The organism is Aeromonas sp. QDB39, from assembly GCF_027707585.1.
Classification (GTDB): Bacteria; Pseudomonadota; Gammaproteobacteria; order Enterobacterales; family Aeromonadaceae; genus Aeromonas; species Aeromonas hydrophila.
The window spans coordinates 1-114,783 of record NZ_JAPCIV010000010.1 but is presented as its reverse complement, the minus strand read 5'-3'; the positions used below and the strand labels follow the sequence as shown (position 1 = coordinate 114,783).

General features: G+C 61.5%; 111 protein-coding genes (1 of these 111 only partly in view). 52 read left to right on the top strand and 59 right to left on the bottom strand.

What is annotated here, in order from left to right:
* From PG899_RS07885 to PG899_RS07785, 21 genes are all read left to right on the top strand, one after another.
* On the top strand, positions 1-20 hold the 3' end of the coding sequence (locus tag PG899_RS07885; protein ID WP_047234852.1) for a hypothetical protein. Its footprint begins 226 nt before the window's first position; the window shows 20 of its 246 coding nt (coding positions 227-246); its start codon lies off the left edge, out of view; its stop codon occupies positions 18-20.
* Positions 21-335: 315 nt separating this feature from the next.
* Positions 336-854 (top strand): hypothetical protein, encoded by a 519-nt coding sequence (locus tag PG899_RS07880; protein WP_103858380.1) that lies wholly within the window; start codon positions 336-338, stop codon positions 852-854.
* A gap of 328 nt (positions 855-1,182) precedes the next feature.
* Positions 1,183-1,869 carry a KilA-N domain-containing protein gene (locus PG899_RS07875; RefSeq protein WP_270697313.1) on the top strand — a complete coding sequence of 229 codons (687 nt, stop codon included), beginning with the start codon at positions 1,183-1,185 and terminating at the stop codon, positions 1,867-1,869.
* A 75-nt stretch (positions 1,870-1,944) separates the two neighbouring features.
* Entirely contained in the window at positions 1,945-2,136 is a 192-nt protein-coding gene (locus PG899_RS07870) for a PA3496 family putative envelope integrity protein (protein ID WP_270697312.1), read from the top strand.
* Positions 2,137-2,138: 2 nt separating this feature from the next.
* Positions 2,139-2,507 carry a hypothetical protein gene (locus tag PG899_RS07865; protein WP_270697311.1) on the top strand — a complete coding sequence of 123 codons (369 nt, stop codon included), beginning with the start codon at positions 2,139-2,141 and terminating at the stop codon, positions 2,505-2,507.
* Entirely contained in the window at positions 2,504-3,526 is a 1,023-nt protein-coding gene (locus tag PG899_RS07860) for a YqaJ viral recombinase family nuclease (RefSeq protein WP_270697310.1), read from the top strand. Before PG899_RS07865 ends, PG899_RS07860 begins: the two co-directional genes overlap by 4 nt.
* Before the next feature lie 9 nt (positions 3,527-3,535).
* Entirely contained in the window at positions 3,536-4,414 is an 879-nt protein-coding gene (locus PG899_RS07855; RefSeq protein ID WP_270697309.1) for a hypothetical protein, read from the top strand.
* Positions 4,415-4,584: 170 nt separating this feature from the next.
* Entirely contained in the window at positions 4,585-4,875 is a 291-nt protein-coding gene (locus PG899_RS07850; RefSeq protein WP_149152969.1) for a hypothetical protein, read from the top strand.
* Between the two features lie 56 nt (positions 4,876-4,931).
* Positions 4,932-6,020 (top strand): hypothetical protein, encoded by a 1,089-nt coding sequence (locus PG899_RS07845; RefSeq protein ID WP_270697308.1) that lies wholly within the window; start codon positions 4,932-4,934, stop codon positions 6,018-6,020.
* 50 nt (positions 6,021-6,070) lie between these two features.
* On the top strand, positions 6,071-7,288 hold the full coding sequence (locus PG899_RS07840) for a hypothetical protein (protein ID WP_270697307.1): 1,218 nt from the start codon (positions 6,071-6,073) through the stop codon (positions 7,286-7,288).
* Positions 7,285-7,425, top strand: a complete 141-nt coding sequence (locus PG899_RS07835) for a hypothetical protein (protein ID WP_162901894.1) — start codon at positions 7,285-7,287, stop codon at positions 7,423-7,425. The genes PG899_RS07840 and PG899_RS07835 overlap by 4 nt, the downstream gene beginning before the upstream one ends.
* Positions 7,425-8,027: a DNA N-6-adenine-methyltransferase gene (locus PG899_RS07830; protein WP_180911581.1), complete on the top strand. Its 603-nt coding sequence runs from the start codon at positions 7,425-7,427 to the stop codon at positions 8,025-8,027. The genes PG899_RS07835 and PG899_RS07830 overlap by 1 nt, the downstream gene beginning before the upstream one ends.
* Positions 8,028-8,086: 59 nt before the next feature.
* Positions 8,087-8,263 carry a hypothetical protein gene (locus PG899_RS07825; protein WP_182954176.1) on the top strand — a complete coding sequence of 59 codons (177 nt, stop codon included), beginning with the start codon at positions 8,087-8,089 and terminating at the stop codon, positions 8,261-8,263.
* 22 nt (positions 8,264-8,285) lie between these two features.
* On the top strand, positions 8,286-9,437 hold the full coding sequence (rdgC, locus tag PG899_RS07820; protein ID WP_270697306.1) for a recombination-associated protein RdgC: 1,152 nt from the start codon (positions 8,286-8,288) through the stop codon (positions 9,435-9,437).
* Entirely contained in the window at positions 9,434-9,778 is a 345-nt protein-coding gene (locus PG899_RS07815; RefSeq protein WP_270697305.1) for a hypothetical protein, read from the top strand. Before rdgC ends, PG899_RS07815 begins: the two co-directional genes overlap by 4 nt.
* A complete protein-coding gene (locus tag PG899_RS07810; RefSeq protein ID WP_182954188.1) occupies positions 9,775-10,395 on the top strand; it encodes a hypothetical protein in 621 nt (206 codons plus the stop codon). The genes PG899_RS07815 and PG899_RS07810 overlap by 4 nt, the downstream gene beginning before the upstream one ends.
* Complete coding sequence (locus tag PG899_RS07805) at positions 10,392-11,234, top strand: hypothetical protein (RefSeq protein ID WP_270697304.1); 843 nt, start codon at positions 10,392-10,394, stop codon at positions 11,232-11,234. The genes PG899_RS07810 and PG899_RS07805 overlap by 4 nt, the downstream gene beginning before the upstream one ends.
* A gap of 226 nt (positions 11,235-11,460) precedes the next feature.
* Entirely contained in the window at positions 11,461-11,772 is a 312-nt protein-coding gene (locus PG899_RS07800; RefSeq protein WP_270697303.1) for a DUF4406 domain-containing protein, read from the top strand.
* Positions 11,773-11,908: 136 nt separating this feature from the next.
* Complete coding sequence (locus PG899_RS07795; RefSeq protein WP_043163220.1) at positions 11,909-12,346, top strand: hypothetical protein; 438 nt, start codon at positions 11,909-11,911, stop codon at positions 12,344-12,346.
* Positions 12,339-12,536 (top strand): hypothetical protein, encoded by a 198-nt coding sequence (locus tag PG899_RS07790; protein ID WP_042642185.1) that lies wholly within the window; start codon positions 12,339-12,341, stop codon positions 12,534-12,536. Before PG899_RS07795 ends, PG899_RS07790 begins: the two co-directional genes overlap by 8 nt.
* Positions 12,503-13,678, top strand: coding sequence for a site-specific integrase (locus PG899_RS07785; RefSeq protein WP_270697302.1), 1,176 nt, complete (start codon positions 12,503-12,505; stop codon positions 13,676-13,678). Before PG899_RS07790 ends, PG899_RS07785 begins: the two co-directional genes overlap by 34 nt.
* A gap of 141 nt (positions 13,679-13,819) precedes the next feature.
* On the opposite strand, the gene PG899_RS07780 is transcribed toward PG899_RS07785, so the two are convergent.
* From PG899_RS07780 to dsdC, 3 genes are read right to left on the bottom strand one after another with little or no spacing between them, the layout of a single operon-like run.
* The gene (locus PG899_RS07780; RefSeq protein WP_077097105.1) at positions 13,820-14,881 is read right to left on the bottom strand and encodes an HNH endonuclease; all 1,062 of its coding nucleotides are present in this window, start codon (positions 14,879-14,881) and stop codon (positions 13,820-13,822) included.
* The gene (locus tag PG899_RS07775) at positions 14,865-15,530 is read right to left on the bottom strand and encodes a class I SAM-dependent methyltransferase (protein WP_077097107.1); all 666 of its coding nucleotides are present in this window, start codon (positions 15,528-15,530) and stop codon (positions 14,865-14,867) included. Before PG899_RS07775 ends, PG899_RS07780 begins: the two co-directional genes overlap by 17 nt.
* 42 nt (positions 15,531-15,572) lie before the next feature.
* A complete protein-coding gene (gene dsdC / locus PG899_RS07770; protein ID WP_077097109.1) occupies positions 15,573-16,532 on the bottom strand; it encodes a DNA-binding transcriptional regulator DsdC in 960 nt (319 codons plus the stop codon).
* Between the two features lie 214 nt (positions 16,533-16,746).
* Between dsdC and dsdX the strand changes: the two genes are divergently transcribed.
* The 3 genes from dsdX (at position 16,747) to PG899_RS07755 (ending at position 19,943) form a co-directional block, all read left to right on the top strand.
* Positions 16,747-18,084 (top strand): D-serine transporter DsdX, encoded by a 1,338-nt coding sequence (dsdX, locus tag PG899_RS07765; protein WP_077097111.1) that lies wholly within the window; start codon positions 16,747-16,749, stop codon positions 18,082-18,084.
* Between the two features lie 16 nt (positions 18,085-18,100).
* The gene (locus PG899_RS07760) at positions 18,101-19,432 is read left to right on the top strand and encodes a D-serine ammonia-lyase (RefSeq protein WP_077097112.1); all 1,332 of its coding nucleotides are present in this window, start codon (positions 18,101-18,103) and stop codon (positions 19,430-19,432) included.
* Positions 19,433-19,766: 334 nt separating this feature from the next.
* Positions 19,767-19,943, top strand: coding sequence for a hypothetical protein (locus tag PG899_RS07755; protein WP_011705338.1), 177 nt, complete (start codon positions 19,767-19,769; stop codon positions 19,941-19,943).
* 87 nt (positions 19,944-20,030) lie between these two features.
* Here the strand turns inward: PG899_RS07755 and icd are convergent, their stop codons facing one another.
* Both icd and PG899_RS07745 read right to left on the bottom strand, forming a co-directional pair.
* A complete protein-coding gene (gene icd, locus PG899_RS07750) occupies positions 20,031-21,284 on the bottom strand; it encodes an NADP-dependent isocitrate dehydrogenase (RefSeq protein ID WP_017786499.1) in 1,254 nt (417 codons plus the stop codon).
* A 202-nt stretch (positions 21,285-21,486) separates the two neighbouring features.
* Positions 21,487-22,350 (bottom strand): helix-turn-helix transcriptional regulator, encoded by an 864-nt coding sequence (locus tag PG899_RS07745; protein ID WP_270697301.1) that lies wholly within the window; start codon positions 22,348-22,350, stop codon positions 21,487-21,489.
* A 129-nt stretch (positions 22,351-22,479) separates the two neighbouring features.
* Between PG899_RS07745 and manA the strand changes: the two genes are divergently transcribed.
* Entirely contained in the window at positions 22,480-23,679 is a 1,200-nt protein-coding gene (manA, locus tag PG899_RS07740; RefSeq protein WP_077097116.1) for a mannose-6-phosphate isomerase, class I, read from the top strand.
* Positions 23,680-23,918: 239 nt separating this feature from the next.
* Complete coding sequence (locus PG899_RS07735; protein WP_179101474.1) at positions 23,919-24,425, top strand: hypothetical protein; 507 nt, start codon at positions 23,919-23,921, stop codon at positions 24,423-24,425.
* Positions 24,426-24,499: 74 nt separating this feature from the next.
* Here the strand turns inward: PG899_RS07735 and PG899_RS07730 are convergent, their stop codons facing one another.
* Positions 24,500-24,649 (bottom strand): hypothetical protein, encoded by a 150-nt coding sequence (locus tag PG899_RS07730; protein WP_011705333.1) that lies wholly within the window; start codon positions 24,647-24,649, stop codon positions 24,500-24,502.
* 735 nt (positions 24,650-25,384) lie between these two features.
* Here PG899_RS07730 and PG899_RS07725 point away from each other — a divergent pair.
* The 3 genes from PG899_RS07725 (at position 25,385) to PG899_RS07715 (ending at position 28,634) form a co-directional block, all read left to right on the top strand.
* Complete coding sequence (locus tag PG899_RS07725) at positions 25,385-27,271, top strand: PTS fructose transporter subunit EIIC (RefSeq protein ID WP_077097120.1); 1,887 nt, start codon at positions 25,385-25,387, stop codon at positions 27,269-27,271.
* 195 nt (positions 27,272-27,466) lie between these two features.
* On the top strand, positions 27,467-27,754 hold the full coding sequence (locus tag PG899_RS07720; protein ID WP_017409991.1) for a hypothetical protein: 288 nt from the start codon (positions 27,467-27,469) through the stop codon (positions 27,752-27,754).
* 91 nt (positions 27,755-27,845) lie between these two features.
* On the top strand, positions 27,846-28,634 hold the full coding sequence (locus PG899_RS07715; protein WP_077097122.1) for a hypothetical protein: 789 nt from the start codon (positions 27,846-27,848) through the stop codon (positions 28,632-28,634).
* Between the two features lie 24 nt (positions 28,635-28,658).
* Here PG899_RS07715 and PG899_RS07710 read toward each other — a convergent pair whose 3' ends face one another.
* Both PG899_RS07710 and malX read right to left on the bottom strand, forming a co-directional pair.
* Positions 28,659-29,861 (bottom strand): MalY/PatB family protein, encoded by a 1,203-nt coding sequence (locus PG899_RS07710; RefSeq protein WP_077097124.1) that lies wholly within the window; start codon positions 29,859-29,861, stop codon positions 28,659-28,661.
* Between the two features lie 74 nt (positions 29,862-29,935).
* On the bottom strand, positions 29,936-31,522 hold the full coding sequence (malX, locus tag PG899_RS07705; protein ID WP_077097126.1) for a maltose/glucose-specific PTS transporter subunit IIBC: 1,587 nt from the start codon (positions 31,520-31,522) through the stop codon (positions 29,936-29,938).
* 275 nt (positions 31,523-31,797) lie between these two features.
* Here malX and PG899_RS07700 point away from each other — a divergent pair, with 275 nt between their 5' ends.
* Entirely contained in the window at positions 31,798-32,835 is a 1,038-nt protein-coding gene (locus PG899_RS07700) for a Mal regulon transcriptional regulator MalI (RefSeq protein ID WP_077097128.1), read from the top strand.
* A 25-nt stretch (positions 32,836-32,860) separates the two neighbouring features.
* On the opposite strand, the gene PG899_RS07695 is transcribed toward PG899_RS07700, so the two are convergent.
* Together PG899_RS07695 and PG899_RS07690 are read right to left on the bottom strand one after the other, a co-directional pair.
* Positions 32,861-33,508: a hypothetical protein gene (locus tag PG899_RS07695; RefSeq protein ID WP_232105238.1), complete on the bottom strand. Its 648-nt coding sequence runs from the start codon at positions 33,506-33,508 to the stop codon at positions 32,861-32,863.
* Positions 33,474-34,103, bottom strand: a complete 630-nt coding sequence (locus PG899_RS07690) for an oxidoreductase (RefSeq protein ID WP_232105239.1) — start codon at positions 34,101-34,103, stop codon at positions 33,474-33,476. The genes PG899_RS07695 and PG899_RS07690 overlap by 35 nt, the downstream gene beginning before the upstream one ends.
* 223 nt (positions 34,104-34,326) lie before the next feature.
* Between PG899_RS07690 and PG899_RS07685 the strand changes: the two genes are divergently transcribed.
* From PG899_RS07685 to PG899_RS07595, 19 genes are all read left to right on the top strand, one after another.
* Positions 34,327-34,746 (top strand): MerR family transcriptional regulator, encoded by a 420-nt coding sequence (locus PG899_RS07685; RefSeq protein WP_077097132.1) that lies wholly within the window; start codon positions 34,327-34,329, stop codon positions 34,744-34,746.
* A gap of 182 nt (positions 34,747-34,928) precedes the next feature.
* On the top strand, positions 34,929-36,134 hold the full coding sequence (locus tag PG899_RS07680; protein WP_077097133.1) for a hypothetical protein: 1,206 nt from the start codon (positions 34,929-34,931) through the stop codon (positions 36,132-36,134).
* 200 nt (positions 36,135-36,334) lie between these two features.
* Positions 36,335-36,904, top strand: a complete 570-nt coding sequence (locus PG899_RS07675; RefSeq protein WP_232105240.1) for a hypothetical protein — start codon at positions 36,335-36,337, stop codon at positions 36,902-36,904.
* Positions 36,905-36,922: 18 nt separating this feature from the next.
* Positions 36,923-37,246 (top strand): BRCT domain-containing protein, encoded by a 324-nt coding sequence (locus PG899_RS07670; protein WP_232105241.1) that lies wholly within the window; start codon positions 36,923-36,925, stop codon positions 37,244-37,246.
* Positions 37,247-37,411: 165 nt separating this feature from the next.
* Positions 37,412-37,675 (top strand): hypothetical protein, encoded by a 264-nt coding sequence (locus PG899_RS07665; RefSeq protein WP_043159861.1) that lies wholly within the window; start codon positions 37,412-37,414, stop codon positions 37,673-37,675.
* Positions 37,676-37,730: 55 nt separating this feature from the next.
* A complete protein-coding gene (locus PG899_RS07660; RefSeq protein WP_077097135.1) occupies positions 37,731-38,180 on the top strand; it encodes a GNAT family N-acetyltransferase in 450 nt (149 codons plus the stop codon).
* A gap of 135 nt (positions 38,181-38,315) precedes the next feature.
* On the top strand, positions 38,316-38,774 hold the full coding sequence (locus tag PG899_RS07655; RefSeq protein ID WP_077097138.1) for a GNAT family N-acetyltransferase: 459 nt from the start codon (positions 38,316-38,318) through the stop codon (positions 38,772-38,774).
* Between the two features lie 130 nt (positions 38,775-38,904).
* Complete coding sequence (locus PG899_RS07650; protein WP_016350083.1) at positions 38,905-39,456, top strand: GNAT family N-acetyltransferase; 552 nt, start codon at positions 38,905-38,907, stop codon at positions 39,454-39,456.
* 21 nt (positions 39,457-39,477) lie between these two features.
* A complete protein-coding gene (locus PG899_RS07645) occupies positions 39,478-39,993 on the top strand; it encodes an AAA family ATPase (RefSeq protein ID WP_077097141.1) in 516 nt (171 codons plus the stop codon).
* 633 nt (positions 39,994-40,626) lie between these two features.
* Positions 40,627-42,534 (top strand): PTS fructose transporter subunit IIABC, encoded by a 1,908-nt coding sequence (locus PG899_RS07640; RefSeq protein ID WP_044799541.1) that lies wholly within the window; start codon positions 40,627-40,629, stop codon positions 42,532-42,534.
* Between the two features lie 412 nt (positions 42,535-42,946).
* Positions 42,947-44,353: a hexose-6-phosphate:phosphate antiporter gene (gene uhpT, locus PG899_RS07635; protein WP_076361246.1), complete on the top strand. Its 1,407-nt coding sequence runs from the start codon at positions 42,947-42,949 to the stop codon at positions 44,351-44,353.
* Between the two features lie 312 nt (positions 44,354-44,665).
* Positions 44,666-44,971 (top strand): PTS fructose transporter subunit IIB, encoded by a 306-nt coding sequence (locus PG899_RS07630; RefSeq protein ID WP_041217721.1) that lies wholly within the window; start codon positions 44,666-44,668, stop codon positions 44,969-44,971.
* Positions 44,972-45,739: a PTS sugar transporter subunit IIA gene (locus PG899_RS07625; protein ID WP_077097143.1), complete on the top strand. Its 768-nt coding sequence runs from the start codon at positions 44,972-44,974 to the stop codon at positions 45,737-45,739.
* 77 nt (positions 45,740-45,816) lie between these two features.
* Positions 45,817-46,758, top strand: a complete 942-nt coding sequence (rluE, locus tag PG899_RS07620; protein WP_252410977.1) for a 23S rRNA pseudouridine(2457) synthase RluE — start codon at positions 45,817-45,819, stop codon at positions 46,756-46,758.
* A 96-nt stretch (positions 46,759-46,854) separates the two neighbouring features.
* Positions 46,855-47,322 carry an NUDIX hydrolase gene (locus PG899_RS07615; protein WP_077096047.1) on the top strand — a complete coding sequence of 156 codons (468 nt, stop codon included), beginning with the start codon at positions 46,855-46,857 and terminating at the stop codon, positions 47,320-47,322.
* 303 nt (positions 47,323-47,625) lie between these two features.
* On the top strand, positions 47,626-48,732 hold the full coding sequence (mnmA, locus tag PG899_RS07610; RefSeq protein ID WP_139749851.1) for a tRNA 2-thiouridine(34) synthase MnmA: 1,107 nt from the start codon (positions 47,626-47,628) through the stop codon (positions 48,730-48,732).
* Positions 48,733-49,021: 289 nt separating this feature from the next.
* Positions 49,022-49,636: a high frequency lysogenization protein HflD gene (gene hflD, locus PG899_RS07605; protein ID WP_005334622.1), complete on the top strand. Its 615-nt coding sequence runs from the start codon at positions 49,022-49,024 to the stop codon at positions 49,634-49,636.
* Positions 49,637-49,763: 127 nt separating this feature from the next.
* Complete coding sequence (purB, locus tag PG899_RS07600) at positions 49,764-51,134, top strand: adenylosuccinate lyase (protein ID WP_077096018.1); 1,371 nt, start codon at positions 49,764-49,766, stop codon at positions 51,132-51,134.
* Between the two features lie 165 nt (positions 51,135-51,299).
* Positions 51,300-52,430, top strand: coding sequence for a ribosomal protein uL16 3-hydroxylase (locus PG899_RS07595; protein WP_016350075.1), 1,131 nt, complete (start codon positions 51,300-51,302; stop codon positions 52,428-52,430).
* Between the two features lie 59 nt (positions 52,431-52,489).
* On the opposite strand, the gene PG899_RS07590 is transcribed toward PG899_RS07595, so the two are convergent.
* The 6 genes from PG899_RS07590 to PG899_RS07565 form a co-directional block, all read right to left on the bottom strand.
* Entirely contained in the window at positions 52,490-53,011 is a 522-nt protein-coding gene (locus PG899_RS07590) for a GNAT family N-acetyltransferase (RefSeq protein WP_077096019.1), read from the bottom strand.
* 32 nt (positions 53,012-53,043) lie between these two features.
* Positions 53,044-54,660: a GNAT family N-acetyltransferase gene (locus PG899_RS07585; RefSeq protein ID WP_077096020.1), complete on the bottom strand. Its 1,617-nt coding sequence runs from the start codon at positions 54,658-54,660 to the stop codon at positions 53,044-53,046.
* Entirely contained in the window at positions 54,660-55,274 is a 615-nt protein-coding gene (locus PG899_RS07580; RefSeq protein ID WP_077096021.1) for a glutathione S-transferase family protein, read from the bottom strand. The genes PG899_RS07585 and PG899_RS07580 overlap by 1 nt, the downstream gene beginning before the upstream one ends.
* Positions 55,275-55,303: 29 nt before the next feature.
* Positions 55,304-55,942: a pyridoxamine 5'-phosphate oxidase gene (pdxH, locus tag PG899_RS07575; RefSeq protein WP_077096022.1), complete on the bottom strand. Its 639-nt coding sequence runs from the start codon at positions 55,940-55,942 to the stop codon at positions 55,304-55,306.
* Positions 55,943-56,125: 183 nt separating this feature from the next.
* Positions 56,126-56,449, bottom strand: a complete 324-nt coding sequence (locus PG899_RS07570; RefSeq protein WP_077096023.1) for a hypothetical protein — start codon at positions 56,447-56,449, stop codon at positions 56,126-56,128.
* On the bottom strand, positions 56,446-58,464 hold the full coding sequence (locus PG899_RS07565) for a reprolysin-like metallopeptidase (RefSeq protein WP_179101390.1): 2,019 nt from the start codon (positions 58,462-58,464) through the stop codon (positions 56,446-56,448). The genes PG899_RS07570 and PG899_RS07565 overlap by 4 nt, the downstream gene beginning before the upstream one ends.
* A gap of 209 nt (positions 58,465-58,673) precedes the next feature.
* Between PG899_RS07565 and PG899_RS07560 the strand changes: the two genes are divergently transcribed.
* A complete protein-coding gene (locus PG899_RS07560) occupies positions 58,674-59,885 on the top strand; it encodes an RsmB/NOP family class I SAM-dependent RNA methyltransferase (protein ID WP_024943892.1) in 1,212 nt (403 codons plus the stop codon).
* 77 nt (positions 59,886-59,962) lie between these two features.
* On the opposite strand, the gene PG899_RS07555 is transcribed toward PG899_RS07560, so the two are convergent.
* Entirely contained in the window at positions 59,963-60,307 is a 345-nt protein-coding gene (locus PG899_RS07555) for a Grx4 family monothiol glutaredoxin (protein ID WP_010673955.1), read from the bottom strand.
* Positions 60,308-60,593: 286 nt separating this feature from the next.
* Between PG899_RS07555 and sodB the strand changes: the two genes are divergently transcribed.
* Positions 60,594-61,175 carry a superoxide dismutase [Fe] gene (sodB, locus tag PG899_RS07550; RefSeq protein WP_016350066.1) on the top strand — a complete coding sequence of 194 codons (582 nt, stop codon included), beginning with the start codon at positions 60,594-60,596 and terminating at the stop codon, positions 61,173-61,175.
* Between the two features lie 126 nt (positions 61,176-61,301).
* On the opposite strand, the gene PG899_RS07545 is transcribed toward sodB, so the two are convergent.
* The 41 genes from PG899_RS07545 to PG899_RS07345 form a co-directional block, all read right to left on the bottom strand.
* A complete protein-coding gene (locus PG899_RS07545; RefSeq protein ID WP_016350065.1) occupies positions 61,302-62,114 on the bottom strand; it encodes an MlaA family lipoprotein in 813 nt (270 codons plus the stop codon).
* Positions 62,115-62,194: 80 nt separating this feature from the next.
* On the bottom strand, positions 62,195-63,469 hold the full coding sequence (gene ccmI / locus PG899_RS07540; protein WP_077096027.1) for a c-type cytochrome biogenesis protein CcmI: 1,275 nt from the start codon (positions 63,467-63,469) through the stop codon (positions 62,195-62,197).
* The gene (locus tag PG899_RS07535) at positions 63,466-63,945 is read right to left on the bottom strand and encodes a cytochrome c-type biogenesis protein (RefSeq protein WP_011705303.1); all 480 of its coding nucleotides are present in this window, start codon (positions 63,943-63,945) and stop codon (positions 63,466-63,468) included. Before PG899_RS07535 ends, ccmI begins: the two co-directional genes overlap by 4 nt.
* Before the next feature lie 11 nt (positions 63,946-63,956).
* Complete coding sequence (locus PG899_RS07530) at positions 63,957-64,487, bottom strand: DsbE family thiol:disulfide interchange protein (RefSeq protein ID WP_005298853.1); 531 nt, start codon at positions 64,485-64,487, stop codon at positions 63,957-63,959.
* Positions 64,484-66,439, bottom strand: coding sequence for a heme lyase CcmF/NrfE family subunit (locus PG899_RS07525; RefSeq protein ID WP_011705302.1), 1,956 nt, complete (start codon positions 66,437-66,439; stop codon positions 64,484-64,486). Before PG899_RS07525 ends, PG899_RS07530 begins: the two co-directional genes overlap by 4 nt.
* An 82-nt stretch (positions 66,440-66,521) precedes the next feature.
* The gene (gene ccmE / locus PG899_RS07520) at positions 66,522-67,013 is read right to left on the bottom strand and encodes a cytochrome c maturation protein CcmE (protein ID WP_011705301.1); all 492 of its coding nucleotides are present in this window, start codon (positions 67,011-67,013) and stop codon (positions 66,522-66,524) included.
* Positions 67,010-67,216 carry a heme exporter protein CcmD gene (gene ccmD / locus PG899_RS07515; RefSeq protein WP_011705300.1) on the bottom strand — a complete coding sequence of 69 codons (207 nt, stop codon included), beginning with the start codon at positions 67,214-67,216 and terminating at the stop codon, positions 67,010-67,012. Before ccmD ends, ccmE begins: the two co-directional genes overlap by 4 nt.
* Positions 67,217-67,218: 2 nt before the next feature.
* Positions 67,219-67,959, bottom strand: a complete 741-nt coding sequence (locus tag PG899_RS07510; RefSeq protein WP_011705299.1) for a heme ABC transporter permease — start codon at positions 67,957-67,959, stop codon at positions 67,219-67,221.
* A 163-nt stretch (positions 67,960-68,122) separates the two neighbouring features.
* Positions 68,123-68,791, bottom strand: a complete 669-nt coding sequence (gene ccmB / locus PG899_RS07505; protein ID WP_011705298.1) for a heme exporter protein CcmB — start codon at positions 68,789-68,791, stop codon at positions 68,123-68,125.
* A 5-nt stretch (positions 68,792-68,796) separates the two neighbouring features.
* Positions 68,797-69,432: a cytochrome c biogenesis heme-transporting ATPase CcmA gene (gene ccmA, locus PG899_RS07500; RefSeq protein ID WP_077096029.1), complete on the bottom strand. Its 636-nt coding sequence runs from the start codon at positions 69,430-69,432 to the stop codon at positions 68,797-68,799.
* 154 nt (positions 69,433-69,586) lie between these two features.
* On the bottom strand, positions 69,587-69,973 hold the full coding sequence (locus PG899_RS07495) for a DUF2802 domain-containing protein (RefSeq protein WP_011705296.1): 387 nt from the start codon (positions 69,971-69,973) through the stop codon (positions 69,587-69,589).
* Positions 69,974-69,991: 18 nt separating this feature from the next.
* Positions 69,992-70,480 (bottom strand): chemotaxis protein CheW, encoded by a 489-nt coding sequence (locus PG899_RS07490; RefSeq protein WP_005298836.1) that lies wholly within the window; start codon positions 70,478-70,480, stop codon positions 69,992-69,994.
* Positions 70,481-70,549: 69 nt separating this feature from the next.
* Entirely contained in the window at positions 70,550-71,422 is an 873-nt protein-coding gene (locus tag PG899_RS07485; RefSeq protein WP_077096030.1) for a chemotaxis protein CheW, read from the bottom strand.
* Positions 71,419-72,213, bottom strand: coding sequence for a ParA family protein (locus PG899_RS07480; RefSeq protein ID WP_011705294.1), 795 nt, complete (start codon positions 72,211-72,213; stop codon positions 71,419-71,421). Before PG899_RS07480 ends, PG899_RS07485 begins: the two co-directional genes overlap by 4 nt.
* 4 nt (positions 72,214-72,217) lie before the next feature.
* Positions 72,218-73,144, bottom strand: coding sequence for an OmpA family protein (locus tag PG899_RS07475; RefSeq protein WP_077096031.1), 927 nt, complete (start codon positions 73,142-73,144; stop codon positions 72,218-72,220).
* A 2-nt stretch (positions 73,145-73,146) separates the two neighbouring features.
* Entirely contained in the window at positions 73,147-73,884 is a 738-nt protein-coding gene (locus PG899_RS07470; RefSeq protein WP_024943899.1) for a flagellar motor protein, read from the bottom strand.
* A 2-nt stretch (positions 73,885-73,886) separates the two neighbouring features.
* A complete protein-coding gene (locus tag PG899_RS07465) occupies positions 73,887-75,002 on the bottom strand; it encodes a protein-glutamate methylesterase/protein-glutamine glutaminase (protein ID WP_270697300.1) in 1,116 nt (371 codons plus the stop codon).
* 32 nt (positions 75,003-75,034) lie between these two features.
* Positions 75,035-77,257, bottom strand: coding sequence for a chemotaxis protein CheA (locus PG899_RS07460; RefSeq protein ID WP_077096032.1), 2,223 nt, complete (start codon positions 77,255-77,257; stop codon positions 75,035-75,037).
* An 11-nt stretch (positions 77,258-77,268) separates the two neighbouring features.
* A complete protein-coding gene (locus PG899_RS07455; RefSeq protein ID WP_011705289.1) occupies positions 77,269-78,009 on the bottom strand; it encodes a protein phosphatase CheZ in 741 nt (246 codons plus the stop codon).
* Between the two features lie 12 nt (positions 78,010-78,021).
* On the bottom strand, positions 78,022-78,393 hold the full coding sequence (cheY, locus tag PG899_RS07450) for a chemotaxis response regulator CheY (protein WP_005298814.1): 372 nt from the start codon (positions 78,391-78,393) through the stop codon (positions 78,022-78,024).
* 123 nt (positions 78,394-78,516) lie between these two features.
* On the bottom strand, positions 78,517-79,236 hold the full coding sequence (locus PG899_RS07445; RefSeq protein ID WP_017409955.1) for an RNA polymerase sigma factor FliA: 720 nt from the start codon (positions 79,234-79,236) through the stop codon (positions 78,517-78,519).
* On the bottom strand, positions 79,229-80,104 hold the full coding sequence (locus PG899_RS07440) for a MinD/ParA family protein (protein WP_010634619.1): 876 nt from the start codon (positions 80,102-80,104) through the stop codon (positions 79,229-79,231). The genes PG899_RS07445 and PG899_RS07440 overlap by 8 nt, the downstream gene beginning before the upstream one ends.
* Before the next feature lies 1 nt (position 80,105).
* Positions 80,106-81,527, bottom strand: a complete 1,422-nt coding sequence (gene flhF / locus PG899_RS07435; protein ID WP_029303572.1) for a flagellar biosynthesis protein FlhF — start codon at positions 81,525-81,527, stop codon at positions 80,106-80,108.
* Between the two features lie 16 nt (positions 81,528-81,543).
* Positions 81,544-83,646 (bottom strand): flagellar biosynthesis protein FlhA, encoded by a 2,103-nt coding sequence (gene flhA, locus PG899_RS07430; RefSeq protein WP_029301481.1) that lies wholly within the window; start codon positions 83,644-83,646, stop codon positions 81,544-81,546.
* A gap of 107 nt (positions 83,647-83,753) precedes the next feature.
* On the bottom strand, positions 83,754-84,884 hold the full coding sequence (gene flhB, locus PG899_RS07425; RefSeq protein WP_077096033.1) for a flagellar biosynthesis protein FlhB: 1,131 nt from the start codon (positions 84,882-84,884) through the stop codon (positions 83,754-83,756).
* Positions 84,885-85,018: 134 nt separating this feature from the next.
* Positions 85,019-85,810: a flagellar biosynthetic protein FliR gene (fliR, locus tag PG899_RS07420; RefSeq protein WP_011705283.1), complete on the bottom strand. Its 792-nt coding sequence runs from the start codon at positions 85,808-85,810 to the stop codon at positions 85,019-85,021.
* A 67-nt stretch (positions 85,811-85,877) separates the two neighbouring features.
* Entirely contained in the window at positions 85,878-86,147 is a 270-nt protein-coding gene (gene fliQ, locus PG899_RS07415; RefSeq protein WP_011705282.1) for a flagellar biosynthesis protein FliQ, read from the bottom strand.
* Positions 86,148-86,174: 27 nt separating this feature from the next.
* Positions 86,175-86,954 (bottom strand): flagellar type III secretion system pore protein FliP, encoded by a 780-nt coding sequence (gene fliP / locus PG899_RS07410; RefSeq protein WP_016350054.1) that lies wholly within the window; start codon positions 86,952-86,954, stop codon positions 86,175-86,177.
* A complete protein-coding gene (fliO, locus tag PG899_RS07405; protein ID WP_017778741.1) occupies positions 86,941-87,324 on the bottom strand; it encodes a flagellar biosynthetic protein FliO in 384 nt (127 codons plus the stop codon). The genes fliP and fliO overlap by 14 nt, the downstream gene beginning before the upstream one ends.
* Complete coding sequence (gene fliN, locus PG899_RS07400) at positions 87,321-87,713, bottom strand: flagellar motor switch protein FliN (RefSeq protein WP_011705280.1); 393 nt, start codon at positions 87,711-87,713, stop codon at positions 87,321-87,323. Before fliN ends, fliO begins: the two co-directional genes overlap by 4 nt.
* A gap of 51 nt (positions 87,714-87,764) precedes the next feature.
* A complete protein-coding gene (gene fliM / locus PG899_RS07395; protein ID WP_011705279.1) occupies positions 87,765-88,835 on the bottom strand; it encodes a flagellar motor switch protein FliM in 1,071 nt (356 codons plus the stop codon).
* 9 nt (positions 88,836-88,844) lie between these two features.
* A complete protein-coding gene (gene fliL / locus PG899_RS07390; RefSeq protein ID WP_077096035.1) occupies positions 88,845-89,363 on the bottom strand; it encodes a flagellar basal body-associated protein FliL in 519 nt (172 codons plus the stop codon).
* 57 nt (positions 89,364-89,420) lie between these two features.
* Entirely contained in the window at positions 89,421-91,448 is a 2,028-nt protein-coding gene (locus PG899_RS07385; protein ID WP_179101392.1) for a flagellar hook-length control protein FliK, read from the bottom strand.
* 91 nt (positions 91,449-91,539) lie between these two features.
* Positions 91,540-91,980: a flagellar export protein FliJ gene (fliJ, locus tag PG899_RS07380; RefSeq protein WP_011705276.1), complete on the bottom strand. Its 441-nt coding sequence runs from the start codon at positions 91,978-91,980 to the stop codon at positions 91,540-91,542.
* Between the two features lie 26 nt (positions 91,981-92,006).
* Positions 92,007-93,338 carry a flagellar protein export ATPase FliI gene (gene fliI, locus PG899_RS07375; RefSeq protein WP_011705275.1) on the bottom strand — a complete coding sequence of 444 codons (1,332 nt, stop codon included), beginning with the start codon at positions 93,336-93,338 and terminating at the stop codon, positions 92,007-92,009.
* A gap of 72 nt (positions 93,339-93,410) precedes the next feature.
* Positions 93,411-94,217 (bottom strand): flagellar assembly protein FliH, encoded by an 807-nt coding sequence (gene fliH, locus PG899_RS07370; protein WP_270697299.1) that lies wholly within the window; start codon positions 94,215-94,217, stop codon positions 93,411-93,413.
* A gap of 64 nt (positions 94,218-94,281) precedes the next feature.
* On the bottom strand, positions 94,282-95,343 hold the full coding sequence (gene fliG, locus PG899_RS07365; protein WP_011705273.1) for a flagellar motor switch protein FliG: 1,062 nt from the start codon (positions 95,341-95,343) through the stop codon (positions 94,282-94,284).
* The gene (gene fliF, locus PG899_RS07360) at positions 95,336-97,048 is read right to left on the bottom strand and encodes a flagellar basal-body MS-ring/collar protein FliF (RefSeq protein ID WP_016350050.1); all 1,713 of its coding nucleotides are present in this window, start codon (positions 97,046-97,048) and stop codon (positions 95,336-95,338) included. Before fliF ends, fliG begins: the two co-directional genes overlap by 8 nt.
* Before the next feature lie 57 nt (positions 97,049-97,105).
* Positions 97,106-97,423, bottom strand: a complete 318-nt coding sequence (fliE, locus tag PG899_RS07355; RefSeq protein ID WP_029301485.1) for a flagellar hook-basal body complex protein FliE — start codon at positions 97,421-97,423, stop codon at positions 97,106-97,108.
* 202 nt (positions 97,424-97,625) lie between these two features.
* Positions 97,626-98,402, bottom strand: coding sequence for a beta cell expansion factor BefA (gene befA, locus PG899_RS07350; RefSeq protein ID WP_077096037.1), 777 nt, complete (start codon positions 98,400-98,402; stop codon positions 97,626-97,628).
* A gap of 228 nt (positions 98,403-98,630) precedes the next feature.
* Positions 98,631-99,722, bottom strand: a complete 1,092-nt coding sequence (locus tag PG899_RS07345) for an HD domain-containing phosphohydrolase (RefSeq protein ID WP_179101393.1) — start codon at positions 99,720-99,722, stop codon at positions 98,631-98,633.
* Positions 99,723-99,992: 270 nt separating this feature from the next.
* Between PG899_RS07345 and rimO the strand changes: the two genes are divergently transcribed.
* A complete protein-coding gene (gene rimO, locus PG899_RS07340; RefSeq protein WP_011705268.1) occupies positions 99,993-101,321 on the top strand; it encodes a 30S ribosomal protein S12 methylthiotransferase RimO in 1,329 nt (442 codons plus the stop codon).
* A 149-nt stretch (positions 101,322-101,470) separates the two neighbouring features.
* Here rimO and rtxA read toward each other — a convergent pair whose 3' ends face one another.
* The gene (rtxA, locus tag PG899_RS07335; protein WP_423244485.1) at positions 101,471-114,694 is read right to left on the bottom strand and encodes an MARTX multifunctional-autoprocessing repeats-in-toxin holotoxin RtxA; all 13,224 of its coding nucleotides are present in this window, start codon (positions 114,692-114,694) and stop codon (positions 101,471-101,473) included.
* Positions 114,695-114,783: the final 89 nt, after the last annotated feature.

Genomic DNA, 114,783 nt, shown 5'->3' with positions numbered 1-114,783 from the left:
TCCACCGTAACGCCGTCTGATTTCTCGGGTCTGGCGCTTCCCTGATAGCGCCGTAGCCAAAGCCTCTTTTTCAAGCACCACAAGGTTGCTTTGGCTCCGCTCACGCCAAATTCGGCTGAGCACGCTCTTTAACAGTCTGGAACCGGCTCACAACCACGAATCCCAATGCCGGTAGGGATGCGCCGATACCCCGTTCAATCCGGAAGGCGGTGCGTGAACGTGAATGGTGGCCACTGGCAACAGTGGCCAGCCTGGAGCCCCTTGCATCAGGGGGTTGCAGGCTGACAGCCGCCCCAAACAGATCCATAATACCCCCTTCGAAACAAGGAGGGGTTATGAATCGACCTGGGAAGATTTTAATGCCAATGCTATTGCTTCTCGCGGCACAAGCTATGGCTGGAGAGCCAGAAAACAAGTGGAATGGCTGGATTGTTGACGATAACTGCGATTACCTTACCGGGGTAAGCACCGTGTCAGCCAGGGCAGAGGATGACATAATCGGGCTTGTTATAAACAGGCAAGGCAGTATGGCTCTGTCTCTGCCAAGTAGGTTTTATTCTGGAATTCGCAGTAAAAGCGAAACTTTTACTGACGTTGCGGTGACGATAAATGGCGTAAAGCTAAAATCTACCGTGGTTTATAGCGCCCCGAGCATTAAGGTTGTGCTTGTAAAGCCAGACACAGATAAAGGGCAGGCTTTTTTGCTGAATGCAGCTTACGGTCCAGATGGTGGGGCAGGCTTGTCGCCAAAAGACATGGATATCTTATTTCAGGGGATCAGCGCGAAAGCCAAATTTCCTTCGAATCCCCAGTCTGGGATCGATGAGCTCTCCTCCTGCAAGCCGCCGATTTAACCTTAACGCATAACATTTATACCAAGCCCAGCAACTGCTGGGCTTTTTCATGGATTGACAACCATGCCAATGTTTCTAGATACTATAAAAGCAACGGCAAAATCCGTTGCCGGGATTGGCGTCCCGTTCGACTTAAAGCGCACCAACACGCGCCAGCGTGTTTTTTTATGTGCGGCCCAGTAGTACCCGCAATTTCAGTTATGGCGGGCTGGGTGGGGGCCCTTCGGGGCGCCGGTTTCTTTGAGTCCCGGTACGCCAACCCTGCCCAGTTCGCCACCAGAAAATTGGCGTTGATGGTGGCGATTTATCTGACTCAGAGGATCTCATCATGAATACCCAACTCACCATTGCCAACCACTCCATCACCATCGCAGCCGATGGCATGTACAACCTCAACGACCTGCATAAAGCAGCCATCGCCCAAGGCAAGGCTACTGCATCGCACAAGCCCAGCGAGTTCAAGCGTTTCAATGGCGCCTACATCGCAGCGGTAGAGGCCAAAGCGGGATTTCCCGCATTGAAAACAGTGAGGGGTGGTAACAAGCCCGGCACATGGGCTGTCGAGTTGGTCGCCATGAAATACGCTGGCTGGATCGAGCCTGCTTTCGAGGTTGATGTATACGCTGCGACACAAGCCATTCGCCGCAGCGAAAGCGAAGCACTGCACCGCCAGCTTGCCGAGCTGACTGATAATGACACCCCCTTCCCGCCCGTTGCCAGCGAACTACACAAATGCAGCGGCCAGCAGCTGGCCAAGGCCCTCTGCCACAAGCTGGGCACTACCCGTTACATGCTCAGCATCGAACCCGACAGCGGCAGCATGAGCGGCCGTCACGGCGGTGACTGCCTCACCCTCTGGCCGGTGGCCGAACGCGCCTGCGTCATCGACCCAACCGACCCGCGCGACATGCAGCGCATGCTCGACCTGATGAGCAATGACGACCTGGCCGACCTGATGAAGCTGACCCTGGCTTCCGTCACTCGGCGCACCAAATCGCTGATGCAGCCACGCTAATCAGCGCCAGTTTCAACCAACAACCCCAGCCCTCGTGCTGGGGTTTTTGTTTTTAACCACCACAGGACCCAGACCATGAAAAATCTGACCGAAGCCCAGCTGATGGGCTTTCGCGGCGCAATGGTGCCACCCACCCGCCGCAAGTATGACGTAGATGCCGCCCCATCCGCCGAGCAAAAGCGGATGGCCAAGACCAAAGCCGCCACCCGCCGCGCCATCGAGGAGTATCACGAAGCGCGAGCCCTGCAACTGGAAATGGAGATGTAGCCATGACCAACGAAACCGCCCTGCTCGCCCTGCTGGAGAGCCGCGAGGCCGAGGCCAACGCCAAGGCCGAGTGGATCGCCGAGTGGTGTGAACACCATGCCGCCACCCTGCTGGCTGCCCAACTGGAAGGCGCTGAGCCTGCCACTTTGCTGGCCGAGGTGACCGCCGACCAATGGGATGATCTCAACCAGGCCGCTTACCTGCTGATGGTATGCGGGGACAAACAACCGATCATGGCGCTGCTGCAACAGCTGATGGATAGCAGGCTGGCTAGACTGGCCCGCGACGCATGGCACGAACATGTGGCCCAGTTGCACGACGCCATGAGCGACGACCAGTGGCAACAATACAAAGACAGGAGCGCAGCATGAACGCCCCCGCCAACACGCTGACAATGCGCCAGCAACACCAAGCCTACTGCGAGAAGCTGCTGGCAGGCATCGACCAAACAGCCCTGAGTCCAGACGAGCAGTGGCACCTGCGCCGCCGGCTCGGCATCGGTGGTTCCGAGATCGGAACCATCCTTGGCCTGAACAAGTATCAGACACCATTCGACCTCTGGCTGATCAAGACCGGTCGCAAAACCCAGGATGACTTGTCCGACAAGCCCGCCATTCACTGGGGACACAAGCTTGAGGCAGTGGTCGCCGATGAATACGCCGAGCGTACCGGGCAGCTGGTGACAGTCGATGACACCCACTACCAAGCAGAAGTGGCCCCCTGGATGGTAGGCAACGTTGATCGGATGGTCGGTGAGCACAAGGTACTGGAGTGCAAGACCGCCAGCGGGTTCGCTGCCAAGAAGGCTGGTTTCGGCCCCGGCAACGTCTACGACGAGCGCGGTAACCTCATCACCGCGTGCGATGAAGCGCCAGAGAGCTATCTGCTCCAGTGCCAGCACTACATGCTGGTGACAGGAAGGCAAGAGTCTGATTTGGCCGTGCTCATCGATGGGCGCGACTACCGGATTTACACCATTCCGCGCAATGAGGAACTGATAGCCGCAATGGTTGAAGCAGCAACCAACTTCTGGTTCGACTGTGTTATTGCTGACCTACCACCGGAAGGTGCGGCGCAACTTGAGACTGTGGAGCAAGACGCCACTGAGGAAGTGGTTGAGGCTGACAGCGAGGTGATGTCGCTCATCATAGAGCGCAAGGAGCTCAGCGAGGCGATTACCGAGCTGGAAAGCCAGAAGAAGGAGGTGGATAACCAGATCCAGAGCTTTATGGGTTCGGCACAGGTGCTCAGTCGCAACGGCGCCACCATGGCCACCTGGAAGCCGGTCACCACCAATCGTTTTGACTCCACCGCCTTCAAAAAGGCAGACCCGGCAACTTATGCCGCATACACCAAGCCATCCACTTCCCGCACGTTCCGGGTCAATTAAGGGGTTACCATGAACAACATTGCCACCATCACTCAAAACAAGGGCGGATTCCTCATGGAGCCGCAGAACCTGCAAGAGGCCATGCAGCTTGCAGATATGCTGGCCAACTCCAACCTCGTGCCAAAGTCCTATCAGGGGAAAGCCGGGGATGTGCTGGTCGCCTGCCAGTGGGGATCTGAAATTGGCCTGAAGCCGCTGCAAGCCCTGCAAAATATCGCCGTCATCAACAACGTGCCTGCGGTATGGGGTGACGCCCTGGTAGCACTGGTGCGCGGCTCCGGCCTTTGCGAGTACATCAAGCAGGACTGGGACGCTGCCACCAAGACAGCCATCTGCAGCGTCAAACGCCGTGGCGAACCGGAAGAGACCCGCACTTTCTCGGAAGAGGATGCGCGCCTCGCTGGCCACCTCAACAAGGACACCTACAAGAAGAACCTGCAGCGGATGCTCTACATCCGCGCCCGTGCCTTCGCGCTGCGCGATGTGTTTGCCGACGTGCTCAAGGGTCTCAAGGTGGCCGAAGAGGTCGAAGATTACCCGGTGGAGAAAGAACTCAATTCTGCGCCTACCGGCGTCCCAGCAGCCAAACCAGCCAGCCGCACCAGCGCCGTGCTGGATCGCATCAAGTCAGCCCGCCAAACAGCTCCCACCGAGCAGCAGGAATCCCCGGCCGTTATTGACGCTGAACCACAGTCAAACGGGGTAGACCACTCAAGCGCCTACGCCGACCACTGCGCAGCCATCGAGGGGGCCTGTGATACTGCTGAGTGGCAACAGGCCTACACCACCGCCTGGACCTGGGCCAACGAAACCGGCGACCAGAACATCATCGCAGGTATCAAGCAGATCGCCGGCGAGCGCAAGCGCGCCTTGGATGGTGCGGCATGACGGCAATGAGCGTAGGTGAAGAGGAGGGAGAAATCTGCCGGAGGGATGGATGTGCCGGGGTTATGCGTCGAGCTGATGGGGATTGTTCATGCCATATAAGTGCACCATGCGGATATTGCACTGAGTGCTTAGTCCACTGCGATGAGTGTGGTAAGGAGTTCGGTGCATCAATGATCGAGCGCCCCACTCATAGAGCAGTAACCACCCAGCAGTGGCGGCCAATGAAAAGCCTGGATGACTACTACAAGGAAATGGATGGCTCAAAGTTGGAATGGATAAGCCTTCCACACACCCACTTCACCATGATCAAAAGGGGGAAATGCCCCATCGATATGACATCTGATCAGGTAACTGAGAGAGTTATTGGAACATTTGGTGGGCGATTCAGCCGCTGGGGAGAAGCCGTAAATCAACATGGAAAACCTATCATAACCTTCGAGTACATAGCCCATACAGATTAACAATAGCCCGCTAACCAGCGGGCTTTTTTATGGCATAGCGCCACAAGGACCCCACCATGACCGAACAAGCCAAGACCGACACCGCCCAGACCCAGCTGGTTGTCATCGAACCCACTACCGCCGTCGCCCTGTTCACCGAGGGGCAAGGCGTGGCTGAACTGCTGGCCGACATTCGCCAGAAGGCATCCAGCCTGGTTCCTGACGTAACCACCGCTAAGGGGCGCAAAGAGATCGCCAGCGTCGCCCATGCTGTCGCCCGCACCAAGACCTACCTGGACGGGCTCGGCAAAGAGCAAACGGACAAGTTCAAGGAGATCCCCAAGCGCATCGACGCCAATCGCAAGCAGATCCGCGACACCCTGGACGACCTGAAAGACGAGGTGCGCGCCCCGCTCACCCAGTACGAAGCGGCAGAGGAAGCCCGAGTGGCAGCACTGCAATCCCGACTGGCCCGCCTCAATGAACTGGGATCCCCTGCCAGCATCGAGATCGCCGCCGCCGACCTGCAGGTCATGCTGAATGAGGTCGAGCAGAACGCCCTGGACGACACCTGGCAAGAGCTGCTGCCACAGGCGACCGTCGCCAAGGAGCTCGCCGCCAAGCGCCTCGGCGAGGCCCTGGCAGCCCGCCAGAAGTACGAAGCCGAGCAGGCAGAGCTGGAGCAACTGCGCCAGAAGCAGGCTGAACAGGATCGCATCGACCGCGAGCGCCTGATAGCCGAGCAGGCGGCGGAGCAAGCCCGCCGGGAGGAAGAGAATCGCCAGCGCCTGGAGCGTGAAGCCGCCCAGCACCGCGAGCAGGAGGCCCAACGCCAAGCCCAGGTGGCACAGCAGGCTGCAGAGCAGGCCCGGCGTGATTCCGAAGCCGCCGAGCTGGCCCGCCAGCAGGCCGAAGCCAACGCTGCACGCCAGGCTGAGGAGGCTGCCACCCGCGCCGCCGAGCAGGAGCGTCAGCGCATCGAGTTGGAGCAGGCTCGCAAGCAACAAGAAGACGAGCGTCGCGCCGCCGACATGGAGCACCGCCGCACCATCAACAACGCCATCCTGATGGATCTGATGGGCCTGGGGATCGAAGAGGGCAAAGCCATCAACCTCATCAAGCACATCGCCAACAACAAGATCGCCCACCTGACCATCAACTACTGACCACCTCGCCCCACCACCAACGGGGCTTTTGCACTCCCAGAGGACCAACCATGACCACGCTAAACCCCAGCGAGGCGACCAGTCTCGCCCTGAACACCCTCACCAGCCAGATCCGCAACATCCTGCTGATGCCGGACGGCCCGGCCAAGGCCGCCATCGGCAGCTTCGAAACCCTGCTCAACGCCAACCTGACCATGATCAGCGAGGCCGCCAACGCCCACATCGACGAGTTCAACACCCTGATCGGCGAGCTGGAAGGCCGGGATGGCGAGCTGCTCACCCAGGCTGCCCTGGTCAGCCAGCTGCGCCAGCAGGTTGCCGAAGCCGAGCAGCGCATTACTACCGCACGACAAGAAGGCGCCACCGGGTTGGAAGCCAAGGCCGACGAGCTCTACAAGGCCCAGCGCGCCCTAAACGATGTCCAGACCAAATACAGCGCCCTGCAATACAACGCCCGCCAACTCGAGCGTCAACTGGCCGACCTCAACGCCATGGATCCGGCAGGCATGAAACGCCGCATCAAGGAGAAGAACGAGCTGCTTGAGGAGCAGCGCACCGCCATCGCCAAGCACAAGAGCAACGAGGCCGCCTACCGCGCGGAGGTATTGAAGCTGGAGCGCCGCATCAAGGAGCTGCTGGGCGCCATCAACGAGCAGGATCGCGAGCTTGAGCGCCGCCATACCGTCATCATGGAGCTGGAGAGCAGTCGCGCCGCCAAGCTGGTCTGGCACAAGCACCTCGCCAACACCTACAAGGGCGAGGATGGCACACTCTGGGACGTATACATGGTGGATCATGGCCTGAAATCAAACCTCCCCTACCTCATCAACGACCTCAGCTGGAAGCTGCACGCCATGAAATCCGATGGCTCCGGATGCTCGGTCATGCTGAGCCAGTGGATGAACCCCATCTACCCGGCGCCCTATGGTTCCGGGGCCCCTGATGCCATGACGCAGGACATCTTCGCCTTCATGCAGGAGGCACTGGAGCAGAGTCACCCCCACCTGCAACCCCGCACCGAATGGGCCAAGACAGTCAGCATCCATGAATGCGGCCTACCGCCGCGCACCATCAAGCCGCTGGAAGAGGCCGGGATCGACACCCTCTACAAGGTGATGAGCCACCAGGGGAACAAGCTGGACAAGGTGAAGGGGATCGGCCAGAAGCTGGTCGGCCAGATCGTCTATGCCTGCGAGCTCAAGGTGAAGCTGTGGGAGGAGCAGTTCGCCGCCAGCAAGCAGGAAGAGCAACACCAGGAGGCAGCATGAGCCTCTACCGCCACCGCGGCATGGTGCAAGACCGCAAGACGAAACCGCTACTCCAACAACGCCAGCGAAAACGCGATGAGATAGAGCGCCGCCAGCTGGCCAGCCAGCTTGGCATCGACCCCAAGGAGGTGCGCTGATGGCGATCCTGATTGATAGCGGCACCCCGGCCAGCGACAAGAACTTCTGGGCCACCACCTGGGAGTGCTTTGCCGATGCGCAGGCGCTCTACGGACGCAACTTCGAGTGCGATATCGCCGCCGAGCCGCTCACTGCCAAGTGCAGCCACTACTTCACCAGCCACCTGCTGCTGGAAAAGCTGCTGGACTACCGCACCCGTGATGATGTTCGCGCCCAGATACGCGAGGCGGAGCAGGCAGGCACCATCTGTATGGGCATCGACAGCCTCAACCTTGACTGGCCAGAGCACTGGTGGTGTAACCCGCCGTTCGACCTGAAACCTGAGTTCATCACCCAGGCCCGCCAGCAGCAAGCCAATGGCAGGCCAGGGATGATGCTGCTGCCATACGAGCCGCTGACAACATGGTGGCGCCGCTTGCTGGCCGAGGATGTGATCATCTACGAGCCGGATGGCCGTTATCAGTTCTACGAGCGCGATGGCGCAACCAGAAAGAGCGGAGCCAACTTCGGTTGCGCCCTGATTGCCTTCCCCACCATGAAGGTTGGTGCATCCCCTCGCATCCCCTTTGTGCGCGGCATTGGCTCTAAGCGCGCGGCCTGATACCCCCAACCAATCCACCGCCCGCCACACAGAAACGAGTGGATAACTCGAGGGCCCCCATGAAAGCCACGGAAAACCCCTACTGCGGTGCAGTAGTCATCGGGTTGGGCGTCGTCATGCCCGATCCCAAGCAGCCAGGCAAGTTCGTTCTGCCAGGCGGCATCACCTGCGACAGGCAAACCGCCGAGGCCGCAGCCAAGAAGATCCACGACCTGCTGGCAAAAGCCCGCACCTAACCAACCAAAAGGATCCCTGACCATGAATCACTCCGTACTCAAATCTGCCAGCGTCTACAGCGCCAAGCTCCCAGCCATCGGCGCCATGCGCGAACACCTGGCCGAACTCTCCTTCACTCCGCTCACTGAAAATCAGCTCAGCTGCGCCGGGTTCGAGAACAACCAGGTGACCGGCGAGCTTGTTACCAACCTGCCAGGCGTCGGCTACGTATTCGTCGTGCGCCAAGACACCAAGCTCATTCCGACCAAGATCGTCAACCGCAAGCTCAAAGAGCGCGTTGACGCGCTGATAACCTCCGGTCTGCGTGAGAAGGTTACCCGCAAAGAGAAGCAGGCCATGAAGGAGCAACTGATTGTCGAAATGGCCTCCACCGCCGAATATGAAACCACGCTTGTCCACGCCCTGTATGACCAGAACAACGAGTTGCTGTACCTCAACACCACCACCAAGCGCCCGCTCAAGGTGGTCATGCACCTGCTGGTGAAGTGCATGGGTTCGCTCAAGACCCAGACCATCCACATCGACGACATCAAGATGGGGATCAGCAACCGCCTGAAAGACTACCTGACCGATAGCGCAGAGCGCCCAGAAGCGCTCGGCCCCTTCTCCCCGCTCCAGTTCGTCAAGCTCAAGTCTGCCGACACCGCGCAAGAGATGGTGACCTTCAAGGGTATGGATCTCAACGGGGAGCGCGCCTCTGATGTTGTTTCCCTGCTGGAAGCTGGCTACCAGGTGGAAGAGCTGGAGCTGTGGCACGAACCCATCAGCTTCAAGCTGAACAGCGATTTCAGCCTGCGCGCCATCACCATGCCGGATTACGACTCGGATGATGACGCCGATGACTACGCCCACCACTGGCGCCAGTGCAACGCTGCGAACCTCATCCTGCTGTCGAAGGCCATCACCGACCTCTGCACCATGATGGACTACCAAGCCCCGGCAGAGGAGAAAGCGGCATGTGAAGCACTTCCGGCTGACCAATACCAGCTTTATCAAGATGCCGTTGAATTCGTAATGGAGTCAGGCAGGGCTTCTATCAGTGCAATCCAGCGCCATTTCAGGATTGGATACAACCGTGCAGCGTGGCTTGTTGAAGCCATGGAGACCAGGGGCATCGTCAGTACGCCCGACTCGCAGGGTCTCCGGAAAGTGATTGCCGGAGGTGCCGCATGACCGACCTCACCATAACCGACACCAAGGACGTCTGGGTGGTTTACACCAACACCGACCTCACCGAGGGGCGTGGGTATCAGTACCCGATCCACTTCTGTGGCTCACCCGCAACCGCCGCACGCATGGCGATACGCAAGGGCGTCCAGGGGAGCGACGCCAACGTCAGCAAGGAGATCGCCGTGAAGGTGCGAGGCAGTTGGCTGGCGCCGGTGAGCATCATCGAGCCCAACGACGCAGATCGCCGCGCTGACGCGCTTAACGCCGAGCGCCTGCGGGTGATGGACAAGGCCCGGGCCGCTGGCCTGACGGACGACGAAATCAGAATGCTGGGGGATGTATGAACGAACACACCAAGGGCCTGCTGCGGGTGGGCCATTCCGGGGCGGTTGTGGCAGACCACCCCGTCCCAGAAATGAGCGGCAGCGATGCCGTCGAATACTACGGCGGCCACTTGGTCGCCGAGTCAGTCACCGCCGCCAATGCCCGGCGGCTGGCCGCCTGCTGGAACCTACTGGACGGCTACGACACCAAGGAGCTGGAGGGCGTGAGCCTGGCCGAGTTTGTGGCCAAGCAGGCTTACCTCAAAGAGATGAACACCCATGACGGGCTCAACATCTCCATGTCAGGCATAGCGCTACAGATGGTGGCGGCATCATTCGCCGGACAGTTCAAGGCCAACAGCGCCACCAACTACCTGGAGCTGAGCGGCAGCCACCCTGAAACAGGCCCCTTCACCATCACTATGCAGCGTACCCATGGCCTCACCCCGGCGCAGAAGCTGGCCGCCATGACCAAGCAGCGGGATGTGCTGCTCGATGCGCTGAATGGTGTGCTTGGAGTGATGAACAACAGCCAGGGGGTAGCAGGCTGGCACCAGAACGGCGCCATAGCCACCTGGGACGAGCTGCTGCCGGAAGTGGCTGCCGCCCTCGAATTTGTGGAAGGAGAGCAATCGTGAAGCGATTCAACTGCACACTGGCCGACAAGCGTGGCGAGTTTGGAGAGTGCATGGAGGCCCACAACACTGGGCGCTATGTGCTGTTTTCTGATGTGGAGAAACTGCAGCGACGCATGCAGGAGATGCTGGATAAGAGCAACAGAACCGGCGTGGCAATAGAGCGCGCTATCTCCACCGGCGCTGTTCCGGCAGACCACCCGCTCAAGTCGCGGCTGGATCTGCTGGCAAACCACCACAAGCACGAGCAGGCACTGGCTGATGGCATGGTGGCCATGGCCGACCAATGCCACCTGCTGGCTTCCCTGCTGCGGGAATTGCGAGATGGCGTTGAGGGGGATTGGTGCTTCCCTGGTGATCTGGACGAGCGCATCGACTCAGCTCTGGCTGTCACCCTATGTGTGCGACTTGATGCAGCGTGTACCGAGGCCGCTACCACCCCGACCGAGCAGGGCTACCGCGAGCTGCAGGGACAGCATGACAAAGTGCAGAGCCGGCTCAAGGCGGCGCTGGACATCGTGCGGGATCTCGTGGAACTGCCGTACTCCACTGGCGGGTTGATAGTGCGCCTCGAGGTGCGAGAGCGTGCTCGGGATCTGCTGGCTGGCCAGGTGCCGGCTCTCGTGAAAGGCCGCACCATCACCGAAGGTCAGGAGTTTGAGCTCACCGCAGTGCTGCAGTCCATCGCCAACGGGTTCAGTGACGACCCGGCGCATGACGCTGCAGCGATGCTCAAGCGGATCGCCGGCGAAGTACCGTGGACGGGTGACTCCTTCCAGATCCCGCCACGCCAAGGAGGTGAGCCGTGCGCTTTAGAGAGCCGATCATCCAGCAAGGCCTGACCCGTACCGAAGCAGACGAGACCTGCGCCAGATACCTCCGGATCAACCCAGGCGCCCGGGTCACCATCGACAGCCAACCCGATAACCCCCAGCTCAAGACCCTGATAGCCCACCTCCCCGTCCTGCCGTTCAGGCAAGTCATGGATCCCGGCTTTATCGGGTACCGGGGCTGGCGAGCATAACCAGATCCCCGGCCTGCCCGGGGCTTCCAATTCAAGGACTCACCATGGCGAAAATCTACATAGCCGGGCCTATCTCAGGCCTGCCGAACTTCAACCGCGACGCCTTCAATGCCGAGGCGCACCGCCTGCTTGGCCTGGGCCATGTGGCCCTAAACCCGGCGATCCTGCCGGATGGGCTGGAGCAGCACCAATACATGGCCATCTGCATCGAGATGGTCAAGATGGCCGATCAGTTGGTCATGCTGCCTGGCTGGGAGCGCAGCGCCGGCGCCAGAGCAGAGCACGCCCTGGCCATCAAGCTCGGCAAGGCCATAATCCTCCCCGTGCCGCACTTGGCTGACGAGGTGGCGGCATGACCAGACAGCGGGCTGCCGGGCTCGCCATCCTGGCGCTAAACACCCTGGCCGCACTGATGGTGCTGACCCTGCTGTAATCGCGGCCCTTCCTTCAATCCACCCGGCGCCCCATCCTCTGAGACAGGAGGGCCACGCCATGCAACAACTTCAACTGACCATCGACCAGGACAGCCAGCTTCTCAACGAGCTGGTCAGCGCCGTGCGCTCCCCCACCCTTTCCCGATCGGCCAAGCTCGCCGAGATTGGCCGCATCCTTGCGCACTTCGATCTGCCTATCGAAGCGCCCCGGGTTGCTGGCCAGCTCTGGAGCGCCACCGAGCTGGGCAAGGAGCTGGGGGTAAGTGCCCAGGCCATTGGCCGGCTGGCCAACCAGCACCAACTCAAACGCCCGGCGTTCGGGGAGTACCGCCTTGACCAGGCGGTCAGCAGCAGGAAGCAGGTGGAATGCTTCCTCTACAACCGAGCGGGCCGGGATGAAATCACCAGACTGACGAGGACCAACAACCATGGGAACAGCAGCAGACCCGGCGCAAACCCACATTCAGGGCCAGCTCATCATAATGAGAATGCCTGACGCCATCCCGCTCAGCACCTACCTGAGCACTATCGAGCTCACCGACCGGGACACCATCAACAAGCGGATCCAGCGCGGTATCTGGCAGTTGGGGGTGCACATCGTCAACGTGGACGGGGTAAAGGAGCGTTGGGTCAACATCGCGGAGGTAACCAAGTGGGCAATGAAAAACAGCTCCCACGCGGCGTAACGGTCCGCGGGGATACGATCAACATCACCTTCACGTTCAAGGGGGTTCGCTGTCGCGAGCCCCTGTCCAACTTGCCGAACACCACCGCCAACGTGCGTTACGCCTCCCGCTTGCTCGGGGAGATACAAGGCAAGATTGAGCGTGGCCAGTTCGCCTACGCCGACTACTTCCCGAAGTCCAAGAAGCTGCGGATGTTCGGTGGTGCCTCGATCGCCGCCAAGGTGGCCGATTACCTGGACGAGTACCTGCAGCGATGTGAACGCCGGGGGCTGAGCCCATCCACAATGGTTGGGTACCGCAAATGCCACAAGGCGCTGGCCGACCTGCACGGGATCACCGTCTCGGAGCTGACCCCCGCCCAAGTGAAAAACTGGCTGATCCGGGGGGGCACTACCGCCAAGACAGCGCGCAACCGGCTGTCGTTCCTGCGCAGCGCAATCGACGAGGCTGTCACGGATGGTTTGCTGGCATCAAACCCGGTTTCGCTGGTGACCGTTTCCCGATATTTGGACGGGAGTTCAGTTCCCGAACAGGGAGCCAAGGACGTGGACCCCTTCACCCCGGAGGAAGTGGCCGCCATCATCTCAACAGCCCACGGCATCAATGAGCAGTGGGCCAACCTGTTCTCCTTCGCTTTCGCAACCGGGATGCGGCCGTCTGAGCTGTGCGCCCTTCGCTGGGAGGCCATCGACTGGGTCGGTAACACCGTGCAGGTGTCGCGCGCCAAAGTGGTCGGGGTCATCAAAACCACCAAGACCCGGGCCGGAACTCGCACCATCGAGCTGACCGGCGAGGCGCTGGCGGCGCTGACCAGCCAGAAGCGCTTCACCTTCATGCGGGGGGAGTATGTCTTTGACGACCCCAAGCTCAACCAGCCCTGGGCCGGGGCCGACGCCATCAGGAAGAAAGCCTGGCTCTACACCCTCAAGCGGTCCGGCGTTCGCTACCGCCACCTCTACCAAACCCGCCACACCTTCGCCACCGCCAACATCAGCCGCGGCTGCAACCTGTTTTGGCTCTCCACCCAGATGGGACACAAGGGGCCAGAAATGCTGTTTCGGCACTACGGATCCTACCTTGCCGAGTACGACGGCCAGACTGCAAAAGCGCCAATCCTGATCCAAAATCCAACCGGAAAATAAAAAAGCCTTATAGTTCAATTGGTAAAGCTGCACGGTCCGGGGGTTCAAATCCCCCCAGCACCAAACGTTTGGAAAGGGCCACCTCGCAAGAGGTGGCCCTTTTTATATCCGGCATCCTGACACTTAGAAAAAGATTCACGCCTACCAAGAAGGCAGGGAGATATCCAACCCAGGCACTGTAACGTCAACAAACTCGTCAATGCCCCGCCACAACCGAGCCTGCTCACGAACGGCCTGCTGATAGGCCCAGGTCACTATAGCGGTAGAACGTTCGGCATCAACCCCCACCAAAAGCCTGAGCTCGTCGGTGAGGAGTGTTCCGTGCGTCACAATATTCTGCTCATACCAGGCATCCCTGTGTTCTGGCGCTGCGAGGAAGTCTCGCTTGCTGCGATTGCAGTTAGCATGTGCCAGCACGAAGTTGTGACCCAGATCAAGAGGATAACGGCGCCAAGGGATGAAGTGATCCACCTCGCCAGCCCCCTGTATCGCCTTGCGGCAGTAGAAGCAGGTTCCCCCCTGCAACTCTCTCAGTACTTTCCCAACCCGTCCCAGCCCCTGCCGGCGTGAACCAAAGAGAAAATCTTCCAGCCCCACACTGGGACCAATCAGCCCCTGATTCCCCTTTATGTCGCAGATAAGTTGCAACCAATGTTCTCGGGAGAGGGAAACCACCAGATCGTAAAAGCGATGAAGACAGTAGAGAATACCGGGGTTAAGGCAAATGTGATCCACCCCCTTGTGATGAGGATAGAGGTGGCACACCTCCTGCCCTCCCAGGATCTGCAAACGCCATAACGGGCCTTCAATCAAGATACGCCGCACTCGGGCAATGAGAGGCCGCCAAGCAGAATGGCCCCGCAAAGCGGTCACCGAACTCACACCCTCTTCACGCAGCCGAGACAACTCTGTCAGCATGATTGCCTGACGTCCGCTGCTCTGCTTGAGCAAAGCAGCACTTTCTTCCGTTGCCGAGTAAGGTAGAGAGTGCTGCCAGTAAAGCTCAACAAACTTGGCTGCAAGCTCATCCAGCGTGATGGTACGGGCAGCAGCCAGTTCATGGCTATCGGCATTACGCCCGATGGCGATATCTGCAATCCCGTGAAGCAAGGCGCACTTGTAAGTAGCCACAAAGTCGCCTTCGGTGAAAATACGCTGCAGATAAGCGATGAAAGCAAGTTGTTGCTCAGGGGAGGCGTGCATGTGTTCCCCCCAGGATCAGGCTCTGCCAACTTAACTCACCACGAGCCATGACATCCTGTTGTAGGGCCGAGGCATGGAGGATCGTCAGCCCCTCCTTCCGTGCCAGACACTCAACTTCCTCGAGGCTCACTGGGAACATAGCCCGCTCCCGCGCCTCCTGCTCCGATACGGAGAAGCGAAGGCTCAACACCAGATAACCCTGTGGCGACAGCAGCTCACCAAGACGAGCCAAGGCCAGCGGGCGATCCGCCAAAGACAAATGCATCCAGACCGCACTGAGCAGGATCAGATCAAAAGGGCCGATTACATGAGAGAGTGCTGGCATGGAATCATTGACCCACGTCACCGCTAGCGTGCGAGTATGGTGTTGACCCAACGCACTGAAGGCATGGCAAGGTTCGACCGCCACCACATGGTGGCCGGGGTTAAGGCCAGCCAAAAAGGCTGTATCCCGTCCACTGCCCGCCCCTACGTCAAGCAATCTGCGTGGGGCCACCACCAGCCAGGGTTCCAGCAATCTGAGCCAATCACCATGAACGGCACGGGCAGGGATCTGTTGATAGCGGGCCGCCAGTTCGTGGGCATGATACTGGTAGTAAGCAAGAGACACGATGCGTTCCAATCGGGAAAGGAATAAAAATAATCTCACAGGATCAGTTAGTTGGCTATTCCTTCATATACAGAAGGGGGCTCAATCCCTCTCCCCTGCCTGCTGGCAGGCCCAGTCGATGAAGGCTTGCGCCTTGGGGTTCTGGCAATTGGGCAGAGTGGCGATGTAGTAGCGCTGGGCGCAGCGCACCGCCATGTCCGGGAAGGGGGCCACCAGCTCGCGCCGTGCCAGCCGCTTGCTCACCAGGTTCTGGCGTCCCATGGCGATCCCGGCGTGATTCATGGCGGCGATGATGGCAAGATCGGAGCGATCAAACCCCATGCTGGCCCTGCATGCCGAAAGCGACACGCCGGACTGCTCGGCCCAGCTGGACCACTCGTCGCCGTCGGAGTCATGGCCCCAGGCTTGCCGATCATGCAGCAGGCGGCAGTGCGCCAGGTTGGCCGGGTTGCCGAGCAGCCCGTGTTGTTTGGCATACTCAGGGCTGCACACCGGCACCATGTACTCGTCCATCAGCGGATGGATGGCGAGCCGCGCAGGCGTCTTGTCGTCGAAATAGAGGGTGAGATCGATGCCGTAACCATGCAGGTTGATGTTCTCGTTGCCGGTCATGATGTTGAGCTCGATCTGGGGATGCAGGCGGGAGAAATCCGCCAGCCGAGGCACCAGCCAGCACTGGGCGATGGAGGGGCGCGAGTAGATGGTCAGGGTGCCCGACAGCTCCTGATGGCGGATCTCCAGAATCTCCTGGTTGATGAACTCCAGCGATGACTTGAGCGCCCAGAACACCCGCTGCCCGTCTGCCGTCAGCGCCACCTTGCGGTGAAAGCGCTGGAACAGCTTGAAGCCGAGATCCTCCTCCAGGGCGCTTATCCGGTGGCTCACCGCACTCGGGCTGAGCGCCAGCTCGTCGGCGGCCAGCGCAAAGGAGCCGTGTCTGGCTGCCGCCTCGAAGGTGTGCAGTCTGGCCAGCTGATAGCCGTTGAGCAGCTTGTTTCCCGCAACACTGCTTCTCGCCACATAGTTATCTTCGCCGTACATATGCCCCCCCTTGCGAAACCGGCACCGATGATACCGAAAAAGTGGTCCTCTGCATCATCTCACGCCACGCAAAACCACCTTCACAACATAAATGTGATGAATGTGGCACCTTTGCATCAACCTAGCTCACCCAAGCTGCCGATTTCATCATTTGTCAGGGAACCTGCATTTTCATTCAATAGCGCCAACATCATTCCCATGACAGAGGCACGCCATGAATTCAGAAATGTGGATCGTCGGAACCCTGCTGACCAGCATACTGCTGATCGTCGTCACCATAGTGAAGGGTAAGGTCCACCCCTTCCTCGCCCTGCTGCTGGCAAGCTTCTATGTGGGCGCCCTGATGGGGATGAACCCGCTCAAGATGGTCAATGCCATGGAGGAAGGCATAGGCGGCACCCTGGGCTTTCTGGCCGCCGTCATCGGCCTTGGCACCATACTCGGCAAGATGATGGAGGTGTCGGGCGCCGCCGAGCGCATCGGCCTCGCCCTGCAGCAGTGCCGCTGGCTGTCGCCCCAGGTGACCATGGTGCTGGTCGGGCTGGTATGCGGTATCACCCTGTTTGTGGAGGTGGGGGTGGTGCTGCTCATTCCGCTGGCCTTCTCCATCGCCCGCAAGACCAACACCTCGCTGCTGACCCTGGCCATTCCACTCTGTACCGCCCTGATGGCCGTGCACTGCATAGTGCCGCCCCACCCCGCCGCCCTCTATGTCACCAACCAGCTGGGTGCCGATGTGGGATCCGTCATCGTCTATGGCCTCGCGGTCGGGTTGTTTGCCTCGCTGGTAGGCGGCCCGCTGTTTCTGAAGCTGCTGGGCAAGCGGGTACCGTTCAAGGGGGTGCCTGCCGCCTTTGCCGACATCCAGGCCCGCAACGAGGCCGAGCTGCCGACCTTGGGCGCCTCTCTCTTCACCGTGTTGCTGCCCATCCTGTTGATGCTGGTCAAGACGGTGGCCGAGCTCAACATGGATCACGCCAGCCACCTCTATACCCTGCTGGAGTTTATCGGCAACCCCATCACCGCCATGTTCATCGCCGCCTTCACCGCCTACTACGTGCTGGGGATCCGCCGGCGCATGCAGATGGAAGGGCTGCTGGACCAGACCGAGCAGTGTTTCTCCTCCATCGCCAACATACTGCTGATCATCGGTGCCGGCGGCGCCTTCAACGGGGTACTCAAGGCCAGTGGCCTTGGGAACGGCCTGGCCACCATTCTCTCCCAGCTCGACATGCATCCCATCCTGCTGGCCTGGCTGGTGGCCATCGTGCTGCACGCCGCCGTGGGCTCCGCCACCGTCGCCATGATGGGGGCTACCGCCATCGTCTCCCCCATCATGGTGCACTACCCGAACATCAGCCCGGAGATCATGACGCTCGCCATCGGCTCCGGTGCTATTGGCTGCACCATGGTGACCGACTCCCTGTTCTGGCTGGTCAAGCAGTATTGCGGCGCCACCCTGAACGAAACGCTCAAGTACTACACTACCGCCACCTTTGTCGCCTCCCTGATGGCGCTGGCCGGCACTTTCCTGCTCTCCTGTATCGTGTAACGAGGCCGAGAACACCATGAAAAACATCGATGTATCACAACTCACCCAGCAGTTTCCGCTGCTGCAATCCCTGATCGCGCTGGAACCGGTCAGCTGGTTCAACCCCAAGGCCACCACCCTGGTGGAAGGTCTTCCCTATGTGGAGCTCGATGGCAGCGATGTGGCGGATGCCTCCTCCCGCCTGGCCCGCTTCGCCCCCTACCTGTGCGAAGCCTTCCCCGAGACCCGCGCCAGCAAGGGCATTCTCGAGTCCGAGATCGCCGCTATCCCGGCGATGCAGGCCACTCTCAACCAGCGTTACGGCGTTGAGGTCACCGGTCGATTGCTGCTGAAAAAAGACAGCCATCTGCCCATCTCCGGTTCCATCAAGGCGCGCGGCGGCATCTACGAGGTGCTGGCCCACGCCGAGCAACTGGCCATCAAGGCCGGTCTGCTCTGCGAAGAGGACGACTATCGCAAGCTGCTCACAGACGAGTTCCGCCACTTCTTCAGCCAGTACAGCATCGCGGTGGGCTCCACCGGCAACCTCGGCATGTCCATCGGCATCATGAGTGCCCGCCTCGGCTTTCGCGTCACCGTCCACATGTCGGCTGATGCGCGGGAGTGGAAGAAGCGCAAGTTGCGCGAACATGGTGCCATCGTGGTGGAATACGCCGAGGATTACGGGGTCGCGGTGGAGCAGGGCCGCAAGGAGGCCGAGCGCGATCCCGCCTGCTTCTTCATCGATGACGAGAACTCACGCACCCTGTTCCTCGGCTACGCGGTAGCCGGTGAGCGGGTGAAAAAGCAGTTTGATGAAATGGGGATTGTGGTGGACGCCGACCATCCGCTGTTTGTCTACCTGCCTTGCGGCGTCGGTGGCGGCCCCGGCGGGGTGGCCTTTGGCCTCAAGCTCGCGTTCGGTGACCACGTTCACTGCCTGTTCGCCGAGCCGACCCACTCCCCCTGCATGCTGCTCGGGGTCCACACCGGCTTGCACGATGCCATTGCGGTGCAAGACCTTGGCATCGACAACCTCACTGCGGCCGACGGCCTCGCCGTGGGGCGCGCTTCCGGCTTTGTCGGCCGCGCCATGGAGCGGCTGCTGGCAGGTTTCTACACCCTTAGCGATCAGGAGATGTATGACCTGCTCGGACTCTTGGCCCGCGCTGAGCAGATCAAGCTCGAACCTTCTGCCCTGGCCGGCATGGCAGGCCCGTGGCGCGTCGCGGCCAACCTTGAGTGGCAGGCCGGTCAGGGGCTGGATGCAGCAAAAATGGCTCGGGCCACCCACCTGGTATGGGCCACTGGCGGCGGCATGGTGCCCGCCGAGGAGATGGAAAAGTACCTGGCCAGCGCCCGCCGCTGATCTTTTTTTCAGCCATAAAACCCGCCAGACTGGCGGGTTTTTCTCGTGTGGGATCAGCAAGATGGCGCCGCTGTTCGCCCCCTTGTAAGCCAGACGGCCAGACAGCTGGACACCCTGAATTGCCGACAATCCCCCCAAGCTGGTTATTTTGTGATACGATAGTGGCCGTTTTTTGACATCTGCACCCACGTTGGCGCCCTGATCCGGCGAGATCGCGACCCAATCCGTCGATCACAACCATCACGGGCATGCAGAAAAACCGTGGCCTGATGGCCCCGTCCGGCACAAAGCCTGGCGGCGGTCAGCAAGACACACGAGATAAGGAGATCGGGCAATGAAACAATATCAAAGCTGGCTGGGACAATATCTGATGAGTCGCCGCGATGGGGATCACGCCATGGCATCCGAACTCGCCAGCTCCATCTGCGAGTTCTGGCAGGCCCAGGGAGACGAGGCCGAGTTCAGCAAGTGGCAGCAGATCTACCAGCAGCACGTGGAAAAAACCACCTGACCCATTGGGTGCCCCCCTCGGCACCCGCCCATCACCCATAAAAAAACCGGCGCTCATGGCGCCGGTTTTGCATTTCAGTGACCCGTATTACATCTGGTCGACCATATCCTGGGCGAACTGGGAGCAGGAGCGCAGGGTGGCGCCTTCCATCAGACGCTCGAAGTCATAGGTGACGGTCTTGTTGCGGATCGCCGCTTCCATCCCCTTGATGATGAGGTCGGCCGCCTCAACCCAGCCCATGTGGCGCAGCATCATCTCGGCGGAGAGGATGAGGGAACCCGGGTTGACCTTGTCCTGACCGGCGTATTTCGGCGCGGTGCCGTGGGTCGCTTCGAACAGGGCCACGCCGTCACCGATGTTGGCACCCGGTGCGATGCCGATGCCGCCCACCTGGGCCGCCAGCGCGTCGGAGATGTAGTCACCGTTCAAGTTCATGCAGGCGATGACGTCATACTCGGCCGGGCGCAGCAGGATCTGTTGCAGGAAGGCGTCGGCGATGACGTCCTTGACCACGATGGTCTTGCCGGTTTTCGGGTTCTTGAAGGAGCACCAGGGGCCGCCGTCGATGAGCTGGGCATCGTACTCTTTCTGGGCCAGGGCATAGCCCCAATCCTTGAAGGCACCTTCGGTGAACTTCATGATGTTGCCCTTGTGCACCAGGGTCACGGAGTCGCGATCGTTGTCGATGGCATACTCGATGGCGGCACGGACCAGACGCTCGGTACCGGCCTTGGACATGGGCTTGATGCCGATGCCGCAGGTCTCGGGGAAGCGAATCTTCTTCACGCCCATCTCGTTTTGCAGGAAGGCGATCACCTTCTTGGCTTCGTCGCTGTCGGCTTTCCACTCGATGCCGGCGTAGATGTCTTCGGCGTTCTCGCGGAAGATCACCATGTCGGTCAGATCAGGACGCTTGACCGGGCTCGGGGTGCCCTCGTAGTAACGAACCGGACGCAGGCAGATGTAGAGATCCAGCTCCTGGCGCAGGGCCACGTTGAGGGAGCGAATACCGCCGCCGACCGGGGTGGTCAGCGGGCCCTTGATGGCCACGCAGTATTCACGAATGAAATCCAGGGTTTCGGCCGGCAGCCAGGCACCTTCGCCATAGACATGAGTCGACTTCTCGCCGGTGTAGATCTCCATCCAGGCGATCTTGCGCTCGCCTTTGTAGGCTTTCTCGACCGCGGCATTCACCACATTCAACATGGCCGGGGTCACGTCCACACCGATGCCATCCCCTTCGATAAACGGAATGATCGGATGGTTGGGAACCTGCAGCTTGCCGTTGGCATCGACTGTGATTTTCTGGCCCTGGGTCGGGATAACTACTTTGCTTTCCATCGGCATCTCCTAACTTCCGTTTGTTATCAATCTGTAAGTTGCGCGCGGCCATCTTAAGCCCATCCATTTGCAGAATCAAATGGCGAGCACGCATGTCAGCCCATAGTCGCGCACTGGATCACAATGCGTCCCTTCTGCCTGCTCCGGATCCGAAGCAGCCCCGCCGGAGCCTGACTCGGACAGGCTCCAGCAGCATCCCTGCTTATCCCGCCAGCCCCTGCGGCTGGCTGAGTGCCCGGTACTGGGAGGGGGTCAGCCCGGTCTTCTGCTTGAACACCCGGCAAAAATAGTTCACATCGCTGTAACCACAGCGGCTGGCCACCTCTTCGAGGCGAAAGCGGTATTTCTTGAGCATGAACTTGGCCCGATCGATGCGCACCCAGCTGATGTAATCGGCCAGGCGCATGTGCCCCTGCTCGCGAAACAGATGCGACAGGTGGCTGACCGAGACGTTGAAGCGATGGGCGATCGAATCCCGGCTGATGGGGCGGTGAAAGTTCTCCTGGTTATAGATGCAGATCCCGTGAAACAGCTCAGCCCCCCGCGGCCGCTCGAAGGTGGACTCGGCCAGCAGCTGGCGCACGCTGGTGAGCAGCGCCTGCAGCAGGTGATTGTCGGTGGGGGAGCGAGCGGGATCCTCGGTCAGCACGTTGAGCGCCGCCAGTATGTGTTCGTTCACATGGCCGGCCCGGGCCATGATGCTGTGCTTTTGCACGTCAAAGAAATCGGGGTCTTCCCGCCGCTTGCTCACCAGACTGAAGCCCAGCTGACGCTTGCCGAACAGCAGGCTCAGCACCGAGCAGTCGGTGGTCCAGAGCGGCTTGTTCCAGCCGTTGGGAGGGATGTAGAGCGCCTGCCCCGGGGCGATGCAGATCTCCTGGCAGCCCTGCTCCCTGTCCCAGATCTGGTTGCGGTACTCGCCGCTGAACACCAGCTCGAGGCGGGGAAAGTTGACCTGATAGCTGAAACCGGGCGGCACCCCCTGATCCTGGGCGAACCAGATCTGGTCGAAGGGGGCCTGCTCGTGGAGGGCGCCATCGAGCAACTGGCTGAAGACAAGAGACATGCTGATCCTGATCAAGAGAGAGGCAAGCGGTTGCGGTGCCCGCGACCGCCCATGTTATAGTCCGGTCCACGGCAGCAATGCCACCCTTTTCTGCACCCGATTTTCTGCACACCAAATGAGGCATCCCTTATGAGCAGTCGCGATCTGCCCTCTTTTTTGTCAATGCAAAATCCGATTCAAGGCTACGACTGGGGCAGCCATGACGCCCTCACCACCCTGTTCGGCATCCCCAATCCGGCGGGCAAGCCCCAGGCCGAACTGTGGATGGGTGCCCACCCCAACGGCTGCTCCGAGGTAGTGCTGGCCGGACAGGCACAAAAGCTCTCGACCCTGATAAAGAGCGCCCCCGCCGCCGTGCTGGGCGAGGCCACCCAGACCCGTTTTGGCAACCTGCCGTTCCTGTTCAAGGTGCTGTGCGCCGAGAAGGCCCTCTCCATTCAGGTGCACCCGAGCAAGGCGCAGGCCGAAGCGGGCTTTGCCAAGGAAGAGGCCGCCGGCATCCCGCCAACGGCCGCCAATCGCAACTACAAGGATCCCAACCACAAGCCCGAGCTGGTGTTTGCCCTCACCCCCTATCAGGCGATGAACGGCTTTCGCGCCATCCCGGCCATCCTGGCGCTGTTCGAGCGGGTCAAGCTGCCCGCCCTTGCCGAGCTGGTCGCCGCCCTCGCCGCCAGCCAGAACGAAGCGGGTCTGCAGCACTTCTTCCACCAGCTGCTGGTGCTGGAAGGAGCGCGCAAGGAGGAGGCACTGGCGGGCCTGCTGGCCTTTGCCGCCGCCCATCAGGATGAAGAGACCTTCGCCCTCGTCACCAGCCTGGCCGCCCAATACCCGGGGGATGTGGGGCTGTTCTCGCCGCTCTTGCTCAACGTGGTGACCCTGCAGCCCGGTCAGGCAATGTATCTGGACGCCTGCACCCCGCACGCCTATGTGCGCGGCACTGGCCTCGAGATCATGGCAAACTCCGACAACGTGCTGCGCGCCGGGCTCACTCCCAAGTACATAGACGTGGCAGAGCTGTTGGCCTGCACCCGCTGCTTGCCCAAGCCGGACGACCAGATCCTGCTGGCCCCCCGCATGGAAGGGGCGGTGCAGCACTTCGAGGTGCCGGTACCGGACTTCACCTTCAGCGTCTATCCGGCGGGCGAGCACCAGCTCACCACCACCAGCGCCGAGATCCTGTTTGCCATCGACGAGGCCGTGATCCTCAAGCGCGGTGACGACACCCTGCGCCTCGAGAAGGGGCAGTCCGCCTTCATCCCGGCCGCCACCGGCCGCTACCAGCTGCTGGCCGAGGGCCGGGTCGCCCGCGCCGGCAACCGCTGCTAAGCCGATTCAAATCGACCCACGACCACAAGGGCCATCCAGGATGGCCCTTGTTTTTTGACGGTCTCAGCCACTACGCCGCCCTGCCTTCTGCCGACAAATTTCTTGATGTGCGGCATAAATTCATCAGATCCTGCTGTCGTCCTCTGCCGGGTTGGCTATCATGCCCGTCTGGCTATCACTGCGCCTTGACCCTCGCCGAGGCCACCACGGTCACCCGGCCCCCGTTCAGGAAGAACATCATGAAAGGCTACTGCGGACTATCCGTTTTACTGCTGGCGCTGCTGGGCAGCCCGGTGCATGCCGCCTGTGACAAGGAAGTGGCGCTCAGGCTGGCCAAGGCGTTCTGGAGCGAGCACAAGGATTTCTATTACGCCGACCCGGCGCCGCTCAAGGCGCTGCTCACCCCCGACTTCTTCGCCGTGCTGAGCAGCGAGGCCGCCTGCAACGCCGACGGCGAGGTGTGCGCCATCGATGCCGACCCCTGGATCAATGCCCAGGATGGCGAGGTAAGCGAACCCGTCAGCTTCACCCTGGCCAACGCACAAGAGCAAGGAGTAACGGTCAGGATGAAGTATCTGTTCGCCCTCTCCGACAGCCAGAAAGAGCCGCAGACGGTCAGCCTTCATTTTCAAAAGAGCGGCGACAATCGCTGCTACCTGATGGATGACTTCATTCCGCCCGGCGACGGCTCGCTCAAGCAGCGCCTGCGCCAATGGCAGAGCCACAACGCCATCGAGCCGCAATAAAAAACCCCCGCCGTGCTGGCGGGGGTTTTGCATTCTGCCGGGCCGCGCGCCTCAGCGCCGGGCTGGCCACGGGGTCACTCCTCCACTGCCTCCGGCTGAGGTTCTTCAGCGCGGATCTGCTGCAGCTCTTCGACCCTGGCCTGCCATTTGTCGTGGGCCTGTTTGCGCTCCTGTTGCTTGAACTCTTCGCGCATGGTGTCGATCTCTTGGACCAGTTTTTCCATCGGGATGTCTCCTTACATCTGGGTGAACATGACAAGTAAAACGGGTTGACGGCACACTCCGCATCAAGGGCGTTGGCCTGTCGGTTCATCAGGTTTGACTTCCGGTTTGCCAAAACTGTCCAACTAAATAAACGATTGGATATGCAAAAAGCAATCTAAAAAATGATTAAACGTCTCCCGGAAGGCCATCAAAAGGAGGTCAAAACCGCCTCTTTCCGCTCTGACCAATAAAATACAAAACATTAATTATCAAATAGTTAAATGCACATCACTACAAATCTGCACACCCTTTTCAATCGGCCGATTATGCACTGATTTTTCATCCCCTCATTCTTGCGTTTCCTGCCACCCCGCCACCATGAGCATCCCCCAAAGCCAGGCCACCACTTTTGCCGACCGGCTCACAATTTTCTCGCCTGCTCGAGCGCACAAATCTCCATCCCGTCGTCTGCCGACAGCATTCAGGCTCACCACTTATTGGTCATCAGTCGTACTCGGATTAAAAATAACCTTCTGTTTTAAAATGTATTTCTATAAAAATGAGATCGTTCATTCAGGCAGGACAAAATGCGAGCAGGGTCACAGGCAGGCACCGTCGGCACAAAAATCCAGTAAAGGGCACATATGTCCGATTTCGGCCGAGGCACTTGGGAGAAACAATAGGCAGGTCAACCCGTTGCACCACAGTTTCAACAGGACCACTTCCATTCGGACGGCACCAGCCAGGAGAGAACCATGCTCACCACCCTGATAGATGAAGGATTGATCTGCCTCGATCTTGCGGCCCGCGACAAGCAGGCGCTGTTTGTCGAACTGGCCGCCAGGCTCAAGGCCAGCGGCAAGATAGCCAGTCAGGATCAGTTTGTCCGCGACCTCTGGGCGCGGGAGGAGCTGGACAACACCGGTTTCGAGCAGGGGGTCGCCCTGCCCCACGCCAAGAGCGAGGCGGTGCGAGAACCCGCCATCGTGGTCGGCATCAGCCGCCAGGGCATCGACTACGGCGCAGAGGATGGCGAGCCCTCCAAGCTGTTCTTCATGATTGCCTCCCCGGCGGGCGGCGCCAACCACCATATCGAGGTGCTGGCCGAGCTATCCACCAAACTGCTGGAACCCGGTTTCATCGCCAGCATGCAGGCAGCCACCAGCCGCGCCGAGGTACTCGCCTTGCTGGCCGCAGCAGGGCCGTCCGCAGCCCCTGCCGCCCCTCAGCCGCAACCCACCCAGCCGGCGGAGCCGCAGGAGCGCGGCATCAAAGCCCAGCTCAACACCCTCAAACAGCACTTGCTGTTTGGCACCTCCCACATGATCCCCTTCATCGTCGCGGGGGGCGTCTTGCTGTCGCTGTCGGTGATGATCAGCGGCAAGGGCGCCGTGCCCGAGGAGGGCGTGCTCAAGGACATGGCCGACATGGGCATCGCCGGGCTCACCCTGTTTACCGCCGTGCTGGGCGGCTACATCGCCTACTCCATGGCAGACAAACCGGGCCTGGCCCCCGGCATGATCGGCTCCTGGATTGCAGTGCAGCAGTTTCACACCGGTTTTCTCGGCGCCATCCTGGTGGGCTTTATCGCCGGCCTCATCGTCAACCAGCTCAAACGCATCAAGCTGCCGGACTCCATGAGTTCGCTCGGCTCCATCTTCATCTATCCGCTCATCGGCACCTTCCTGGTGTGCGGCATCGTGATGTGGGTGATCGGCGCCCCCATCGCCGCCATGATGGAAGGGATGAACCACTGGCTCTCCGGCATGGCGGGCTCGGGCAAGGTGATGCTGGGGGCCATCCTCGGTGGCATGACCGCCTTTGACATGGGCGGCCCCATCAACAAGGTGGCCACCCTGTTCGCCCAGACCCAGGTCAACACCCAACCCTGGCTGATGGGCGGGGTCGGCATCGCCATCTGCGTGCCGCCGCTCGGCATGGCGCTGGCGACCCTGCTCTCACCGCGTCGCTACAAGAAAGAGGAGCGTGAAGCGGGCAAGGCAGCCGCCATCATGGGCATGATCGGCATCAGCGAGGGGGCCATTCCGTTTGCCGCCGCCGACCCGGTGCGGGTCATCCCGGCCATCGTCGCTGGCGGCATCGTCGGCAACATCACCGGCTTCATGATGCACAGCATCAACCACGCCCCCTGGGGCGGCTGGATCGTGCTGCCGGTGGTGGAGGGCAAGATGGGCTATATCCTCGGCACCCTGCTCGGCGCCCTGACCACGGCCCTTATCGTCAACCTGCTGAAAAAGCCGGTCAGCGACACCGAAGAGAGCAACGAGCGCCAGGAGGAATACCAGATCATCGAGGCGGAAGGGGAAGCCGAGGTGCTGGCCATCACCGCCTGCCCCTCCGGCGTGGCCCACACCTTCCTGGCCGCCAAGAGCCTGCAAAAAGCGGCCGCCAAGGCTGGCATCAAGCTGAAAGTGGAAACCCAGGGCGCCAACGGCATCATCAATCGCATCAGCGCCAAGGACGTGGCCAACGCCCGCTGCGTGATCTTTGCCCACGATGTGGCCATAAAGAACAAGGAGCGCTTCGCCCATATCGAGGTCATCGACGTCAAGACCCGGGAGGCCATCCACAACCCGGAAGGGCTGCTGGCCCGCACCCAGCCGGGGCGCCAGGTGGCCTGACAACGGCACTTGAGAATACCTACGACAGAAGGGGCCAAGGGCCCCTTCTTTTTATCCCGGTATCAGATAACAGCAGTCCTTCTTCATCTGGCGCCCGAACGGGGATAGCGACTTCACCCTCAGGATCGATAAGATAGGAGTCATATTGTGCCTTCGCCGGCTTGGCGACCGCACCTGGACGGAGCCTTGCAAAACATGGAATTGACGGACGTACTGCTCACCCTGGCGGGTCTGGTGACCGCCGGCATCATTCTCAAGAATCGCGCGGTGACCCAACCCGACTGGGACAAACTGCCCACCCTGCCCGAGTACCTCGCCCGCCATCCCGAATGCGCCACCGACGATAGCGAAAACGCCAGTTGCTGTGCCTGCGGTTCGCACAAGGTGCTGTTCAGCCCGCTGACCGGCGCCGGCGATTACCGTTTGCGCCACACCTGCCTGGCCTGCGGCAAGGTGCTGTTTCGCAGCCGCGCCATTCTCTGACAGAATGCCGCCGCCATGCCATTACTGTACGCCTCCTCCTTGACGGCTTAACCTTCATCACTACCAGACCCAAACAGCACGAAGGGATTTGATGACACCAGATCTGGATCTGAACACCCTGCGCAGACGTTGGCTTAAAAAACATTTGCAAGAACTGCGGGCAGCAAAAAATGAGGAAGAAGAGAAAGGAGGCATACTGGGATTCGTCGGTATTCTATGCGCTCTGATCCCCTTAATGACGGCGACTGTGTACTTTGTGGGAATGCGCTATTACCAAGGTTACCTGGGGCAATTCAGACTGGACTCAACGGAGTTTTCTCCACCCGCCGACAACACACTTTTTACCGGTTTCTATCTGCTTATCCAGCTGCTTTTACCCTACGTAGTCCCAGTAATCGCTGCGCTAGGAACGCTTTTTCTTACTCTCTTTGCCATGTTGTTTACTATGAGGTGGCGTCTGACTCTCTCTTGGTGGGTGATCCGTTTCTTTGTCCTAACCCCTCTGGTACTAAAGGGAGGAAAAATCGCCAATAACTACCCGGCCCCCTTAACCTTCAACATCATGATCTGGTTGCAGAGTTCTATTTTCAAACTCGCTATTTTCATCGTCCCTCCCTTGCTGGTCATCATTGCCTCTGAACATCTCAAACCCATGGGCGAAGAACTTGCCCAAAAACAGATAGACCAGTTAGAACAAGACAAATGGCCGCAGACTGAGGCCCATAGTCAGTCTCCTCTGCTGGGGGATGAGCCCCATATTCGCATCGCCTGCAACGCTTCCCACTGCGCTTATCGCCTCAAGGGGGGTGATACCCTGATCCTGCGCTTCGATCAGATAGAAGAGACCCGCTATCGGCCTGACAAGGCCGCCTCGACATAGCAACCGCCGCCCGAAGGCGGCGTTCTATCTGGCCAGCAGCTCTTGCAGTCCGCTTATCAGGGCGTCGAGGCCTTTATCTACTTTCGATCGCGGGCAACCGACGTTGAGGCGAAGATAGCCTTTACCTTCAGGGCCATAGGTGTCGCCGCGCATGATGGCGACTCGGTATTTCTCCACCAGCAAGGTTTGCAGCGCATCCATCCGCTCGGTGGAGTCGATGCCAAGGCCGCGCAGATCAATCCAGGCGAGATAGGTCCCCTCGGGCACCCGATAGTCGATGGCGGGAAAAGCAGCGTTGAGCCGCGCCGCCACCTGGGTGAGGTTGCCGTGCAGATAGCGTTTAAGGGCATCGAGCCAGACAGCGCCATCCCGATAGGCGCTGATATGGGCCAGCACCCCGAGAATGGGCGGCGATGAGAGGCCATGGGCCGCCTTGAGCCGCTGCAGATAGGCGGCCCGCGCCCCGGCGTTGGCAATAAAGGCGTAGGCACCGCCAAGGGCCGGAATATTGAAGGATTTGGAGCCCGAGCTCACCAGCGCCCAGTGATCGTCCAGCGCCACCTCACTCCACGGCAGGTAGCGGGCAAAGCTCACATCCATATGGATGTCGTCCGAGATGACCTTGACCCCGTGACGCTGGCAAATGTCGGCCATCCGACCTAGTTCATCACGCGTCCAGACCCGGCCGGTGGGGTTGTGGGGGCTGCAGAGCAGCAAAATCCGGCAATCGGAGCGGGCCGCTTGCTGCTCGAAACATTGCCAGTCGATCTGGTAACTCCCCTCTGTTTTTTTGAGCGGGCAAGGCAGCAGCACCCTGTCGTTGGCGGCCAGCATATTGCCGAAGGCGTCGTAGGCGGGGGTATGTACCAGCACGCCTTCGCCGGGAGCAGACCAGAGGCTCACCAGCTGGACGATGATGTAGATGACCGAAGGGCCGTAGACCAGGGTGTCAGGGTCGAGCTGCGCCCCGTAACGGCTGGCGAACCAGTCGCTCACCGCCCCCTTGAAGTCGTCGTGATTCCAGCGGCTGTAGCCAAAGACCCCGTGCTCAAGGCGCTTGGCCAGGGCCGCGCGAATGCAGGGGGCAGTCTCGAAATCCATGTCGGAGATGGTAAAGGGTAGCAGGTCGGCGTGGCCGAAGCGGTCGGCCACATAGTCCCACTGGGTGCAGTAGGTGCCGTGGCGATCGACGACGCGATCAAAATCAAAGGAGTCGGTATTGGCCATCTCTTTCTCACCAGTAAAACAGCAATGAACAAGGGGGCATGGCGCCCCCCGAGGTAGGGTAGCAGAGGGCCGGATCAGACCCCCATCAGGCTCTGCAGCTGGTTTTTCACCAGATGGACCTGGGGCCCGATCACCACCTGCAGGTTGTGCTCGTCGAGCTTGATCACCCCGATGGCGCCATTCGCCTTCAATACCTTGTCATCGACCCGGCTCATGTCCTGCACCGACATCCGCAGGCGGGTGATGCAGTTATCGAGCGCCAGGATGTTATCGGCGCCGCCCAAGGCGTTGAGGATCACCTCGCCGTTGTAGCCGCTGTTGCCAGCCTTCTTGCCTGCGGGCTGGGCAGCCTCGCTGGCTTCAATCTCGCGGCTCTCTTTTTCACGGCCAGGGGTTTTGAGGTTGAAGCGCACGATGGCGAAGCGAAACACCCCGTAGTAGATGGCAAACCAGATGGCGGCTGCCACCGGTACCAGATACCACTTGGTGGCGGTGCCCTGCAGCACGCCGAACACCAGAAAATCGATGAGGTTGCCGTCGGTGTTGCCGATGGTGACGCCGAGCAGCCCCATGGTCATAAAGCCGAGCCCGGTCAGGATAGCGTGAATGACGTAGAGTACCGGCGCCACGAACAGGAACAGGAACTCCAGCGGTTCTGTGATGCCACCGATGACGCAGGCCACTACACCGGAGACCAGCAGCGCCTTGATCTTGCCGCGATTTTCCGGGCGGGCGCAGTGATACATGGCGAGCGCCGCTCCCGGCAGGCCGCCGAGGAAGGCCGGCATCTTGCCTTGGGAGAGGAAGGAGGTGGCCGACACCGAGAACTGGGCGGTATCGGCGCAGGAGAGCTCGGCGTAGAAGATATTGAGCGCGCCACTCACCTCGTTGCCGCACACCAGCGACGTGCCGCCCGCCTCGGTAAAGCGGATGAGCGCCACCAGAATGTGGTGCAGACCGAGCGGCAGCAGCAGCCGCTCACCAGTACCGAACAGGAAGGGGCCGAAGGGGCCGGCGTGGGAGATGAGCGTCCCGATGCCGTTGATGCCGGCGGCAAACCAGGGCCAGACCAGGGGCACCACCAGACCGACCACCCCCAGCACGATGGCGGTGATGATGGGCACGAAGCGGGCGCCGCCGAAGAAGGCGAGCGCATCGGGCATCTGGTAGGTATAAAAACGGGCGTGCAACTTGGCGACGATCACCCCGACGATGATGGCCCCCAGAATGCCGGTGTCGATGGAGCTGATGCCGAGGATGGATTTCACCCCGTAGGCCTTCTCCGCTGCCGCGTCACCGATGACGTTGGCCACCGTGAGGTAGAAGTTGATGGAGAGATTGAGCGCCGCATAGCCGACGAAACCGGCAAAGGCCGCCACCCCCTTCTCTTCGCGTGCCAGCCCAAGCGGAATGGCCACCGCGAACATCACCGGCAGGTAGATAAAGGCCACCAGCCCGACCTTGGTCATCCAGAGGAACAGCAGTTGCAGCACGGTATTGTCGAGGAAGGGCATGCTCTGCTTGACCGCATCGCTGGTAAGCGAGCTGCCGACACCGAGCAGAATGCCCGAGAAGGCCAGCAGGGCGACCGGCAGCATAAAGGTCTTGCCGAGGCTCTGCAGGAACTCCCAGATGGTGGATTTGGCGGGGGACTTGGCCATGTGTCAGATCCTTGTGAGGTGAGGGTCATTCGATACTCCTGCCCGGTAGCCTCCCTGACGGATGGCGACGGCGAGCCGTATCTGGTTTTGCTGGATGATAAAACGTTTTATCAACTCACAAGTGCCGACAGGATCACAGTTCAACCGCCCTGCTGGACGCTGTTCCTCAAATTTGTGAGGCAGATCCATGGGCGCGGGATGTAACGTTTCACTCGGCAACCCAAGCGGGTATGCTGTGCACCTCCTCTCTTCGCCTTGATCGCTACCGCCTGCCTATGTCGCCCAAACCGCTGCTCGCCAACAACCCCAAGATCACCGACGTGGCCCGGCTGGCCGGGGTCTCGGTCACCACCGTCTCCATGGTGCTGCGCGGCAAGGGGCGCATCTCGCCGGCCACCGCCGAGCGGGTGCAGCAGGCGATCAGGGAGCTCGACTACGTGCCCAACAGCGCAGCCGCCAACCTGCGCAGCCAGCAATCCAACCTGGTGGGGCTGATCCTGCGCGACATCACCGACCCCTTCTACACCGAGGTGACCGCCGGGGTGAGCGAGGTGCTGGAGCAACAGGGCTATCTGTTGTTCCTGACCCAGTGCGGCCACAGCCCAGAGCGGTTGCAGCAGAGCATCCAGTCCCTGTCGCGCCAGGGGGTGGCGGGCATCATCTTCAACCCGGTGCGCGGCGCCGCCGCCAAGCCGCTGGAGAACCTGCTCGGCTCGGCGCTGCCGCTGGTGTGCGCCGCCCGTTCCTACTATCGGGACGACGTGGACTTTATCGGCCCGGACAACACCCACGCCGCCCAGCAGGCCACCACCTATCTCATCGAGCAGGGCCACCGCCATATCGCCTACGTCGGCGGGCGGGCCGACTCCCTCACCCGCGCCGAGCGCATTGGCGGCTACTGTGCCAGCCTGCTGCAATACGGCCTGCCCTTCAAACCTGAGTGGGTACTGGAGTGCGAGCGCACCCAGCGCAGCGCCGCCGACACCATCGCCCAGCTGTTGCACCGGCACCCCAAGGTGACCGCCGTGCTCTGCCACTACCCGGAGGTAGCCCTCGGCGCCATCTACGGCGTCGAGGCGAGCGGGCGCAGCGTAGGGAAGGACAACTACGTCGGCCAGCAGGTGGCCCTGCTCGGTTTTGATGACGTGGCGGAGGCCGAACTCACCTTCCCCGCCCTCACCTTCCTCAGCTCACCGGCCCGCGACATCGGCCGCCAGGCCGCCCTGCGCCTGCTGAACCGATTGCAGCAACCCGAGCTCGCCCCCACCCGCCATCTCATCATCCCCAGCCTGCAAAAGCGGGCATCGGCCTGAGTTCGCTGGGTGGCAAGCCCCCTCTTCACTTTTCCTGCGCCTTGATCCAGCGTCGATAGCGGGCGTTGCCAAGCAGGGTCTGCCACTGCTGGCAGGCCAGCGCCAAGGCGGGTGCGATCTTGGGGCGGCTCGGCTGGCCGCGCCCCAGCCGCCGCAGCTGGTATTTCACCATCGCCATATAACCTACCGAGGCCAGCACCTTGTTGCGCCAGGGGATGGGCCGGAGCTCGGCACTTGCCGCCTGCTCACGGTGCCATCTGGCGGGCAGATCCGGGGCGATTGCCAGCGCAGTGGCCATGCCGGCGACCGCCACCCCGCTGCCAAGCACCTGCTCCACCACCGGGTAGCGGCGAATTCCCCCGGTCACCATCACGGGCATATGGGCAACAGAGACGATCTCCCGAGCGAACTCCAGAAAATAGGCCTCCCGCGCCAGAGTCCGACCATCGCGGGCCTGGCCGTGCATGGCGGGCGCCTCGTAACTGCCGCCGGAGAGCTCCACCAGATCCACCTCGAGCGGGTTGAGCATCTCCACCACCGCCTTTGCATCCTCGGTGCTGAAGCCGCCACGCTGAAAGTCGGCGGAGTTGAGCTTGACCGACAGTGCGAAGCCGCTGCCCGCCTGCTGGCGGATCCCTTCAACTATCTCCAGCAGCAAGCGCGCGATTCTCAAGGCTGCCGCCCCAACGATCGCGGCGCTGGTTGGTGAGTGGCGAGAGGAACTGGCTCAGCAGATAGCCGTGCGCGGCATGGATCTGCACCCCGTCAAAACCGACACGCTGTGCCAGCAGCGCCGTGTTGATGAAGCGCGCCTTCACCTCGGCAATGTCGGCCTCGCTCATGGCTCTGGGCGGAGAGAACTGCCTCGAGAAACGGCCGAGCGCCATGGGTACGGCGGAAGGGGCCAGGGTGGGCTGCCCCAGCGCCGCGGGCATCTGGCGACCGGGGTGGTTGATCTGCATCCAGATCTGGGCGCCCCCGCTCTTGGCCGCCTCGGCCCAGGCACTGAAACGCCCGGCCAGCGCCGGGGAGAGATCGTCGGAGTCGAGTACCACGCCCCCCGGCCCCGTCATGGCGTGGCCGTCCACCATCACATTGCCGGTGATGACGAGGCCGGCGCCACCCTCTGCCCAGGTACGATAGAGGCGGATTAGCGCCTCTGAGGGGGCATGGTCACGGTCGGCCATGTTCTCTTCCATGGCTGCCTTGGCGAGACGGTTGATAAGCTGGCTGCCATTGGGCAGGGTCAGGGGAGTAAATGGGTTCATGGCGATCTCCTCATAGTGAGGGCCCCACCATAAGTTTGAAGCTGACTTGAAGGTCAAGCCCCTTTGTCGGGATGCCGTTGCGATAGGGGAAATGCTATCCACCCGACCCCCCTTGCTCAGGGCCGTTGACATTCAAGTCGGCTTTAATCTTAGAATCCCCCTTGATCCCGCCCTTCGTCCATGACAGTGGGCGGAGCCGCCAACCCGTAGCCCAGGAGACAAGATGAAGATCGGTGAACTGGCCAGACAGACCGGCATGGCGGCCTCGGCCATCCGCTTCTACGAAGCCAGAGGCCTGCTCAGCAAGGTGCGGCGGGGTGCCAACGGCTATCGCGACTACCCGCCCGAGACGGCGCAGTTGCTGACCATCATCGCCCTGGCGCAGCAGGCGGGCTTCTCCCTCGACGAGATCAAGCAGCTGGTGCCGGCGGATATCAGCACCTGGCAACATGCCCCGCTGCTGGCGGCGCTCAAGGCCAAGGTGAGCGACATCGAGGCGCTGGAGGCAAGACTTGCCCACAGCAAGCAGCAGTTGCAGGCCCTGATCGGGCTGGTGGAATCCAAACCCGACGAGATGCCATGTGAGGAGAACGCCGCCCGGGTATTGGCCAGCATGGGTATCACGCCCCCGCAGCAATCCTGAGCCAAACCGCCCCCTCTCGCGCAGCCCCTTGCTTAAGGCACATTGCCCCTTCAGCGGCGCCGGCACTATACCTAACAGTGCGAGGCCGGCGAGACCCCGCACAGGCATCTCTGCCCCGGCTTGCCGTCCGCGCAGGGAGGATCACGGCCCCGCCCGCCGTCTCTGCTGCAAGGTGAGCCATCATGTCATCACACCAACCCACCGGGGGCAAAAGCACCTCCCCGCTGCCGCTGGAGAACTTTTCTCTGGTGCTGGGCGGCCCACTCTATCAGCTGTGGAGCCGCGCCCATCTCGGCAATGTGTCATCCCACCTGAGGCTGCGCATCGTCACCCTGAGCGCCTTGTGCTGGCTGCCCTTGCTGCTGCTCAGCGCCTGGGAAGGCACCCTGCTTGAAGGGGTCACCGTCCCATTCCTGCTGGACATCGAGTCCCAGGCCCGCTTTCTGATCTGCGTGCCCCTGCTGGTCTTTGCCGAGCTGATCGTCCATCAGCGGATCCGGGGCATCATCGCCCAGTTTCTTGAACGCCAACTGGTGCCAGACGCCTCGCTGCCACGCTTTAATCAGGCCATAGGCAGCGCCATGGCATGGCGCAACTCGGTGGCCGTCGAGCTCGCCCTGCTGCTGTTTGTCTTCTCCAGCGGCTACTTCATCCGCACCAACACCTTCGTGCTCGATGCATCCACCTGGTACGTCACCCAGAGTGACGGTCAGGATCATCTCTCCTTCGCCGGCATCTGGTTTTTCTGGATCAGCATCCCCATCACCCAGTTTCTGGTGCTGCGCTGGCTCTACCGCATCCTGATCTGGAGCCGGCTGTTGTGGCAGCTCTCCTGCCTGCCCCTCGCGCTGATCCCGACCCATCCCGATCGCAATGCCGGCCTCGGCTTTCTCGGGGCCTCGGCCTATGCCTACTCGCCACTGTTGACCGCCTTCGGAGCCCAGCTGGCCGGTTATGTGGCCAACCGCATCCTGCACGATGGCGCCGTGCTCACCGCCTACAAGCCGGAAATTGCCCTGCTGGTGGTCGTGGGGCTGTTGCTGGTACTCGCCCCGCTCACCGTTTTCGCAGGTCAGATCATGCGCACCAAACGCCAGGGGATGCGTGAATACGGCGCCCTGGCGGCCGAATACACCCGCGATTTCGAGCGTCGCTGGCTGCGCAGCCAAGACCGGGATGGCGAAGCCCTGCTGGGAGCCGCCGACATCCAGTCCCTCGCCGATCTCGGCAATGCCTACGCTGTGGTCAAGGAGATCCGCCCCCTGCCCTTTAGCCGGGACACTTTTATGCAGCTCATCCTGGCCACCCTGATACCCTTCGTGCCGCTGCTGTTCACCCTGTTCCCGTTCGAGGTGATGCTGGATCGGGTGATCGGGATTATTTTCTAGGGGCCGGCCTTCACCATATGCGGGGACAAGCTCCCCGCATTCTCGACAAAGCTCACATGCGTGACTAATGGCAGATAAGTCTTCTGGTCTGATTGAAGCCCGCGTAGCTATGATGGCGCCATGAGGAATGCAGGTGGCCACAGGGTCACCGCAGGCAAAAACATATGCCCCTCTCTTCGTAACCAGCCAGGGATCATGCAATGAGTGGATTGGATCGTCACGGCCAGCCATTGGCCAATTACAACGCGGCACGTAACCGCGACAAGCAGCTAAACAATCTGATGGGTATTTTGGATGGTATCGTGGCCGACAGCGCCATCGATGAGCAGGAGATGCTCTATCTGGACATCTGGCTCAAAGAGAGCGCCAGCCTCAACGGCTGGATCTTTTGTGAACTGCGGGAGATGGTGGCCGACGTCCTGCAAGACGGGCAATTGTGTGAAGCAGAGAAGCTGCACTTGATGAGCGCCCTTCCCCGCCTGATGGAAACCTATCGCCATCTACCCGGAGTCGACTTCTATTCAGAAGAGTCAGACAAGTTGTTACTCGAGGGACTCTGCCAGGGCTTGATGGGAGACCAAACGCTTTCTGATGATGAGATCCACTACCTGAACTGGTGGATGAAACAAAACAGCATGCTACGAGCCCACTATCCCGGTAAGCAGCTTTATCAGACCGTGGAGCGGATCCTTCAGGATGGCGTTATCACTGAAGAAGAGAGGGAAGAGTTGCAGCAACAATTGCTGCTGTTTGTCGGCAATCCTTTCTAGCAAGGGGTTGTCACGGGTATGGCGACCAAGCTGGCCATCAGCGATACCGAGATCGATACCTTGCATGGTTGCAGTGTCTGTTTTACCGGTATGTTTCTTTCCGGTACACGCCGGCAGTGCGAGGAAACAGCCCTGCTATTGGGTGCAACTCCCCAAGACGCTGTCACACAAAAACTTGATTACCTCATCATCGGTGAGCTCAGTTCACGGGATTGGCGTTTCTCCTCATATGGCAGAAAAATCGAAAAGGCCATGCTGCTGCAGGAGAAGGGACATGCGCTGCAGATTGTCACCGAGGAGGCTTGGCTTGCCCATGCCAACACTCTGCACGAGTCGACTTGAACCTTACATCACGGCGAGGGCTCACGCCCGCGCCTTGATAATTCATTCCTTCTGCTAGCCCACAGCATGCCAAAACGTGAGCCTGCTCACTGCGTTGGCAAGGAGAGATTGAGAGCCAAGTGGAGAGGAATATGATGGGCACCCACTCTCTTCACGAGCCCCTTTATGAGCAACCCGCACGACCAGAATCCACCGAGTGAAATCCATCGCTGTGACAAATGCCGGGAGCGCACCCGCCATATCGTGGTGCTGGTCGCCCGCGATCACACTCAGGACATCATGCCCAAGGATCCGCGCAAAGCCTTCTGGCAAGCCTTTCGCTCCAGCAGCCTGACCAACGCGGTATTCGGCCAGACCCTCGCCTATCAGGCTACCCATGTAAAGCACCTGATCTGCGAGCGCTGCGGCGAGAAGTTTCTGGAGTATTGAGGCCCAGAGGACGGTGCACTACGGACCGTCAGAGCGGGATAAAAGAGAAATAAAGATGAAGTTTGTCGAGATGGCCCCCGGTCAACTGCCGCTGGCGCTGCTGCTGGAGGCCGATCCCGCAGAGCAGCGCATTGCCGCCTATCTGCCCGGCGCCTGGGGCTTTGCCGCCCTGGCGGGCAACGAGGTAGTGGGCGCCTGCGTGGCGGGTCTGGTGGGGGAGCAAACGGCCGAGCTCTTCAATATCGTCGTTGCCCCCAACCACCAGCAGCAAGGCATCGGATCCCGCCTGCTGCGCTTCGTGTTGACCAGCCTGGCCGGGAAAGGGGTACACCGCGTCGAGCTCGGTACCGGCAGCTTCGGCCACCAGCTCACCTATTACCAGCGCCACGGCTTTCGCGTCGATGCCGTCATTAAGGATCACTTCCTTATCCACTATCCGGAGCCCCTGATGGAACACGGCATCCAGCACAAGGACATGCTGCGGCTCTACCTTGAACTGGGCTAGGCTATCCCTACCCTCAGCAGCCTGTAGCGCCCTGGGGATAAATGGTGGGGGGATCAATTTAGCGTCGCCACATCTCATCGAAAGCAACGAGAGCCATATCGATCGCCATGACACTGGTAAAGGGATGAATGCAGGATGCAGACAAGAAAAGCCAGCCCAGATGAACTGAATGCCATCTTCTGGATGGGCTTTGATGCTTGGGGCGAAGGACTGTCACCGACTGAATATCTGGCGAACTGCCACGCCAGTCAAAAATACCGCTCCGGTGTGTGGTATGTCCTGATTGTGGACAATCAGCCTGTCTCTTCCCTTATCGTCTATCGGGACCGGTTTGGCCTTGGCCAGGGCTGTTTTGGCATAGGTTCACTGGCAACGACACCTGCGATGAGGGGGCAAGGATTTGGTGCCCATCTGCTGCGTGGTGTGACAGGCATGCTGCTGGATAGTCCCGATGCCGTCGCCACCTTCCTCCATGCAGATATCGACCATCACTTCTACGAGAGGCTGGGGTATAGGCGCATTCCGGGGGGTGATTGCATGTATTTCTCTCATAGGCGGCCACGCTATGTCGACGAACCGCCAACCTACTTTTAATCCGCTCCCAGCGTCATCACCTCTACCTTCCAGCCTCCACACATTCTGTGACCAAACAAGCGGTGCAATTCACTTCGTTCATTGCACCATACGGTACTTGATACGCACCTCTGCGATTAACAAGGACGTTATGTTCAAGCTTGAAACAACACATCTTATACTGCGCGATATGCAGCCAACTGATGAGGCGGCATTTGTCGCTATCTCGCAAGAGAGCAAGTATCAGCGGTTTTACAGCGAATCAGATTGCGACCCGGATAAATATCGGCAGCTCACCAAGCTGTTTATCGAGCAGGCAAATGAACACCCTCGCACCGCCTATCAATTGGCCATCGAGTACAAGGCAACCGGGAAATTTATTGGCACGGTCTGCCTGCGTCTTGAAGCAAATAATCAGGCATCAATGGGCTGCGGCATGTCCCGGGAGTATCAGGGTCATGGCTTAATCAATGAAGCAGCGCATGCCTTGCTGGATTTTGGTTTCCGGACCTTGGCGGTACACCGGGTCTATGCAGAAACCATCAGCCGGAATCGCGCTGCGATACGGTTATGCAAAACGTTGGGCATGAGGCAAGAGGGATATTTTCGCGAACACCGTTTCTTCAAAGATCAGTGGTGGGATACCGTGGTGTTGGCCATCCTCCAGCGCGAGTGGCAACAAAGTTCGTCACCAGCCAATTAGGCATATAAAGAGCGCTCATAGATGCAACGAATTCTGATTATTGGCAACTCGGGATCGGGCAAGAGCTGGTTGGCGGCTCGATTGGCTGAGGGATTGACTATCCGGGAGGTCAATCTCGACACCATTGTCTGGCAGCCGGGCGGCTTTAACCAAAAACGGCCCCAGCATAAGATTGACCATGCCATTCAGACACTTGCTCAAGAGCCCTCATGGGTGGTCGAAGGGGTATTTGGCGCCCTGGCCGAGCAACTGCTTGATGCCGCCGATACCCTGCTATTTCTGGATCTCGACTGGTCTGTATGCCGTGATTCACTACTATCACGCGGATCACAAAGTGCCAGGCAACGGGATGCAGTGGCAGCCGAAGAGAGCTTTCAACAACTGCTGGTATGGGCATCGGAATATGGGCAGCGAGCCAGCAAAAGCTCCTGCCAATCCCATCGCGAGCTGTTTGATCGATTCCCAAACGCCAAGCACCGTTTCACGACTCGGGCAGAGGTAAATAGCAATCTCACTCAACTGACCACTCATAGCTAACGGGGTAGCCCGTAGGTTCGAATAGCGGAGCGTATTCGGACGTTCGCGTTATCACCTCTCTCTTTTCGGCCATCCCCTCTCTTGCCTCCCCTCCCTGCCCAAACAAGCGGTGCAATTCACTTCGTTCATTGCACCCTACGGGGCCAATGCCTGTGCTTTCACTCGCGCGTTGTGGTGGGCTGTCTGGCACCAATGGCTCAACCCATTTCTCCACCTTTCCCCTCGCCTGTCTCCCCTTACCAAGCGCCCCGTCACCGCCATTTATGTGCACCAGCTCACACCCCGCCCGCTCTTTTCACCTCACAAATTTACAGCTCCTCACTGATTCTAGGCCGGATAACATCACTCTCCATCATAAAAACATGTTGAAAGAATCAGCACCAAGGCGCTGATTTTAAAAAATAAAAAATAACTTATCGATTCAATCCAGACCCATTTTATCAGCTGGTCTGCTGTGCGATCGGGGTCACACTCGAGGCGATAGCGCACAAAAATCCAGTATTTCGCAGTTTTGTCCGATAGGTGCGCAGCTCAGCGGGCGGGATAATAGTGGGGTCACTTTTGTCTGCATCTCCTGGGCGATAGCCCAGGAAAAGATGCCAACAGGCTCCGGCCAGGAGCAGGGAGAACGCCATGATCACCACCCTTATCAACGAGCAGCTGATCGCGCTCGATTTAAAGGCCACGCGCAAGGAGGAGGTCTTCACCGAGATGACCCGCCTGCTCGCGGCGCAAGGCAAGGTCAGCGACGAGCAACAGTTCATCAAGGACCTGTGGGCCCGGGAAGAGCTGGACAACACCGGCTTTGAAGAGGGCGTCGCCCTGCCCCACGCCAAGAGTGCGGCAGTGAGCACCCCGGCGGTGGCCATCGGCATCAGCCGCGCCGGTATCGAGTACGGCGCCGAGGATGGCAAGCCCTCCCGGCTGTTTTTCATGATTGCCTCTCCGGCTGGCGGCGCCAACCACCATATCGAGGTGCTGGCCGAGCTCTCCGCCAAGCTGATTGAAGAGGGCTTTATCGATGCCCTGCTGGCAGCCAAGACGCCTACCGATGCGCTGGCGCTGCTGCTCGAGAAGAAAGAGCCGCAAGTGGCCACCCCGGCCGCCGACAAGGGGCTGATCATCGGCGTCACCGGCTGCCCGGCCGGCATCGCCCACACCTATCTGGCGGCGGAATCCCTGGAGCGCGCCGCCAAGGAGCTGGGCTTTGAGGTGAAGGTAGAGACCAACGGCTCCATCGGCGTCAAGAACAGCCCGACTGCAGCCGAGATCGCCCGCGCCAGCGCCATCGTGGTGGCCTGCGACAAGCAGGTGGACATGGCCCGCTTCAACGGCAAGCCGCTCATCAAGACAGGCGTGAAGGCCCCCATCAAGGATGGCAAGGGGCTGATTGAGCAGGCGCTGAAGGCCCCCGCCTATGTGGCGGACAAGGATGAGCGCAAGAGCGAGGAGAAGAGCTCAGGCGGCAGCTCGGATCTCTACCGTTATCTGATGAACGGCGTCTCCCACATGATCCCGTTTGTGGTGACGGGGGGTCTGCTGATCGCCCTGGCACTGGCCATCGGCGGCGATCCGACCCCGAGCGGCATGCAGATCCCGGCAGGGAGCATGTGGAACCAGATCCTCAACGTGGGGGTCGCCGCCTTCACCCTGATGATCCCCATTCTGGCGGGCTACATCGCCTACGCCATCGGTGATCGTCCGGCACTGGCACCAGGCTTTATCGGCGGCTGGATCGCCAACAACGGCAGCTTCTACGGCGCCGACGCCGGTACCGGCTTTATCGGTGCCATCATCGCGGGCCTGTTGGTCGGTTATCTGGTGCGCTGGATTGCCACCCGCCACTACCACAAGATGGTGCAGCCGCTGGTGCCGATCCTGATCGCCCCCATCGTCGGTTCCCTCTTTATCGCAGCGGTATTCATCTTCATCATCGGCGCCCCCATTGCCGACATGATGACGGGTCTGAACGCCATGCTGCTCTCCATGAGCGGTGGCAGTCTGGTGCTGCTGGGGATCGTGCTGGGCGGCATGGCCGGCTTTGACATGGGTGGCCCGGTCAACAAGGTGGCCTTCCTGTTCTCGGTGGGCATGATCGCCTCCGGCCAGACCCAGTTCATGGGTGCCATGGCCTGCGCCATCCCGGCCGCGCCCCTTGGCATGTCGCTGGCCACCGTACTGGGTCGCAAGCTCGGCATCTTCGACGCCACCGAGATTGAAGCGGGCAAGGCTGCCGGTGCCATGGGCCTGGTGGGGATCTCCGAAGGTGCGATTCCATTCGCCGCCCGTGATCCGCTCGCCGTCATCCCGGCCAACGTGCTGGGCAGCATGACCGCTGCCGTGATGGCCTTCCTGTTCGGCATCACCAACAGCGTCGCCCACGGTGGTCCCATCGTGGCCCTGCTCGGCGCCGTCAACAAGCCGCTGCTGGCCCTGCTCTGCATGATCTGCGGCGCCATCGTCACCGGCGTGGTCGCGGTTGCCCTGAAAAAACTGCGGGTCAAGAAGAGTGACGAGGTGACCCTGGCCAAGGCCGCCTGATCCCCGTCCAACCAAGCCTCCCTGCTGGGAGCGACCAAACCGGACGAGGCCACCTGCGGGTGGCCTCCTCTTTTGTCGGGTTCGAGAGAGCCCGTCCACCTCTGCTGTACGACGCCGGCTTGTGATCCTCTTCACGCTTCGCGGCCGGATCCCGCCAAACTAGGAAATTTTCCTACCCCCCCTAGGGATGGCTCTCACGCCATTTGCAGCGCGCCTCATTAAAGTCACGCTACCTGATGTCGTTACCCGACCCGCGCCACGGCGCAAGGGACGGGCATGGGTTCAATCGACAGGGGCTCGCCGCGCACCGCGCCCGCTTCCTGTTGTTCTTTCCGTGGCGTGACCTCCAACTCCAATCAAAAAGGGAGGAACGCGGCGGAAACAGCGTCTATCTCGCAGAGGATGAACGAAGATGTTTAAACTGCTCGAACAGGTCCGGGTCCCCACCCTGAACCTGCCGGTCGAAGCCCGGCGCAAGCTCTGGTTCAAACCGTTTATGCAATCCTATCTGGTTGTGTTCATCGGTTACCTGACCATGTATCTGATCCGCAAGAACTTCAACATTGCGCAGAACGACATGATCCAGGAGTACGGTCTCTCCATGACCGAGCTCGGCATGATCGGCCTTGGCTTCTCCATCACCTACGGGGTGGGCAAGACCATCGTCTCCTACTATGCCGATGGCAAGAACACCAAGCAGTTCCTGCCGCTGATGCTGATCCTCTCCTCCCTCTGCATGCTGGGCTTCAGTGCCAGCATGGGCGGCACGGGTTTCAGCCTCTACCTGATGATCTTCTTCTACGCGGCCAGCGGTTTCTTCCAGAGCTGTGGCGGCTCCTGCAGCTACTCCACCATCACCAAGTGGACGCCCCGCAACAAGCGCGGCACCTACCTCGGCATGTGGAACCTCTCCCACAACGTGGGCGGGGCCGGTGCGGCCGGGGTGGCGCTGTTCGGTGCCAACTACCTGTTCGATGGCAACGTGCTCGGCATGTTCATCTTCCCCTCCATCATCGCGCTGATCGTCGGCTTCATCGGCCTGCGCTTTGGTAGCGATTCGCCGGAAGCCTATGGTCTGGGCAAGGTGGAAGAGCTGTTTGACGAAGTGGCCAGCGAAGAAGATATCGCCACCGAAGAGCAGCAGCTGACCAAGTGGCAGATCTTCGTCAAGTACGTGCTGATGAACAAGGTGATCTGGCTGCTCTGCTTTGCCAACATCTTCCTCTACGTGGTGCGCATCGGTATCGACCAGTGGTCCACCGTCTATGCCCACCAGGAGCTCGGTTTCTCCAAGGAAGTAGCCATCCAGGGCTTTACCTTCTTCGAAGTGGGCGCTCTGGTCGGTACCCTGATGTGGGGTTACCTCTCGGATCTGGCCAACGGTCGCCGTGGTCTGGTGGCCTGTATCGCGCTGGCGCTGATCATCGCCACCTTGGGGCTCTACCAGCACGCCACCACCCAGTTCATGTTCCTGGGATCCCTGTTCCTGCTTGGCTTCCTGGTGTTCGGTCCGCAACTGCTGATCGGCGTGGCCGCCGTGGGCTTCGTACCCAAGCAGGGCATCAGCGTGGCCGATGGCGTCAAGGGCACCTTCGCCTACCTCATCGGTGACAGCTTCGCCAAGCTGGGTCTGGGCATGATTGCCGACGGCACCCCTATCTTCGGCCTGACCGGCTGGACCGGCACCTTCGCCGCGCTGGACATGGCCGCCGCCGCCTGTCTGGTGCTGATGGCCTGCGTCGCGGTCGCCGAAGAGCGCAAGATCCGCCGCATCAAGCGTGAACTGAAAGCAGCTACCTTGGCCACCCAGTCCGTCTGAACCAGCGCGAGCTCAAAGCTGCCACCCTGGCCACCCAGTCCGTCTGAGCCCCGGCATCCGCCCAAGCAGACCGGGCAGTCACTGCCCGGCAGCACGGTTTCACTCCGTAGTGAGCATTCGGCCCGCCCTCTGGCGGGCCGTTTTTTATCCTCTCTTTTCCCCACTTGTCCCTTTTGGGGCCACAAAAGCGCTCACCCCTTGCCCATCCCTTCAACAGAGCGCAGTCGGGATCCCATTTTTGCCTCCGCCCCTTTGGCAAGGCCGCCCCTTGGCGCTATCTTGTTGCCCCACCCAAACTTGCCGTGAGAGCCCATGAAGATCCTCGCCGTCACCGCCTGCCCCACCGGCATCGCCCACACCTACATGGCCGCCGAGGCGCTGCAAAAAGCCGCCGACAAGCTGGGGCTCAAGATCAAGGTCGAAACCCAGGGGGCCATGGGGCTGGAGAACATCCTCACCGCCCGCGACATCGCAGGCGCCGATCTGGTGCTGATCGCCTCCGATATCGAGATTGAGCAAAAAGATCGCTTCCTCGGCTGTCCCATCCACCAGGTCGCGCTGGAGGCGGTGCTGCTCGATGCGGTGGCCGTGCTCAAGGCCGCCGCCCCCGGCGTCTGAATGCTGATCCGCGAGATCTCCTTTCACTGCCGGCTGGGGCTCACCATCACCCAGGCCAAGCAGTTGAGCCGGCTGGCCGGGCTGTTCAAGTCCCATATCCAGTTCATCAACGTCACCCGCCATCAGGCGGTAGAGGCGACCAACCAGCTCTCCCTGCTCACCCTGGCCACCCAGCCCGGCGATCTCTGTCTGCTGCTGATCGAGGGGCTAGATGCCGAGCTGGCCCACATGGCCTTCACCTGCTGGTGCGTGGAGCTAGGCCAGCCGCTGGGGCGCCCCGGCAGTGCCACCCTGGCCGAGCAGCGCCTGGGCCAGGCGCTGCCCGACTATTGCTTCACCCTGGCTCAACTTGGCCATGCCACGGCGCCCCTCGACAAGGGCCAGGCATTGGCGGTGCTGGTGGATCTGCTGCCCGCCGCGCTGATAAGCGACAGGCCAGCGCTGGAGCAGGCCATCGCCGCGCGCGAGCAACTGGCCGCCACCATCATCCGGCCCGGGCTCGCCATGCCCCACGTCATCTGCCCCGCCATCCGTCGACCCGCGCTCTCGCTGCTCAGCAGCAGCGAGCCCATCGAGTGGGGCTCCGCACTCGGGCCGGTGCAGACCCTGATTTTGCTGGCAGTGCCCACCGGTCTGGCTCCCGAGCAGTTGCGCCCCCTCACCCGGCTGGCCCGCGCACTGATGGACGAGCAGGTGGGCACCGCATTGCTGCACGCCGGCTCCGCCCCCGCCCGTCAGGCCATCGTCATCGACGGCCTGCTCGGCTGAGCAGCTGGCCTCCCGTCCCCGTCGTTCATGCCCGCGACAGCCCCCTGTGGTACACTCGCCCTTCCCCTGTTTTTGGTATGCATGCGATGAAATCAACCCGCCCCCGTCTCTCCCTCTCCCCCCGCCCTGACACCGAGCACAAGGCCAAAGGGCCCGCCATGACGCGCCCATCCCAACGCCGGGAGGCGCAGCACGCCATGAGAGACAAGGAGGGCGAGCGCAAACCGGCCCCCGCCCCGGCCGATCGCAAGCTGCTGCTGTTGAACAAGCCCTACATGGTGCTCTGTCAGTTCACCGACGAGGCGGGCCGCGAGACCCTCAAGGATTACATCACCGAGCCCGGTATCTATGCCGCGGGCCGGCTCGACCGGGACAGCGAGGGGCTGTTGCTGCTCACCAACGACGGCAAGCTGCAGGCGCGCCTCACCCAGCCGGGAGAGAAGACCCCCAAGACTTACTGGGTGCAGGTGGAAGGAGTGCCAAGCGAGGAGAAACTGGCTGCCCTGCGCGCCGGAGTGGAACTCAACGACGGCATGACCCTGCCCGCCGGGGCGCGCATCATGGAGGAACCTGCCGTGTGGCCACGCAACCCGCCCATTCGCGAGCGCAAGGAGATCCCCACCTGCTGGCTGGAGATCAAGATAGTGGAGGGGCGCAACCGCCAGGTGCGGCGGATGACCGCCCACATCGGCCACCCCACCTTGCGCCTTATCCGCTACGCCATCGGCGACTGGACCCTCGACGCGCTGGCACCGGGGGAGAGCCGCGCCCTGCCCGCCCCCGAGCTGGCACCGGCCCCTCGGCCAACTACCACGCAAGGGAAAGCACGGGCATCCGCCAGGCCGCAAGGGACAGGCAGCCACAACGCACCGCGAGCGGCTCGCCGCCCCCTGCATCAGGGCCAAGAGCAGGCACCCGGCCAAGGGCGGGGCAACCGCGAAGCCGAGCCGCGCCCCGGCCATCGCAGCGGCGGGCGCACCACCGCCCGTCGCCCGGCCCGTAGCAAGCCGTCGGAATAACACGCGTAAGCCATTTGGCCTGCGTGTCGTCACCTGAACAGCACACTTGAAGCGAGCGCCCCACCGGGGGCACAGCCAACCAGACAAGGAGTCCCTATGAGCGATCACCCACCGCTGCCCACCCGCCTCACCGTGGCCGCCCTGGTACACTGGCAGGGCCGCTTCCTGCTGGTGGAAGAGGAGATCAAGGGCCAGCGCCGCTTCAACCAGCCCGCCGGCCATGTGGAGCCGGGGGAAGATCTCATCCAGGCGGCCTGCCGCGAGCTGAAGGAAGAGACCGGGCTCACCGCCGCCCCCACCGGCTGGCTCGGAGTCTATCTCTACAAGCCGGCGGACAGCGAGGCCACCTTTGTGCGTACCGCCGTCATCTTCGACCTTGAAAAGGCGCCGGGTCAGCACCATCCAGAGGATCCTGACGGCGACGTGCTGGCCTGCCACTGGCTCACCCTGGCGGAGATCGCCGAGTGCAAACAAGCCCTGCGCAGCCCTCTGGTGTGGCAGTGCATTCAGGACTACCTGGCCGGCACCCGCTTGCCGCTGTCGGCCCTCAAGGCCTTCATCTGAGAGCCTGCCCACGCTCTTACTGCGAGACCGTGATCAAGGCTCATGTGCTGCTCGGAATCCTCACGTATATCTATACGCTCCGGTTCCTGCGCTGCTCTTTACCTTGCTGACGGCCTCTCGTGACAGATCGTGAACAGGCTATGCGGGACCGTTTGGCGCCACTTTTTCATCATGGCGCCGACAAATAGAAAAACGATTTCCTGCTGCCGGGTTCCTGATGGGAACGGCGGCATGGATATGTGACCGGGGGCGCGAAATTCTGGTAGAATACGCCCCGTTTAAACGAACTGGTAACTTCGACTAATGACAGACAACAGCCAAATCAAGGTGATCGTCGGCATGTCCGGCGGCGTGGATTCTTCCGTCTCGGCCTACCTGCTCCAGCAGCAGGGCTATCAGGTCGAAGGCTTGTTCATGAAGAACTGGGAAGAAGACGACACGGACGAGTACTGCTCTGCCGCCCAGGATTTGGCTGATGCCAAGGCCGTCTGCGACAAGCTGGGGATGAAACTCCACACCATCAACTTCGCCGCCGAGTACTGGGACAACGTGTTCGAGCACTTCCTCGAAGAGTACAAGGCCGGCCGTACGCCGAACCCGGATATCCTGTGCAACAAGGAGATCAAGTTCAAGGCGTTCCTGGAGTTTGCCGCCGAAGAGCTGGGGGCCACCTACATCGCCACCGGCCACTATGTGCGCCGTGACGACAGCACAGGCCGCCCGCGCCTGCTGCGCGGTCTGGATACCAACAAGGATCAGAGCTACTTCCTCTACACCTTGAGCGAAGCTCAGGTGGGTCAGAGCCTGTTCCCGGTCGGGGATCTGGAGAAGCCGGAGGTGCGCCGCATCGCCGAGCAGCTGGATCTCATCACCGCCAAGAAGAAAGACTCCACCGGCATCTGCTTTATCGGTGAGCGCAAATTCAAGGACTTCCTGGCCAAGTTCCTGCCCGCCCAGCCCGGCCCCATCGAAACCGTGGACGGCAAGGTGATCGGCGAGCATCAGGGGCTGATGTATCACACCCTGGGCCAGCGCAAGGGGCTTGGCATCGGCGGGCGCAAAGACGCCACCGAAGAGGCCTGGTACGTGGTCGACAAAGAGGTGGAGCGCAACGTGCTGGTGGTGGCGCAGGGCGAGCATCCCCGTCTCTACTCCGATGGCCTGATCGCGAGCCAGCTGCACTGGGTGGATCGCACCCCCATTCGCGCGCCGCGCCGCTGCACCGTCAAGACCCGCTATCGGCAGGAAGATATCCCCTGCCTGATCCAGCCCATCGACGACGAGACCATCCGGGTCATCTTCGACGAGAAGCAAGCTGCGGTCACCCCGGGTCAGTCCGCCGTCTTCTACGACGGGGAAGTGTGTCTGGGCGGCGGCATCATCGAACAACGTTTCAGCCATCCGGTCTAAGGGCTGGGGCGCTCACGAGCGTTCGCGCTGTACTCCCTTCTCCCCTCGCGGGAGCTGGGGCGCTCACGAGCGTTCGCGCTGTACTCCCTTCTCCCCTCGCGGGAGAAGGGACAAAGACAAAACAGCACAAGGCAGCGATACATGATTGGCAACTTCCAGGCCGGATCATGGCATCGGCCGGTGAATGAACAGAACAGGGCTGTGAAGATATGAGCGACAAATTCCAAGGCCGGATCATGGCCTGCAGCGGATATCTGCCAGTGAATGAACAGAACAAGGCCGCGAAGATATGAGCGACAAATTCCAAGACAGAACCATGGCCTTTGCCGGCATCTGCCAGGCCGCCTATCTGGTGCAGAAGGTGGCCCGTGACGGCAGCTGCGACGAAGCGGCCCTGCGCGAGAGCCTCTCCAGCATTCTGGTGACCAACCCGAGCCAGCCGCTCGAGGTGTTCAACAACACCCATCTGGCCATTCGCGACGGCTACCGCGCGCTGGTCGAGCAGCTGGGCGCCGACGGCAGCCAGAAGAATGCCGAGCTGACCCGCTACGTGGTGAGCCTGATCGCGCTGGAGCGCAAGCTGGCCAAGCGCAAGGACATCCTCAACATGCTGGGTGAGCGGATCAGCCAGATTGGCCGCCAGCAACAGCACTTCGATCTGCTCGACGAGCAGATCCTGGCCAACATGGCGAGCATCTACAGCGACCTCATCAGCCCCATCGGGCCGCGCATTCAGGTGGCGGGTACCCCGCTGTTCCTGCAGCAACCGCTGGTGCAGCACAAGGTGCGCGCCCTGCTGCTGGCCGGCATCCGGGCCTGCGTGCTGTGGCGTCAGCTCGGCGGCAGCCGCACCCAGATCATCTTCGCTCGCAAGAAGATGGTGGAGCTGGCCAAACGTTACTAAATAATCGGCTCGCGCGCGGGCCGAGGGACGACAGCAAGGCGGGCAGCCGCACATCCCCCTTGCTGACACCCTGGGCCACGCGCGAGTGGATACGGATCCCCCACACCAATCATCAGGAGTTCACCCCATGGAGCTGTCCGCGCTGACTGCTGTTTCCCCGATTGACGGTCGTTATGGCGACAAGGCCGATGCCCTGCGCCCTATCTTCTCCGAATTCGGCCTGCTGCGTTTTCGCGTCGAAGTCGAGGTGCGCTGGTTGCAAAAACTGGCCAGCCACGCCGGGATCCCGGAAGTCCCTGCCCTGAGCGCGGCCGCCAGTGCCCTGCTCGACGACATCGTCAGCAACTTCAACGAGCAGGATGCCGCCCGCATCAAACAGATCGAGCGCACCACCAACCATGATGTGAAAGCGGTGGAGTACTTCCTGAAAGAAAAAGTCGAAGTGAACCCGGAGCTGGCAGCTGTCAGCGAGTTCATCCACTTCGCCTGCACCTCGGAAGACATCAACAACAACTCCCACGGCCTGATGCTGAAAACCGCCCGCGAAGAGGTCATCAAGCCTTACTGCGAGAAGCTGATTTCCGAACTCAAGCGTCTGGCTCATGAGTACCGCGACATGCCGCTGCTGTCCCGTACCCACGGTCAGCCGGCGACCCCGAGCACCATGGGCAAGGAGATGGCCAACGTCGCCTACCGGCTGGAGCGCCAGTACAAGCAGATCATGGCGGTAGAGATCCTCGGCAAGATCAACGGCGCGGTCGGCAACTACAACGCCCACATCAGCGCCTACCCGGATGTTGACTGGCACCAGTTCTCCGAGGAGTTCGTCACCTCCCTCGGCCTTTCCTGGAACCCCTACACCACCCAGATCGAGCCGCACGACTACATCGCCGAGCTGTTCGACGCCATGGCCCGCTTCAACACCATCCTGATCGACTTCGATCGCGACGTGTGGGGTTACATCTCCCTGGGCCACTTCAAGCAGCGCACCATCGCCGGCGAAATCGGCTCCTCCACCATGCCGCACAAGGTCAACCCCATCGACTTCGAGAACTCCGAAGGCAATCTGGGTCTGGCCAACGCCGTGTTCCAGCATCTGGCCTCCAAGCTGCCCATCTCCCGCTGGCAGCGTGACTTGACCGACTCGACCGTGCTGCGCAACCTGGGTGTAGCGGTGGGCTACTCCCTGATTGCCTATCAGGCGACCCTCAAGGGCATCTCCAAGCTGGAAGCCAACGACGCAGCCATGGCTGCCGATCTGGATGCCAACTGGGAAGTGCTGGCCGAGCCGATCCAGACCGTGATGCGCCGTTACGGCATCGAGAAGCCCTACGAGAAGCTCAAAGAGCTGACCCGTGGCCGCCGCGTCGATGCCGAAGGGATGCGTACCTTTATTGACACCCTGGCGTTGCCGGAAGCCGTCAAGGTCGAGCTGAAGAAGCTGACCCCGGCCAACTACATCGGCGACGCCCAGCGTCTGGTCGATCTGCTGAAATAAGCGAATAAGTGACACCACCGGGGCCCTGTGCATGATCTGCAACAGGGCCCCGGTTATTTTATGTGGCACCCTATACACCCTTTGCAAGAGGTCTTGCCCGAGGCCAGCCACCGCCTCCGGCAAGACCTCTCTTGACCTTTGTCGAACCCTTTGACGAGAAGATCTATGTACCAACTCAATCTGGATATCGCTCACTTCCTCGAGCACTACTGGCAGAAGCGCCCACTGCTCATCAAGGGCGGCTTCACCGACTTTCAGGATCCCATCAGCCCGGACGAGCTGGCGGGTCTGGCCATGGAAGAGGTGATTGAATCGCGCCTCGTCACCCGCTTCAACAACAAGTGGGAGGCAGCTCACGGCCCCTTCGAATCCTACGATCACCTGGGTGAAGAGAACTGGACCGTGCTGGTGCAGGCCTGCAACCACTGGGCCCCCGAGGTCAATGAGCTGGCAGTGCCGTTCCAGTTCATCCCCGGCTGGCGTTTTGACGATGTGATGGTGAGCTTCTCCACCCCTCACGGCGGGGTCGGTCCCCACATCGACAACTACGATGTGTTCATCACCCAGGGCCAGGGCAAACGCCACTGGCGCGTCGGCGATGCTAAACCCTTGAACGAGTTCGCCGCCCACGCGGCCCTGCTGCACTGCGAGCCGTTCGAGGCGATCATCGACGTCATCATGGAGCCGGGCGATATCCTCTACATCCCACCTGGATTCCCCCACGAGGGCTACGCCATCGAGCCGTCCCTGAACTTCTCGGTGGGCTTCCGCGCGCCGGATGCCAAGGCGCTTATCTCCTCCTTTGCCGATCACCTGATCGACAACGAGGTGCGCACCGAGCGTTACGGCGATGCCGACCTCAAGCCCCGCGCCCGTCACGGCGAGATCCAGCCCCACGAGCTGCACCGTCTGCGCGAGCTGATGCAGCAGGCCCTCGATGACGAGACCCTGTTCAAGGAGTGGTTCGGCACCATGATCTCCGAGGCCAAGCACGATCTGGACGTCAATCCGGTGGAGCCGGACTACAGCGCCGAGGAAGTGGCCGACCTGCTGACCCAGGGCGAGCCCGCCATCAAGGTGCCGGGCCTGCGCACCGTCTGGTTCAGCGGCGAGAGCCAGCAGTGCTATATCGATGGCGAAGCCTGGACGCTGCCAAGCGAGGATGCCGCCGCCATTTCGCTCTTGTGTGACAAGGACATGGTCACCCAGGCCGACATGGTGGAGCTTGCCGATCAGGCCGGCTTCCTGCAACTGCTGACCCGGCTGGTCAACCGCGGCTACTGGTTCTTCAGCTGAGCTGACGGACAGAGATAAAAAAGGCGCCCGAGGGCGCCTTTTTCACAGATATAGACCATTCATGCCTCGAGCGGCGCTTCGTCAGGCAGCTCGTCAAACAACGGGTGGTAAAGCACTTCGCCCTGCATCCCGGTCAGGCCGCCTTCTTGCAGCTCCATCGCCATGAAGCAGTCGGCGGGCACCTCGTAGATGCAGTGCAGGCCGAACTCGCTGGCGGGGCGAAAACCGAAGCGGCTGTAATAGGTCGGGTCACCCAGCACCACCACCGCCTTCCAGTCCATCTCCAGCGCCGTATCCAGCCCCTCGCGCACCAGATCCGACCCTATGCCCTGCCCCTGCCAATCGGGATGGACCGCCACGGGTGCAAGACCGAGCCAGGGCCCTTCCATGCCGTTAATGGTGATCGGGCTCAGCATCAGGTGCCCCATGAACTCGTACTCCTCCTCCTCGAGCATGGTCACCACGGCGGCACCACATTCGCGCAGGCGGTTGACCAGTTCGGCCTCGTCGGAACGGCCAAAGGCGGCGCTCACCAGGTCATAGACCGGCAGCATGTCGCCGGGGCGCTCGGTTCTCAGCATACAGCGTTACTCCTCGTACAGCAGAGCGGGCATTATTCCACAAACTGACCGCCGCCCTGAGCACCTTTGTCGAGAAATGGGAGGGTGAACTCAGGAAACCGCACGGCCAGCAGCCGCAGCACGGTTTGCAGATCGCTCGATTGCAGGGTGGTGATGGCCGCCCGATAGGCCGCAAGCAGCTCGGCATCCCCCTGCTCCAGCCAGCTCAAAGTCTGGTCTGGCCCGCGATGCCAGCATCCGGCCAGCTCGTCGATGAGGGCAGGCAACTCCACCAGCAGCCAGAGCTGGTGATAACGGCGACTGACGCCATCCCCCTGTGTGTTCTCGCCGCTGGCCCGGCGGGCCAAGGTGCCCAGCCAGCCGAGCCGCTGACGCCGCTCCGCCAGCGTGAGCGGTGCCGGCCCCTGGCGCTGCAGGCTGGCCAGCTGCTGCAGATAAGCTAACCCCTGCTCGTCACGGTCCTTGAGCAGCAACCCCCGGTACAGATAGAGTTGGTCCGGCTCAGCCTGCGCCAGCATCGCCTGATCGTGATACTCCAGCGCCAGCGGCCCGTCGTCCTCCTGCTCGGGTAGGGTTTCGACAACCAGTCCGCTTTCTGGCTCCGGCTGTGCCAGAAAGAGGGCCAGCCGCCTCGGTTCATCCTCCTCACCGCCCGCTTGCAGGATGGCCGCCACCACCCGTTCGTCGGCCAGCAGAGGGGCCAACTGCCGTGTCAGCGGGGCCGCGAGCGTCTGGCTTCGCTCCAGCAGCCAGTAGCTCACCTCGCACGGCGGCTGACCACTCAGCTCACGCCGACCGCAATAGCGCATGCCAAGCTTGGCCATCACCCGGCCGGAGGCCAGATTGCCTGGCATATGGCGGGCGGTCAGCACCGGCAGTTGCAGCCGGTCAAACGCAAAGGCCTTGACCAGCCGGGAGGCCCGGGTCGCCAGCCCGCGATTTTGCCAGGGCACGCCTACCCACCAGGCCAGCTCGCCATTCCAGTGCAGCGAGATCACCCCCACCAGCGGCGCCTGGCCCTCCCCCGCCGGCAGGGTCAGCGCCCAGCTCCAGCCCAGCCCGAGCGCCGCCTTGCGCCAGCAGCCGGCCAACCAGTCACGGGCAGCCTCCGGCGGGTAGGGATGGGGGATGTTGAGGGTGTAGCGGGCGAGCGCCGCATCGCTGCAATAACGCACCGCGTCGGTTTCGTCCTGCGCCAACAAAGGACGCAGTTGCAGGGCAGGCCCCGATGGCGAGGCGGGCTCGACCAGCACCGGCACCGTCAGGCGGCGGGCCAGCAGACGGTTGAGCACGGCGCCCAGATCGTCTTGCGCCGTCAGCGTCAGATCGGCGCCCTGTGGCCCCAGCGTCAACAGCCCCTCCTCCTGGGCCAGGGTCAGCAGGGAGGCCGAGCCGCTGATGAGGATCTGGCGGCTCGGATCCCTCGCGGGCTGGGCAGGCAAGTCACCATCCAGCCAGGTGGCCAGCAGCGCGCTGGCCGAACGCACGCCATCGGGCGGACAACTGGACCAGAGTCCACCGGTGTCGCTCGGCAAACGCTCATCGACCTTGCTCTGCAGCAACAGCCAGCGACCGCCCTGCCGTTGCCAGGCCTGCAGCACCGGTGCCCAGTGGGGCTGCCACAAGGCCCGCTCGATCAGCAGCTCCATCAGCCGGCCTGACAGGCAGCCGGCAGGCTCAGGTGGCGGGGATGCGCCTCGAGGCGGGCGATCCAGTCGCGAATGGCCGGCCAGCCCTGCAGCGAGAAAATCCCCTCCTCCGCCACATGGGTGTAAGCGTAAAGCGCGATGTCGGCGATGGTCGGAGAATCACCGCACAGGTAGGGACTCTGCTTGAGCTGCTGCTCCAGCACCGCCAGCGCCTTTTCGCCGCCTGCTTTGAGCCCGTCGAGGCGCGCCTCCTGAGACTCCGGCCGCCCCAGATAGTGCACGATGAAACGGGCCACCGCGATATAGGGCTCATGGCTGTACTGCTCGAAGAACAGCCACTTGAGCACCTCGGCCTGCTGGCGCGGCTCGGTCGGCCACAGGGGCGAGCCCTGCGCCAGATAGAAGAGGATGGCGTTGGATTCCGCCAGGGTATCGCCGTGGGCCAGCTCCAGCACCGGGATCTTGCCGTTGGGGTTGATGGCCAGAAAATCGGGGGTACGGGTCTCCCCCGCCAGCACATCCACCGGCACCCAGTCGAGGGGCAGTTCAAGCCAGCGGGCCAGCAACCAGGGCTTGTAACAGTTGCCGGACTTCAGATCGCCATACAGACGCATACAGACTCCTTGTCAGCGGCAGCGGGCACTCAGGGCGCCAGCCGCTCGATGTGCCAGCCTTCCCCCTCGCGGGTGTAGTAGAAACGATCGTGCAGGCGATGCTCACCCCCCTGCCAGAATTCGACCGTGTCGATCCGCACCCGAAAACCGCCCCAGAAGCTCGGCAGCGGCACTTCGCCATTGGCAAACTTCTGCTTGAACTCGAGGAATTTGGCCTCCAGCACGCCGCGCGCCGAGATGCGGGTCGACTGCTGGGAAACCCAGGCGGCGATCTGGCTGTCCTTGGGGCGGCTGTGGAAGTACTTCATCACCTCGAAGGTGCTCATCTTCTCCACCCGGCCGGTCACATGCACTTGTCTATCCAGCGTGTGCCAGGGAAACAGCAGGCTGATGCGGGGGTTGCCCTCCAGCTGATGCGCCTTGCGGCTGCCCATGTTGGTGTAGAACACCATGCCCTCGGCATCGTAGTGCTTGAGCAGCACGGTACGCTGCCAGGGCTGGCCGTCGGCATCGACGGTGCCCACCACCATGGCGGTGGGATCGGTCAGCTTGGCCTCGCACGCCTGGGCCAGCCACTTCTCGAACAGGGCGAGGGGCTCGGCTGGCAGATCGGCCCGGTGCAATCCACCCCGGGTGTATTCGCGGCGCAGATCGGCTACATCCATCATCTTGATTTTCCTTCTCTCTTTGCCGCCCATGCGGCCATGCGTGCTGGCATTGTGCGACGAGCACGCCATGGGTACAAGCCTTGTGACCGGCAAATGGCGGCTGCAAAAAAAGAGGGGGGCTCACGCCTCCCTCCCTTGGTATAACCTTCGCACGCTCTTGGTACGTAATGCCCACCGGCAGGCTTATTGCTTGCCAGAGGTAGCGGGACAATGCGCCAGCATGCGCCGGTTGTAATCAGCCGCGTAGGCCGCCAGCTTGGCCTGGGCCTCTTCCTGCCCGGGCTTGATGACATCCCCCAGACCATCGAGGTAGCGCACGCCGCAGCGCGCCTTGGCCGAGGCCTGCTGCTCCGGTGCGATGCCGGGCGCCACCTCGCCGCGCCCGGCCCGCACGATCAGCCGGTAATCCTGCTTGGCCAGACTGGCGCTGACCGCCTGCTCCAGGGTATCGGCGTCGGCCTGACAGCCGCCAAGCAAGGCCACCAGCACCAGCCAGCCAGCCCTCATCCGCGCCTCCGTTGCCAACCCAGCAGGGCCAGCGCCAGAGTCCAGAGACCGAGGGCGCCACCACCGCCGCCACCGCCCGAACTGCCGCCGCTTTGGGCGACCGGCAGCTTGGCCGGACTGATGGCGAAGAAGATGTTGTCGCTGCAAGCCACTTTCAGGCGGGCGGCGCTGGCCAGATCCGCCGGCAGGGTGACGGTGGCTGCGCCGCTGTTGGGCTGACTGACCGCCAGATTGCTCCAGCTGGTCCCCTCGTTCTGGGTGATGAACAGATCCACCTTGCTGCAGCTGATCGGCGCCAGCGTGGTGCCGGCCACATCCCAGCCGACCACCTGGCTGGCCCCCGGCGTCAACGCCACCCCAAGCGGGGCGGTCAGCCGGAAGGCGCTGCCGGTGTTGACCACCTGAACCTTCATGTCGTCGCTGGCGACACCGCCCTTGCCATCACGCACCGTCAACCGGAAGTTGAGATCCCGGTTGGTGGTGGGCCAGGCCTCGCCCTTGGCGAGCGTGCCCGAGAGCAGAGAGGGCAGGCTCGGCAGGATCCGCTCCGGCGAGCTGGTGGGGGACACGAAACGGAACAGCGGCCGGCTGCCATCGTCCACCATGGTGGCCGGGCTGCTCGACTCCGTGCCCAAATCAATCTGCTCCCAGGTGTAGGTCAGGGGATCCCCGTCCAGATCGGCGCCGGCCCCCTTGAGCACGAACGGCGTGTTGGCCGGAATGATGCGGCTGGCCCCGGCCGCCGCCTGGGGCGCATTGTTGACGAGGTTGAGGGTAGTGCCGCAGGCCGGCACGGTCGCCATGTGCGCTCGCATCTGCTCGATGGACTTGCTGTGGAAATAGGGGTCGCTGTGGGGCTGGATGTTCTCGTCCCCGCAGATCCCGGCATAGGCCATGATGGAGGTGCCGCTGCCCGGCTCCCAGGCTTGGGTCGCCTCCCGATTGCCGCTGCCACAGCTGTTGGTGGTGCCGTTGAAGGTATGGTCGGCGCCGAACTGGTGACCGATCTCGTGGGCCACGTAGTCGATAAAGAAGGCATCCCCAACCGGCGTGGCCGAGCCGGTCATACCAGCCGACTTGTCAGTGGTGCACAGCACGCCGAGGCCGGCCAGGCCACCGCCCCCAGTATTGAGCACATGACCGATATCGAATGCCCCCAGATCACCATTGGCGAAGGCGTCGCCCTGCACCTGGACGTTCTTGCTGGTATCGTTTCTCTCATAGATGCTGCTAACTCCGCTCACATAGTCGGGGTTATCGCCATTGTAGAAAGGGTCCGTTGCCGGATCGATGAAAATAACGGAGTCGTTGCCGCTGGCCAGCTGAAACTCGGCCCCCACATCGCGCTGGTACACCTCGTTGACCCGGCCGAGCAGGGTGGCGATGGCCGCGGTGGCCAGCGCCTTGGATCCGCCGTAAAACTGGGTGTACTCCCCCGCCGCCGAGATGGCGATGGCGTAACGCTTGCGCACGTTGCCATCCACCTGCACCTTGTGCGCCAGCGCCCTGCTGGCCTCGCTGCCGATAACCTTGTCCGCTTCCTCCTCCAGCCGGCTGTAGGCATCCTGCTGGTAATAGACGGCATAACCGTCAGCATTGCGCAGCGGGTCGACGAACACCGTCTTGCCCTGATGGGTGAACATGGCATGAAAGCCCAGCGGCCCCAGATCAAAACGTCCCGTCTCTACCGGTGCCGCCGGGTTATGGCCCTTGAAGGTCAGGATCTCGGGGAATTTGGCCGCCTGATCGGCCGGCAGCAGATCATAGGCCTGCAGGGTGAAGGTCACCTCTCCCCCATCGGGCAACGGCAGGGTCAGCGAACGGGCCCCGGCCTGCAGGCCGGCAAAATAATCGATGGGCACCTTGGCGACCCGAAACTGGTTGGCCCGCACTTCATAGCCGTCGGCGGCGCTGGCGCGCGCCACCACCGTGTCCCACTCCTTGGCCGCGAGGCCACCCGAGCTCATCAGGCTGGCTACCACCAGCGCCAAGGGAGAAAATTTCATCAACTGCATCTTTTTAGTCCTTTTAAATGCACTCACCCAAACTGCAACTGGCATCATTCGCCTGCCGCCCTGCTTAGTACAGCACCACCTGGCGGATATTCCCCGAATGGGGAGTGTTGCACCAACCCTGTCTAGCCCCTATCATTGCGCGGATTTATCAGTTTTTGAGCCGCGTCACCATGACGACGGTTCGTCTTTATCTGACCAAGGTTAATCTCATGCTCAAATCCCCACTGTTGCCCCGTTTCGGGGACCTGGTCGTTGCCATTGTTGACGATGTGCTGGGCCAGGGTCTCACCCTGGACCGCGCCTATGCCCGTCACTTCTCCGGCATCGAACTCAAACCGCAAGAACAGGCAAGGATTGCCCTGGTCACCGGCGATCTGCTGCGTCGCCTCAGCCTCTATTGCGCACTGACCGGCATCCAGGTCCGTCAGGCCGAGAAGAACGTCTGGCCGCTGCTGCACAGCTGGCACGCTTTTCACAAGATAGCCCAACCCAACCATCCGACGCTGGATCGCTTCAATGAAGAGGCGTTTCGTCGCCGTCTGACCGAAGCCAAGAAGAACCCGGTGCTGATGGATGGCTGCCCGACCTGGCTGGAAAAACTCGGCAGCGAGCAACTGGGCGACGCCTGGCCTGCCGAGCGTGCCGCGCTGGCCTGGATGCCCAAGCGTTACCTGCGGGTCAACAGCCTCAAGTGCACCCGTGAAGAGCTGCAGGCCGCACTGGCCAAAGAACAGGTCACCACCATTCCAGTGGAAGGGGTCGATTCGGCCCTGCAAGTGACCTCGGATGCCGCCCTGTTTCGTACCAAGGCCTTTGCCGACGGCTGGTTCGAGCAGCAGGATGCCGGCTCCCAGCAGGTTGCAGCCGCGCTGGAAGTGAGCCCCGGCATGCGCGTCATCGATGCCTGCGCCGGTGCCGGTGGCAAGACCCTGCATCTGGCCGCCATGATGGAGGGCAAGGGCCGCCTGCTGGCGATGGATGTGGAAGAGTGGAAGCTCGAAAACCTCAAGCAGCGCGCCCGCCGCGCCGGGGCCCACAACGTGGAAACCCGGGTGATCACCAGCAGCAAGACCGTCAAGCGCCTCAAAGAGAGTGCGGATCGCGTGCTGCTGGACGTGCCCTGCTCCGGCCTCGGCGTGCTCAAGCGCAATCCGGATGCCAAGTGGCGCGACACCGCCGAGCGGCTGCCGGTGCTGGTTGCCCTGCAGGCGGAGATCCTGCAGCGCTACAGCCAGATGGTGAAGGTGGGTGGTCTGCTGGTCTATGCAACCTGCTCCATCCTGCCGGAAGAGAACCGTCAGCAAGTGGACAAGTTCCTCGCCGCCAATGAAAACTACCGCCTGCGCGATGACCACACCGTCAGCCCGGCCGCCACCGGCTTCGATGGCTTCTACATGGCACGCATCGAACGCATTGCCTGATGCCTGTCGTGAAATAAAGTTGTGAAATAAAAAAGGGGAGCCAGCGGCTCCCCTTTTTGCATGATGCGGATGCTGCCTTATTCGGCGGCGGCGTCATCCTGCTTGTGTTTGGCGGCAGTTTCCTTGATTAGGGTCTGCAGCTCGCCGGCCTGGAACATCTCGATCATGATGTCGCAGCCACCGACCAGCTCACCTTCCACCCACAGCTGGGGGAAGGTCGGCCAGTTGGCAAACTTCGGCAATTCGGCGCGGATATCCGGGTTTTGCAGGATGTCGACGTAAGCAAACGGCTCGCCACAGGACATCAGGGCCTGGGAGGCCTGGGCAGAGAAACCGCAGCTGGGTAGCTTGGGGGAGCCCTTCATGTACAGGATGATGGGGTTTTCAGCCAGCTGCTGTTTAATCTTTTCAATAGTTTCCATAGGTGCCTCACTAGAGCGATTTCGGCGGCCATTCTACTGCAATCCGGACAGACCACAAACTGGCAAACCACCTCGGATGCAAGAAGTGATGAATCAATACGTCGCAGCTTGATCCGGATCATGGCGAGAATCAAGAGTTGTTAGCCCATCTTTGATGCTGGTACAATCGATGGGCTTTGGGCCATCTGGCCCCCTTATTTCAAGAACAATTCTTTTCAAGATAGAAAAGAGTACGCAATGTCTTGCAACCGTCGCCTTCGCACGGCCAGCCAATGGAGAGTAGAAAATGGCATTCGAACTTCCCGCTCTGCCCTATGCAATCAATGCTCTGGAACCGCACATCTCCCAGGAAACTCTGGAATACCACCACGGCAAGCACCACAACACCTATGTGGTCAACCTGAACAACCTGGTGCCGGGTACCGAGTTTGAAGGCAAGTCTCTGGAAGAGATCATCAAGACCTCCACTGGCGGCATCTTCAACAACGCCGCCCAGATCTGGAACCACACCTTCTACTGGCACTGCCTCTCCCCGAACGGCGGTGGCGAGCCCACTGGCGCCCTGGCAGATGCCATCACCAAGGCCTTCGGCTCCTTCGCCGAGTTCAAGGATGCGTTCACCAAGTCTGCCATCGGCAACTTCGGTTCCAGCTGGACTTGGCTGGTGAAAAAGGCTGACGGCTCCCTGGCCATCGTCAACACCTCCAACGCCGGTTGCCCGCTGACCGAAGCCGGTACCACTCCGCTGCTGACCGTCGACCTGTGGGAACACGCCTACTACATCGATTTCCGCAACCTGCGTCCGAAGTACATGGAAACCTTCTGGACCCTGGTCAACTGGGAATTCGTGGCCAAGAACCTGGCCTGATAGCCCCCGTTCTTGCCAAAACGCCCCGCTCTTGCGGGGCGTTTTTTTTATGCCTGTGCAACAGCAGAGACGAAAAAGGCGCCCGCAGGCGCCTTTGTTACGTTACTCGAGCCGGATACGCTGGCATCACTGGTCGATTTCATCCAGATAGTCGTCCAGATTGCTGTCGTCTTGCTTCTCCTGCTGCTCTTGCTTGAGCTCGGTCTGACGACCGGTCACCTTGTTCTGGTTGTACTGCAGATAGAAGTCCTTGGTCAGGGCGTAAGGATCGAGCGCGTTGTCGATGATCCGCTCCTGATCGATCAGCTTGGAACGGGTACCCAGACCATCCAGCGCCCAGTGCACCACCTTCAACGGGAAAGTCAGCAAGGCATAAGGGAAATACAAGGTATCCACAGTATCCCCCACCAGCTTGCGGGTGGTGGTCGGGCCGTAGACCGGCACCATCAGGTAGGCGCCATCGCCGATATCGGCGCGGCCCAGCACGGTATTGAGCTCCAGCTTGTTGCGCGCCAGACCGGCATGCTTGGCCACATCGAAGATACCCAGCAGACCCACTGTGGTGTTGAGGGTGAAGCGACCCAGGTTGGTGCCCGCCCCCTTCAAATCGCCGGTGATGAGATGGTTGACCATGCTGCTCGGCTCGTTGAAGTTTTCCACCAGGTTTTCGATGCCGTCCTTCATTCCCTGCGGGATATAGCGGGCGTAGCCATGCACCACTGGACGGGCCACATAGGGCTCCAGCACATCGTAGTTGACGGCCCACATGGCCCGGTTGGCGCCCTGGAACGGGTCACGACCATCGCTGGCCGTGCTGGTCGCACCGGGCCGGCTCGGCGTCTCCTTGAGGTCAAGGCTCTCGGGCCCCTGCTTGGGCGGGCCGCCAGCACAGCCGCCCAGCAACAAGGCCACCATCAATGCCCCTACACGCACATACATATGGAAGTCCTAGCTTTTTATTGTGATTAATCTGAATTATAGGCAGCCCGGCCCCATCGAGGGGCCGGGCCAAAGGCGTATTAGAGGGCGTGATCGATGCGGATGTCAATCGGCGCTGAAGGAATCGAACCGGTAGCAACCGGAACGGAGACGCCTTCAAACGCCCCTTCCTTGTTCATGACGTTGCCGCCACGGGAGAGGCGCGCCTTGAACTGCAGCTCGGGGTAGGCAGCCAGCTTGTTGCCTTCCATCATGGCGTCACCGTCACCCAGCGACAGGGTCAGCGGGAAGTGCGGCCCCGGGATACGCTTGACCGCGATGGGCATGGGCGGTCCGTTGGGGATCACCGCAAACACGAACAGATGGGCATCTTCCGGCAGTGCAATGCCATCGGCCAGCGTCACCTTGAGCGGGAACTCGCCAGCCTTCACCTCCAGCACCTGGTCAGAGGCCGCGTTCTGCCCGCTCGCCTCAGCCGGCACGGCCGCACTGGCCATGCCGCGCTTCTTCAACTGCTGCTCGGCATAGTCGATGGAGCGCTCCACCATGGTGTAACGGGTCGAGCCCTTCTCCATCAGCGGCAGCATCTCGCGCCAGCGTTGCAGAGCGGTCTTGAAGTCCTCTTTTTGCAGCGCCATGAAGGCGTAGACGGAGCGCGCCTCGATATTGGCCGGATCCTGGGCAATGGCCACCCGCAGCAGCTGATCGGCCTGCGCGTCATCCCCTGTCATCATCAGCGCCTGGGCGTAGGGCACCGCCACCATCGCCTTCTGCGGGGCCAGTCCGTAGGCCCGCTCCAGCGCCTCGCGGGCCATCTCGGGATCATTGCCATCCAGTGACAGCCGACCCAGCAGCAGCCAGCCGCGATAATCGTTCGGCTCGTCCTTCAGGCGGGTACGCAGGGCCAGAGTGAAGTCCAGCAGATCCTGCTCGGTCACCTCGGCATTGCGCTCCACCAGGATGCGGTTGCTGAGCTCACCGAGCCGGCTGTTGGCATCTTGCCAGCGGCTGACCTCCTGCCAGGAGCCGAGCTTGTAGTAGAGCCCCAGGCTCACCACCAGCAGCACCAGCACACCCGGGATCCAGATCATGCTCTTGCCGCCGCGGGCGGTCTGCTCCACGTCGGGGATGTCGTCCAGCAGGCTGCGTTGCAGCTCGATCAGGGAGTCCTGTTCTTCCGCCAGCACCCCTTGCTCGCGCTCTTCCCCGATCTCCAGCAGACGCTGGCGATAGAGCTGTTTGTTGAGGGCCGAGCGGCTGATGCTCTGCTTGCCCTCACCCCGCCACAACGGCAGCACCAGTGCCAGACTCACCAGCACCAGCAGGGCCGCGATCACTATCCAAAATGCGGTCATTGTTTCTCTTCCTCTTTGAGCAGGGCAGCCAGACGACGCTGCTCCTCCGCGCTCAGGGCGCTATCCGCCGGCGTGGCAGCCGCGGGACGACGGCGACTGCGCACCACCACCATGACGACACCGATGACGATCACCAGCAGGGGCCCGAGCCAGAGGATCAGGGTCGACGCCATCAGCGGCGGGTTGTACAGGATGAAGTTGCCGTAGCGGGCGACCATGTAATCCACCACTTCCTGCTTGTCCTTGCCCTCGCGCACCATCTGGTAGGTCTTGTCCCGCAAGTCCTTGGCCAGGCCCGCGTTGGAGTCGGCGATATCCTGGTTCTGGCACTTGGGACAGCGCAGCTCCTTGGTCAGCTCGCGAAAGGTCTGCTCCTGGGCGTCGCTGTCGAAGGTGTAGACATCGATGGCGGCCAGCGCCTGGCCCGCCCCGCCCAGTCCTGCCAGCAGCAGCAGGGACGCAATAAACATTCTCATCAGGCTCTCCCTCACTTCATGGCGTCATAGATGGGTTTGAGGGTGCTGGCCCACACCTCGGGGTTGACGTCCCCCACGTGGCGATAGCGAATGATGCCCTGACTGTCGATGAAGAAGGTCTCCGGCGCGCCGTAGACCCCCAGATCCAGCCCCAACATGCCGTCGGGATCATAAAGATTGATCTGGTAGGGATTGCCGAGCTCCGCCAGCCAGTTGATGGCCTTGGCCCGCTCATCCTTGTAGTTCATGCCGACGATGTAGATCCCCTGCCCCGCCAGCTGCTTGAGGTAGGTGTGCTCCCCATAGCAGGTCGGGCACCAGGTGGCCCAGACGTTGAGCAGCATGGGGCGCCCCTTGAGGATGCTCCTGTCATGCTGCTTATTGAGGTCGTAGATGTCCTGCAGGGTGAACACGGGCACTTCCTTGCCCACCATCACGGACTCGAGCTTGGTGGGATCGGAGTAGAGCCCCTTGAACAGAAACACGGCCCCCAGCAAAAACACGATGAAGGGGATCAGAAACAACCAGGTCTTCTTGCTCATGCCTTGGCCTCCTCGTCACGACGACCGAAACGGTAGCGCTTGTCCAGCATCGCCAGCACGCCGCCGATGGCCATGAAGACGCCGCCGAACCAGATCCAGCGCACGAAGGGTTTGTAGTAGATCCGCACCGCCCAGGCGCCGCTGTCGAGCTGCTCGCCGAGCGCCGCGTAGAGATCCCGGGTGAAGCCGGCATCGATGGCCGCCTCGGTCATCGGCATCCGGGTCACCTTGTACATGCGTTTCTCCGGCTTGAGCAGGGCGACCTGCTTGCCGTCCTTGTGCACTTCCAGCACGCCCTTGAAGCCGTCGTAGTTGGGGCCGTTCTTCTCCTTGATACCGGTGAAGACAAACTCGTAGTCGGCAAACTGGACCCGATCGCCGGCCTGCATCCGCAGATCCTTCTCGATGCTGTAGTTCTGGGTACAGGCGATGCCGATGATACTCACCGCAAGGCCCACGTGACCCAGGATCATCGCCCAGTGGCTGTTGCCAAGCCGGCGCACGCCGACGGCGAAGCTGTGCTTGTGGGTGGCACGCACCCAGGTCTCCTGCACGCTGGTCACTATGATCCAGGCACCAAGCCCGATACCGAGCGCAGCCCAGGGCTTGAACTCCTCGGCCAGCAGCAGCGGCAGCAAAATGGCGGCTGCCAGGCTCAATACCAGCGCCAGCACCACCTTGCCCTTGAGCTCGCCCAGCTCCTGGCGACGCCAGCGAAACAGCGGACCGACCCCCAGCAACAGGGCGAACGGAATGATCAGCCAGCTGTAGATGTGGTTGAAGAAGGGAGTACCGATGGAGATGCTACCCAGCCCCAGCTCCTTGTGTACCAGCGGCAGCAGGGTGCCAAGCAGCACGGTCAGCAGACCCGCCACCAGCATGATGTTGTTGCACAGCAGCAGGGTCTCGCGGCTCCACAACTCGTGCTTGCCGTGGCTTCTCACCTGGGAGCCCTTGAAGGCAAACAGCAGCAAGGATGAACCGATTACCGCCAACAGGAAGCCCAGAATGAACAGGCCGCGGGTCGGGTCGGAGGCAAACGCATGCACCGACACCAGCACGCCGGAGCGCACCAGGAAGGTACCCAGCAGGCTCAGAGAGAAGGCGGAGAGCGCCAGCAGCACGGTCCAGGCCTTGAAGGTGGCGCGTTTTTCACTCACCGCCAGCGAGTGCAGCAGGGCGGTACCCGCCAGCCAGGGCATGAAGGAGGCGTTTTCTACCGGATCCCAGAACCACCAGCCGCCCCAGCCGAGCTCGTAATAGGCCCACCAGGAGCCCAGCACGATACCCAGGGTGAGGAAGACCCAGGCCGCCATGGTCCAGGGACGCGACCAGCGCGCCCAGGTGGCATCGAGCCGGCCAGTCATCAAGGACGCGATGGCGAAGGCAAAGGCCACCGAGAAGCCCACATAGCCCATGTAGAGCATCGGCGGGTGGAAGATGAGACCCGGGTCCTGCAACAGCGGGTTGAGGTCGCGCCCATCCACCGGAAAGTAGGGCAAGGTGCGGATGAAGGGGTCGGAGGTAAACAGCACGAAGGCGGTAAAACCGACCGAGATGAGGCCGAGTACGCCGAGCACCCGCGCCACCGCGTCGAGCGGCAGGCGACGGCTGAACATGGCGACGGCCGCAGTCCAGCCCCCCAGGGTCAGCACCCACAGCAGCAGGGAACCCTCGTGGGCGCCCCACACCGCGGAGATGCGATAGGCCAGCGGCAGCAGGCTGTTAGAGTTGGTGGCCACGTACTGCACGGTAAAATCGTTGTCGATAAAGGCCCAGGTCAGGCACAGGAACGACAGCAACAGCAGCAGGAACTGGGCATAGGCCAGCGGACGGGCCGCCGACATCATGCCAAGGCGCCCCCATTTGGCCCCGAGCAGCGGATAGCTGCCTAGCAGCAGGGCGGTGGCGAAGGCCAGGATCAGTGAAAACTGTCCCAATTCAGGGATCATGGCTGAACTCCTTTCAAATGAGCCGCAGCACGAACCTGTAAACCGGCTTGAAAAGGTGAAAACGGTGCGAATGCTGCCGGGATCATTGCTTGCTCCCCTTCAGCTGCGCCTCGGTATATTCCGGCTTGAAGTGCATGCCGTTGGTGGCATCGGCCACTTCTGGCGGCATGTAGTTCTCATCGTGCTTGGCCAGCACCTCGAAGGCGGCGACCGTGGTGGCATCCTTGAGGGTACCCTGGGCGACGATGCCCTGCCCTTCGCGGAACAGATCCGGCAGGATACCGTCAAACTCGACGGTCACCAGATGCCCGCCGTTGTCCACCAGCTTGAAGGCCACCTTGAGGCTCTGGGGATCCCGCTGTACCGAACCCGGGACCACCAGACCGCCGATGCGCAGGCGCTGTCCCTCTTCCGGCTTGATCTTGTCCGGGCCCTTGCCCTCCACCAGCTCGCTCGGGGTATAGAAGAGATCAATGTTCTGGCTGAGGGCATAGAGCACCAGGCCGATCACCGCGGCAAGCCCGGCACTGATCGCCAGGATGATGGTGAGGCGTTTCTTGCGTCTCGGGTTCATAGGGTGTTCTCCATCTGCTGGGCCGCCTTGCGGCGGGCCTCGCGCGCCTGCTTGTTGCGCAGTTCACCGAGCAGGGCACGGGTTTTCATACGGGTGGAAATGACGATGCCGACCAGGCAGAGCAGGGTCAGACCGAAAGAGAGCCAGACGTAGAAGGCGTAACCGCCCATCGCCAGAAAGTCACTGAATGAGGCAAAGTGCATGCTTACTTCTCCTGCTCGGCTATCTCTTTGACCCAGGGGCGGTGCCACTCCCGCATCAAGAGCTCGTTTCGAAAACGCATCAGGGAGAGGGCCCCGAGGAAGGCGGCAAAGGCCAGGATCATGATGAGCAGCGGCCACAGCATCTCGGGGGAGATGGAGGGCTTGTCAAACTTGGTGATGCTGGCGCCCTGGTGCAGGGTGTTCCACCACTCCACCGAGTAGTGGATGATCGGCAGGTTGATCACCCCCACCAGCGCCAGGATGCCAGCAGCGCGACCGGCCAGCACCTTGTCGCTGAAGGCGTTGTAGAGGGCGATGACGCCGAGGTAGAGGAACAGCAGGATCAGCTCGGAGGTGAGTCGCGCATCCCACACCCACCAGGTGCCCCACATGGGTTTGCCCCAGGCGGCGCCGGTAAACAGTGCGATGAAGGTGAACACGGCGCCGACCGGCGCGACCGCGGCCACCGTCATGTCCGCCATCCGCAACTGCCACACCAGACCGATGAAGGCGGCTACCGCCATGGTGGAGTAGGCCCCCATGGAGAGGATCGCGGCCGGAACATGGATGTAGATGATCCGGAAGGAGTCGCCCTGCTGATAATCCGCAGGTGCAAAGGCCAGCCCCCAGAGGGTGCCGATGATGAATGCCAGCAGGCTTGTCACGGCAAACCAGGGCAGCAGGGTCCCTGCCAGCTGGTACGCGCGCTCGGGTTTAGCGTAAGGGTGCAACCATTTCCACATAGCTCACAAAACCTTTCTGTTATTAATATCGTGGCGAGGCCTACCATACCCACTGCCGGAAAACATCACATCCCCCGAAAGCAATAAGCAGCCATCCTCTTGATCTATCTCAATTATATTTTTTATAACGGCCCTTCCATGGCCACTTTTTCAGACGCTTTCGTCAATTCACGCTGACTCGCAGCGCCGCCGAGACCGCCAGCGGGGTCAGGGTCAACGCACCGGCCAGCATGGCCCCCAGAATCGCCAGCTGCCCCGAATAGGGCAGCCCCATCCCCGCTGCATCGATGGCAGAGGTGGCAAAAATCAGTACCGGAATATAGAGCGGCAGGATCAGCAGGCTGAGCAGTACCCCCCCCTTGCGCAAGCCGACCGTCAGGGCGACGCCGACCGCCCCGAGCAGGCTCAGCACGGGTGTCCCCAGCGCCAGGGTGGCGACCACCGCCAGATAGGTGTTCATGTCCAGCGACAGCAAAATGGCGAGCAGCGGGGAGATGAGCAGCAGTGGCAGGCCGGTCAGCAACCAGTGAGCGATCACTTTGGCCAGCGCCAGCAAGCCCAGCGGATGGGGCATCAGCATCATCTGCTCCAGCGCACCGTCGCCGAAGTCGTCGCGAAACAGCCGCTCCAGCGACAGCATGGCCGCCAGCAGGGCGGCCACCCAGATGATACCGGGAGCAATGCGGGCCAGCAGCTTGGGCTCAGGGCCGATCCCTAACGGAAACAGGGTGATGACGATGAGGAAAAACCAGAGCGGGTTGAGGATGTCGGAGCGCTGGCGCAGGGCCATCAACAACTCGCGGTGGATCAGGTGCATTACGGCGCGCAACATCAGAACTACTCCTGCAGCAAGGGCGTGAGAGAGAGGGTCTTCAACCGTCCCTGCATCAGGGTCATGTCCTGATGGGTGGTGAGGATCACCATGCCCCCTCGTTCGGCGTGGGTCAGGAACAGCCGCTCCAGCACCTTCACCCCCTGCTTGTCGATGGCGGTGAACGGCTCATCCAGGATCCAGAGCGCCGGCTTGTCACTGAGCCACAGGCGAGCCAACGCGACACGGCGCTGCTGGCCGGCGGAGAGCTGACCGGTGGGGTTTTCTTCAAACCCGGCCAGACCGACCTGGGCCAGTACCCGCCACAGATCCACGCTGGTATCGGCCGCATGGTGCAGTTTCTGGTAAAAGGCGAGGTTTTCGAGCGGTGTCAGGGCAGCCTTGACGCCAGGCTGGTGACCGAGATAGAGCAGATTGGCGTGATATTCATCGCGGCAACTGCGGATATTTTCACCATTCCAGCACACTTCACCGGCAAAGGGTTGAGACAAGCCGGTCAGCAAGCGCAGCAGGCTGGTCTTCCCTACCCCGTTGGGGCCTTCAATTTGCACCAGATCACCGGGAGCCACCGCAAAGGAGAGATGTTCAAACAGAGTGCGATCTTCACGCACGCAGCTCAGATTGTGAATTTGAAGCAGCATGAGGATGTAATCAGTGAAAAGAAGCGGCCTGCATATTAACACAGTATCGGGAAGCGTCTTTTCAAAGATGCCAATTATCAGCAGGATTTGTGGGGGAGATCCCGCCTTGAAGAGAGGGGAGGAAAATCAGGAAGGCGGATGCCTTCCCGAACATTCATGAGCGGCCTTTTCGCAATGAAATCAACAATTCAGCCTCGGCCTTAGGCAATTCACATTCATTCATGACCTCATCGAGGTCGGCACCGAGTTCCACCATCTTGGCGGCGCGGCTGTACAGGCGACGTTCCGGATCCTGCAGGGTCAGCTCCTGCTGGCGATCGTTGATCTGCTGCATGGCCCCTTCGACGGACTGCAGACGCTGGCCCATGCCGATGGCCCCGGTATGCAGCTCCATCATCTGCTTGCGCAGGCTCTCGAGCTGCCCTTGCAGCGTCTCCACCCTGGCCTCGGACTCTCGCTGGCCACGTCGGCTGCCAATTACCCCATACAGGGCCAGCACCAACGCCAGCAAGGACAACCCCAAGGCGGCAATTTCAATCATCAACACATTATCTTCCTATCAGAGGGAACCGATATCTTCCCACTCTTCATCGGAGAGCAGCTTGTTCAGATCGACCAGGATCAACAGTTGACCATCGCGGTTGCTGACACCCTGAATGAACTTGGCACTCTCTTCGGTACCCACCGCCGGGGCCGCGTCGATCTCGGAGGAGCGCAGATAAACCACCTCGGCCACGCTGTCGACCATGATGCCGATCACCTGCTTCTCCGCCTCGATGATGACGATACGCGAGTTCTCACTCACATCGCCGGAGGGCAGGCCGAAACGGGAACGGGTATCGATTACGGTCACCACGTTGCCGCGCAGGTTGATGATGCCCAGTACATACTCGGGTGCACCGGGCACAGGGGCGATCTCGGTGTAGCGCAGCACCTCCTGCACCTGCATCACGTTGATGCCGTAGGTTTCATTTTCCAGCTGGAAGGTGACCCATTGCAGCACTTCATCTTCAGCCAGATTCTGTGCAATATTGCGCTTTTCTGTCATGTTTTTATTCCTTTTATGAAAACGTCTACTGGTAAAACTAGCAATAAAACAGCCCGAGTGCAGAAGTTATCAGCGACCTTCTATGTTGACCCCGCGCTCCAGCAACAGGAGCAATTCCTTCACATGCAGCAGGGCACACATCTTCTCCTTGACCATGCCCGCCAGCCAGGGGCGTTTGCCCTCCTGATGGCGCCATTTGACCTGGTCACGATGCAATAACTCCGTTCCCTTCAGATGATGGCAGGCAAGTCCCCAAGGAGATTCACCCAGCATGATCAAATACTTGTAATCAGGCACTTCCAGATGCTGGCCGGGCATGACCCACTGCGCCGTGTCCACCACGTTCATCTTCTGTTCGCGGGAAGTCATGATCCCCTTGTACCAGCCTGGCTGACCAAACAGGGTGTTCACTTCTCCCAGTTGATGAATGCCGCCAAGCTCGGTCAACGGCACCGCAAAGGTGACACCGGCGACCTCAAAGAACAGCGCCTGAAACTCCTTGCCGGTATCGATATTCTCCCAGGTGGAGGGTGCAACCTCCTCCTGTGGCGCCAGCGCAACATCGGTCTCCGTCACCACCAGCGTGGCAGGATCCGCAGCTACAGGCTCGGGCATCACTTCGGGCCAGACTGGCTCGACGGGCAGCAGGGCATCTTCTGCCTCAATCTGGAGCGGCTCGCTGACGACCTCTTCATGGCTCAGCGCGTCGATTTCAAACTGCACCTGACCGACCTGAGCCAGCAATTCACTCAACTGCTCCAGCCGTTGATCCGCTTCCAGATAGGGTTGCGCCACCTTATCGGCAACCGGCTGGGGCTGACGCTGCAACTGGATGACGGGGGCAGAGTCAGGCTCGTCGGACGAATCCAGCAACAGCGCATCATCCAGCAACAGGGAGTGGAAGTAATCATCCATGGCCCGAACTTGGGTGGTATCTCTCATGATGTCACCTCATGAGCACGCTGACGCTCTTGCGCATCAAGATAGTTGAGCAGGGTCTCATAGGCATAGGTGCCACGGCTGCTCGGCGAATAGATGGAGGGGGGAATGTGAAGCAAACTGGCATCCCGGAATTTGGTATCTATGGGTATGACGGCATTCCATACCGCATTGCCGTGCTGCTCCTTGATGGACTGCAGTGTCATCAATGAGGCACGGGTTCGCTTGTCAAACATGGTGGGAATGACGGTATAACGGAACTTCTCCCGTTTGGAGCGCTGCATGATTTCAAACGTCTTCATCATCCGCTCCAGCCCTTTAAGCGCCAGAAACTCGGTCTGCACCGGCACCAGGATCCGGTCACACGCCGCCAGCGCATTGACCATCATGACCCCCAAGACAGGCGGGCAGTCGATCAACACATAATCGTACTGATCCTGAATACGCAGCAGTGCTCGCTTGAGCACCAGCCCCATCCCTTCCCGATTGCCCATCACCCGATCCAGGGTCGCCAGGGTGATTGATGCGGGCAGCAGATGAATGTTGTCAAACTTGGTGCGCAGCGTCAGTTTATTGACGAGTTCTGCCGTTGGTTTGACCGCCTGAAACAGCTCATAAAGAGTGCCATCCAGCCGGTCGGAATCAAAATCGAGATAAGAGGTCAGGGAGGCATGAGGGTCGGTGTCAATCAACAGCACCCGCTGACCGCGCTGGGCCAGAATACCGGCCAGCGAGACCACTGTGGTGGTTTTACCGACCCCACCCTTTTGGTTGGCAACCGTCCAAACAATCACTGTATCAATCCTGCCTCGTTGTTATGCGTATGCCACCACCTGGCAGCGTGATCACCTTGACCTCTCCTGCCTCAACCGCCTGTTGCACTGCCGGCACTGGTGTCTCCGTTACAGGCTGCACCGAGGGAGTTGATACCGGTACGGGTGGCACCCAGGCAAACTTGGAAATAGCGACCACCACCTTGCGATTCTGTAAACGCCCCTGCTCGGTACTGTTGTCCGTGAAGGGAGAAAACTCCCCGTAAGCTTCATAGGCCAACCGCTGCGGCGCTATCCCTTTGGCGATGAGTGCGGTGAGTACGGCTTCCGCCCTTGCCGCAGACAACGTCCAGTTAGAACGAAAAATTTCATTATTTATCTGCTGGTTATCGGTATAACCGCGCACTCTTACATAGTTATCGACCTGCTTCAGAATACTTGAAAGAGTATTTAGCACGGGATCGGCATTGGTACTCATGAAGGCGCTGCCACTGCCGAACAACAGACCTGAGCTCAACTCGACCGTCAACCAGTTGTCATTGAGCGTCAACTTGACTACCCCGGCATCGACCAGAGAACCCATGCTCTCCTGCAATTGCGTATCGATCTTTGCAAGAGTCATACCATCTTGCGCGATGGGAACACCTGAGATGGGAGCCAAAGAGGGTGAGCGGGCTGTGGCGCTCTCCAGAACCGAGGAGGCGGCAGACACCTCGTTGTTCAACAACGACTTTCCCTGCCCTTCCAGCAAACCGTCGCTGCGTGGCTGCATGACGTTGAATGCCTGGGTCATACCATCGATGACCGCGCGATACTTGTCCTTGTTGACCAGCGCCACCGAATAGAGCACCACGAACAGGGCGAAGATCAGCGTCATATAATCGGCGTAGGAAACCAGCCAGCGGTCGAGATGTTCCCGGCCTTGCAGATGCAAACGGTAGCGCTTGCGCATGGCTATTCTCCCTTCAGATAAGCCTTCAACCGCCGTTCAACCTGAGGACCATTTTCGCCGTGGGCGATTGCCATCAAGCCTTCCAGCGTCATCTCCTGAAACAGGGCGTAATGATAGTGAAAAGCCCGCAACCGGTTGGCAATCGGCAGGTATAGCAGGTTGGCAAAGCCAACCCCGTAAATAGTGGCGACAAACGCAACGGCGATACCAGCACCCAGCGAGGCGGGTTCTTCCAGATGAAACATGGCCTGGATAAGTCCAATCACTGCGCCAATGATACCTATGGTCGGACTATAGCCTCCCATGGCTTCAAAGACTCTGGCGGAGTGTTCGTTTCGCTCCTGCTCGATGTCGATATCCGCTTCCAGCAACATGCGAATATCATCTATCGACACCCCGTCCACTATCATGGTGAGCCCCTGCCGGGTAAATTCGTCGCTCTCCTGATCAGCCTGGTTCTCCAGCGCCAGCAGCCCTTGCTGACGTGCAAACACGGCCCAGGCTTGCAGTCGTTCAGCTTGTGCGACCAGATCCCAGGCGGGAGGTAACAGCATCCAACGGGTCTGTCTTATCGCTTCCAGTAGAAACTTGCGTGGCGTCTGCAAAATGACAGCCCCCCAGGTTCCTCCTACAACGATGACGAAGGCAGGCCCGTCAAGCAGGGTGAGCAGGTTGCCGCCATGCCATAACTGGGCAATGGCGATGGCTCCCAGTGCCAGGATCAGGCCAAACATGCCCATCGTTAGCGGCCCAGCTCAACCAGGATTCGTTGTGCAACCCGATCCAGCGGCAGTGATTCCGTGGCGATGCCGGCTTTGGCAACCGCTTGCGGCATGCCATATACCACGCAGGAGGCTTCATCTTGTGCCCAGATGGTAGAGCCCTGCTCCTTGAGCAGACGCGCACCATCCCGACCATCCGCCCCCATCCCGGTCAACACGATGGCGAGCACCTTGTCGGCATAGGTTTTGGCGGCAGAGGCAAAGGTGATGTCGACGCACGGCTTGTAATTCACCTTGTCATTGCCATCGACAATCCGGATACGGGCACCAGCACTACGCCCTTCCAGCAGCATCTGCTTGCCGCCCGGAGCCAGGTAAGCATGGCCAGGTTTGAGCACATCGCCATCTTCCGCTTCCTTGACTCCGATCTGGCACAGACCATTGAGTCGAGCGGCAAACGCGGCGGTAAAGGTTGCCGGCATATGCTGGATCAACAAGATGGGATGAGGGAAATCACCGGGTAATTTGGTCAACACGTTCTGCAGCGCAACCGGGCCACCCGTCGAGGTACCGATGGCCACCAGCTGATAACTCTTGCCACTGCGTTTGAAGGCAGCTGCAGGCATGGCTCGCGGCGGCTCGGCCTGACGCTCTGCTGGCCGGGCGATTGGGCTGCCCAGCGGGGAACGGGCGGCGGGCTCAGGCGCTTTGGGACGAGCAGGTGCCGCCATCAGGAAACGCTTGCGAGAAATCTCCTTGACTCGCTGCTGCAACAGGCGAACGGCTTCATCCTTGTCACGGGCGATATCTTCAAATTTCTTGGGCAGGAAATCGAGCGCCCCGGCATCCAGCGCATCCAGCGTCGCCTTGGCCCCCTCATGAGTCAAAGAGGAGAACATCAGGATCGGAGTCGGACACTTGGCCATGATCTCGCGTACGGCACTGATGCCATCCATCACGGGCATCTCGATGTCCATGGTGATCACATCCGGGCGCAGCTGGATCGCCTTGTCCACGGCCTCACGTCCATTTTGAGCCGTATCGATCACCGTCAGCATGGGATCCTGAGTGATGATCTCGCTGACCCGACGACGGAAGAAGCTCGAATCGTCGACCACTAATACCTTGACTGCCATTGTTATTTTTCTAACTCCTTGGGCCTGGGCTATCAATGTCTACGGGCATACGCCTTGAGCAGACTCGGCACATCCAGAATGAGTGCAATACCGCCATCGCTGGTGATGGTGGCTCCCGCCATGCCTGGGGTACCTTGCAACAGGCTGTCCAGCGGCTTGATCACCACTTCTTCCTGGCCAATCAGGTTATCCACGACAAAACCGATCTGCTGCGTGCCAATCTGCACGATGACCACATGACCCGTATCCTGCCGTGACTTCTTGTGCTTGCCCCTGACCAGCCAGTTGTACAGATAGAAGAGCGGGATGGCTTTTTCGCGCACTATGATGGTGAGCTGTCCATCCACCATGTTGGCCTTCTTGAGATCCAGGTGGAAAATTTCGTTCACGCAGCCCAGCGGTAGCGCGAAGGTCTGCTCACCCACTTCCACCATCAGGGTCGGCAGAATGGCAAGGGTCAGCGGCACCTTGATTTCAAGACGGGTGCCCTTGCCCCAGGTCGAATCGATATGCACCGAGCCATTCAGGCTGACGATACTGGTCTTCACCACGTCCATCCCGACACCACGGCCGGAGATATCCGAGATCTCGGACTTGGTAGAAAAACCGGGGGCGAAGATCAGGTTGTAGGCATCGTTGTCACTCATCCGAGCCGCCGTGTCGGCATCCAGCACACCACGGCTGATGGCGATGGACTTGAGCTTTTCGGGATCCATACCAGCACCATCATCTTCGATGCACAGCAAGATATGATCGCCCTGCTGGGAAGCGCTCAGGGTAATGGTGCCCTGCCGTGGTTTGCCTGCTTTCTCACGGACATCTGGCATTTCAACCCCATGGTCACAAGAGTTGCGCACCAGGTGAACCAGCGGGTCAGCCAGCGCTTCAACCAGGTTCTTGTCCAGATCCGTCTCTTCCCCGACCATGACCAGCTCAATTTCTTTCTTGAGGGTACGAGCCAAATCACGAACAACGCGCGGGAAGCGACCAAACACTTTCTTGATGGGCTGCATGCGGGTTTTCATCACCGCACCCTGCAGATCTGCCGTCACTACATCCAGGTTGGCAACCGCTTTTGACATGTCTTCATCGTTGCTGGCAATACCAAGGCTGACCAGACGGTTGCGCACCAATACCAGCTCACCCACCATGTTCATGATGACGTCCAGCGTCTTGGTATCCACCCGAACGGTGGTATCGCTTTGCACTGCGTTGTCTGCAGGAGCGGGGGCCGGTTGCTTGGCTGGCGCAGGGGCTGGTGCCGGTTTTGCCGGGGCCGCAGCCGGTTTGGCGGCAACGGGGGCTGGGGCAGGCTTGGCTGCCGAAGCTGGCGTGGCGGCAGCGGGGGCTACCGAAGCTGGCGTGGCGGCAGCGGGGGCTACCGCGGCCTGCACAGGCGCGGCTGGCGGCGGCGTAATACTGGTTTGCGGCCCTTGGCCACGACCGTGCAGTTCATCCAGCAGACGCTCGAATTCATCGTCATCGATCAGTTCGTCAACTTCTTTTTGCACTGATTTCAATGGATTGCTTTCAGGTGCTCCGCCATGTTGACCCTGACCATGCAATTGATCAAGCAGGGCCTCGAACTCATCGTCGGTAATATCTCCTGAGCTTGCCACCACAGGGCTGGCGGCTGCAGTTGGTGCGCCTCCCACCCCATGCAATTCATCGAGCAGGCGTTCGAACTCATCGGCGGAGATCTCGTCGATGGATCCCCCACCGCTGACGACGGAAGAAGCGGGGACGGGATCGGCGACAGGTTCCGGGATGACTGCGGCCACCTCGACCACCTCTTCAACGGCAGGAGCCATCTCCTCGGACGCCACATTGCCACCCGCAGAAGCGGTCAACAGCTGCTCTTCCCCTTCAGGCTTGCAGAGCTCATGCAGGTCGTGCAGGATTTCAGCGGAAGCCGGGCTTGGCGGTTCGCGATTCTGCACCTGGGCAAACATCACATTGATGGCATCCAGCGCCTGCAAAATGACATCCATCAACTCGGCGGTAACGGTCCGCTTGCCATTGCGCAAGATATCGAACACGTTCTCGGCACCGTGACAAACATCCACCAACTCGGTCAGCGAGAGAAAACCGGCACCGCCTTTGACGGTATGGAAGCCGCGAAATATGGCATTCAACAGATTCTTGTCATCGGGTCGCTTTTCCAAGTCGACCAGTTGTTCAGACAACTGTTCCAATATTTCGGATGCTTCGACCAAAAAGTCTTGCAGTATGTCTTCATCAACTTCGAAGGCCATGCGTCACTCCATTAAAATCCCAGGCTAGACAGCAGATCGTCCACATCATCCTGACCATTGACCACATCGGAACGAGTCTCAGGGTTCATGATGGGGCCTTCAGCTTCAATCCCGCTTACAGGAAGGCTGCGAGAAGAGTGCTCAGCAGATGCCTCACCAAACATAGTCAGCATTTCTATTAATTTAGTTTCAACTTCCTGAACCAACTTGATGACTTTGCGGATCATCTGGCCGGTCAAATCCTGAAAATCTTGCGCCATCAGGATTTCTGTCAGCAGTTGCCGTAATTTATCGGCATCAGATTCAGAAGCCTTAATGAAATCATCCAGTTGGTGACACAAAGACTTGAACTGACCAACACTCATCTCTCTGCTCATCAGGGCATTCCAGTTGGGCAGAACAAGCTGAATATTGTCATTGAGCCGATCGGCAATCGGTAGACTGGCTTCCACGGCATCCATGGTGCGATTAGCAGCTTTGTCCGTCATGTCGATGACATAACTGAGTCGCTCCCGCGCATCGGGGATTTCGTGAGTGGCCAGATCGGGGATCCGGGGATCTAGCCGAAAATCTTGTAGGGAATCATGCAGTTGTCGGGTCAACTGACCCACTTTGTCAAACAGGGCCGCCGCATTGGGAGCACACGCATCGGCGATGAGAGTGTCGGCCTGTTCAAATTCACCTTGCTCAAGATGGGCAACAAGCATCCTTGCCTGATCGAGCGAAATCATTGCACTCGTTTTGGCCTTCATCCCTGCTGCTCCTTAGCCGATTCGTTCAAAGATTTTGTCGAGTTTCTCTTTGAGCGTTGCAGCAGTGAAAGGCTTGACGATATAGCCATTGACGCCGGCCTGGGCAGCTTCAATGATCTGCTCGCGTTTCGCTTCGGCAGTCACCATCAGCACCGGCAGGTGTTTGAGCTTGTCATCGACGCGAATAGCCTTGAGCAGGTCGATGCCTTGCATGCCCGGCATGTTCCAGTCGGTCACGACAAATTGAAAATCACCATTTTTCAACATTGGCAAGGCCGTGTTGCCATCGTCTGCTTCGTGGGTGTTGTTGAATCCCAAGTCACGCAGCAAGTTCTTGATAATCCGGCGCATCGTTGAAAAATCGTCAACAATGAGGATTTTCATGTTCTTGTCCAAAATTCCCTCCTAAATAGCCGCCAGAGCGGCTCACTTACATGATGCAGATCGCAGGTTTTGTTTTGCGGATTATGCCTTAGAGTTTTGTTTCAGTGTAGCCAGTACAAACACTTATACATGCCAATCTCTTAAACGCGCGCGTAATCTGTGCATCGCCTGACTGTGTATCTGGCTCACGCGAGACTCGCTGACGTTCAATACCTCGCCTATTTCACGCAAGTTCAGTTCTTCATCGTAGTAAAGGGAGAGCACCAGCGCTTCCCGCTCCGGCAGGCGACCGATGTGTTCGGCCAACGCCCCTTGAAAACGCTCGGCGGCCAGTTCATCAAACCCGTTGCTGCCCGGCTCGTCATCGGGATGACCGATGACATCCTCGCTGACGCCAAGATCTTCGATGCCGATGATCTTGCCGCAGGAGACATCCTGCAGCATGGCGTGATACTCACCAAGGCTGACTCCCATCTGGGCGGCTACCTCGCTATCACGGGCATCACGGCCATGGGCTTGTTCAACATTTTCGATGGCTTCGGCGATGGTGCGGCTGTTGCGGTGCACCGAACGCGGCACCCAGTCACCCCGTCGGATCTCGTCGAGCATGGAACCGCGGATGCGGATCCCGGCGTAGGTTTCAAAGCTCGCCCCCTTGCTGCCGTCAAAATTGCGGGAGGCTTCGAGCAATCCAATCATACCTGCCTGGATCAGGTCATCCAGCAAGACACTGCTTGGCAGGCGAGCCAACAAATGCTGGGCGATCCGTTTCACCAGCGGAGCATGACGCTCGACCAGCACATAGGAATCCTGATGACGCAAGTACGCTTGGGCTTTATTCACGGGAACCTTCCTGTGCTATGACCGGCTTTTGCAGCAAATTTTCCAGGAAAAATTCGAGATGACCGCCGGGTTGGTTAGGAATGGGCCAGCTTGCCGCCTTGTTGGCCAGCGCTCTGAACGCCAGCGCAGCCGGGGACTTGGGGAAGGCTTCGACAATCAGCTTCTGCTTGCGCACGGCGGCTCGCAGATTGGTGTCATAGGGGACGCAGGCAACCAGCTCCAGCGAGGTATCCAGGAAACGGTCGGTGACCCGGGTCAGCTTGGCATAGAGTTCCTGCCCTTCACGTAAGGATCGGACCATGTTGGCCACCACCTTGAAGCGGAAGACGCCGTGCTCCTTGGAAAGGATCTTGATGAGGGCGTAGGCATCCGTGATGGAGGTCGGTTCATCGCACACCACCACCATGATGTCCTGGGCCGCACGGGTGAAGCTCAGCACCATGTCGGAGATTCCAGCCGCCGTATCCACCAGCAGGATGTCGACCTGGGTCTTCATCTCGCTGAAAGCGCGGATAAGCTCGGCGTGTTGCACCGGCGAGAGCTCGACCATGGACTGGGTACCCGAGGTGGCCGGCACTATCATCATGCCGTAAGGCCCCTCGACGATGATGTCGTCGATGGTGCATTCGCCGGCCAGCACATGGGACAGGTTGCGATGTACCCGCAGCCCCAGCATGACGTCCACGTTGGCCAGGCCAAGGTCGGCGTCCAGTACCATCACCCGTTTGCCTTGGGCGGCCATGGCTCCCGCCACGTTCAGGGTCACGTTGGTCTTGCCGACGCCCCCCTTGCCACCAGACACGGCGATCACTTTTACTCGATTGTTTTGACGCATTTTGCGCAGACCACTCGCCTGATCCATATACATGTTACTCATAAAACTCCGAATCTTCGGCCTCGCCAAAGCCTGTGCCCCAGAAATAGGGTTCTTCTGTTTCCCGCTCCAGCGAGCCCATGGCAGCTCCGACGAGCTGTGCCGCATTGGCGACCTGAATATCTTCCGGAACCCTTTGTCCATCAGTGATATAGCTGATGGGCAATGCATTCTGGATACACACGTTAATCACTTCGCCCAGATTCAGACTCTCATCCAATTTGGTAAGTATGCAGCCGCTCAATGGAATACGCCGGAAATGGTCCACCGCTTCCTGCATCACCCGACGCTGGGAAGTGGCCGACATCACCAGGTAGCTGCGGATGCGTACCTTGGCATTCTTGACCAGGGTATCGAGCTGCTCGGTCAGCCGGATATCCCGCTGCCCCACCCCGGCGGTATCGATGAGCACCAGCCGGCGGTGACGGAACTGATAGAGCGCATTGGCCAACTCCTCGGCATCCCGCACCTGCCGCACCGGGCAGCCCATGATGCGACCATAGGTCTGCAACTGCTCATGGGCACCGATCCGGTAGTTGTCGGTGGTGATGAGCGCCACCTGCTCGGCGCCATACTTCATGGCAAACCGCGCCGCCAGCTTGGCAATGGTGGTGGTCTTGCCCACCCCGGTCGGCCCGAGCAGGGCAACCGCCCCACCCTGCCGCAGAATTTCGTCTTCGCTGATCTTGAGCTGGGCCGTCAACACCTCGGCCAACTGGGCCATGGCTTGATGGATGGACATATCCTCGGGGATAAGGCCGGCCAGCTGATCGGCAAAGGCATCGTCAAACCCTATCTTCTTGAGCTCCTTGATGAGCAGGGCACGCATCGGCTCGCGACGCTCCACCTCCTGCCACATCAGGCCGGAGATCTGGTGCTCCAGCAGCTTGCGGATGCTGGCCATCTCCTTGCGCATCCCCTCCATCTCCTGATCCCGCTGGGGGGATTGGGGAGCACGGCCGGGTGCGGCGGCTCTCGCCTTCGGTTTGGCGGGCTCGGGAGCTGCCCCCCACTGCCCCTGCTCGGCCAGAGTACGGGGCGCGCCGCTGGCAGCAGCCGACGGGGCGCCGCTCTGGCCCGCCTGACCGTTCTGGGCCGGGTTCAGCTTCTGCTGGCGGGCCAGCAAAGCGGCCAGGGTGTCGGCATAATGTTCGTTCTGCTCCTGGGCCGGACTCGGTGCAGGGCGGGTCATCTGCCGTCCGGCAGACGAGATATTGACGCTCTCATCGTTCAACTGACGGCGAACCGGCGCATCTTTGGGTCCCGGAACCTGGGATTGATAATCGACAGCGGCGACTATCTCCACCCCACCGGTGACCTTCTTGTTGGACATGATGACGGCATCGGGCCCGAGAGTCTCCTTGACCTCGGCCAGAGCCGTTCGCATGTCCTTGGCAAAAAACCGCTTAATCTTCACCCGTCATCTCCGCTAACTAGTTCTGTCCTACCGCACTGACGATGCGGATTTGCTTGTCATCAGGCACTTCCTGATAAGACAGAACGCGCAATCCAGGAATGGCATTCTTGACAAATTTCGCTAGGGTATTGCGCAGTATCCCTGATGTCAGAAGCACGGCCGGTTGGCCTTCCAGTTCTTGTCGTTGAGTGGCTTCCACCAGCGAGCGTTGCATCCGCTCCGCCAGACCCGGCTCGATGCCGGCGCCATCACCACCCCCTGCCTGCAGGGATTGATGCAATATACGTTCCAATTCCGGTGCCAAGGTGATCACCGGCAGTTCGGGATCCGGGCCGGCAATCTCCTGCACGATCAGCCGGCGCAGGGCGATACGGCAGGCCGCCGTCAGCACCTCCGGATCCTGGCTGCGCGGGGCATATTCCACCAGGGTCTGCAGGATAGTGCGCATATCGCGGATTGGCACGCCTTCATTGAGCAAATTCTGCAATACCTTCACCAGGTTACCCATGGTGATAACCTCAGGAACCAGTCCTTCCACCAGCTTGTTCTGGTGCTTCCCAATCATGTCGAGCAACTGTTGTACTTCGTCATGACCCAGCAACAGGGCGGCATGGTTGGAGAGGATCTGACTCAGGTGAGTGGCCACCACGGTCGCGGTATCCACCACTGTGTAGCCAAGGGTCTGCGCCTGGGAGACCTGCTCCTTGGCAACCCACACCGCCTCCAGTCCGAAAGCGGGATCCCGGGTCGCAACCCCCTGGATCTGGCCGAACACCTGGCCCGGATTGATGGCCATTTCCTTATCATGGTAAACATTGGCCTCGCCGGTACTGACTCCCATCAAGGTGATGCGATATTGGTTCGGGGCGAGATCCAGGTTGTCGCGGATATGCACCGCAGGCACCAGAAAACCCAGCTCCTGGGAGAGCTTCTTGCGCACCCCCTTGATCCGGTTGAGCAGCTCGCCGCCCTGGTTGCGATCCACCAGCGGGATGAGTTGATAACCCACCTCCAGCCCGATGATGTCCACCGGCATCACGTCGTCCCAGCTCAAGTCTTTCTGCTCGTGGGTCTGCTCCGTGCTCGCCGGCATCAGCTCGCCCTTGGCTGCCTTGGCCGCCAGCTGTTTCTCGCGGCGCAGCAGCCACCAGGCACCGGCAGCGGCGATGGCCCCCAGACTGAGGAACGCCAGATGGGGCATGCCGGGCACGCTGCCCATCATCAGCAGGATACCGGCCGAAATGATCAGGGCTTTGGGGTTGTCGAACAACTGGCCCAGCACCGCGGTGCCCATGTCCTGATCCGTGTTCTGGCGGGTCACTATGATGGCGGCGGCGATGGAGAGCAGCAGCGACGGGATCTGGGCCACCAAACCGTCACCGATGGCGAGCAGGGTATAAATCTGGGCCGCTTCGCCGAAGGTTAGCTGGTGCTGCACCATCCCGATGATGAAGCCGCCCAGGATGTTGATGAACAGGATCATGATCCCCGCCACCGCATCCCCTTTCACGAATTTCGAGGCACCATCCATGGAGCCGTAGAAGTCGGCTTCCTGGGTCACGTCCTGGCGGCGCTTCTTGGCCTCTTCCTGATTGATAAGGCCGGCGTTCAAATCCGCATCGATGGCCATCTGTTTGCCGGGCATGGCATCCAAAGTAAAGCGGGCGCTAACTTCTGATATCCGGCCCGCACCCTTGGTGACCACCACGAAGTTGATGATCATCAGGATCATGAAGACGATGATACCGACCGTGTAGTTGCCGCCGATCACCACGTTGCCGAAGGCTTCGATCACGTGGCCGGCCGCCGCACTGCCGTTGTGGCCTTCCAGCAGTACCACCCGGGTGGAGGCGACGTTGAGCGCCAGCCGCAGCAGGGTCGCTATCAGCAGCACGGTCGGGAAGGCGGCAAATTCGAGCGGGCGGCGGGTGTAGACGGCTACCAGCAGCACCACGATGGAGAGCGCGATGTTGAAGGAAAACAGGATATCCAGCATCAGCGGCGGAATGGGCAGCACCACCATGCCAAGAGAGGCCAGCACCAGCAGCGGCGTCCCCAGGCCCTTGGTCAACAGCCACTTGTACTCTTTGATTCGGCCCAATGATGCCTGGAGTTTCATCGTTTTTCTCAATCTCAAACCGCTGATGCCAGATTAAAGCAAACATCAAGCCAACAATACAAGACCTTGAAATACAATGATTTTATTTTTACTGTGTCAGAAGTTTGTCATTTGCGGAATTCGGTTGGAATGGGCAGATCCTTGGCCAGCGGATTGGGACGGCGACCACGGCCACGACGGAACTTCTTGAGCTGATAGACATAGGCCAGCACCTGGGCCACGGCGGCAAACAGCCCTTCCGGGATCTCGTGACCAATCTCGGTGGCGTGGTAGATGGCGCGGGTCAACGCCGGGGACGGCATCACCGGGATCTCGTACTCCCTGGCTATCTCTCTGATCTTCATCGCGATTTCATCGGTGCCCTTGGCCACTACCTTGGGCGCGCTGCCCGGCTTGGCCGTATCGTACTTGAGCGCCACCGAGTAGTGGGTCGGGTTGGTGATCACCACGTCCGCCTTGGGCACATCCCCCATCATGCGGCGCATCGCCATCTCCATCTGCAAGCGGCGGATCCGCCCCTTCACCTCGGGTTTGCCTTCGCTGTCCTTGAACTCGTCCTTGACCTCCTGCTTGGTCATCTTGAGCTGGCGCATGTGGTTCCACTGCTGGAACGGCACGTCGATGGCCACGATGGGAATGAGGGCGCAGCAGAGGATGATCAGCATCCACAGCAGCAGATCCAGCGCGTCTATGATGCCGCCCGGGTAGCCCTCGAGGGAGAGATTGAGCAGGTGATTGAACTGGCTGGAGAGCATCCACCAGGCGAACAGGGAGATGAACACCACCTTGGCGATGGACTTGACCAGCTCGACCAGGGATTGCACCCCGAACATCCGCTTGATGCCGTTGAGCGGGCTCAGCTTGCTCCATTTGGGCAGCATGGCCTCGGAGGAGAAGTTCATGCCCCCCATCAGGATGTTGCCGACGAAGGCGGCGATGGCCACCAGCATGAACAGCAGACCGAGTGGGTGCAGCAGTTCCCGCAGCAGGGCCGGCAACATGGTCATCATGGCATTGGGATCGAACGCCTGTTCCCGATCCAGGGTGAAGCCCATGGTGAGCACCTTGACCATGGCGCCAGCCAGGCTCTCCTTGACCATCAGCAGGCCAAACACGGCCGCCAGCAGGACGCTGGCGGTACCCAGCTCCTTGGAGCGTGCAATCTGCCCTTTATCACGGGCTTGTTGCAGTCGTTTGCCCGTGGGTTGTTCGGTACGTTCCTGATCGGTATCAGCCATGCTGACCCCCGCACAGGTTGAGGCAATCAGGCATCAAAGCCGCCTGAGCGCCGTTGTTGAGTCGCACGAAGCCAACAGAGCAGCCCCAGACGGTCTGCCCCGCGCAATGGAGCCCCCAGCCTGCCGCCGGCATCTTACTGGCCCCCCAGGCACTGGGTGCCGATGAGGGTGCAGCTGGTCTCCTGCACCCGCTCCCACATGCTGTCGAAATGGCCGAGGAAACCACCTATGGTCAACCAGAGGATCAGCAGGCCCGACATCATGCTGACCGCAAAGCCGATGCTGAAGATGTTGAGCTGGGGAGCGGCACGGGTCATGACGCCGAAGGCAAAGTTGATGAGCAGCAGGGCGACGATGGCGGAGAGCGCCATCACCAGCGAGGCCTGATACATGACCCCGAGAAAACCGATCAGATCGCGAATGGAAGGCAGGCTGAGGCCGCTGTCCGACACCGGCAGGGTATCAAAGCTCAGCACCACCATGCGCAGCATGATGAGGTGACCATCCACCGCCAGAAACACCAGGGTCGCCAGCATCAGGTAGAACTGGCCCACCACCGGCGCCGACTGGCCGTTCATGGGATCCACCAGGGTGGCGAAACCCAGGCTGGTCTGCATGGCGATGATCTGGCCGGCCATCACGAAGCTCTCCATCAGGAACTGGGTCATGAGGCCGAGCGCGACCCCGATGAGCAACTGCTGGCCCAGCACCAGAAAACTGCCGACCGAGAACAGCTCGATCTTGGGCATGGGGGGAAGCAAAGGGGCAATCATCAGGGTCAGCGCCAGCGCCAGGCTGATGCGCACACGAGCCGGTGTCAGCCGGCTGCCAAACACCGCCATCACCATCAGCAGCCCGCTCACCCGCGCCAACGGCCAGACGATGGAAGACAACCACTCCATGATGAGAGCGGTTGTGTAGGTCATCCCGGCACCTTGCGGGCCATCGAAGCCGGCAACGGGCGCAGAAGGGCGCTCTGCTCGAGCTGGCCCCTCATCCCACCACCTCCGGAATTTGACTCACCATCAGCAGGAAGAAGTCCATCAGACTCTGCAAGCCCCAGTGCGCCCCCGCCCCCAGTGCAAACAGGGTGACGATGAGGCGGGGCAGAAAGCTCAGGGTCTGTTCGTTGATGGAGGTGGCCGCCTGAAAGATGGCCACCAGCAAGCCGACGCAGAGGCTCGGCAGGATCACGGCACACACCATGATGGTGACCAGCCAGAGCGCCTCGCGAAACACGTCGATAAAGGTTTCAGGACTCATGCCGTTCGCTCCTTGCGTTGCTCGCCCTTAACCACCGGCGCCCAGCCCGAAGCTGTTGGCCAGGGATCCCAGGATCAGGTTCCAGCCATCCACCATGACGAACAACATCAGCTTGAATGGCAGGGAGACCAGCATCGGCGACAACATCATCATCCCCATCGCCATCAGGATACTGGCCACCACCAGGTCTATCACCAGGAACGGCAGAAACAGCATGAAACCTATCTGGAACGCGGTCTTGAGCTCGCTGGTGACAAACGCCGGGATCAGCACTCGCAGCGGCACGTCGGCGGGCTTGTCCACCTGCACGTTCGCTATCTCCATGAAGGTATTGAGATCCTTGATCCGGGTCTGGGCCAGCATGAACTGGTGGATGGGCAGTTCGGCCTTCTCCAGCGCCTCCTTGGCCTGGATGGTCTCGGCCAGATAGGGTTGCAGCGCCTCGTTGTTGATGCGATCCAGCACCGGCGACATGATGAAGAACGACATGAACAGGGCGATGCCGATCAACACCTGGTTGGAGGGGCTCTGCTGCAGGCCGATGGCCTGGCGCAGAATGCCGAGCACTATGATGATGCGGGTAAAGGAGGTCATCATGATGACCATGGCCGGCAGGAAGGAGAGCGCCGTCATCAGCGCCAGCACCTGCAGGGTCAGGCTGTATTCCTGGCTGCCGTCCGCCATGGTCTTGATGGTGACTGCCGACATGCCGTCCTGGGCCAGCGCCAGCGGCGAGCAGAGGATCAGGAGGGATAACAGGCCGACCAGCAGCCCACCGTGCGGCCGTGAGCCGTTAGCTTTTTTCATGCTTGCCCATCAATTTGCCAAGCTGCTGGGAGAACGCCTGGGGCTGACTCTCGTCCAGCGGCTCTTCCAGGCGATAGAGAAAGTTGACCTGCTGCGGCGTCACCCCGAGCAACAGCTGCTGCTCGCCCACCTTGACCACCAGCAGCTTCTCCTTGTAGCCCACCGGCAGGCTGGCGATGACCCGCATCTGGCCCCCCCCCATGGCGGTGGCAATCTTGCTCTTCTTGAGCAGGAAACCGAGCACCAGGATAAGGCCGATGACCATCAGGCTGGAGAGCAGCCAGGAGGTGAGGCTGGGCGGATTGGCACCCGCACCGGGTTCGGCCAGTGCGGGGAGGGACAACAGCAGTAACGGGAACGCGCGGATCATTTGAGTTTCTTGATCCTTTCGATCTGGCTGATGACGTCAGTCAGCCGAATACCGAACTTGTCGTTCACCACCACCACCTCGCCGTGGGCGATCAGGGTACCGTTGACCAGTACGTCAAGCGGCTCGCCCGCCACCCGATCCAGCTCCACCACCGAGCCCTGGTTGAGCTGCAGCAGGTTGCGGATGCTGATCTGGCTGCGGCCCACTTCCATGGCGATGGTCACCGGAATATCCAGAATGGTGTCCAGCTTGCGCCGCTCCTCGGCACTGATGGGGGCATCATCCTTGAGCTCTTCGAGGGGAGCGGGCTTGGCTTCGGCAGTCACCTGCTCTTCCAGCGCGGCTGCCCAGGCGTCCGCCATCAGATCCTCTTCATCAGTTCCGCTCATCTTGAATTCCTTATGCTGCTTTCTTGACGGCCTGCCAGCGCAGATCGCCGTTTATCGTTGTTGATCTTCGATGCTGCGCTCGAGCTCTTCCAGCTCGGCCTCGCCATCGATGCGTACACCGCCCCGGGTCACCAGATGCATCTCGGTCTTGACCCCTTCCGGGCGCTTGAGTTTGTCAGTGATCTTGAGCGCCACATTGTCCTTGGTCCGCCCCATCTTGGCATGGAACGTGGGCAAGTCCTCCACGAACACCAGCAGGTTCTCCGGCATCTCCACCGGGATGATGTCGCCGGGTTGCAGCTCCATCAGCTCGCGCAGGGTGAGCTCGGTCTCCAGCAACTTGGCCCGCAGCTCCACCTTGACGTCCATGATCTCGTCGCGCAGCGCCTTGCTCCAGCGCACGTCGGTGTCACCCTTGTCGCTCTGCACGCCGGCGTCCAGCAGCTCGCGGATGGGCTCCAGCATCGAGTACGGCATGGCCACGTGGAAGTCACCGCCACCGCCATCCAGCTCGATATGGAACGAGCTGACCACGATCACCTCGGTGGGGCTGACGATGTTGGCCATGGCCGGGTTCACCTCGGAGTCGAGGTACTCGAAGCCCACGTCCATCACCGGCGCCCAGGCGTCCTTGTAATCCTCGAATACCAGCTTGAGCAGCATCTGGATGATGCGCCGCTCGGTGGGAGTGAACTCGCGCCCCTCGATCTTGGCGTGGTAGCGACCGTCGCCACCGAAGAAGTTCTCCACCAGGATGAAGACCAGCCGCGCCTCCATGGTGATGAGCGCCGTCCCCTTGAGCGGACGGAAGCGCACCATGTTCAGGCTGGTCGGCACGAACAGGGTGTGCACGTACTCGCCAAACTTGAGCATCTGCACGCCGTTGATGGAGACCTCGGCGGTGCGGCGCATCATGTTGAACAGGCTGATCCGCATGTGGCGGGCGAAACGCTCGTTCACCAGCTCCAGGGTCGGCATGCGACCACGGACGATGCGGTCCTGGGAGGAGAAGTCGAACTGGGCGACGCCGGGATCCCCCGCCGCGCCTATCTCTTCCTCTTCGACATCATCGACCCCGTGCAAGAGGGCATCAATTTCGTCCTGACTTAACAGATCGCTCACGCTTCACCCTTATTGCATGACAAAGCCGGTAAACAGCACTTGTTCGATAACGGGGGAAGAGACCAGGTCATTGAGCACCCGACGGCACTCTTCCAGTGAATCCTTGCGCAGCTTCTCCTTGCCCTCGAAGGTCATCAGCTGCTCGCTGGTGGCCGCACTGAAGACCCGCAGCAGGGTGCCTTCAATGAGGGGGATATTCTGCTTGGCCAGCGTCTCGTCGGCGGTGCCGCGCACCATCAGCTGGATCTTGATCTGCACCAGCCGGTCACGCTGACCACCGGAGACGTTGAACACGAAGGGGCGCGGCATGCCCACGTAGAGCGAAGGCTGGGGTACCGCCTCCTTGGGCTTGGCATCTTTGCCTTCTCCCGCAGCCTCGGCCGCCGGTTTGTCGCCGCCGGACAGCATGAACCAGGCGCCAGCACCGCCACCGCCCAGCACAATCACGGCCAGGGCGATAATCATGATCAGCTTCTTTTTCTTGCCTGCCGCCGGGTCTTTCAGCGTCAGTTCGTTATCGTCTGCCATCCCTTGTCCACCCTAGTCTCAAACTTGTTCGATATCATAAACTTACTCGGGCTGGCATCAAGCATAGAAATCAATTCCGCTGTCGTTTGTCGATTCCGTCGACAAACGCATGCCAGCGCCCGTGACCTCTGCCTCAGTTTGGCCTGTTTCGGCAAAAGATCCGCTGCCTTTTTGGCCTTGCTGGCCCTGACCGGCAAATGCCGACTGGCCCTGTGACTGCTGCTGCGGCTGTTGTTGCACCAGGGTCTGGCCCAGCTGGATGCCCTGTCCGGCCAGCATATCACGCAGCCGGGGCATGGCCTGCTCCAGCATTTCCCGGGTCTGGCCGTGCTGCACCACGAAATGGACGTTGGCCTGGCTGTCTGCCCCCATCTGGATCTGGATCTTCATCTTGCCAAGGCCGAGGGGATCAAGCTGGATCTCCGCCTGCTGCAGCTTGTCCGCCAGCATCAGGTTGACCTTCTGATGCAACTGGGCCGGTGCCTCCGGATCGGCCAGCTTGAGGTGGGGCAGGTTGGCAGGCTCGCGCCGCGCAGCCGCTTCGGTGGCCGCCGGCCGGTTGTCATGACCCACCGCCTGGGGCTGGCTGTTCTGCTGGACCTGCTGGCTGCGGCTGCTCTCCGGGGTGGTGGTCGTCTCGCTGCTCTCCAGGGTGCCGCCACGAGTCAGCTCTGCCGCCTTCTGCTTCACGTCGACTTTCACCTCGCTGCGAGCCCTGGGGGCTTCGCTGCGCTCGGTGGCTTCCATCTGCTTGAGTCCGGCTGACAGGCTGGCCAGGGACGCTTGCGGGCCCTGCGGCTCGCTGCTGGCGAGCACCTGTTGCGGCGCCACCAGCACGGGTTCGCTGGCTGGGGCGGTGGCCGGAGCCGGTGCGCCGCTGCTGGCGGCAGGAGCAGGCTGGCCCTCGGCCTTGGCAGCCACCGGCTTGGACTGCCCATCCCCCTCGGCGGTGGTCTGCGTCGGCGCCTTGTCAGCAGCGGCGCTGCTCGAGCCGCCATCGGTGCGGGTCACCCCCTCTTCAAACGCTCTGGCGGCGCCGGGCTGAGTGGCCACGGCCTGGTGGGTGGCCTGCAGTGGAGCAGTTTTTACCGGCTCTTCCTTGCCCGCCATGGGCGGCACCACAGGCTTGGCCCCCTTGTCGGCGCCCTCCAGCTGGATCCTGGTGTCATTCTCACCCGGCTCGCTTAACGCGGCGGTGGGCACCTTGCTCAACAAGGCCGCCCGCTCGGCGGCGGAAAGCTCGTTTTTGCTCCCCTTGGTCTCTTTGCCATTCTTATCGGTAGGTTGGTCGGCATTGGCGCCGGCACCGCTCTCCTTGCCGCTTCCCTCTTTTCCGGTTTCCTGCAACTGAGCCGTCAGGGCAGCGTCACCCGTCGTGACAGCATTCGGCTGCGCGGCTTTCGCATCAACCGGCACACTGGTTTCGCCCGTGAGCAAGCTGGCAGCCTGGCGGGCCAGCGCGGCGGCACTGGTCGTCGCTACTTGTTTATCGCCGCTGCCAGCCAGCGGCTGGGTGAGGGTGGCCGATGCCTCGGTCGACTCGGCGTCCGCGTCGTTGTGCGGCAACATCTTGCCGTCCGTCTCGACGACGGGAGCGGTGGCGACCAGATTGATGGCCGGCGGGGCGACCAGGGAGGTGTCCTGTTTGAGGGCATCCTGCAGACGCTGCAAGAAATCGTTGGGGACGAGAGCGGGGTCGGGCTCGCTCCCCTTCTGTGGTTTGTCGTCGGCGTTACCGGCCTCTTCGGCCTCATTCGCCAAAGATTTGGCAGCCTCGCTCTTGGCGGTCGGCACCGGCTTGTTGCTGTCCGCTGCACCAACATTCCCCTGCTCGGCGCCGGGCCGCGCCGGAGCCTTGCTATCAGCATTGGGGGCCTTGCCACCAGCGTTGGCAACCTTGCCGTCGGCTTTGACATTGATCTTGTCAGCCTGCTGCACCCGGTTCATCACCTCGGAAAAGCCGACCTTGCCGTCGCTCTGCAGGGCCCCTTCACCGCCATCCTGGCTCGCCGTCAGCACAGCGCTCTTGTCGGCAGCGGCAGCGGTCGGCGCGGCGGGAGAATTGGTTAACAGTGTCTGCATCATGGTGAAGATTCCTGGCGACATTCGGCTTCGGATTTATCCTCAGCTCCCCGGGGGAAGTGAGGCGCACACGGGATGGCAAGAAGAAAGCAAGTTACAGGCCAGAATGGTGGAAACGGCGCAGCATGGCGTACTCGTCCAGCATCTTCTGCTCCTGGCGCTGGGCTTTCTGCTGCTCGCGTCCCGCTTGCTTGGCCAGCAGCAACTCCACCGCCTTGCGCCGCTGCTGGGCGGCCAGCCACTCCTCGCGGCGCAGCTCCAGCGCCTGGCGTACCTGCAGCACCCCTTCGTACTGCTGGGTAGCCGCCTGCTCGAGCTTGTTGATGAAGGCGTGATACTGGCTGTTCTGCTGAGCACCGATGCCCTGCAGGCCGCGGTCGGTCCACTGCTGGTGGTAGATCTGGCGGTACTGGTTGAGCGCGTCCTGCTGCTCCATGAAGATTTTCAGATCCTGCTGGGCCTTGGCCAACGCCAGCGCCGCCTGCTGTTCGGCCTCCACCAGCCGCTCCGACAACATTACCAAGCCTTTACTCATGGGCACGCCTCCCTCTTATCTTCTCGTCAACGCATCAGCGGCATGGCCACCAACTGCAGGGCCTGCAGGCCCGCATCGTAATGAATGACCTCGCGCATGCCTTGCTGCAAGAACTGATCCAGATAGGGTTTCTGGATGATGGCGCGGTCAATGCGGGGGTCGGAGCCCTGGCTGTAGGCACCGATGGTGATGAGGTCACGGTTCTGTTGGTAGAGGGAGTAGAACTGCTTGAGGGTGCGCGCCAGCTCCATGTGTTCCGGCGAGGTCACCATGGGCATCACCCGGCTGATGGATTTTTCGATGTCGATGGCCGGGTAGTGGCCCGCATCGGCCAGCTCCCGCGACAGCACTATGTGGCCGTCGAGGATGGCCCGCGCCGCGTCGGCGATGGGATCCTGCAGATCGTCCCCTTCCGTCAGCACGGTGAAGAATGCCGTGATCGAGCCCTGGCCGTCGCTGCCGTTGCCGGCCCGCTCCACCAGTGCCGGCAATTTGGCGAACACTGAGGGCGGATAGCCCTTGGTGGCCGGTGGCTCGCCCACCGCCAGGGCGATCTCGCGCTGGGCCTGGGCGTAACGGGTGAGCGAGTCCATCAGCAGCAACACGTTGAGCCCCTGATCGCGGAAATACTCGGCGATGGCCAGCGCCGTCTCACACCCCTTGAGCCGCATCAGCGGCGAGGCATCGGCCGGCGCCGCCACCACCACGGAGCGGGCACGCCCCTCCTCCCCCAGGATCTCCTCGATAAACTCCTTCACCTCGCGGCCCCGTTCGCCGATGAGCCCGACCACCACCACGTCGGCCACCGAGCCACGGGTCATCATGCCGAGCAGCACGGATTTGCCGACGCCGGAGCCGGCGAACAGCCCCATCCGCTGGCCCTGCCCCACGGTCAGCACGGCGTTGATGGCGCGCACCCCCACGTCCATCGGTTGATGGATCGGGCGGCGGGAGAGCGGGTTGATGCGGTGCTGGGCAAACTGCACCGTCTGGGAAGAGAGGATGGGGCCGAGCCCGTCCAGCGGCTGGCCGATGCCGTCGATGACCCGCCCCAGCAGGTTCATGCCGACCGGGATGCCGTGCTCCTCGGTGATGGGCACCACCCGGGCACCCGGAATGACCCCCTTGAGCTGCTCGCTCGGCATCAGAAACAGCCGATCGCCGGAGAAGCCGACCACTTCGGCCTCCAGCGAGCCGTCCTGGGTATCGATGCGACAGAGCGCTCCGATGGCGGCGCGGCAGCCGATGGCTTCGAGGGTCAGCCCCACCACCCGGGTCAGCTTGCCGGCCACCGGCGGTTTGGGGGCGATATCGCGAACCCGATACCCTTGCAACCGATTGAGTAACGAGCCGCTCATCCGGCCTCCTGAGATATGATGTTGAATGGGTAGAGAACGCAGACAGGCCGCACCCTGGCGGCCCGCACGCCCTTAGCCGCGGACATCCTGCGATGCATTGTCGCGCAGGAAGTTGCGCAGCAGCTGATCGATGCGCCCCGCGAGGGTCAGATCGATGCTGGAGAGTTCGGTGGCCAGTTGCAGATCGCCGGGGGAGAGGGTGGGATCGCTTTGCAGCCGCCAGTGGCGCTTGGCGCACTCCTCGGCGCCGAACGCCTGCTCGACCCGGGCCAGATCGTCCGGGTGCAGCATCAGAGTGACCCCCAGTTCGGCGGCCGGCAACAGCGCCAGCCCCTGCTTGAGCGCTTCGAGCAACAGCCGGGGCGAGGTTTCAGCCTCGTAACGGATGAGCGCGCGGGCCAACTGCATCACCAGAGCGATGAGCTGCTGCTCCACCGCGCCGTCCAGCTCCTTGAGCGGGTTGGCGAGGCGATCGATGAGCCCCTGCCAGTGGCTCATCTGCTGATCCACCAGCTCGCGGCCGAGGGCCAGCCCCTCCTCCTTGCCCTGCTCCAGCCCGGCGGCATGGCCCTGCTGCAGACCTTCCAGCTTGCCCTCTTCGAGCCCCTTGGCATAACCGGCTTCACGCCCCTCGGCCATTCCCTCTTCCCAGGCGGCCTGGCGAATTGCTTCAAGCTCCTCGGCAGTGATGCTGGGGGCCGGCTCCTCCACCGGTTCTTCGACCGGGGCCTCTTCTTCCTGCCGATACCAGTCCGGCGTCAGCCCGAGGGCATTGGTCTCGACTTCGGCCTCGACCTCCATCTCGGGCCAGCCCCAGGTCTGGACCTGGCTCTCATCCCCGTCGGGTCTGACATAACCGCGCAGCTTGTTGTTGTTCATCTGTCTGCCGCACTCCTCGCCATAACGCTGCCCGCTCTGCTATTCACGCCGACGTGACCGCTCATCAGAGGAACTCCTCGCCGCCACCGGCACCCAGCATGATCTCGCCGGCATCCGCCAGACGGCGGGCGATGGAGAGGATCTCCTTCTGGGCCGCTTCCACTTCGGAGACCCGGATCGGCCCCATGGCCTCCAGATCGTCCGCCAGCATCTCGGCGGCCCGTTTGGACATGTTCTTGAATACCTTCTCGCGCATCTGATCGTCGGAGCCCTTGAGCGCCCGTTGCAACAGATCGCCCGGCACTTCCCGCAGCATGGTCTGGATGCCGCGATCGTCCACATCGATGAGGTTTTCGAACACGAACATCAAATCCTGGATCTGCTGGCTCATCTCTTCGTCCGACTCGCGGATGGAGTCCATCAGCTGTCCTTCGATGTTGGTGTCGAGGTAGTTCATGATGTTGGCTGCCGCCTTCAGGCCGCCCATCTTGGCTGCCTGGGCACCCGCCGCACCGGCGAACTGTTTCTCCATGATGTCGTTGAGCTCTTGCAGCGCCGCCGGTTGCACCTCTTCCAGGTTGGCAATACGCATCACCAGATCGAGACGCACCTGTTCCGGGAACTGGCTCAGGATCTCGGCCGACTGTTCCGGCTCCAGATACGAAAGGACGATGGTCTGGATCTGCGGGTGTTCGTTCTGGATGATGCTGGCCACCTGGCGGGCATCCATCCACTTGAGCGAGTCGAGGCCGCGGGCACCTGAACCCAGGATGATCTGGTCCACCAGGTTGCTGGCCTTGTCTTCGCCAAGGGCCGCCACCAGCGCCTTGCGCACGAAGTCTTCGCTGCCGATACCGATGTTGGTGTACTTCTGGATGTCGTCGATGAATTGACGGTGGACCGCCGCCACCCGGTCGTGACTGAAATCCGACATGGAGGCCATCGACATGCCGAGCCGCTGCACCTGCTTGGGCTCGAGATGGCGGAAGATCTGGGCGGCATCCTCTTCGTTGAGGCTCAGCATCAATACCGCCGCCATCTCCATCCCGCTCATCTGATCCAGGATCTGGCGCTGACTGTCGGTGATGTCATTGCCGGTGACCTGTGTCTTGTTTTCGTCAGCCATCTTTGTTCGCTACCCATTCTTTAATGACCTGTGCGGCCAGATCCGGTTCGTTCGCCACCAGCGCACGTACCGCCTTGAGCAAGTCCTCGTCACGGTGCAGATCCGGCAGTTTCAGATGGCCATCACGTACCCCGAACACCGGCTCGGATTCAGCCTGAGCCGCCAGCAGGCTGAGCTCGTCATCCCCACCCAAGACGGTGTGGTTGTCGAAGTCCAGTTCCCCTTCCGGCTTGGCATCCGGATAGAGCAGGCGCTTGAGCATGGGCCGCACCACGGTGACGATCAACACTATGATGACCAGCACGGAGGCGGCGATGCGCACCGCACGCCAGAACCAGGGCTGCTCGTAGAGCGGCGCTTCGGCCACGCTCTCGAGCTCGGGCCGGTTGAACGGGATGGCGACCACCTCCAGAGTATCACCACGGGTCACATCAAAGCCAAGGCCACCGCTCAGCAGACGGCGCAGGGTATCGAGTTCGGGCTGGGTACGAGGCTCGCGGGTCACCTTGCCATCGGCAGCGGTAGACGCCTTGTAATCCACCGCCACCGAGACGGTCATGCGGCGAATGCCACCCATCTGGCGCCGGATATGGCTGACGGTGGTATCCAGTTCGAAGTTGCGGGTCGCCTCCTTGCGGGAGCGGCCGGAAGAGGAGGCGGTCGTTTCGGCATTGGGGCCGGTCGCCTGCTGCGGAATGTTGGAGGCGGCAGGCGGCTGGTTGGAGAGGGCGCCGGGCACGCCGCCGTTGCTGCCGTTGGCGCTGTTCTCTTCCATGGTCATTTCGGAGCGCACCGCCGGCAAGTCCGGGTTGTAGGTCTTGCGGGTCTGCTCCTGCTGGGAGAAGTCGAGGGAGAGATCGACCTCCGCCGTATAATTGTCGGCGCCGAGCACCGGGATCAGGATGGCGTCAATTTTTTGTTTGTATTCCAGCTCCTGCTTCTGCTGCATCGCAAACTCCTTGCGAGTCTGGGCAGAGACGGGATCCTGGGAGCCGGAGTTGAGCAGGCGGCCGTTCTGGTCGGTCACGGTGACGCGGGTCGGCTCCAGACCGTGCACCGCGGAGGCGACCATGTCGACGATGGAGTCCACTTCCCCCTGGCCGAGGGCATTGCCCTTGAGGCTCAGCACCACGGTCGCGCTGGGTTTGCGTTCGTTGCGGGCAAACACGTTGTCTTTGGGGATGGCCAGCAGCACCTGGGCCTTGGCCACGTTCTGGAACTGCTCGATGGCGCTGGCCAGCTGACGCTCGCGGCTCAGCTTGAGGCGCTCGCTCTCCATGCGCTGGCTGACACCGAAGCTGGAATCTTTGAGCAGGATGTCTTCCCCGTCACTGGTGGTGTCGGTGGCGTTGGCCAGGCCGGCACGGGTCAGCGCCAGCCGGATGCTGGAGTAGTTCTCGGCACTGACCAGCACGCTCTTGCCATCCACCTGATAGGGGATCTTCTGCTGATCGAGGTAGTCGAGGGTCTTGACCAGCTCCTGGGTGGTGTAGGTGCCAAGGGGCCGCATGTCCGGCTCCTTGCCCCACAGCAGGATGAAAACGGCGATCGCCAGACAGATGGCCAACCCCAGGATCAGGGTGATCTGACGCAGCACATCCGTGTTGGACAGAAAGCCGAGTGCTGAACTCTTCTGCTCATTCTCATCGAGGGCGGCACTGCCCTCATCGTTCATCAGCAGTTCGCCGTTTTGGTCATTAGCCACGATTTATGTCCTTATTGCTGACATGTTCATGATGTTCAGTTGCCATGGTGAGCGCGCTTATACCGGCATATTCATGATGGTCTTGTAGGCATCAACCATCTTGTTGCGTACCTGCACCGTCGCCTCGAAGGCGATGGAGGATTTCTGCCCGGCGATCATCACCTCGGACAAGTCAACCGAGTTGTCGCCCATGTCGAAACGGGTACGCAGATCGTTGGCGGCCCCCTGCAACTCGTTGACGTTGCCAAGGGCCTGTTGCAGCAACTGGCCAAAGTCGGACGTGACCTGGCGGCCGGGCTGGGTCAGCGGCGTGGCGCCGGCTTCGACCTTGAGAGCCTGCATCTCTTGCATCAGGCTGCTTGCACTAATTTCCATATTCCATCCCCAGACAAATCATTGACGCTGTCAGGGTGTAAGCAATTAGGGTGCCAACAAGTAGAAAACCACCAGGCAAGCGGGATGAGAGGGGGCAAGCAGCCCGTAACAGGCGATGCGAGGGCAGATTATTTGCGAAGTAGCAGGCCTTCCCGTCAGCCAGCAAGATGCGGGCCGACGGAAAAGGCCGGAAAGCGGGTGACTAGCGGGTCAGATCCTTGTCCACCCAGTACTTGGAGCCAGAGATGTTGGCATCGAGCAGCAAGCCTTTCTCGCCGATCTGGTAGATGGCCATGCCGCCGTTGTACTTGGCGCTGAACTCGGCGCTCTCCTTGCCCGCCACGGCCCCCATCTCGGAGGTGGCCTCCCAGCCTTGGCTCACGAAGGCATCGAACCTGGCCTTGTCTTCAAACAGGATCACCTGCTGGTAGAACTTGCCACCGAGCCCGGCCGCGAGCCCGGCACCGAACATCTTCATGTAGGTGTGCTTGCCGCTGGTGCGGTTGACCGCCACCCCGGCCCCCTGGTTGGTGTGCAGCATCAGGGAGAACTTGCGCGAGTCGAACACCGCATAGCCATAAGCCTTGTCAAACAACAGCTTGGCCGAGGGTTGCTGGTTGAACAGCCGCACCAGGGCGGTGTCGGCCATGGTATCGAGGGCAAGCCGCGCCTCGTCGGCCGTCTTGGGCTCGAGCATCTCGTCGAGCTTCTTGTCGGCCACCGTGAGCCACTCCTTGCCGGTGGCCACGCTCTTGTCGGTCCAGGCGCCGGCGGTGTTGAACGCCTCCGAGCCCCACTGGGAAACCGATGCCCAGGTCGCCTTGGAGAAGTCGGTAACGCTCTGCCACGCCTCCTTGCTGGTGTCGCTCACCGCGCTGCCGAGCTCGCTCGCGGCCGCCTTCACCTTGGCCCAGTCAGCCAGGCTGGGGGCCGACGCCAGCGCCATGGTCGTTGCTATCACCAGGAATCGAATCTTCATGCTGTGCTCCACCCTTTGTGATGAGTTGATGGTCACAGTAGCAGATCTGGCCTAAGCCGGATAAGCCCAAGGGCACGAGGCGGGTCAATCAGTGACGCTCGTCATGATGGGCTCCATCCCATTGACGGCCTCGACGGGGCAAAGCCCGCCGCAGCTCTCACTCTATCTCGGGCAGAGTCGCAACAGGGCAAAACGAGGCAGCGCAAGCCATGACACCAGGCCCGCAGCCTAGCTGGCGGCGGGCTCTCGGTATTGCTGATGGATGGCGCGAAACGCCTCCTTGTTGCACAGCGCCGCGGCGACGCAGGCGGGGTCGAACTGGCTGCCGGCGTGGGTTTCGAGGTAGGCAAAGGCCGCTTCGAACGTCCAGGCCTGCTTGTAGGGCCGCTCGCTGGTGAGTGCATCGAACACGTCGGCCACCGCGACGATGCGTGCCTCCAGCGGGATCGCCTCCCCCGCCAATCCTTCCGGATAACCCTGTCCATCGAAGCGCTCGTGGTGGTAGGCGATGATGTTCTTGAGCATGTCGGTGTGATGGATGCCGTCGAGGCCAAACTCGCTGATCATCAGGGCGATCATCTCCCGCCCCTTGAGCGGGTGGATCTTCATCACCCCGTACTCCTCTGGCGTCAGTTTGCCGGGTTTGAGCAAGATGGCGTCGGGCACCGCAATCTTGCCGATGTCGTGCAGCTCGGAGAAGAGATAGATGAACTCCACCTCTTCGTCGTTCAAGGGATAACGGGTGGCCACGGCGCGGGCGATGAGCCGTGAATAGGCCGACATCCGGTGCAGGTGATTGGCAGTCTCTTCATCCCGGTAGCGGCTGAACTCCCGCGCCGTGGTAAGCGCGCCGCTCAGGGTCTGAATCGAGAAAAACTCCACCGCGATGATGGCCGCCAGGATCTGGGCGTATGCCGCCAGTTCACCGCGGATGGCGGGGTCGAAGTAACCAGGCTCCCTGGCATCGCAAAACAGAAAACCGAACAGCTTGCTGTTGAACAACAGCGGCTCGGTGTAGCTGGATTCATAACCGGCCGCCAGCAGCTTGCGGCTGTGCTCGGAGGGGGAGCCCAGCAGCGAATCCAGCGTGTCGAGCACGCGGGGCTGTTTATGTTCGGCCAGATAGCGCAGGGAGGGGACGTCGCTCAGCTTGACCTCGTACTGCACCAGCGGGGAACTTCCCTCGGTGCTGTGGGCGAAGGTCTTGAGCCTGTCCGTGTGCTGGTCATAAATCGCGATGGCAACCCGGCTCAACTTGTCAAACCGCTGCCTGAGCGTGGCGTGCACGTTCTGCATTCTCTCGCCAAATGAGCTATCCATCCCGTCCTTCCTTCCAGTCTGCCTGCAGGGAGTATAGTGACACCCGTCTTCCCGCTCTCGCAAAATTGAGTTGAAACTCAACAGCCAGCGAACTGACGGGGCAAGGGTGCCGCCATCGGCCCGTATCGGCTCAAAACGGGCCGGCCTTGGCACAATCCTGCCTCGCCGGAGATATTGTTCGATTCCGCCGTGCCGGCTGTATAGTTTTTGGTTAGCCATTCCGGTAAAATCCGCGCCCTAAAACTAGAGCCACCTAAGAGTGATTGAGCGATGTCCAACACAAAACAGGCCCCCAAAGTAGGATTCGTCTCCTTGGGTTGCCCCAAAAATCTGGTCGATTCCGAGCGCATCCTGACCCAGCTGCGTACCGAAGGGTACGACGTGGTGCCCAGCTATGACGATGCGGAAGTGGTGGTGGTCAACACCTGCGGCTTCATCGACAGCGCGGTACAGGAGTCCCTGGAAGCCATCGGCGAGGCCCTGGCCGAGAACGGCAAGGTGATCGTCACCGGCTGCCTCGGTGCCAAAGAGAACCAGATCCGCGAGATCCACCCCAAGGTGCTCGAGATCACCGGCCCCCACGCCTATGAAGAGGTGCTGGGCCACGTGCACAAGTACGTCGAGAAGCCGACCCACAACCCCTTCACCAGCCTGGTGCCGGCTCAGGGCGTCAAGCTGACCCCCCGCCACTACGCCTATCTGAAGATTTCCGAAGGCTGCAACCACCGCTGCACCTTCTGCATCATCCCCTCCATGCGCGGGGATCTGGTGAGCCGTCCCATCGGCGAAGTGCTGGCCGAGGCCAAGCGTCTGAAAGAGGCCGGCGTGAAAGAGATCCTGGTGATCTCCCAGGACACCTCCGCCTACGGCGTGGACGTCAAGCACCGCACCGGTTTCTACGACGGCATGCCGGTCAAGACCAGCATGGTGGCCCTGTGCGAAGAGCTGGCCAAGCTCGGCATGTGGGTGCGCCTGCACTACGTCTACCCGTACCCGCACGTGGATGACGTCATCCCGCTGATGCGCGACGGCAAGGTACTGCCCTACCTCGACATCCCGTTGCAACACGCCAGCCCGCGCATCCTCAAGCTGATGAAGCGCCCGGGCACCGTCGAGCGCACCCTGGAGCGGATCCAGAAGTGGCGCGAGATCTGCCCCGAGATCACCCTGCGTTCCACCTTCATCGTCGGCTTCCCCGGCGAAACCGAAGAAGAGTTCCAGATGCTGCTGGACTTCATCGACAAGGCGGAGCTGGATCGGGTCGGCTGCTTCAAATACAGCCCGGTCGAAGGCGCCAAGGCCAACGAGCTGCCGGATCCGGTGCCGGAAGAAGTGCAGGAAGAGCGCTTCCAGCGCTTCATGGAGCTGCAGCAGCAGGTCTCCATCCGCAAGCTGGCCCGCAAGGTCGGCAAGGAGATGCTGGTACTGATCGACGAGGTGGACGAAGAGGGCGCCACTGGCCGCTCCGCCGCCGATGCCCCCGAAATCGACGGCCTGGTCTACCTGAACGGTGAAACCGGCCTCAAGCCCGGCGACATGGTCAAGGTCCGCATCGATGAAGCGGACGAGTACGACCTGTGGGCCAGTCTCATCGACTGATCCCCGACAAGCGCCAACAAAAAAGCCAGTCAGTGACCCTGACTGGCTTTTTTGTTGGTGCCTGCGCCGCCCGCTTCGGGTGCGACAGGCATAAAAAAAACCTGCTCCGAAGAGCAGGTTTTTACCTAACGGGATGGGAGTCAGGTCGCTCAGGCGACCCGGCCCTTGCCCTGGATCACATCACCCCAGGCCGACTGCACCAGGCTGTTGGCCTGGCTGTCGAGCCGGTTGAGCAGGCCCATGTCGCCCGCTTCGGGGGCGAAGCTGCTCATGGCCTGGATCAGCTTGTCCACCGCCTGATGGGAGAGCGCGCTGTAGCTGCGCTCGCCGTCAGCCTGCTGCTCGCCAAGCCCGATCACCAGCTGGGCCCGGTTGTCGGCGAAGTAGTTGCTGAAGGTGGCACTGCCCAGCTGCTCGAACTTGCCCTGCTCGCTGGTGCCGTCGGTGTGACGGTTGACCAGCAATTGCAGATCGTAGCCGCTGCGCTTGAACCAGAGATCCCGCCAGCTGACGTCGTTGAAGACGATGAAGTCCTCCTTACCGATGTCCTGCACCAGGTTCTCTATCACGGCGCCACTGAACACGAAGCTGTCGACGCCGGTGCCACCGCTGAACTGGTTCTGGTAACCGCCCAGCACCAGCAGGTCATCGCCGGCGCCGCCATCGAGCTGGCTGAACTTGGCGACCTGATCGGAGATCAACCGATCCTGGCCGTCACCACCCAGAATGGTGGCGTGATAGCCCATCAGCTTGACCTGGTTGTTGCCATGTTCGGCCAGCAGGCGGTTGTGATTGCCAAACACCATGGCAAAGTCGTCGCCCTCACCGAGCCGGATCTGGTTGTGATGACCTATGGTCACCGTGAAATCCTGATCCGCGCCGGCATCGATCTGGTTGTAGTTGCCGGAGGTCACCAGATAATCCTGGCCGGCGCCCCCTTCCACTATGCCCTCTTCTCCGAAGATGAAGGCCTGATCGTTGCCCTCCCCCATGAAGGCACGGTTGACACGACCGGCCAGCACGGCGACATCGTCACCCTGCCCGCCGAACATCATGTTCTCCCGACCCATCATGATCCCGGTGTCCTGACCGGCACCGCCGGTGAAGATGTTGGAGGTCCCGGTGGCGTAGAAGACATCGTCTCCGCGGCCACCCCAGAAGTTGTTGTTGTCGCCGAGGTAGGCCCCCAGATCCTTGCCGTCTCCCCCCCAGTTGAAGTTGTAGTTGCCAAGGGAGACATGCATGTCGCCATCCCCCTGCAGGTGACCACTGTTGCGCAGGAAGTCGAAGGTCTGCTCCTTCATGTTGAGCAGGTCCGCCGTCAGGTTCTGCTTGAGGTTGCTGGCCAGCGCCACCACCTCCGCCTGCTTGTCCCGGTTGAACAGGGTGGCAAACAGGTTGGGCAGACTCAGCGCATTGAAGCCGAAGGCACGCTCCTCGGTGGCGGCCGGCAGCGCCGCCGGCTTGGCGTCGTTACCCTGCTGCACCGTCAAGGCAGCGGACTTGGCCTCCTCGGGAGCCTCGTCCTGCAGGCCGTGGCTGCGGGCAAAGCTGCTGAGGGCATCCTCCCCCAGATCCAGCCCGGCCTTGAGCTGCTCGACCCACTTGGCCGGATCGGTCAGGCTCTTGAGCTGATCGCCACCAAACTCGGCGATGACACCCAGCATCTCCTGCAACATAGCCGGCGCATCGATGGCCGCCCCATCGCGGGCCACCAGCTCACCACGAGCGTTGTAATCCACGCCGAAGATGTCCGCCAGCGTGGTATCGGCGCCCACCCCTGCCAGGCGACCCAGCAACCGGTTCTGCAGCTGACGCGGCAGATCGGTCGGGGTGAAGGTAAAGGTGGTTTTCGCCTGCCCGCTGGCGGTGAACTCCTGGGTCATCAGCCCGAACAGGGAACCCAAGTTGGTGTCCAGGATCGCCTGGATATTGTCACCGAACACGAAGTTCCAGTTGCCCGTGGTGACCTGGATATCGGCCCCCTGACCGGCCACGGCAAAGTTGAAGACCAGCTTCTCGTTGGCCTGGCGCAGCTTGTCCGCTCGGCTCAACGGTCCCTGTTCGCCCTGGCCGCCGCCCGAGATCCGCTTGTTGAACTCCTTGTTGAGGGTTGCCTCCAGATCGCTCTTGAGCCCGCGGCTGCTGCGCTCATGGTCGCTGTCCAGACGCGTGAGCGAGCCGTACTCGACGCTGCTGGTCTGATCCAGACCGGCCATGTCGGCCACGAACTTGTTGGCACCAGCCAGGGTCCACTGATCCCACTGGCTGGCCACCCAATCCGGCTTGGCACCGTCACCGGCGATCGGCTGGAGGGCGCCGGCAATGCGGGCCGCCCCGCCAAACGGGTTGACCAGCGGCGGAGTGGGGATGGATTTTTCCAGCATCACGATGAGATCGTTGCTGCGCCCCAGGTTGAAGCTGACGTTGCGTTGCCCCACGAACAGCTGGGCCCCTTCCAGCGCCCGGTAGCCGGCGATGTCGACGCTGTGTTTGCTGTCGCCATCCCCGATGTGCACCATGACGTTGTTGTCACCGAAGGCCAGCGACTTCATGCCGCCCGTGCCCACTTTGACCCCCAGGTTGGTGGTCCCCCAGTTGAGGGCGGTAAACTCGCCATCCCCCACGTTGACCTGGATGTTGCCCGAGTAGCTGACCGCATTGTCGGCCTGGCTCGAGGCCGTTTCCGGCTGACGTTGTTTGTTGGGTGCGACGAAGGTCTCGTCATTGTCGGCGATAGTGCCACGGACGCGACTCTCGCCGTCACCCTCGCCCACCTTGGCCAGCACGATATCCCCTTCAGCCACACCGCCGCGCACCAGTTCGTTGTGCACCACAGGTTCGCCAGCGTCATCCAGGGTCAGCACCACCTTGTTGGCAGCCACCTTGCGGGCCCAGACATCGGCCTCATCGCGGGTATGCTTGCGCCCGCCCTGATCGACCGCCACTTCACTGCTGCGGGCCGAGACCTGGGTACGGATCCCTTCGCCATCCAGCGCCTGGATGAAGCGGCGGGCAAAGCCGGTCTGCAGGTCGTCGCTCACCAGGGAGCAACCTACCAGACTGATGTGGCTCGGCTTGGTGGTCACGCCAGCCTCTTGCTGCAGGCGATCGCCCAGGCGGCGCAGATGCCCGGCCAGCTCGTCGGCGCTGTAGCCGCTGAGACGGCTGTTGTTCTGCCCGTCCGCATCGCGGCCATGCCCCACCACCTGCCAGCGGATATTGCCGGCCAGTTGCGCAGGGTCGCCATACACCACCCGATAGTTGCCATCCGCATCCAGCTGTACCACCAGACTGCGGTCGGGGTGCTTGCCGGCCAGGCTGGCCGCGGCCTTGGCGGCCACCAGATCATCTTCGGTCTGGATGATGATCTGGCTGGTGAAGCGGGTCTCACCCCCTTCACTGCCCGGCGCCACCTCAGGTCGCTGCCACTGCTCGACCCGCTGGTTGCGAACCGGCTGATCCGCGCCATCCAGCGCCGCCGGCGTGCGGCTCAACAAGCCGCCAACAATCTGCTCGGCGTACTGACCCATCAGGCGGTTGCTGGCCAGATGGCCATAGAAGGTCTGTTCACCGCTGACCTGATAACCGGCCACCGCCAGCTTGGCCCGCAGTTTTTCTCCTTCACTGCCGAGCCCCTCGTTGTCGGTCAGCAACATGATGGGCGTGCTCTTGGGCAGGCCGTCGAGGTTTTTCTCCACCGAGAAACGGCCGTTGATCGCCTTGGCGATCGCCCCCACCAGACCACCCGGGTTGGGCAGCTCGTTGGCCGTGATAGCCTTGCTCATGCTGGGCATGGGGCGATCGAGCAGCAGCCCGCCCACCGGCTTGCCCTGCTCGGCGGCATAACGGGCCAGATCGGCGGCAATGGGGCCGCCCATGGAGTAGCCGTGGATCAGGATCTTGCCAGGCGCCACCCCACGCTCTTCCACCAGATAGCGGAACATGGTGCGGGCATCCTGGTAGACCCCCTGCTCGCTGGGTCCACCATCGCTGGTCCCATAACCACGCAAGTTGACCGCCAGCATGTCGACACCCTGCTTCTGATAGTGGCTGCGAACCGCATCGGCCTGCTCCTCGGCGGAAGAACCCGAACCGTGCAGGAACAGCACCACCTCGGGCTTGCCATCCTGCGGCGTCCCTGGCCGCTCGGCCCCCTTGTGCAGGTAACCAGACAGACGGCCGGCATCCCCTTGCAGGGTCACCTGCTCGGCCTCGCCCTTGCTCACCGCATGGTCGAGCAGTTGGCGGGTGATGTCGCCCACCTGGCGCCGCTCATCGCGGGTACCGTAGAGGTTGTCATTGAGGAAGCGGGTCAGCGGATTGAGTGGCTGCTTGTCCAGCGGGGCCGAACCATCGTTCGCCACGGAGACGGGTTTGCCGGAGCCTGCTGGCAGCTCGCCATCGGCAAGCGTATCGCCCTTGCGTGGCGTGCCAAGAGCGACCAGCTCATCGAGCTGCGCCGTATAGGCATGCTGCTGATAGAACTCGAGAGTACGGCCGAAGGCACCATCGAGTGCAGCCTGTACCGACGCCTTGCTGTCTTCGCCAGCCAGATCGACCAGATCCCGGTAGTTGGCGGTATAGCTTTCCAGCACCTGCTTGCGCGCATCCCCGCTCTCCTGCAGCGCCCGATAGACCGCCAGACTCTCGTTCACCGAGTGACCACCATCGAATACCAGGAAGGCAAGGGTGTTGAGGTAAGCCTGGCTTGGGGAGTAAGCAGGATCTTTGGCCGCCAGATAGTTGTTCAGGTGGACCATGATGTTGGTCGAGCCGGAAGCGCCTGTCACCACGGACAGCCCCTTGTCCAGCGCATTGCGCTCAAAGGTGGTCTCCTTGCCCGGTGTCAGGATGCGGCCATCCGCCACGCTGCGCCCGTTCAGGAAATCCTCGTACTTGTCACCACCGGGCTGGTAGTGCAGACCGGTGCCATAGTCGCTGGTGGTACGGCCAGGCAGGTCGACCTGCAACAGACCGTCCTTGGCCGAAGCAACCTCGGTACTGGTCGAGCGCGCCTTGGTGATGACGCTGCCGTAGAAGCGATCGCCCTCTCTCTTCCAGTTGGCCGTGTCCATCCCGAGCTCGGGGTGGGTGGCCATCTTCACCGCCAGGAAGGGGACCTTGATGACATCGAAACCGTTGTCGACCCGGGTCATCATCTGCTTGAAGTTGGCAAAGGTAGGCTCGGCCAGGAACTCGGTCAGACTGGGCACCCGGCTGAACCAGGGGCGGGTGTCTTTCTTGATGGCCTCGGCGAATGCCGCCATTTTCTTGTCGATGCGCTGGGTGCGGGTGGCCTCATCCAGTTGCAGTGTCTGGATCCAGTCATCAAACTCCTTCACCAGCTTGGATCCCAGCTGTGCCGAGGTATCGAGCGCGGCCTGCGATGGGGCCGTCACCAGCCCATGAGCGATCTCCGAATCGAAACGACGGCCAAACAGGTTGTCGATGTACTGGCCGGTCGCCTTGCTGCGCTGGGCATCTGCCAGCAGGGATTGGGCCAGCACCTGCAACTGCGGATAATCCCCCAACGTCTTGCTGGCAGTTTCAAACAGGGCGATGGTGCGCGGCCCCCGCACGTCGCCCGACAGCCAGAGGGACTTGATCTCTGCGGCCAGCTGACGGGTTTGCGGCGTGTCGAACTGGCTCAGATGGTGCGCAAATGCGATCAGACTGTCATGCTCGGTGCGCGGCGCCTGTCGCTCGGCGCGGGAGTTGGTCTCGGTCAGCGACCGGATGCCAAGCTCGCTCACCTTGGCGATGTCGGTGGCGCTGAGCTCGCCCACGGCACCGATAATCCGGCCGATGCCATCGAACACCAGTTGATCTTCAAAACGGGCGGCATGCTCCGGCGGCAAGGCCAGTCCGTACACGCCAGCGCTCTTGGCTCGGGAGGCAAACGTGTGGCTCAGCAAGGATGCCGCTTCGAAACGCAGCGCCTTCACTTGCTCGCCGCGTCGGGCAAACTCTTTCGGGTCACGCGTCTGCCACTGGGTCAGGCTCTGTTCCAGCAGCCCCAGATTCGCCTCCGATGGTTGCTGTTGCACCCGTACCACGGCCTCACGCACCGCCTTGAGGCGCTCGCTTGGCAGATCGATGGAGAGCTTGCCAAGCTGGCGACGGGTGGAGTCAATGAAGCCATTGTCTCCGCTCTTGAGCAGCTGGAAGGCAAAACCGGCGGTCTCGGGAACGGCGACGGCCGGTCCTCGCACCGGGTGGTCCAGCGGGGCCGTATCGGCATTCGCCACGCCCGGGCTCTGGTCTCCCGGTTTGTGGCCGCCCAGGGCCTGCAGTCCGCTCGTCACCTCTGCTTGATGCTCGGCGGTGAGCTGGCTCCATGCCTCGGCATGGTTGGCCATCACCCACTCGGCCTTGTGGTTGGCAGAGGCCACCTTCTTGGCATTCTTGACCGGTGGCAGCCCCTGGCGCTCCCGATAGGCCTGATACCAGCTGTCGAAGTCCGCGCTCTGTTCGACCAGATTGTTGACTGCCGCCACTATGGTGCGACGACTGACCGGGTCGAACTGGTCGAGGGTCTTCACCTCCACCCTGGCGGTCGATTCCGACTTCGGCACAAACTGGCTCAGCTCGTTCGGTACCTGGCGGAACTCGAACAGGATGGCCAGCTCGGGGTGCTTGCTGTCCCCCGTGGTCGCATTGTTGATGCCATGCCCGGCCACCTCGCCACCAAACTTGAAGTAGTCATAGATGTTCTGTGCCAGCGCCGGCGAATAGGCCGACTTGAGGGTCGCCAGGATCTGCTCGGACACCAGCTTGCGGTCATGGGCACTGAGCAGGGCCAACATGGCCACCGGCTTGGTTCTTGGCAAGATTTCCCAGGCATTCTTGACCTTGGGATCGGTCAACCCCTGGGCGTTGGGCGTGATCCCCTCGGCCAGCGGATCCCAGTCATTGATGTGAATGCCGTATTCCCGGGCCAGATCGGCCGTCTTGCCATAAATGGAAGTGAGGTAGGCAAACACATTCTGTGCGGTGGCCGCATCTTCCCACTGCACATTGGCCGTGTTGGACAGCAACAGCTCCTTCAGCTCGGGGTGATACCAGGGAGCGGACTCCAGCAGCCGGATCTCCTGGGAAGAGCCGCTACCAAACGCCTTGGCGCTGACTGCCACGGTTGCCTGCTGGCCGCTCGGCGTCATGCCGATAGTCTGCCCCTGACCGTCACGGGCGGCGCCATTGCCGGCAGCGATCACGTGGTTGGCATTGGAGATGACCAGGGTGAAACGGCCATCCTCGCTCACGAGATCGGACAGTCTGGTATGATTGGTCTGGCTGATGTGCTGGGTGAACTCTCTGGCAAGCCAGAGCATGGCCTCCTTGCGTGCTTCCACCGCCTGCTGATCCTGCATCTCGCTTGGATAGGTCACCAGCTCGATGGTATGGGTCTGCCACTGGTTGATCCCTTTGACATCGCTGATCCCGGCGGGATTGGTGTACCCCCCCTGGTTCATGTCCTTGGTCAGCATGAACAGCGGGTTGCCTGCTGCATCGTGCACATAGCCAAACTTCTGTGCCGAGTTCTTCGGCAACGCCACCACCAGCCCAGTCAGCTCGTTCTCGATGCCGATGGAAGAGCCGTCGAAGTGGCTGCTGAACTCAGGCACGGCCTTGCTGCCCGTGCGGGGGCCATGCAGACCGGTGAGATCCACGGCCGCCTTGGCCAGTACCTCATGCTGCTGCACCGGTTTGGTCGCCGTGGCTGTCGCCTGCGCCTCCTGCTGCACCTCGGTCGGTGTTGGGGTCGGCGTTGGAGTCGGGGCTATCGGTCGTGCCACTGGTTGACGGGAACCAGCATTGACCTGCAGCCGGTTGACCGCCGCCAGCGCTCCGTCGAGGGCGGACTGCTCCTGCTCGCTCAGTCCGGTGGCGGTGTCGATGGCCGAAGGCGGAACCTCATCAGGAGCCGACAAGGTACCGACAGCGGGCACATCCAGCTCGCCGGTCTGCAACAGGGGCTGCCCGGCTGCCGTCGACGGGTCGGACTGAACGCCCTGGCGGGTCGGCTTGTCGCCGCTTTGCTTGAGGCTCGCCGCATTCTGTTTGGCCTGGTTGGCCTGCAAGCCGGCCTGACTGGCCGCCTGCTCGCCGGCGAGCTGTGCCTGGCTGGCACTCGCTTCGCCCTGCTGCTGCCGCGATGTCGCCTCTCCCTGGCGAGCCAGCGCGTCGAGACGGCGCTGTTCTGCCTGCGCAGCCCTGTGCTGGCCCGCCGCCTCGGCGTCACCCTGCAGCTGTTCGCTGCGCTGCTGACCCGTTTTGGACTTGGCCAGCGCGCTGTCTAGCTGCTGGTGCTGCGCCTCATGGCGAGATCTGGCCTCTGCGATCGCCGTGCCGGCCGTGTTGCCGGCATCGTCCAGATCTTCCTGGACCGTGCTCAGCAGGCGGTCGGCAAAGCCGGTGCGCCAGTGCTGGCCGGACGGCTCGCTCGCCGCGTCGGATGCTCTGACCTGCTCGAAGCGGCGCGCCAGCGTATCGAGCTGCGCCGTCATGTCGCGAGATTCTGCCTCGATGGCGGCACGCTGATCCTGGCCATTTTGCGCCAGCTTCTGCTGATCGGTGGCCTCCAGCTGGGCCTGGGTGCCGGCAATGGCGGCCAGCTGCTGCCCCTTCTCCTGCTCCAGCCGCTGCTTGTCGGCCTCGGCACTCGCCTGATCCCCTCTCGCCCGGGCCGCGTTGTCGTCTTGCGCCAGCTGGGCGCTGACTTGGCCGATCTCGGCCTTACCAGAGGCGGTGGCCACCACGTTGTCGAGCAGGTAGCCAAGGCCGTTGCTCTCACCGATACCGCGGAACGCCAGGGTGTTGCGACCCTCGCGGGCCATCAGCGTCAGCGCCTTGCTCTGCCAGCTGCTGGCGTCACCTTCACTGGCAAACACCCGCTCGCCGTTCCACAGCACCTCGATGCCGTGTTGCAGGGAAATATTCGCCCGGCGGGCAAAATCAAATGTCAGGTTGACGGTCTCGCCCGCCTTGAGGCCGGCAAGATCCTGGGAAATCTGGGTATTGCGGTCAGTCGACAGTTCACTGACCCGGGCACCGTGCCCGTCGGCAGCCAGCCCGTAGGTGGCGGCGGAAAAATCGGCTTCAATGCCGGCGCTGGCATGCTGCCAACCGTGGGCGCCCCGCTCGAAATCGCCGTTGACGATGAGGTTCTCACCCCCTCGGGCCAATCCCTGCTCATCGAGCTGCAGCGCCCTGTCCATGGCCTGCTCGTCGCGCTCGCCGGCCTGGCTTACCTTGCCGGTCAGACTGCCGGCCAGGGAAGATTTCACCTCGCCAATCTCGTCCAGCCCAAAGCCGCTGAGTCCCTGCACCTCGCACAGGCTGGCCGCTTGCGGGGCCTTGAGCGGGCCCTCTTCGTCCCCCTGCACCAGATAGTTGATGGCCTGGTTGCCCGCGCTGCCGAGCAGGGTCTGCTTGATGTTGTCAAACAGGGTGCCGAGCTTGTTGCTGCTGGTGTTGCTGCTGGCGATGGCCAGGCTGTAGAAATCGCCGTTGCCGATCTTGATGGCCACGTTGTGACGGGCATAGGCCGCCGTGATGTCCAGCCCGTCGCCGATCTGGACGTTGGCATTGCCCTTGCCCTTCATGACCGCGACGTTGAGGCCGTCTCCCACCTTGGTGTTGAGGTTGTAGTCACCCCACGCCAGGTTGATGGAGGTGCCATCGCCCACCTTGACGTTGTTGTTGAACTTGCCATAGGCGGCCGTCACGCTCAGACCGTCCCCTACCGTGGTGGTCTGGTTGATCTCCCCCTTGGCGAGGGTGACCTGGATGCCGTCCCCCACCCGGGTGACGATGTTGGCCTTGCCGAGCAGCGCCTGATAACCATCGCCCTCCCCGACCTGAGTCACTATGTTCGCATCGCCCTTGGCCAGCACGACCTGACGGCCATCCCCCACCTTGGTGATGACGTTGGCCTTGCCCCAGGCGCCGGTGTAGCCGTCGCCGTTGCCGACCTGGGTGACCAGGTTGGCCTCCCCTTGCAGCACGGCCACTTCCCGGCCATCCCCCACCTTGGTCAGCACGTTGGCGCGGCCCTTGGCGAAGCTGTAACGATCGCCGTTGCCGACCTGGGTCAGCAGATTGACGTCGCCCCAGGCGCCCTGTACTACCAGCCCGTCACCCACCTTGGTGATGAGGTTGGCGCGCCCCTTGGCCAGACCGATGGTGCTGCCGGCCCCGACGTGGGTCATCACGTTGCCCACCTCGGAGATGAGCAGACCCACCGTGGTGCCGTCACCGATCTTGGTCAGCAGGTTGCCCTTGCCCCACAGCACGCCGGCAGTGGTGCCATTACCCACGTGGGTCAGCACGTTGGCATCGGCCTTGGCGATGGCGCCGAGGAAGTCATCCCCCACCTTGGTGATGATGTTTGCCTTGCCCAGCGCCAGCACACCGGTCAGACCGCTGCCGACATGGGTCACTATGTTGGCCTTGCCGAACAGGGCTGCCAGCGTGGTGCCGTTGCCCACCTTGGTCATCACGTTCAGCTCGCCGGCAAACAACCCCAGGCTGGTGCCGTTGCCGATGTGGCTGTAGACGTTGGCCTTGCCGATCATCAGCGCGGCTGTCAGGCCATCCCCCACCTTGGTGAACAGGTTGGCCTGCCCCAGCATGGCGGCGAAGGTCTCGCCAGCACCGACGTGGGTGAAGACGTTGGCATTGCCCACCATGGCGGCCAGCGTCATGCCATTGCCCACCTTGGTCGCCAGGTTGCCCTGGGCCAGCATCAGCGCCACGGTCAGGCCGTCACCGATATGGGTGAAGACGTTGGCCTTGGCCACCATCAGCGCCAGTGCATTGCCATCGCCGACCTTGGTGAAGACGTTGGCCACCCCGCCCATCAGGGCCCAGGCATCGCCTTGGCCTATCTGGGTAAACAGGTTGCCGGCGCCGATCATGGCGGCAATCGCCGTGCCGTCGCCCACCTTGGTAAACAGGTTGCCGGCGGCCCCCATCACGCCCAGGGTGTCGCCGTTGCCGACATGGGTCAGCACGTTGGCGCCCCCCAGCATCACCGCAGAGAGATCGCCATCGCCGACCCGGGTCAGCACGTTGGCAGCCCCCAGCAGCAGCGCCTGGGTATCCCCCTGACCAATCTGGGTCAACACGTTGGCGCCGCCCCCCAGAATGGCCTGCACCTTGCCGTTGCCCTTCTTGGTCAGCACGTTGGCACCGCCCAGCAACACGGCGCGGGTATCGGCAGCCTCATCACCCTGGGTGATGTGAGTCAGCACGTTGGCGCCGCCCAGCAGACCGGCCGTCAGTTGGCCCGCACCGAACTTGGTCAGCACGTTGGCGCCGCCCACCGACAGAGCATCGAGCCGGCCGTTGCCGACCTGGGTCAGCAGGTTGAAACCACCCCCCGCCAGCCACAGGCCCTGGCCATCGCCCAGCTGGGTATGGGTGTTGTAACCGCCCAGCATGACCACCTGGCTGTCGCCACGGCCCTGCTGCACCGAGATGTTGCCATAGGCCAGCAGACGAGCCAGGTACTCGCCGTCACCGCTGCGCACCAGCACGTTGGCCGCACCGGCCGCATAGACATCCATTCGCCCCTGGGCACCCTGATGAACCAGCACGTTGGCCAGGCCCGCCCCACGGAACACCAGATCGCCGCGCTGACCGCGCTTGATCAGCACGTTGGCCGCACCGGCACCGTTGAAGTGGATGTTGCCTTCGGTCACATCGGACTCGATGACGTTGCCGCCACCGGCGCCGTCAAAGAAGATGTCGCCCTTGCTCTTGCCGCCACTTTGCTGGCGGGGCAGCAACAGCTGGCTGGAGAACTCGCGGGTGGCCGGCAGTCGATCCGACACGGCCGTGACGGTATCGAGCTGATAGCGCACCTCGCTCAGGGAGTACGCCCCTGTCCCCATGGAGGTGAAGCCGGTACGCTCCGAAATGACCTGATTGGCCAGCCCCGCCAGGTGGTTGCCCTCCTTGTACCAGGCCTTGGCGAGGTACTTGAGCGCCCCGGTCTCCCGATCATTGGCCAGCTCCACCACCACTATCTTGGTGTAGGGACCAAGCTGCTTGGCAAACACATAGGTATTGGCCTGTACCCGGGATTTCACCGCGTTCACGTCAACCTTGGTGCCATCCCGATAAACGGCGTAGCCGCTCATCTTGGCGCTGGAGAGCGTCACGTCGGCAGCCGACACGTTCACCCCGCCACCGTAGTTGATCCAGCTGTTCTCGGTCAGATCCGCTTCCACCGCCTCCAGCTTGATGCGCTGACGTCGTTCGAACACCAGATCGCTCAGCCGATAGGCGCCGTCGGTTTGCGTCGAGACGAAGCCGTTGCCCGCATCAATTTGACGACCGGCCAAGCCATCGAGGTGGTTTCCCTCCTTGTACCAGGAGGTGGCGTGATAGCGCAGGGCACCATTCGCGCTATCGTTGGAGAGCTCTACCCGGTTGATCTTGGTGTACATGCCGTCAAAGAAGGCAAACAGGTAGGTATTGGGCTGCAGGCTGGACTTGATGGCCGTGACGGCCTGGGACTGGTTGATCCAGCTGCCGCCCATGGTGGCGGTGGTCAATGCGATCTCGTCGGCACGGGCGCCGGCGAAGGGGGAGCTGTCGCTGTCCGAGCCCTTGCGGGAGAGATGGTTGTAACCCCCCGCCCCCTTGAAGTGGATGTTGCCCTCGGCCACGTCCGACAGCAGCCGGTTGTAGCCGCCAGCCCCGTTGAAGCGGATGTCGCCACGGGTCTGCAGGTACTCATCCTGCTCGTTGCGCAAACGGGAGAGCTCGTTCCAGCCGCCGGCCCCGTTGAAGCTGATATCCCCCTCGCGCCCCTTGCGAAACACCTTGTTGTAGGCACCGGCGCCGTTCAGGGTGACGTTGCCGGACTCCACCTGGGAGCTGATGATGTTGGCCGCACCGGCCCCCGAGAAGTGGATGTTGCCCTGCGAGCCCTGATACTGGCTGTGCCAGGTGCGGTCCAGCTTGTTGGCCGCCCCGGCGCCGCTGTAGCTCAGATCGCCGCGGTCGGTCTGGTGCCAGAGCTTGTTGTAGCCGCCGGCCCCCTCGAAGCTGACGTTGCCGCTGATCCCCTTGCGGGTCAGGAAGTTGGCCAGCGCGGCCCCCTGATAGCGGATGTCGCCGTCGCGCCCCTGATGATCGATGTTGGTGGCGCCGCTGGCGCCGGCGAAATGGACATTGCCGGACTGGGACTTGCTGATGTCGGCATAGCCCGCCGCCCCCTTGACGGTCAGGTTGCCGGAGTCGTCAACCACCTTGAGGTAGGCGGCACCGCCATAGACGCTGTCGTTGCCCGTACCGGTGTAGACGGTGGCGCCGATGGAACCGACCCTGATGGTGTCGTCACCACCATAGGCATGGATGACGCCACCGAGGGGCGTTGTTTCCCAAATCAGAGTGACCTGAATTGAACTTATGGTTGAGACGGTGATCTGATCACCAAATCCCTCTT

Coding starts and splice junctions, on each gene's coding strand:
- PG899_RS07485 (WP_077096030.1), bottom strand. CDS start 71,422: ATGAGAGATACCACCCAAGTTCGGGCCATGGATGATTACTTCCACTCC.
- PG899_RS07525 (WP_011705302.1), bottom strand. CDS start 66,439: ATGATCCCTGAATTGGGACAGTTTTCACTGATCCTGGCCTTCGCCACC.
- PG899_RS07800 (WP_270697303.1), top strand. CDS start 11,461: ATGGCGAAAATCTACATAGCCGGGCCTATCTCAGGCCTGCCGAACTTC.
- PG899_RS07465 (WP_270697300.1), bottom strand. CDS start 75,002: ATGGCAGTCAAGGTATTAGTGGTCGACGATTCGAGCTTCTTCCGTCGT.
- uhpT (WP_076361246.1), top strand. CDS start 42,947: ATGTTTAAACTGCTCGAACAGGTCCGGGTCCCCACCCTGAACCTGCCG.
- PG899_RS07880 (WP_103858380.1), top strand. CDS start 336: ATGAATCGACCTGGGAAGATTTTAATGCCAATGCTATTGCTTCTCGCG.
- hflD (WP_005334622.1), top strand. CDS start 49,022: ATGAGCGACAAATTCCAAGACAGAACCATGGCCTTTGCCGGCATCTGC.
- PG899_RS07490 (WP_005298836.1), bottom strand. CDS start 70,480: ATGACAGAAAAGCGCAATATTGCACAGAATCTGGCTGAAGATGAAGTG.
- PG899_RS07580 (WP_077096021.1), bottom strand. CDS start 55,274: ATGCGTCTGTATGGCGATCTGAAGTCCGGCAACTGTTACAAGCCCTGG.
- PG899_RS07790 (WP_042642185.1), top strand. CDS start 12,339: ATGCCTGACGCCATCCCGCTCAGCACCTACCTGAGCACTATCGAGCTC.
- dsdX (WP_077097111.1), top strand. CDS start 16,747: ATGAATTCAGAAATGTGGATCGTCGGAACCCTGCTGACCAGCATACTG.
- fliP (WP_016350054.1), bottom strand. CDS start 86,954: ATGAAAAAAGCTAACGGCTCACGGCCGCACGGTGGGCTGCTGGTCGGC.
- PG899_RS07470 (WP_024943899.1), bottom strand. CDS start 73,884: ATGGGCATGTTTGGCCTGATCCTGGCACTGGGAGCCATCGCCATTGCC.
- fliI (WP_011705275.1), bottom strand. CDS start 93,338: ATGAGCGGCTCGTTACTCAATCGGTTGCAAGGGTATCGGGTTCGCGAT.
- ccmE (WP_011705301.1), bottom strand. CDS start 67,013: ATGAACCCGAGACGCAAGAAACGCCTCACCATCATCCTGGCGATCAGT.
- fliR (WP_011705283.1), bottom strand. CDS start 85,810: ATGACCTACACAACCGCTCTCATCATGGAGTGGTTGTCTTCCATCGTC.
- fliN (WP_011705280.1), bottom strand. CDS start 87,713: ATGAGCGGAACTGATGAAGAGGATCTGATGGCGGACGCCTGGGCAGCC.
- PG899_RS07685 (WP_077097132.1), top strand. CDS start 34,327: ATGAAGATCGGTGAACTGGCCAGACAGACCGGCATGGCGGCCTCGGCC.
- PG899_RS07720 (WP_017409991.1), top strand. CDS start 27,467: ATGGAATTGACGGACGTACTGCTCACCCTGGCGGGTCTGGTGACCGCC.
- malX (WP_077097126.1), bottom strand. CDS start 31,522: ATGGCCAAGTCCCCCGCCAAATCCACCATCTGGGAGTTCCTGCAGAGC.
- PG899_RS07645 (WP_077097141.1), top strand. CDS start 39,478: ATGCAACGAATTCTGATTATTGGCAACTCGGGATCGGGCAAGAGCTGG.
- fliH (WP_270697299.1), bottom strand. CDS start 94,217: ATGAACAACAACAAGCTGCGCGGTTATGTCAGACCCGACGGGGATGAG.
- rdgC (WP_270697306.1), top strand. CDS start 8,286: ATGAATCACTCCGTACTCAAATCTGCCAGCGTCTACAGCGCCAAGCTC.
- PG899_RS07870 (WP_270697312.1), top strand. CDS start 1,945: ATGAAAAATCTGACCGAAGCCCAGCTGATGGGCTTTCGCGGCGCAATG.
- sodB (WP_016350066.1), top strand. CDS start 60,594: ATGGCATTCGAACTTCCCGCTCTGCCCTATGCAATCAATGCTCTGGAA.
- purB (WP_077096018.1), top strand. CDS start 49,764: ATGGAGCTGTCCGCGCTGACTGCTGTTTCCCCGATTGACGGTCGTTAT.
- PG899_RS07810 (WP_182954188.1), top strand. CDS start 9,775: ATGAACGAACACACCAAGGGCCTGCTGCGGGTGGGCCATTCCGGGGCG.
- befA (WP_077096037.1), bottom strand. CDS start 98,402: ATGAAGATTCGATTCCTGGTGATAGCAACGACCATGGCGCTGGCGTCG.
- PG899_RS07715 (WP_077097122.1), top strand. CDS start 27,846: ATGACACCAGATCTGGATCTGAACACCCTGCGCAGACGTTGGCTTAAA.
- flhA (WP_029301481.1), bottom strand. CDS start 83,646: ATGAAACTCCAGGCATCATTGGGCCGAATCAAAGAGTACAAGTGGCTG.
- PG899_RS07745 (WP_270697301.1), bottom strand. CDS start 22,350: ATGTCTCTTGTCTTCAGCCAGTTGCTCGATGGCGCCCTCCACGAGCAG.
- mnmA (WP_139749851.1), top strand. CDS start 47,626: ATGACAGACAACAGCCAAATCAAGGTGATCGTCGGCATGTCCGGCGGC.
- PG899_RS07730 (WP_011705333.1), bottom strand. CDS start 24,649: ATGGAAAAACTGGTCCAAGAGATCGACACCATGCGCGAAGAGTTCAAG.
- PG899_RS07555 (WP_010673955.1), bottom strand. CDS start 60,307: ATGGAAACTATTGAAAAGATTAAACAGCAGCTGGCTGAAAACCCCATC.
- PG899_RS07795 (WP_043163220.1), top strand. CDS start 11,909: ATGCAACAACTTCAACTGACCATCGACCAGGACAGCCAGCTTCTCAAC.
- PG899_RS07570 (WP_077096023.1), bottom strand. CDS start 56,449: ATGAGGGCTGGCTGGCTGGTGCTGGTGGCCTTGCTTGGCGGCTGTCAG.
- PG899_RS07585 (WP_077096020.1), bottom strand. CDS start 54,660: ATGGAGCTGCTGATCGAGCGGGCCTTGTGGCAGCCCCACTGGGCACCG.
- PG899_RS07845 (WP_270697308.1), top strand. CDS start 4,932: ATGACCGAACAAGCCAAGACCGACACCGCCCAGACCCAGCTGGTTGTC.
- ccmI (WP_077096027.1), bottom strand. CDS start 63,469: ATGACCGCATTTTGGATAGTGATCGCGGCCCTGCTGGTGCTGGTGAGT.
- PG899_RS07670 (WP_232105241.1), top strand. CDS start 36,923: ATGGCGACCAAGCTGGCCATCAGCGATACCGAGATCGATACCTTGCAT.
- PG899_RS07865 (WP_270697311.1), top strand. CDS start 2,139: ATGACCAACGAAACCGCCCTGCTCGCCCTGCTGGAGAGCCGCGAGGCC.
- PG899_RS07440 (WP_010634619.1), bottom strand. CDS start 80,104: ATGTATATGGATCAGGCGAGTGGTCTGCGCAAAATGCGTCAAAACAAT.
- PG899_RS07735 (WP_179101474.1), top strand. CDS start 23,919: ATGAAAGGCTACTGCGGACTATCCGTTTTACTGCTGGCGCTGCTGGGC.
- PG899_RS07385 (WP_179101392.1), bottom strand. CDS start 91,448: ATGATGCAGACACTGTTAACCAATTCTCCCGCCGCGCCGACCGCTGCC.
- PG899_RS07850 (WP_149152969.1), top strand. CDS start 4,585: ATGATCGAGCGCCCCACTCATAGAGCAGTAACCACCCAGCAGTGGCGG.
- ccmA (WP_077096029.1), bottom strand. CDS start 69,432: ATGCTGCTTCAAATTCACAATCTGAGCTGCGTGCGTGAAGATCGCACT.
- PG899_RS07455 (WP_011705289.1), bottom strand. CDS start 78,009: ATGAAGGCCAAAACGAGTGCAATGATTTCGCTCGATCAGGCAAGGATG.
- PG899_RS07680 (WP_077097133.1), top strand. CDS start 34,929: ATGTCATCACACCAACCCACCGGGGGCAAAAGCACCTCCCCGCTGCCG.
- PG899_RS07495 (WP_011705296.1), bottom strand. CDS start 69,973: ATGATTGAAATTGCCGCCTTGGGGTTGTCCTTGCTGGCGTTGGTGCTG.
- fliJ (WP_011705276.1), bottom strand. CDS start 91,980: ATGAGTAAAGGCTTGGTAATGTTGTCGGAGCGGCTGGTGGAGGCCGAA.
- PG899_RS07660 (WP_077097135.1), top strand. CDS start 37,731: ATGAAGTTTGTCGAGATGGCCCCCGGTCAACTGCCGCTGGCGCTGCTG.
- fliE (WP_029301485.1), bottom strand. CDS start 97,423: ATGGAAATTAGTGCAAGCAGCCTGATGCAAGAGATGCAGGCTCTCAAG.
- rimO (WP_011705268.1), top strand. CDS start 99,993: ATGTCCAACACAAAACAGGCCCCCAAAGTAGGATTCGTCTCCTTGGGT.
- PG899_RS07815 (WP_270697305.1), top strand. CDS start 9,434: ATGACCGACCTCACCATAACCGACACCAAGGACGTCTGGGTGGTTTAC.
- manA (WP_077097116.1), top strand. CDS start 22,480: ATGAGCAGTCGCGATCTGCCCTCTTTTTTGTCAATGCAAAATCCGATT.
- PG899_RS07475 (WP_077096031.1), bottom strand. CDS start 73,144: ATGCGCAAGCGCTACCGTTTGCATCTGCAAGGCCGGGAACATCTCGAC.
- PG899_RS07825 (WP_182954176.1), top strand. CDS start 8,087: ATGAAAGCCACGGAAAACCCCTACTGCGGTGCAGTAGTCATCGGGTTG.
- PG899_RS07590 (WP_077096019.1), bottom strand. CDS start 53,011: ATGCTGAGAACCGAGCGCCCCGGCGACATGCTGCCGGTCTATGACCTG.
- PG899_RS07665 (WP_043159861.1), top strand. CDS start 37,412: ATGAGCAACCCGCACGACCAGAATCCACCGAGTGAAATCCATCGCTGT.
- PG899_RS07650 (WP_016350083.1), top strand. CDS start 38,905: ATGTTCAAGCTTGAAACAACACATCTTATACTGCGCGATATGCAGCCA.
- icd (WP_017786499.1), bottom strand. CDS start 21,284: ATGGAAAGCAAAGTAGTTATCCCGACCCAGGGCCAGAAAATCACAGTC.
- PG899_RS07725 (WP_077097120.1), top strand. CDS start 25,385: ATGCTCACCACCCTGATAGATGAAGGATTGATCTGCCTCGATCTTGCG.
- PG899_RS07625 (WP_077097143.1), top strand. CDS start 44,972: ATGCTGATCCGCGAGATCTCCTTTCACTGCCGGCTGGGGCTCACCATC.
- fliG (WP_011705273.1), bottom strand. CDS start 95,343: ATGGCTGACGAAAACAAGACACAGGTCACCGGCAATGACATCACCGAC.
- PG899_RS07345 (WP_179101393.1), bottom strand. CDS start 99,722: ATGGATAGCTCATTTGGCGAGAGAATGCAGAACGTGCACGCCACGCTC.
- dsdC (WP_077097109.1), bottom strand. CDS start 16,532: ATGTACGGCGAAGATAACTATGTGGCGAGAAGCAGTGTTGCGGGAAAC.
- PG899_RS07835 (WP_162901894.1), top strand. CDS start 7,285: ATGAGCCTCTACCGCCACCGCGGCATGGTGCAAGACCGCAAGACGAAA.
- flhB (WP_077096033.1), bottom strand. CDS start 84,884: ATGGCTGATACCGATCAGGAACGTACCGAACAACCCACGGGCAAACGA.
- PG899_RS07535 (WP_011705303.1), bottom strand. CDS start 63,945: ATGAGAATGTTTATTGCGTCCCTGCTGCTGCTGGCAGGACTGGGCGGG.
- PG899_RS07560 (WP_024943892.1), top strand. CDS start 58,674: ATGCTCAAATCCCCACTGTTGCCCCGTTTCGGGGACCTGGTCGTTGCC.
- PG899_RS07655 (WP_077097138.1), top strand. CDS start 38,316: ATGCAGACAAGAAAAGCCAGCCCAGATGAACTGAATGCCATCTTCTGG.
- PG899_RS07595 (WP_016350075.1), top strand. CDS start 51,300: ATGTACCAACTCAATCTGGATATCGCTCACTTCCTCGAGCACTACTGG.
- PG899_RS07875 (WP_270697313.1), top strand. CDS start 1,183: ATGAATACCCAACTCACCATTGCCAACCACTCCATCACCATCGCAGCC.
- PG899_RS07760 (WP_077097112.1), top strand. CDS start 18,101: ATGAAAAACATCGATGTATCACAACTCACCCAGCAGTTTCCGCTGCTG.
- PG899_RS07640 (WP_044799541.1), top strand. CDS start 40,627: ATGATCACCACCCTTATCAACGAGCAGCTGATCGCGCTCGATTTAAAG.
- PG899_RS07545 (WP_016350065.1), bottom strand. CDS start 62,114: ATGTATGTGCGTGTAGGGGCATTGATGGTGGCCTTGTTGCTGGGCGGC.
- PG899_RS07530 (WP_005298853.1), bottom strand. CDS start 64,487: ATGAGCAAGAAGACCTGGTTGTTTCTGATCCCCTTCATCGTGTTTTTG.
- fliO (WP_017778741.1), bottom strand. CDS start 87,324: ATGATCCGCGCGTTCCCGTTACTGCTGTTGTCCCTCCCCGCACTGGCC.
- PG899_RS07565 (WP_179101390.1), bottom strand. CDS start 58,464: ATGCAGTTGATGAAATTTTCTCCCTTGGCGCTGGTGGTAGCCAGCCTG.
- PG899_RS07700 (WP_077097128.1), top strand. CDS start 31,798: ATGTCGCCCAAACCGCTGCTCGCCAACAACCCCAAGATCACCGACGTG.
- PG899_RS07710 (WP_077097124.1), bottom strand. CDS start 29,861: ATGGCCAATACCGACTCCTTTGATTTTGATCGCGTCGTCGATCGCCAC.
- PG899_RS07755 (WP_011705338.1), top strand. CDS start 19,767: ATGAAACAATATCAAAGCTGGCTGGGACAATATCTGATGAGTCGCCGC.
- ccmD (WP_011705300.1), bottom strand. CDS start 67,216: ATGCACTTTGCCTCATTCAGTGACTTTCTGGCGATGGGCGGTTACGCC.
- PG899_RS07615 (WP_077096047.1), top strand. CDS start 46,855: ATGAGCGATCACCCACCGCTGCCCACCCGCCTCACCGTGGCCGCCCTG.
- cheY (WP_005298814.1), bottom strand. CDS start 78,393: ATGAAAATCCTCATTGTTGACGATTTTTCAACGATGCGCCGGATTATC.
- fliQ (WP_011705282.1), bottom strand. CDS start 86,147: ATGAGTCCTGAAACCTTTATCGACGTGTTTCGCGAGGCGCTCTGGCTG.
- PG899_RS07630 (WP_041217721.1), top strand. CDS start 44,666: ATGAAGATCCTCGCCGTCACCGCCTGCCCCACCGGCATCGCCCACACC.
- PG899_RS07780 (WP_077097105.1), bottom strand. CDS start 14,881: ATGCACGCCTCCCCTGAGCAACAACTTGCTTTCATCGCTTATCTGCAG.
- PG899_RS07675 (WP_232105240.1), top strand. CDS start 36,335: ATGAGTGGATTGGATCGTCACGGCCAGCCATTGGCCAATTACAACGCG.
- PG899_RS07860 (WP_270697310.1), top strand. CDS start 2,504: ATGAACGCCCCCGCCAACACGCTGACAATGCGCCAGCAACACCAAGCC.
- ccmB (WP_011705298.1), bottom strand. CDS start 68,791: ATGTTGCGCGCCGTAATGCACCTGATCCACCGCGAGTTGTTGATGGCC.
- fliL (WP_077096035.1), bottom strand. CDS start 89,363: ATGGCAGACGATAACGAACTGACGCTGAAAGACCCGGCGGCAGGCAAG.
- PG899_RS07840 (WP_270697307.1), top strand. CDS start 6,071: ATGACCACGCTAAACCCCAGCGAGGCGACCAGTCTCGCCCTGAACACC.
- PG899_RS07855 (WP_270697309.1), top strand. CDS start 3,536: ATGAACAACATTGCCACCATCACTCAAAACAAGGGCGGATTCCTCATG.
- PG899_RS07830 (WP_180911581.1), top strand. CDS start 7,425: ATGGCGATCCTGATTGATAGCGGCACCCCGGCCAGCGACAAGAACTTC.
- rluE (WP_252410977.1), top strand. CDS start 45,817: ATGCATGCGATGAAATCAACCCGCCCCCGTCTCTCCCTCTCCCCCCGC.
- PG899_RS07460 (WP_077096032.1), bottom strand. CDS start 77,257: ATGGCCTTCGAAGTTGATGAAGACATACTGCAAGACTTTTTGGTCGAA.
- PG899_RS07690 (WP_232105239.1), bottom strand. CDS start 34,103: ATGAACCCATTTACTCCCCTGACCCTGCCCAATGGCAGCCAGCTTATC.
- pdxH (WP_077096022.1), bottom strand. CDS start 55,942: ATGATGGATGTAGCCGATCTGCGCCGCGAATACACCCGGGGTGGATTG.
- PG899_RS07510 (WP_011705299.1), bottom strand. CDS start 67,959: ATGTGGAAATGGTTGCACCCTTACGCTAAACCCGAGCGCGCGTACCAG.